This window comes from Methylobacterium sp. E-012 (genome assembly GCF_057836545.1).
Genome location: NZ_JBYQEY010000001.1, coordinates 4,870,732 through 4,983,806, shown reverse-complemented (window position 1 = coordinate 4,983,806; position 113,075 = coordinate 4,870,732). Strand labels below are relative to the sequence as shown.

The window sequence follows — 113,075 nt, the reverse complement described above, 5'->3', positions numbered from 1 at the left end:
TCGAGGCTGCCATAGGGCGCCTCCGGGTGGACGGTGGGCGCCCCCGGCTCGACACCGCCCCAGGCGACGACCATCCGGCGGATCAGCGCGATGCGCTCCAGGGTGAGGTCGTAGACGGCGTCGGTCATTGGAGGTCGGCCCCGGGTGTCACGTTTCGAAGGCACGTCTTATAGAGACGGATGGGCGCCTGCTACCGCCGCAGGCACCCCGTCAGCCCCTCGACCTGACCCATCATCGCCTGGATCCGCGCGGCGCGGCGGCGCACCCCAGGGGAGGGGTGGCCGGCGCTGCGGGTGATCGGATTCGGCAGGACGGCGGCCAGGAGCGCCGCCTCGCCGCGGGTCAGCCGGCTCGCATCCTTGCCGAACCAGTGCCGGCTTGCGGCCTGCGCGCCGTAGATCCCGTCGCCCCATTCGGCGACGTTCAGGTAGATCTCCATCATCCGCCGCTTGCCCCAGAGGGCGTCGAGCGCGAGCGCCAGCGGGATCTCCAGGCCCTTCCGGATGTAGGATCGGCCGGGCCACAGGAAGACGTTCTTCACCGTCTGCATGGCGATCGTCGAGGCGCCGCGGCTCGGCGAATCCTCGTCCTCCACAACCTCGCGGATCGCCCCGAGATCGACGCCGTTGTCGAGGCAGAAGCGCTGGTCCTCCGAGGCGATCACCGCCTGCGGCAGCACCGGCGCGATCGCCGAGAGCGGGACCGGATCCCGACTGACCGGCTGAAGCGTCAACCACCGTCCGAGCATCAGGGTCGACGGCGGCATCATCGCGCTATAGACGAGCGCCAAGACGAGCACGAGACCGAAACCGGTGGCGGGGAGCAGCAGCAGCATCCCCACGACCTGGCGGACACGGCGGGGGCGTCGCGGGCGGGCGCGCGGGAGATCGCGTTCCGCCGCATCACCCCTGCCTTCGACCCCGCCCACCGTGATTTCGTTCCCGTGCAACAGACACGCGATTGGTTTTCGCAAGGCCAGGACCGGACGCAGCGCTCGATGACCCCGACCTCCTCAACGCAGGCTCAGACTGGTTCGGTCAAGACTGGTCCGCAAGCCGTCGACTTTACCCACAGGCTGACCGAGGTCGCCGGGACGGTCGAGACCTTCCTGGTGGAACGGCTCGGACCGGAGGTGGGCACCGGCGAGATCACCCGGCCGCCCCGACTCATGGCGGCGATGCGGCACGCGGTGCTGGGCGGCGGCAAGCGCCTGCGGCCGTTCCTCGCCATCGAGACCGCCCGGATGCTCGGCGGGTCCGAGGCGGCGGCGCTGGCCGCCGGCGCCGGGGTCGAGCTGGTGCATTGCTACAGCCTCGTCCACGACGATCTGCCCGCCATGGACGACGACGACATGCGCCGCGGCAAGCCGACGGTCCACAAGGCCTACGACGAGGCCACCGCGATCCTGGTCGGCGACGCCCTGCAGACGCTGGCCTTCGAGATCGTGGCCGACCCGACCTGGCAGCCGGACGCACGGATCCGGGCCGACCTCGTGCTCGGCCTCGCCCGGGCCTCGGGCCTCGGCGGCATGGTCGGCGGGCAGCTCCTCGACCTCACCGCCGAAGGCCGCTTCGGCACGGCCACCCTGGACGTGGACGACACCCTGCGGATGCAGGCGATGAAGACCGGCGCGATCCTGGCCTTCTCGGTGGAGGCCGGCGCGATCGTCGGGGGCGCCGACGAGGGCCAGAAGGCAGCCCTGCTGCGCTACGGTCTGGCCCTGGGCCAGGCCTTCCAGATCGCCGACGACATCCTCGATCGGGAGGCCTCGCCCGAAGCCATGGGCAAGGCCACGGGCAAGGACAAGGAGGCCGGGAAAGCGACCCTGGTCGACCGCCTCGGCCTCGACGGGGCCCGGGCCGAGTGCGACCGCCTCGTCGGCGTCTGCGAGGATGCGGTCGGCCCCTGGGGCGAGGGCGCCCGGATCCTGCGGGACGCCGCCCGCTTCACGGTGGCGCGCAAGACCTGAGGGCCGGAACCTCGACATTTGAGCGGATCGGTTTGACCGGGCCGCAACCGGGCGGCGCCGATGGAGAGGCGTGCCGTCCCGCGATCCGACATACCGTCTCCTGGCCGCCGGCTTCGGCCTCGGCGGTCTCGCTTATCTGATGAGCCGATCCGAGCCCGACCTGGACGACATCGTCATCGGCCTCGGCTGCCTGGTCCTCTGCGGCGGTTTCTCGGCCATCGCACCCGCCAAGCGGCCTGCGCAGGTCGAGACCCTGCCACCGGAACCCACCGGTCGAGCGATCGCGAGCGCGGAGGTTCCGAAATCCCATCGGCTGCTCCGGATGGAGGTCCCGCAATCGGCCTCGCGCCTGCCGGAGGCACCCGCCCACCGGCGGCGCGACGGCGATCGGCGGCCGCCGGGGCAGTCGTGAGCTACGCCGGCTCGGTCAGGCCCGGTTGTTCTTGTTGTAGACGTCGAGGCAGACGGCGGCGAGCAGGACCACGCCCTTGATCACCAGCTGCCAGTCGCTGCCGATGCCCATCATCGACATGCCGTTGTTCATGATTCCGATGATGAAAGCGCCGATGACGACACCCGACACCTTGCCGATGCCGCCGGCCGCTGAGGCGCCGCCGATGAAGCAGGCGGCGATCGCATCGAGTTCGAACCCAACGCCGCCCTTCGAATTCGCGGTGTTCAGACGGGCGACCAGGATCAAACCGGCGAGGCCCGCGAGCGCGCCCATGTTGGCGAAGGTCAGAAAGGTCAGCCGCTCGGTCTTGATGCCGGACAGGCGGGCGGCCTTGACATTGCCGCCGAGCGCGTAGATCCGCCGCCCGATCGTCGTCCGCGTGGTGACGAACTGGTACAGCATCACCAGTGCGAACATCACGAGCAGCACGTTGGGCAAGCCGCGATAGTCGCTCATCTGGTAAGCGAAGGCGAGGATCACGATCGTCGTCACACCGTTGCGGGCGAGGAACGCCGCCGGAGAATCGGCCGGGCCGCCGTTTCTGACCCGCGCCTGCCGGCGGCGCCAGTTCAGGCCAACGAGCGACATCGTGAGTCCGAGAGCGATCAGAACCGCGGTCCAAGGCCCGGCGAAATTGGCGAGGAAGCCCTTGGAGAGCGCCTGAAAGACTTCCGGGAACGGCCCGACAGAGGCGCCCTGCAGGAGCGCCTGCGTCAGACCGCGGAACACCAGCATGCCGGCCAGGGTGACGATGAAACTCGGGATACCGAGATAGGCCACGAAGTAGCCCTGCAGCCCGCCGATCGCGGCGCCCACCACCAGGCACAGGACGGTGGCCGTCAGCGGATCGACGCCGAACCGGACCATCAGCAGCGCCGCGAGCGCCCCGACGAAGGCGACCACCGAGCCGATCGACAGATCGATATGCCCGGCCACGATGACGAGCAGCATCCCAAGAGCCATCACCACGACGTAGCTGTTCTGCAGGACCAGGTAGGTCAGGTTCAACGGCTGAAACAGCACGCCGCCGGTCGTGTACTCGAAGAACAGGGTGATGACGGCCAGGGCGAAGACCAGCCCGTATTCGTGCAGCTGCGCCGTCGGGAGGAAGCCGCGCCAGGATCGAGGCGCGCTGCGGGGCTCACTGGCAGCCATGGGGCCTGATAGTCCTTCGCTCACGGGGATCATGGGGTTGCGCACAGTGGAGTCGGTCATCCGTTCAGGTCCTTGGAGCGCATGATCGCGCGCATGATCGCTTCCTGGCTGGCCTCGGCGCGGGGGAACTCGCCGACGAAGCGCCCCTCGTTCATGACGTAGATCCGGTCGCACAGGCCGAGGAGTTCGGGCATCTCGGACGAGATCATCACGACGCCCCGGCCCTCGTCGGCCAGTGCGTTGACGATGCTGTAGATCTCGTACTTGGCGCCGACATCGATGCCGCGGGTCGGCTCGTCCAGGATCAGCACCTTGGGCTCGGTGAACAGCCACTTGCTGAGCACCACCTTCTGCTGGTTGCCGCCCGACAGGTTCACCGTCTGCTGGGACACGCCGAAGGAGCGGATCCGCATCTTGCTCCGATAGGCGCTCGCGACCCGGTGCTCCAACGCCTCGTCGATCACCGCGGCGGTGGAGACCCCCGGCAGGTTCGCCAGGGTGGTGTTCTTGGTGATGTCCTCACCCAGGACGAGGCCGAGCTGCTTGCGGTCCTCGGTGACGTAGGCGATCCCCGCCGCGATCGCCCGGTCGATCGTCGAGACGTCCACCGTCGCGCCGTCGATCCGGACGGTGCCGCTGATGCCCTGTCCGTAGGACCGCCCGAAGATGCTCATGGCGAGCTCGGTCCGACCCGAGCCCATCAGGCCGGCGATCCCGACGATCTCGCCCCGGCGCACGGTCAGGCCGACCCTGCGCACCACCGCCCGGTCGGGATGGATCGGGTGGTGGACCGTCCAGTCGCGCACCTCCATCAGGAGGTCGCCGATCTTCGGTTCGCGCACCGGATAGCGGTTCGCCATCGTGCGCCCGACCATGCCCCGGATGATGCGGTCCTCGTCCACCGCCTCGCTCCGGCAGTCGAGGGTCTCGATGGTGGTGCCGTCGCGCAGGACGGTGATCCGGTCGGCGACCTTCGAGATCTCATTGAGCTTGTGCGAGATCAGGATCGACGCGATGCCCTGGTCCTTGAAGTTCAGCAGCAGCTGCAGCAGCGCCGCGCTGTCCGTCTCGCTCAGGCTGGCGGTCGGCTCGTCGAGGATGAGCAGCTTGACCTTCTTGGACAGGGCCTTGGCGATCTCGACGAGCTGCTGCTTGCCGACGCCGAGATGGGTCACCAGGGTGTCGGGGCTCTCGTGGAGCCCCACGGTGGCCATGAGCGCGCGCGCCCGCGCGTAGACCTGCTCCCGGTCGATGATGCCGAACCGAGCCGGCTCGTTGCCGAGGAAGATGTTCTCGGCGATCGACAGGAACGGCACCAGGGCCAGTTCCTGGTGGATGATCACGATGCCCAGGCGCTCGCTGTCGGAGATGTCCCGGAAGCGGCCCGGATGCCCCTCGTAGACGATCTCACCCGCATAGGAGCCGTGCGGATAGACTCCGCTCAGCACCTTCATGAGCGTCGACTTGCCGGCGCCGTTCTCGCCGACCAGGGCGTGGATCTCGGCGGGCGCGACCGTGAGGTTGACGTCGTTGAGGGCCTTGACGCCGGGGAACGTCTTGGAGATCCCCCGCATTTCGAGGACGGGCTGCATGCGACCCCTTCAGGCTCGGCCTGCACAGATGTGGCTGCGCCGGTGGGATGCCGGCTCAGGATTCAGGGCACCGTCCCGAAAGGTGGCCTTCGGCGTTCGGGACGATGCGGATCGGGAAGCGGGCGCGGCGTGCCGGTTCCGCGATCCGGCACGCTGCGGGAGGGGCCGGCGCCGACCCTACGGTCACTTCAGCTGTTCGAGGGTGTAGTAACCCGTATCGACCAGGGCCGACTTCCAGTTGTCCTTGGTGACGATCACCGGCGTCAGCAGGTAAGACGGGACGACCTTCTTGCCGTTGTTGTAGGTCTTCGAATCGTTGATCTCGGGTTGCCGGCCGGCCTCGATGGCGTCGATCATCGCCACCGTGACCCTCGCCAGCTCGCGGGTATCCTTGAAGACCGTCGCGGTCTGCTCGCCCGCGATGATCGACTTGATCGATTGCGACTCGGCATCCTGGCCGCTGATCACCGGCAGCTTGAGCCCCCCGGACCCATAGCCGAAGCCTTTCACCGACGAGATGATCGCCGTGGAGATGCCGTCGTAAGGAGAGAGCACCGCGTCGAGCCGGGCATTGCCGTAGAAGGCCGAGAGTAGGTTATCCATCCGGGCCTGGGCGGTGGCCGAGTCCCAGCGCAGGGTCGAGACCTTGTCCATGCCGAACTGGCCCGACCGCACCACGAGCTTCTTCGCGTCGAGGTACGGCTTCAGCACCGACATGGCGCCGTCGTAGAAGAAGTAGGCGTTGTTGTCGTCGGGCGATCCGCCGAACAGCTCGATGTTGAACGGTCCCTTGCCATCCTTCAGGCCGAGCGCATCGACGATGGACGTCGCCTGCTGTACGCCGACCTTGAAGTTGTCGAAGGTGGCGTAATAGTCGACGTTCGGCGTGCCCCTGATGAGCCGATCGTAGGCGATGACCTTGACGCCGCGCTCACTGGCCTTCGACAGCACGTCGCCCAGGGTCGTTCCGTCGATCGAGGCGACCACGAGAACCTTCACCCCCTTGGTGAGCATGTTCTCGATCTGCGCGAGCTGGGTCGGGATGTCGTCGTCGGCGTATTGCAGGTCGGGCTTGTAGCCCTTGGTCTGCAGCAGCTTCACGATGTTGTTGCCATCGTCGATCCAGCGCTGGGACGACTTGGTCGGCATGGCCACGCCGATGGGATCGCCGTTCGCGGCCTGCGCCGACGGCATGGACACGCCGCCCAGGAGCGCGGCACCGAGAACCAGCTTGAGAAACCTCTTCTTGGCGAACATGATTCCCCCCGTCCGTGTTGTCGTGCCGGTGACGGCGTGCAGGCTACCGAACCCGCCGCGTCATCCCTGTCTTTCGGCACTGTCAGATCGTGATCTTGGAACCTCACCTACAGGCCCGCGCGTTTTGACAGACGAATATGGAAATTCGCCGCCCGATTTGCTGAGTGCGCGATCCGATAATCTGTCAATGTCTTGCAACATCACGGCCGCACTAAGCGGTCCGTGGCGGCATGGCCGCTCAGTCGGCGTGGAGGTGGCGTGATCCCGCTCCCAACTCAGGCTGGGTTGGCCCCGCCCGCTCTTCGTTGTCGAATTTGTATGAGTTATAGATCGAGCCGTCAATCGCGTCTCCGCGCCTATGGTGCGGATCGCCACGACAAATGCACAGCCGGCAACGACGCCGTGCGGCTTGGCGCCGGATCGGCGCGGAACCGGCACCCACTGTCGCGCGGCCGAAACCTCGGATCCGGGCGCGGCGCGCGCCGGCGCCGACCGGCCCCCGCTCAGCCGCGTCCGACGAACGGCATCTTGGTGGCCATGATCGTCATGAACTGGACATTGGCTTCGAGCGGCAGGCTCGCCATGGTCAGCACCGCCTGGCCGACATGGTCGGGATCCATCACCGCCTCGGCGCGCAGAGACCCGTCCGCCTGTGGGACACCGGCCTTCATCTTGCCGCCCATCGGCGTATCGGCGTTGCCGATGTCGATCTGGCCGCAGGCGATGTCGTAGGCACGCCCATCAAGGGACGTGGCTTTTGTCAGACCCGTGACGGCGTGCTTGGTCGCGGTGTAGGCGATCGAGTTGGGTCGCGGGGCATGCGCCGAGATCGAGCCGTTGTTGATGATGCGTCCGCCCCGGGGATCCTGGTCGCGCATGATCCGGAAGGCGTGCTGCGTGCACAGGAACAGCGCGGTCAAGTTGGTGTCGACCACCTGGCGCCAGGTCTCCAGCGGCAGGTCCTCCAGGGGCACCGCCGGAGCGCCGATCCCGGCATTGTTGAACAGCAGGTCGAGGCGCCCGAATCGATCCCGGGTGCGGGCGAACAGGCTGGCGATCGACTCGGGATCGGTGACGTCGGTGGGAACTGCGAGGGCGCGGTCGCCCCCGATCTCGACCGCCGTCTCTTCGAGGGGGGCCGGCCGACGCCCGGACAGCACCACGTGCCACCCGGCGCCGGCGAGCGCCAGGGCGGCGGCCTTGCCGACTCCCGTGCCCGCCCCGGTCACGATCGCGATCCGCTCCGACATCGGTTCCTCCCGGCTGTTCTCCGGTCCGCCTGTACCGGATGGCGGCCACCGCGCGAAGGGATCGGCGTTTCAGAAGCCCCGCGCGGTCACGGAGAAGGCCTGGCGGAGCCGCTGCGCTATGTTGGCCTGAGGCTCGCGAATGGGGGGACCGAGACGATGCGCCTGCGCCCGGCGGCAGGACCGCCCGCGACCGTGGATCCGGCGGTGCGGCGGTGAACGCGCCCGAAATCCCGTTCCTGGCCGGCTTCGATGCGGAGGCCGGCGCGGCCGTGCGCGCCCACATGGTACCGGTCGCGGTGCCGGCAGGCCGGATCCTGTTCGAGCAGGGTGCGACCGGCGACGCGCTCTACACGCTCGTCTCCGGTGCCGTCGGCGTCTCGGCCCGGGACCACAACGGGGTACCCACGCGGATCGCCCGCCTGCGGCCGCCGGCGATCTTCGGCGAGATGGCGCTCCTGTCCGACGCCCCCCGGGCGGCCACGGTGATCGCCCTGCGCGACACGCACCTGCTGCAGCTCACCCGCAGCGCCTTCGAGGCGGTGATCGCCGAGCATCCGCAGACGCTGCTCTACTTCGCCCGGATGCTCGCCGACCGGCTGCGCGCGCTCTACGACGGCTACTCGGTCCACCACGCACCGCGGATCTTCACGATCCTGGCGGTCACCGAAGGGCCCGACCCCGAGATCCTGGCCCGCCGGCTCGCCGCCGCCTTCGACGCGCTCCTGCCCGGGGAGACCGGCTGCCTGACCGACTGGCCCGGGGGCGCCGACGAGGCGTGGTTCCAGGCCTTCGAGGCGCGGCACGCGCGCACGATCCTCGCGGCGCGGAACATCGACTGCCCCTGGTGCCGGCAGAGCCAGCGGCGGGGGGACCACGTGCTGCTGCTGGCCGAGCCGGGAGCGCCGCCGCGGCCGGGCGCGGCGGCCTATCTTGAGCGGGTGCGCTCCGACTGGATCCGGATGGATCTCGTCGTCCGGCAGGACGCCGCGGCGCGGCGCCCGAAGCCGGTGCATCCCGCCGTCGCCGCGCTGCCCGCGGCGCTGCGCATCCAGCTCCGGGACGGCCGGGCGGCGGATCTCGATCGCCTGGCCCGGCTCGCCGCCGGCGCCGCCCGGGGGCTCGTCCTCGGCGGCGGCGGCGCCCGGGGGCTCGCCCATCTCGGGGTGCTGAAGGCCCTCGACGAGGTGTCCTGCGCCCCCGACTTCGTCGGCGGCACCAGCATGGGTGCGATCATCGCGGCGAGCCTCGCCATGGGCTGGAGCATTGCGGAGATCCAGGCCCAGACCGAGGCCTTCTTCGCGACCAGCAACCCGATCAACGACTACACGCTGCCGCTCCACGCCCTGACCCGGGGCGCCAAGGTCGATGCCGGACTCGCCGCGCGCTACGGCGGCGCGCGGATCGAGGATCTGTGGCTGCCGTTCTTCTGCGTCTCGTCCAATCTCACCACCGGCAGCACGATGGTGCATCGCGCGGGGGCACTGACGCAGGCCCTGCGCGCCAGCATCGCCATCCCGGGGCTGCTGCCGCCGGTGATCTGCGACGAAGGCGTGCTGGTCGATGGCGGCATGATGAACAACCTCCCGGCTGACGTCGCCGCCGACCTGGAGCGCGGGCCGGTGCTGGCCGTCGACGTCGGCAGCGACCGGGCCTTCCAGGACATGCCCCGGCGCGGCTGGACCGGACGCCTCGTGCGCAGGCTCATCGGCTCGCCGCCGGCGATGCCGGGGCTCGCACCGCTGCTGCTGCGCGCCGCCACCGTGTCGAGCGACGCCCAGAGCCTGATGGCGGCCGCCCACGCCACGGTCGTCTTGAAGCCCCAGCTCTCCGGGATCGACCTGCGGGCCTGGTCGCGGTTCCAGGAAACGGCCGAGCTCGGCTACCAGGAGACCCGTGCGGGCATCGCCGGCGGCAGCCTCGCCCGCTGGTTGGATCCCCTGCGGTGATCCGTCCGCGTGCGACAGCGCACCCGGACGCCACGCGGCCCTGTAACCCGCGGGGCCGTGCGCCGATCTCCCGAGTACAGACGGCCCTTGGAGCTCGACGCCATGACCCTGCCCGACACGATCCGCACCGACGCCCCGCCCGCCGCCGATCCCGCCCGCGGTCTGCTGGAGGGAGCGGCCTTCGTCCTGCTCTGCCTGTGGACCCGAACCTCCCCGGTCCGCCTGCGCGACCAGCTCTCGCCGGAAGCCGGTGCCTGCGCCACGCTCGGCTTCTGACGGGACCGCCCCCGGACAGACGGAGTATCGACGCCGATGGATGTCGCAGGTGTCACCTTTCGCCGGGTCGCGCTACCCGGGCTGAGCCTGAACGTGGCTGAAGCCGGCCCCGCTTCGGGTGCGCCGACGATTCTGCTGCACGGTTTCCCGGAATTCTGGTACGGCTGGCGCCACCAGATCGGCCCGCTCGCCGAGGCGGGCCTGCGGGTCCTGGCGCCGGATCAGCGCGGCTACGGCCTCAGCGACAAGCCGTCCGGCATCGAAGCCTATCATCTGGACCGGCTGGCCGGCGACGTCCTCGCCCTGGCCGACGCCTACGGCTTCGCAGAAATCCGGTTGGTCGGCCACGATTGGGGTGGGATCGTCGCGTGGTGGCTGGCGAGCCGGCATCCCGACCGGATCGCGCGGCTCGCCATCCTGAACGCGCCGCATCCCGCCATCGTCGGCGACTACATGCGCCACCATCCCGGCCAGTGGCTGCGCAGCTCCTATGTCGGCCTGTTCCAGATCCCTGGCCTGCCCGAGCGCCTGCTCACCGCGGATCGGTGCCGGGCCCTGCGGCGCGCGCTGACCAACACAAGCCGGCCGGGGGCCTTCGCGGCCGCCGATCTCGACCGCTATGTCGAGGCCTGGCTCCGGCCCGGCGCGATGACCGCCATGCTGAACTGGTATCGCGCTCTGGTTCGCCTGCCCCGGGCGACGCCACCGCGGGTCCGCGTCCCCACCTTGATCCTCTGGGGGCGCCAGGACACCGCGCTGCAGCCGGGCCTGGCGGAAGCGAGCCTGGCCTTCTGCGACGCCGGCCGGATCCGCTGGTACGACCGCGCCAGCCACTGGCTCGCGCATGAGGAGCCGGCCTCGGTCAACGCCGATCTCGCCGACTTCCTTGCTTGAACGCCGCTCCAGTAGAGGGGCAGAGGATCCGGCACAGTCGAAATGTGCCGTGGCTTGCAGGTCCTCTTCTAGTCTCGGAAGCGTCGAAGGATCGGGCGCGGTGTACGTGCAGGACGATCGATTAATCCTGCATTCAGAATAAATTCACTTCTGCGTTCTCAGCGACATTCCGGAACCTTTCGATCACTTTCCCTTTGGGTGGGTGCTCATGAGAGCGTTCCGGAGATACGCGACGATGTCTTTCCACACCCTGATGACTGCGGGCTTCGTCTTCGGCGGCATCATGGCCGCCACGGCGACCGCCCAGGCCGCTCCGGCCCTGCCACAGTCCGGCCTGGCCGGGCACGACTTGGTCGAGACCATCGCGATGCATGACCATCACCGGATGCACCGCCATCATTCCACCCGCCACGAGCGGCGGATGCGCCGCCTCAACACGATGCGCCACGGCAATCCGAACGCGCGCAATCCGTCGCGGCCCGGCTATCAGCAGCAGCTCGGCAACACCACCGGCGGCCCGCGCTACTGAGCCTCAGGATACGGGTACGGCGCCGCGCTCCTCCGCGAGCGGCAGCCTGCGATCATCCACCGCCGCGGCGGCTTCTCCCCAGCCGCGTCGGTGTACGCGTCCTGATTCGCGGACGCCGCTCTGCTAAGAGGCGTCATGGCTCGAACCGCCGTCCGCCCCGCCGCCGATATCACGCACGCCCCCGGCCTCGACCCGGCCGGCGCCACGCCGATGATGGCGCAATACATCGAGATCAAAGCCGCGAATCCGGATTGCCTTCTCTTCTACCGGATGGGCGACTTCTACGAGCTGTTCTTCGAGGATGCCGAGATCGCCTCCCGGGCGCTCGGGATCGTCCTGACGAAGCGCGGCCGGCACGCGGGGACCGAGATCCCGATGTGCGGCGTGCCGGTCGAGCGCTCCGACGATTACCTGAATCGCCTGATCGCCCTCGGGCACCGGGTCGCCGTGTGCGAGCAGACCGAGGATCCCGCCGAGGCCAAGAAACGGGGCCCGAAATCGGTCGTGCGCCGGGAGGTGGTGCGCCTCGTCACGCCGGGCACGATCACGGAGGACCGGCTCCTCGATCCGGCCCGGGCCAACCTTCTGCTGGCGATCGGACGCCGCAAGACCGGGGAGGGGGTGGTCGCCTACGGTCTGGCCGCCGTCGACATCTCCACCGGGCGCTTCGCCCTGAGCGAGGTCGCGGGTGGCGATCTCGCCGGCGCCATCGCCCGGCACGACCCGCGGGAGATCGTCTTGTCGGAGGCGATCCACGCGGATCCCGCCCTGGCGCGGCTCTGGCAGGAGAGCCGCGCCGCGATCGTGCCGCTCGCGCAGGCGGAACTGGAACCGCAGGCGGCCGAGCGGCGGCTGCGCGAGCAGTACGGCGTCTCGACCCTCGACGGGTTCGGCCAGTTCACCCGGGCCGAGATCGCGGCCGCCGGTGCCGCGCTCCTCTACATCGCCCGGACGCAGCTCGCGGCGCGGCCGACCCTGGCGGTCCCGACCCGCGAGGATGCGGGCGGGACGCTGGCGATCGACGCGGCGACCCGGCTCAATCTCGAACTCACCCGCACCCTGTCCGGGGAGCGCACCGGCAGCCTCCTCGCCACCATCGACCGCACCGTGACGGCCAACGGGGCACGCCTGCTGGCCGAGCACCTCGCCGGTCCGCTGACCCAGCTCGAGGCCATCGCCCGGCGCCATGCCGCCGTGGTGCATCTCGTGGACGATGCCGCCCTGCGCGGCGGCCTGCGCGACGCCCTGGCCCGGGCCCCCGACCTCGCCCGCGCCCTGTCGCGGACCGGACTCGGCCGGGCGGGACCGCGCGATCTCGCGGCGATCCGGGACGGCCTGGCCGTGGCGGCGGAACTCGGGGGGCGCCTGTCCGCCATCCCAGCCCTGCCGGAGGATCTCGCCCGGCTGGCCGGCCACCTCGCCGCGGCCGATCCGGAGCTGATCGCGACGCTGACGGCGGCCCTCGCCGACGACCTTCCCCTCAGCCGGAGGGACGGCGGCTTCGTGCGGGCCGGCTACCATGCGGAGATCGACGAAGCCCGCATCCTCGGCCAGGATTCCCGCAAGGTCGTCGCCGCCCTGCAGGCGCGCTACGCCGAGCAGACCGGCTGCCGGACGCTGCGTATCAAGCATAACAACCTTCTCGGGTACTTCATCGAGGTTCCGCAATCCGTCGGCGAAGCCTGTCTGAAGGGACTCCAGAGCGACTTCGTCCATCGCCAGACCATGGTGGACGCGATGCGCTTCACCAGCGTCGAACTGGGCGCGCTCGAATCCAAGATCTCAGGGGCCTCCGACCGGGCGCTGGCCCTGGAGGCGGCGGTGTTCGACGACCTCTCGGCCCGCGTCCTCGCCCGGGCCGACGCCGTCGCCGAGGTTGCCGAGGCGCTGGCCGGCCTCGACGTGGCGGCGAGCCACGCCGAACTCGCGGTCGAGCTCGACTGGCGCCGGCCCGTGGTCGACGATTCGCTGAGCTTCGTCGTGGCGGGCGGGCGGCACCCGGTGGTCGAGGCGGCCCTGCGCCGGGCGGGGGAGCCGTTCATCGCCAACGATTGCGACCTCTCGGGCGAGACCCGCGGCCGGATCCGGCTGATCACCGGCCCCAACATGGGCGGCAAGTCCACGTTCCTGCGCCAGAACGCGCTGATCGCCGTGCTCGCCCAGATCGGCGCCTTCGTGCCGGCCGCCGAGGCGCGGATCGGGCGGGTCGACCGGCTGTTCTCCCGGGTCGGCGCCGCCGACGACCTCGCCCGGGGGCAATCGACCTTCATGGTCGAGATGGTCGAGACCGCCGCGATCCTCAATCAGGCGAGCCGCCGCTCGCTGGTGATCCTGGACGAGATCGGCCGCGGTACCGCGACCTTCGACGGCCTGTCCATCGCCTGGGCCTGCCTGGAGCACCTGCATGAGGTGAACGCCTGCCGGGCGCTCTTCGCCACGCATTTCCACGAGCTGACCGCTTTGGGCGACCGCCTCGCCCGGCTCGAGAACGCCACCCTGAAGGTGGCCGAGCACCGGGACGGCGTCGTGTTCCTGCACGAGGTCGTGCCGGGGGTGGCCGAGCGCAGCTACGGCCTTCAGGTGGCCCGCCTGGCCGGGCTACCGGGCAGCGTCGTGACCCGGGCCGGGGCGATCCTCAAGAGTCTGGAGAAGGCCGAGCGCGGCCGCCCCGCCCGAGCCCGGATCGACGACCTGCCACTCTTCGCCGCCCTGGCGCCGCCTCCGCCCCCGGAGGCGCCCCCCGAGGATCCCCTCGGGGCGATGCTCGACACCATCGATCCGGATGCGCTGACGCCCCGGGAGGCGCTGGATGCCCTCTACCGGCTGAAGCGCGAACGGGAGGGACGGGGCTGAGGGGTTCGCCTCTGACACGTCGCGGTTGGAGAGCGGGAGCGGCCGATCGCGCCTATACTCGCCGCTGCGGACCCACCGGATTTACATATCGCTGCCGGATGAGGGCAATGATCGGACGCACGCGTGGGTCTCCGCTCCCGTCCGAGGGAAGGGAAGTGGTTTGGTAGTCCCGGGCTGCGCGTCTTCTCGATCAGCCCAAGAATCGTCCCTCGCAGACGGTTCAGTGCCGCCGCACCCCTTTGACCCGGACCTCAGACCGGTGCGGGCCAGAACCCGTCCGGACAAGCCGGCTCGCCGCGGCCGGCGCGCCGATCCGCCACGTAGTCGAGGGTGCTGGCCACCACGCGCTCGGAATAGGGCTTGGCGATCACCCCGATGGCGCCGGCGAAATCCTTGGGAATGCGCTTCGCGTTGGCGGTCATGAACACAACGGTGGTGCGCCGGTCCTGCGAGAGCGCCCGGGCGACCTCGATGCCGGTCGGGCCGTCGATGAGATGAATATCCACCAGCGCGACGTCGGGTGCGGTCGAACGGCCCATGGCGATGGCCTCGGTGGAATTTCCGGCGATGCCCACCGTGATATGGCCAAGCTCGTCCAGCAGGCATTCGAGTTCGAGCGCGATCAGCGCCTCGTCCTCCACCACGAGGACGCGGAGCGCGGCTTCCAACGCGGCGTTCCCGGTGCCCATGCGTTCTCCGTGTCACCGTGCTGTGGACGCCGCCGCAAGCTTGGAGCGTTCACACGCAAGACTCAAGACACGGACTTCAGCGGGATATCGATCTCCACGACGGTGCCCGGTCCGGCATCCGCCCAGGCTATGGTTCCGCGCATCTGCCGCACAACCATCTCCACGAGATTGCGCCCGAAACCCGCCGGATTGGGCGACACGGCCGCCAGCCCGACCCCGTCATCGCGGATCGTCAGGTGCATGCCGCTCTCCGTCCGCCGGGCGGCGATCGAGACCCGCCCCTCGCGGGCGTCCGGGAAGGCGTGGCGCAACGCATTGGCGGTCAGTTCGTGGATGAGCAGGGCCAGCGGCGCCGCCATGGCGGCCGCCACCGCGATCGGCTCAACGTCGGCCTCGATCCGCCGCACTTCCGGATCGAGGCCGGCATTCATGTCGGCCAGGAACTCGGCCGCGAAGTCGCCGAGGTTGAAATGCGCGCAGTCCCCCTCGGAATAGAGCAGCCGGTGCGCCGTCGACAAGGCACCGATGCGCTCGGCCATGTTCTGAAGCGCGTCGCGCGCCTCGCCCTCGGGCGTCCGGCGGGCCTTGAGCAGCATCAGCGATGAGATCACCTGCAGGTTGTTTTTCACCCGGTGATCGACTTCGTGCAGCAGGGCGGTCTTCTGCTCCAGGGCTGCGCTCAGGGCATGCGTGCGTGCCTCGACCAGGCGTTCCAGCTCGCCGGTGGTGTCACGCATGGTGTCTTCGAGCTGATGGACATAGGTCATGTCCGCCTGAGCGGCGTAGTAGAACGCCACGCCCTCCGTATCGCTCACCGGCGTGATGGTCATCGCGTTCCAGAACGGCGTACCGTCCTTGCGATAGTTCAGCAGTTCCACCGAGATCGGTTCCGCCACCTGAATCGCAGCGCGGATCCGCTCGACGGCGGTTCGGTCGGTCGCAGGGCCCTGAAGCATGCGGCAATTGCGCCCGACGACCTCCTGCAGGCCGTACCCGGTAACCTGCAGGAACGCGTCGTTGGCCCAGGCAACAGGGTTGTCCGGCGCGCGCGCGTCGGTGATCACCATCGGCGACGGGCTTCGAGCGAAGGCATCGACCAGCGTCGCCGGCGGCAGGGCGGGCTCGGACCGGGCACTCAACGCATCATTCCATACTCTGTGCAGCGACGTGGGGGTCCGCCGGCGTCTCCTGCACGCCGCGATCCCCCGGTGGTGGACATCGCGTTAAGCGGCGTTCGATCAAGCCTCCGGCAAGTGGCATCACAATCCGGCGAGACGCTCCGCGGCGCAAGGTTGCCACGATTTCGCGAGATCAAGGCCATGAGGGCTCAGGAGTTCCATGCCATGGGCAACCCACCACAGGCGATGCGCCGCTTCCGCCTCCGCGACATCGTCGAGGATCGGCGCATCGCGCTGATGCTCGCGCTCGGATTCTCGTCCGGCCTGCCGCTGCTGCTGGTGCTGGGGACCTTCACGCTCCGCCTCGCCTTCTCGGATATCGACGTGCGGGCCATCGGGCTGTTCAGCTATGTGGCACTGCCCTACTCGCTGAAGTTCCTGTGGGCCTCGGCGATCGACCGCCTGGACGTGCCTGTCCTGAGCGCCCGGCTCGGACGCCGCCGGGCCTGGATGGTCACGACCCAGGCGGCGGTCGCCCTGTGCCTCGTCCTGATGGCCTTCGCCGACCCGAAGACGAACCTCGCGCTGCTGGGGCTCGCGGCCTTCCTGATGGCGTTCTGCGCGGCGAGCCAGGACGTCGTCATCGACGGCTGGCGCATCGACGCGGCGGGCAGCGACTTCCAGGGCATCCTGGCGGCGACCTCGAACCTCGGCTACCGCCTCGGCCTGATCGCCGCGGGCGCGGGCGCGCTGTTCATCGCCGCGGCCGGGGGCTGGACGCTGGCCTACCTGATCATGGCCGCGCTCATGCTGGTGGGGATGGTCGCGGCGCTGCTGGCGCCGGCCTTCGACGTCGCCCGCGCAGCCCCGGCGGAGACCGCAGGCGGCTCGCGGATCGGGTCGATTCGCCGCGCCATCCTGGAGCCCCTGACCGAGCTCCACGCTCGCTTCGGGAACGCCCTCTGGGGCATCCTCCTGCTCGTGGCCCTCTTCCGCCTGCCGGACTTCCTGTCCGGGGTGATGGCGAGCCCGCTCTATCGGACCCGGGGCTTCGACCTCCGGGAGATCGCCACCGTCACCAAGCTCTACGGAATCTGGGTGGGGATCGCGGGCGGTTTCGCCGGCGGTTGGGCGCTCGCCCGACTCGGGCTTTTCCCGACATTGCTCCTCGGCGCGTTCCTGGCCGCGGCCTCGCACCTCGCCTTCGCGTGGCTGTCGGCCGGCGGGCCGGAGGTCTGGCGCCTGACCGTGGCGATCTCCGTCGAGAATTTCTGCGGCTCCTTTGCGGGCATCGTGCTGATCGCCTACATGTCGAGCCTCACCAGCAGGGCCTACGCGGCGACGCAGTATGCGCTGTTCTCGTCGCTCTACGCCCTGCCGGGCAAGCTGATCGCGGGGGCGTCGGGCTTCGTGGTCGCGGCGATCGGGTATCCGGCCTTCTTCGTGATAACATCGCTGGTCGGCATCCCGGTGCTGGCCCTCTGCCTCGCCGTTGGGCGCCGCGGCACCCGGCCGGCCGCCGAGGCGGCGCGGGCCGCCGACATGGCGGGGAACCGCATGCCGGGCGCCGAGCTTCCTTCCACGGCGCGGGCCCCGGGCACCGCGTGACCGGAACAGATCCAGGGATCTACGGATGAGCACGACCGACCTCACCCGCGCCGGCGAAATCCTGCCGGCGGTGACCCGAGAGACCGTGCTGAGCGACGCGGATCTCGCCGCCCTGCGCCGGGCGGTGGCGGCACTGGAGCGCCCGAGCCTCGCCGCGCGCCTCTCCGCGGCGGCGGGAGCCCCCCTCGACCTCATCGGCCGCTCGCTGCCCGCCCCCGTGACCGAGGCGGTCAGCCGCAGCACCGAGGCCGCGATGCGCGTGGCGTTGCGGGTCGCCCTGGCGACGCTGCCGCGCAAGGCCTTGGCGCCCACGTCGGACGATGCCCTGGGTGCGGCCACCGCGAAGGCCGCGAGCCGGATGACGCGGCTCCTCGGTTCGGGCGATGCCAAGCACAAGGCCTTGGCGGCGCTCTCCGGAGCGGTGGGAGGCGCGTTCGGCCTCACGACCCTGGCCGTCGAACTCCCGGTCTCCACGACGCTGATGCTGCGCTCAATCGCCGAGATCGCCCGCGAGGAGGGCGAGGATCTGGAAACCCCTGAAGGCGCGCTCGCCTGCGTCCAGGTCTTCGCCCTGAGCGGCCGGACGTCAGCCGCGACGGAGGCGGGCTCCGCCCTGACGGAGAGCGGCTACTTCGCCGTGCGTGCCGCCCTGGCCAAGACCCTGGCGGAGGCCGCCCGCTATGCCGGCAGCAAGACGCTTCTCGACCAGTCTGCCCCGGCCCTGATCCGGTTCACCGCGCAGATCGCGGCACGTTTCGGCCTCGTGGTGTCGCAGAAGGTCGCCGCGCAGACCGTACCGATCCTGGGCGCGTTCGGGGGCGCGGCGGTCAACACCGCCTTCATGAACCACTTCCAGGCGACGGCGCACGCCCATTTCACGGTCCGGCGCCTGGAACGGACCTATGGGGAACCGGCCATCCGGGCCGCCTACGAGGTCGAGAAGGCCGCCCTCGGCACCGCTTGATCGGCCGGCGCTCCATCCTCCAGGATAGGCCGCTTCCCTGCGGAGCGACGGAGCGGAGGCGGCATTGATCGGCAACGGGGAGATGGTGGCGCGGCTGGCGCTGGCGGCACTGTCCGGCAGCGTGATCGGGCTGGAGCGCGAGCGCTTGCTCTGGGCGGCGGGCCTGCGCACGCACATGCTGGTCTGCGTCGGGTCCTGCCTGATCATGATCGTCTCGGCCTACGGCTTCGGCGATGTGCTCGGCGTGGACCATGTCGTCCTCGATCCCTCGCGGATCGCCGCGCAGGTGGTGTCGGGCATCGGCTTCCTGGGTGCGGGCACGATCCTGCTGCGCGGCGAGGTGGTGAAGGGGCTGACGACGGCGGCGAGCCTTTGGGGCGTCGCAGCGATCGGCCTGGCCGTGGGCAGCGGGCTCTACGTGCCGGCGCTGACGACGACCGCGCTCGTCGTCGGCATCCTAGCGGGCGTGAAACCCTTCGAGGAGCGTTGGCGCGCGCGAATGCGCACGCAGACCCTGCGGCTCACCGTGCGGAAGGACGCACTGTCGATCGACACCCTCCAGGCGGCGACCGGCGAGCGCGCCTCACGGGTGCGGACCTTCACGGTTCGGCCGAGCGCCGACCCGGACTACGACGAGGTCGCCATCACCTTCGTGCGGCTATCCCGGACGAGCGTCGCGGCGATCGCCGCCAAGCTGCGGGCGCTGCCGGACGTCGTCACGGTGGAGGAGGCGGAGGCGTGATCCGCCTCCGCCGTCAAGCCGCACCGCGACTTTCGCCGTCGAGGAACAGCCGATAGGCCGGGTTCTCGGTCTCGTCGGTGGCCGGGTAGCCCAGGGCCTCGATCACGGCATCGAACCTGGCCCGCTCCGCCGGCGGGACCGCGATTCCGGCGAGCACGCGGCCGTAATCCGCCCCGTGGTTGCGGTAGTGGAACAGCGTGATGTCGAAGTCCGGACCCAGCGCGTCCAGGAACTTCATCAGCGCGCCCGGCCGCTCCGGGAACTGGAATCGGAACAGGCGCTCGTGCGCCACACCCACGGCCCGCCCGCCGACCATGTAGCGGACATGGACCTTAGCCATCTCGTTGTCGCTCATGTCGAGGGCCCGGTAGCCGGCCTCGTGCAGGGCGGCGAGCAGCGCCTGCTTCTCGCGCCTGCCGCCGGCGACGTTGATGCCCACGAAGATCTGCGCCTCGGCGCCCGGCGCGTGGCGGTAATTGAACTCGGTGATCGCCCGCGGCCCGAGGGCGTTGATGAAGGCCCGGTAGGCGCCGGGCCGCTCCGGGATGGTCACGCCGATCAGGACCTCCCGCTGCTCACCGATCTCGGCCCGCTCGGCGATGTGGCGCAGGCGGTCGAAATTGAGGTTCGCCCCCGACGAGATGGCGATCAGCGTGCCGGTGCCGCCCTCGCGCTCGGCGTAGACCTTGGCGCCCGCGACGCTCAGCGCGCCGGAGGGCTCCGACACCGCGCGGGTATCGTCAAAGATGTCCTTGACGGCGGCGCACATGGCGTCCGTGTCGACGGTGATGACCTCGTCGAGGTGCTCCCGGCAGAGCCGGAACGTCTCCTCGCCGGCCTGGCGCACGGCGACGCCATCGGCGAACAGGCCGACCGAGGGGAGGCTGACCCGGGTGTCCGCCGCCAGCGCCGCGGCCATGCAGGCGGCATCCTCCGGCTCGACGCCGATCACCTTGGTGCCGGGCCGCAGGTACTTCACGAAGGTGGCGATGCCGGCGGCGAGCCCGCCGCCGCCCACGGGCACGAAGATCGCCTCGATCGGGCCGGTATGCTGCTCCAAAATCTCCTTGCCGATCGTGCCCTGGCCGGCGATCACGTCGGGATCGTCGAACGGGTGCAGGAAGGTCAGGCCCTCCTCGGCCTCGCGGATCTTCGCCTCGGCGAGCGCCTCGTCGAAGGCGTCGCCGTGCAGCACGACCTCGGCCCCGCGCGCCCGGCAGGCATCGACCTTGATCGACGGGGTGGTGCGCGGCATCACGATCACCGCCCGGGCGCCGAGCTTGGCGGCGGCCAGGGCCACGCCCTGGGCGTGGTTGCCCGCGGAGGCGCAGACCACGCCGCGGGCGATCTGGTCCGCGCTGAGGGCCGACATCTTGTTGTAGGCGCCGCGCAGCTTGAACGAGAAGACCGGCTGCAGATCCTCGCGCTTCAGCAGCACCGGCCGGCCGAGCCGCTTTGTCATCCGCGGCATCGGATCGAGCGGGCTCTCGATCGCCACGTCATAGACGCGGGCGGTGAGGATCTTGCGGATGTAGTCCGTCACGGTGCGGGGTCTCGAGCGGGTGCGATGGAACGTGCCCGCCAGATAGACCCTCCCGGCCAGGGATGCGAGCGCCCGGCCGGCGGGGCAGATCAGCCCAGCCGCTCCACGAGTGCCGCCACCCAGACCAGCAGCGCTGCCGCCTGTGCCATGAAGGTGCCGGCGGAGGCGAGGTCCTTCACGGTGCCGATCATCGGGTGGTGGCTGGGGTGGACGTGATCGCAGAGCTTCTCGACGGCGGTGTTGAGGAATTCGGCGGCCAGCATCAGCAGCAGGCTGACCATCAGGGCGACGCGCACCCATAAGGTCGCGCCGAGAAACAGCGCGAGCGGCACGCCCAGCGCCAGCAGCGCCAATTCCTGGCGCACCGCCCGCTCGGTGCGCGCGCCGTGGCGCAGGCCGCGCCAGGAATTGAGGAAGGCGAGGACCAGGGCGTTCATCGCGCCGCGCCTTCGGGCACGGACCGGCTGATCCACTTGGCGAGCAGCGGACCGGTGAGCAGCACCACGAACAGGCGCAGCGTCTGGACTGCCAGGACGAAGGACACATCGGCCTTCGAGCCCACGGCGATGATCGCCACCGAGTCGAGGCCGCCGGGGCTCGTGGCGAGGACGGCGGTGAGCAGGTCGATCGGCAGCAGCAGGGTCAGCCCCCAGCCCCAGGCGGCGCAGAGGGCGATGACCGAGAAGGTCGCCACCAGGATGCCCGGCAGGGCCGACACGGTCAGGCGCAGGGTCTCCCGGGTGAAGCGCAGGCCGACATAGATGCCGATGCAGGCATAGGCGAGTTCCAGGATCGGCACCGGCAGCGCCATGCGGACGAGCCCGGTGGCGTGGAGCAGGCTGCCGAGCACCATCGGTCCGACCTGCGCGCCGGCCGGGACCCGGAGAGCCAGGGCCGCGCCGGCGCCCACCACGGCGACCGACAGCGTCGCCAGGAGCGAGAGCGGCCCGGTCACCTCGCCGGCCCCCGCCGAAGCCCCCGGGACCGGCGTCTCCATCAGGAAGCGGGCGGCGAGGGAAGCCGAGAACACCACCGCCGCCACGCGGACATATTGCATGAAGGCCACCAGGCGCGGGTCCGCGCCGAAATCCTCGGCCATCGCCACCATCGCGGAGGCGCCACCCGGCGACGAGCCCCAGGCGGCCGTGGTGCCGGGCAGCACGCGCAGGCGGGTCAGGACCCAACCGACGACGCCGCTGACCGCCACAGTCACCAGCACGACGGCGACGATGAGCGGGCCGTCCTCCAGCAGGGTCTGGGCGATCTGCCCGGTCACCGCATGCGCCACGAGGCAACCGATCATCGCCTGCGCGGCCTGGAAGGCGGCGCGCGGCACGTGCAGCCCGGATCCGCCGACCCCGAAGGCGATCGCCCCGATCATCGGCCCGAGCAGCAGCGCAGCCGGGAACTGCGCGGACATCAGGCCGAACGAGATGGCCGCGGAGGCGGCAGCGAGGGCGGCCCAGAGGCCGAGGGTGCGGAAGGAGGGCAAGGCGACCGACGGAGGCTACCCGCGCGGAACGTCGGGCGTGAGGCGCGCTATAGCGCAATATTGGCCCTCTTACGGCGACGTTTCGGCACGGTGGCCCCGCGCCGAGATCAGGGCTCCCGGGCCAAGTCAGAGAAGGCGGCGTCGCGTTTCCCCCGGGCGGTAGCGAGGCCCGCACGGCGTCCGGCGAGCCAGTCGCGATCGGCCTCCAGGCGCGCCCGGGCACCGGAGAGCATGCGCCGGACCTCCGCGGGCTGCGGGCCGCCGAGCCCCTTCGCCGCATCGATCATGCCCCGGGCCGACAGCGACGCCCGGAATCGGGCCTCGTCCAGGGGCAGGTCCGGCTTCAACCCCGTCCCGGCGGCCGCCTCGGCGTAGATCCGTCGGACCTCCAGGAAGGGCAGGTCGGCCGGGCGCAGGTCGTGGCTGCGCCCGTAGCTCACGAGCTCTGACGCGAAATGGTGGCCGAGGCGGAACGGCACGTCCGCCTCGCGCTGGAGCGTATCGGCGAGTTCGGTGGTGGTCGCGTAATCGGCCGCGACCTCGTCGGCGGCCCGCGCGCGGTCGACGACGAGACCATCGAAGATGCTGGTCCAGCGCCGGCACATCGTGGCGGCCTCGGCGAGGGTCCGGCCCGGCGGTTCGGCCTGATTGCGCTTGTAGTCCGGCATGCCGGAATCGACGTTGTGGGCCATGACCGCGAAGGCCTGCGCGGCGCCCACGACGTCGCTGGCCTTCATCCGCAGGGCGTAGAGCGCCACGGGATTGCGCTTCTGCGGCATGATGCTGCTCGGGCCGGTCAGCGCCCCCTCCCGCAGCAGGATCCACGGCCGGGTCTGGTGATACTGCGCGTAGAGATCCTGCGCGAAGCTGCCCGCGGTGGTCGCGAGGTTCGCGGCGAGCGCCGTCAGCTCCAGGCCCATATCCATCGGGGCGAGCTGGCCCGCGTCGTAGCTGTTCTCCACGGGCGCGTCGAAGCCGAGGAGCGCCGCCAGGCGCGCGCGGTCCACCGGAAAGCTCGACGTCCCGAGGGCCGCGGCGCCGAGGGGCGACAGGTTCAGGCGGCCCCAGGCCTCGTGCAGCCGATCCGCATCGCGGGCGAGCACCTCCGCGTAGCCCAACAGGTAGTGGCCCAGCGTCGTCGGCTGGGCCTGGACCCCGTTGGTGTAGGCGGGGACGATCGTGTCGGCCTCGCCCTCGGCCCGCGTCAGCAGGGCGGCCCGCGTTTCGTCCAGGGCCTCGGCGAGGGCGAGGAGGCGGTCGCGCTGTTCGAGCTTGAGCACCGTCGGGATGATGTCCTGGCGGCTGCGGCCGGAATGCAGGCGCGTGGCGTCCGGACCGGCCTTGGCCACGATCAGGGGCTCGATCCGGAGATAATCGTCCGGCCGGTCGGCGCCGGGCTTGGCGGCCTCCGCGGCGACCTGATCCAGGGCCCGCGCGATACGGGCTCCGAGGGCGCGCGGGACGATGCCGATCTCGACAGTCATCACCAGGGAGGCGCGGTTGATCGCGTCGACGCGGGCGAAGCTGTCCTCGGGCTCGGCCCGGGCCGCCGCGGGGGCCACCATCGCGAGAACCGCCCAGAGTGCCGTGCGCCGCATCGACCCGTTCCCGCCCCTCGCCGAGATCTCGGACGATCCACCTATCCCATCCCCGCCCGCATCCCGCGGTCAAGGCCCACGGATTCGGGGCGTCGGGCGCCGGGTCCGAACGGTCGGCCCGGGCCGGCCTTGACGACCCGCGCGGGGCTTCGAAGCGCCGTCAGACCACCGGCTCCCCGTCGCGGCAGGCGGCGGTGCCGGGCGGCGCATGGGCCCGGAAGAAGGCGGCGAGGTTCGTGAGCCCCGCGGCGCGCGGGTCGCTCGCCCGCCAGACCAGTGCGATGGTCCGCCCCGGCCCATCGACGTCGAAGGCCCGGGTGACCGTCAGCCCGGTCGGATCGGGGCCGGCAGGCACCGCGAGGGCCGGCAGCAACGTGTATCCCGCACCAGCCGCCACCATCGAGCGCAGGGTCTCCAGGCTCGTGGCGTGCCGCCCGACCGACGAGCCGGCGCCGCAGGCCGCGATCGCCTGGTCGCGCAGGCAATTGCCCTCGTCGAGCAGCAGCAAATCCGGCCCGGCGATCTCGGTCGCCGAGAGCGCGCCGCCCCGGGCCAGGGCGTGCTCGGCCGGACAGGCGAGCCAGAACGGCTCCACGAAGAGCGGCGAGACGGCGAGCCCGTGCAAAGGCAGCGGCAGGGAGACCAGGGCCGCGTCGATGCGGCCATCGCGCAGGCCATCCACGATCTCGGCGGTGCGCGACTCCGACAGCGAGAGCATCAGCGACGGGTACTGCTCGCGCAGCGGCCGCAGCACCAGCGGGAAGAAGTACGGACCCAGCGTCTGGATCGCCGCCAGCACCAGACGTCCCGTCAGCGGGGAGCCGCGCCCCTCGCTGGCGAGCGCCAGCAGGCGCTGCGCCTCCGCCAGCACGACCCGTGCCTGCCGGACGATCGCCTGACCAGCCTCGGTGAGCAGGACCCGCCGGTTCGAGCGCTCGAACAAGGTCAGGCCGAGGGCGGTTTCCAGCTTGCGGACCTGCACGCTGAGGGTCGGCTGGCTGACATTGCAGCGCTCGGCCGCCCGGCCGAAATGCCCCTCGTCGGCGACGGCCACGACATATTCAAGATCGCGGAGCGAGAGGCCAGCGAGATTCATAGACTGCGCCTATCACGCTCTTTGCAACGATGCATTTGCCTCCGGGTCATGCCGGGGTCATAACGTTTCACCAGAACACTTCCAGGTTGGCTTCGCGCACATGAGCGAGCCTTCGCCCCATGGAGAGATGCTGCGCATGAGCGATCAACGCCCGATCCTGACCACCCGCCAGGGCCATCCGGTCCGCGACAACCAAAGCACCCGCACGGTCGGTGAGCGCGGCCCGGCGACCCTCGAGAACTACCAGTTCATCGAGAAGATCACCCATTTCGATCGCGAGCGGATCCCGGAGCGCGTCGTTCATGCCCGCGGCGCCGGCGCCCACGGCTATTTCGAGGCCTACGGCAAGATCGGCAACGAGCCGGCCTCCAAGTACACCCGCGCCCGCGTGCTGACCGAGACCGGCGTGAAGACGCCGATGTTCGTGCGCTTCTCCACCGTCGCCGGCGCCAAGGAGAGCCCCGAGACCGAGCGCGACCCGCGCGGCTTCGCGGTGAAGTTCAAGACCGTCGACGGCAATTGGGACCTGGTTGGCAACAACCTCAAGGTGTTCTTCATCCGCGACGCGATCAAGTTCCCCGACATGATCCACGCGTTCAAGCCGGATCCGGTGACCAACCGCCAGGAGGCGTGGCGCTTCTTCGACTTCGTGTCCCAGCACCCCGAGTCGATCCACATGGTGACACATCTGAAGTCGCCCTGGGGCATCCCGGCCAATTACCGTGAGATGGAAGGCTCGGGCGTCAACACCTACAAGCTGGTCAACGACCAGGGCGAGGCCGTGCTCTGCAAGTTCCACTGGATCCCGAAGCAGGGCGTCCGCAACCTGACCTCGGCCCAGGCCGCCGAGATCCAGGGCAAGGACGTGGGTCACGCGACCCGCGACCTCTACGACAACATCAAGGCCGGCAATTTCCCAGAGTGGGAATTCGCCGTGCAGATCATGCCGGACGGCCCGAACGACCATCTCTCGTTCGATCCGCTGGACGATACGAAGCTGTGGCCGGTGGACCAGTTCCCGCTTCTGCCGTGCGGCCGCATGGTGCTTGACCGGGTGCCGGACAACTTCTTCGCCGAGGTCGAGCAGTCGGCCTTCGGCACCGGCGTCCTGGTCGACGGTGTCGACTTCTCGGACGACAAGATGCTGCAGGGCCGGACGCTGTCCTACTCGGACACCCAGCGCTACCGGGTCGGCGCCAACTACCTGCAGCTGCCGATCAACGCGCCGCAGCCCGGTGTGAAGGTCTATTCGAACCAGCGGGACGGCCAGATGACCTATTCGGTCGACGGGACCGGTCCGAACAAGCACATCAACTACGAGCCCTCGACGCTCGCCGAGGGCCTGCGCGAGGCCCCGAAGCCGGCCCGGGACTACCACCAGCCGGTGGAGGGCAATCTCGGCCGCTACCAGACCTCGCGCACCGAGGACGACTACACCCAGGCCGGCGTCCGCTACCGCTCGTTCCAGGATTGGGAGCGGGACGACCTGATCGCCAACCTGGTCGGTGACATGAAGCAGTGCCCGGAGCCGATCCAGCTGCGGATGGTCTGGCACTTCTGGCATGCCGACGCGGATTACGGCCGTCGCGTGGCCGAGGGCGCGGGCATCGATCTGGAGAAGGCCAAGGCCCTGCCGCCGCTGCCGGGCCGCGCCGCCCCGGGCAAGCGTCTGCAGGCCGAGACCTATACGGACGGCTCGCAGGCCCACCGGGTCGCCGCAGAGTAGGTTTTTCTCTACCTCACTCGGCCGACAGATGAGAGGCCCCGCGGATGCAAATCCGCGGGGCCTTTTCCTTGGACCGGGCGTCATCGCGAGGGGCGGTCGCCGGAAGTCTCGAGACGATGCGCCATGCCCCTTCAAGGGCAGTGGCGGCGCACATAGCCTTTGCCGACATAGGTCCAGCTCGCCGGATCGTAGGTCTTGAACCGATGCGCGCAGGCCGCGACGGCGGCAGGCTCATCCGGCGCGGGTTCTTCGGTCTCGACGATCACCTCGACCGGAGGACGATCGATGGGCGGCCTGTAGACGTAGACATCGTCGTACCAGGGATAGCCGTACCCGCCGAACAGGCCGCCGTAGCCGAGGCCCAGGCCCAAGCCTCCGAGCCCGTACACGTAGCCCCAGGGGCCATGACGCCACGGATGAGAGACGTGGGGCCGGAAGGCGAAGCCTGGGTGGATTGGCCCAACCGGCCGCCCCCAGGCGCCGACCCGGGGCCCGATCATGCCGCCATGGAACCCGCCGCCGAACCCGCGCGCCTCAGCCTTCGCCGTCATCAGAGCCAGCGCGAGCAGCGCCACCGATATCCGCGGGATCCTCGCCGTGTCGATGCCCGTCATTCCGATTCTCCGATGCCCGACGCAGTCACGCCGACCGGCCGACGGCGCGAAATACTCGGAGTAATCGAATGCCGTGGGGAACTCTCGTCAAGGGCGTTTTTGGAGCGTCGCTGAGGGGCACGCTGGGTGTCTCACCTCTCGACGGCACCGGCACCGCATGGTTGGCGGCTTACCGTGGCAACAAAACGCTGAGTATTGCGAGGCGGCGCAGCGTCTCTAGGGATGCTGCGTCGCCATGGCATGTCCGGGAGCGGGAGCTCGCCCCTCGGATCGCGCCACGAGGAGCGCCGTCAGGGTGCCCGACGATCAGGACCCGCTCGCCGGGCCTGACGTCTGGAACGCGCCCAGCGGCTGAGCGGCAGGTCCGCGCGGGTCCGGCGCTACGGCGCTGACCTTGCGGTCGCGGCCGGCGGCGAGGCCGAACAGGATCGCGGCGGTCGCGATGCCCACGAACAGGGTACCGGGCACCGCCCAGCCCCCCGTGGCCTCGTGGGCGAGGCCGAACGCCAGCGGGCCGAGGCAGGCGCCCGCGTAACCGATGCCCTGCGCCATGGCCGACAGGCCCGCGGCGCTCGCGGCATCCGCCGCGCGGAGCACGATCAGCGTGAGCCCGAGGCCGAAACAGCCGCCGATGCCGAAGCCGAGCGCGCAGGCGGCCGGGATCCGCAGGGAGGCCGACCCGAAGGCCAGGACCAGGAAGGCGGCCGCGGTCAGCCCAGCGATCGCGACGATCCACCCCCGCTGGTCGCGGGCGCGGGCGGCCAGCATCGCCGTCAGGAGGGCGCCGGGCGCCTGGACCAGCGTGGTGAGCGACGCGTAGAGGCCGGCCTCGAGCGGTGACAGGCCCCGCCCCTGGAGCAGCAGCGGCAGCCAGCCGAACAGGATGTAGGCGAGCGACGATTGCAGGCCCATGAAGCCCGTCACCCACCAGGCCAGGGGGTTGCGCAGAAACCGCCCGGCCGAGGGCGCCGCGCTCGCATGGGTCCGGCGGGCGAACGGGATCCAGAGGAAGGCGGAGACCAGCGCCGGCAGCGCCCAGACCGCCAGGGCCGACGGCCATCCGCCCCCGAGGGCATGCTCGACCGGCACCGACGCGCCGGCCCCGGCGGCGGCGCCGAGGCAGAGCGTCATGGTGTAGAGCCCGGTCATCAGACCGCCGCTGGCGGCGAAATCGCGCTTCACCAGGGCGGGCAACAGGACGTTGTCGAGCCCGATGCCGATGGCGGCGAGCGCCGTCCCGGCGAAGAGCGGGACGAGGCCGCCGAGGCCGCGCAGCGCCAAGCCGGCCGCCAGGATGGTGGACCCTAGAAGCACGGCCAGATCGGGTCCGATCCGGCGGATTAGTGGCGCCGCCAGGGCGCAGGCGATGCCGAGGCACAGGACCGGCAGGGTCGTGAGGATCGCGGCCCCGCCGGCGCCGAGGCCGGTCCCGTCCCGGATGGTCGCCAGCAGGGGACCGACCGAACTCAGGGCCGGCCGCAGGTTGAACGCGACCAGCATCAGGGCGAGGGCGAGCAGGATCCGGCGGGGGGCGGCCGGGTCCGCGCTCATGTCCGGCGTCCCGCGCGCAGGGCCCCGCCGAGACAGGCGGCGAGCATCAGCGCGAAGGCGGCGTCGCCGAAACGGCCGTACAGGGTGCCGCCGACGATGCGAGCGGGCAGGTCGGCATCGAGCCAGGTCTCCTGGTCGAGCGGCGTGCGGGCGACGATCCGGCCATGCGGATCGATCACCGCGGAGATCCCGGTATTGGCGTCCCGGACCATGGGCAGCCCCTCCTCGACGGCCCGCAGGCGCGCCTGCGCCAAGTGCTGGCGCGGGCCCGGGGTGTCGCCGAACCACGCGTCGTTGGTGACGTTCAGGATCAGCCCGGGCGGCCGATCCGACGGCGCGACGTGGCCCGCCGGCAGGATGGCGCCGGGGAAGATCGCCTCGTAGCAGATCGTGGCCACAACCGGCGGCAGACCCGGGACCGCCAGGATCCGCTGGGCCGCGCGCGCCCCCGCCGAGAAGCCGCCCGGGATCGCCACGAACTGGCGCAGGCCCAGCGCCCGCAACGCGGCGTCGAGGGGTGCGGGCAGGTACTCGCCGAACGGGACGAGGTGAACCTTGTCGTAGCTGTCGGAGATCGTCCCGTCGGGACCGATCACCAGGACGGCGTTGAAGTAGCGCAGGCGCTCGCCGGGCAGCGGCTCCTCGGCCCGGGCCGCGCCGGTGATCAGGTGTTGCCCCGGCTTGAGGCCGGCCGCCACCTTCGCCAGGGCGTCGGGATCGCGCTGGATCAGGAACGGGAAGGCGGATTCGGGCCAGACGATGTGGGTCGGCTCCGGCTCGCCGGCCTCCACCGGGCGCTGGCTCAGCTCGATGTAACGGTCGACGATGTCGGTACGGTTCTCGGGCCTGAACTTGGCATCCTGCGGCAGGTTCGGCTGAACGAGGCGCAGCCGGACGCCCGCCACCACCGGATCGGGCGGCCCGAGACGGACGGCGCCGTAGAGGGCCATGCCGATCAGGACGATCGCGGCCGCGGCGCTCGGACCGAAGAGGCTGCGCGGGCGGGTACCGGTGGCCAGCGTCGCCGGGGCCGCGCAGATCAGCACCGCCAGCACGGTGAGGCCATAGAGGCCGATCGCGGCGCCCCATTGCATCAGCCAGAGGTTCTGGGCGAGCGCCATGCCCAGCGTGTTCCACGGGAAGCCGGTGAACAGGTGGCCGCGCAGCCATTCCGCGGCCCCGATCCCGAAGGCGAGGGCGGCGATCCGCCCCGGCCCGCGGCGCCACATCAGGCCGGCGGCGCCGAAGCCGGCCCCATAGAACAGGCCGAGCCCGAAGGGCAGGCCGATGACGCCGAGCGGCAGCGCCCACAGGAACGCGTCGGCCTCCACCAGGAAGGCCTGGCCCAGCCACCACAGGCCGGCGGTGAGATAACCGAAGCCCCAGGCCCAGCCGATCAGGAAGCAGGGCCAGAACCGTCGCAGGGTGGTCCGGTCGGAAGCGGCCCCGTCCAGAAGCCACGTTGCCGCCGACAGGGACACGGCGAGCGCCGGAAGCATACCGAAGGGCGGCATCGCCAAAGCCGCGACGGCGCCCACGAGCCAAGCCAGCCCGAGGCGGCGCCAGCCGGTCAGGCGCCTGATCGCCCGGACGAATCCGGGCGCCGGGACGTTCTCGGTGCCCGATGCCGGTGCTACCCGGGCGGACCCCGCCGCCGTGCGCGTCACGCCTGGACCGTCACGGGTGCGACGTCTCGGGGGCCGGCGGGCTGGAGGGCGGGGGCAGGGCGAGGGGAACGACATTTCCAATCCGGGTGGCGCCCTTGTGGAAACGCAGCCGCTTCAGGCGCCGCGGATCGGCATCCAGCACCTCGAATTCGAGGTCGCCGGGCCCGGCGATCAGCTCTCCGCGGGAGGGGACCCGTCCGGCCAGCGTCACGATCATGCCGCCCAGGGTGTCGATCTCCTCGGCCATCTCGCCGACCGCCGCCACCAGATCCACGCCGGTCGCCTCGGAGACCTCCGCCAGGGGCGTCCGGGCATCTGCCACGAAGACCTCGCCCTCGCCGTCGACGCGCTGGACATGCTTGTCCTCCGCGACGTCGTGCTCGTCCTCGATGTCGCCGACCACCACCTCGATCAGGTCCTCGATGGAGATCAGCCCGTCGGTGCCGCCATACTCGTCGATGACCAGCGCCATGTGGGTACGCGTGGCCTGCATCCGGACCAGCAGGTCGATCGCCGGCATGGAGGGGGGGACGAACAGCACGGGCCGCTGGATGCGCGCGGCCGCCAGGGTGGTCGTCAGATCGACCTTGCCGAGGTCGAGGCCGCGCGGGACCCGGGGGACCGGCCGGCGGATCCGCGGGGGCGGGGGCGGGGGCTCGCCGGCCTCGACCTCGACGACCGGCGCCGAGGGCTTCGCCGCCGCCGCGACGCTGCGCCGGGACGGCTCGGCCTTCGCGGCGATGTGGTCCACGAGGTCGCGGATGTGGACCATGCCGCGGGGGTCGTCGAGGGTCTCGCCGTAGACCGGCAGGCGCGAATGCCCGGCCGTGCGGAACAGCTTGAGCAGGTCGCCGAGGCTCGTCTCGTTGGAGACCGCCATGATATCGGCCCGGGGGACCATCACGTCGTCGACGCGCACCTTGTGCAGGCCGAGGACGTTCTTGAGCATGATGCGCTCGAGCGGGGTGAGGCCGCTCTCGCCGGCATCCGGCTCCGCCAGCGCTTCCTCGAGCCCCTCGCGCAGCGAATCGCGCGGCTTGAGGTGGAGCGCCTGGAGCAGGCGGTCGTACCAGGGCTCCCGGTTCTGGGATTCACCCTCGGTGGAACTGGGCGCGGCCAGGGCCGCGCCGCGACTTCGATCGTTGCTCATGTCTCTCGGGTCTGGGGTCGTTCGGGCGTCGCGCGCTCAGGCGTAGGGGTCCGGGATGCCGAGGGTCGCGAGCGCCGCGACCTCGAGGGCCTCCATGGCGTCGGCCTCGGCCTCGCCGGTCTCGTGGTCCTGACCGAGACAATGCAGGGTGCCATGGACGAGGAGGTGGGCGAGATGATTCTGGAGCGGCTTCGACTGCTCCGCACTTTCGCGCACCAGGGTCTCGTACGCAAGGACCACATCGCCGAGCGGACGCGCGGACCCGGCATGAAGCGGTTGCGGGGCTGCCGGGAAGGACAGGACGTTGGTGGGCTTGTCCTTGCCGCGCCAGGTCCGGTTGAGTTCCCGCACGGCGGCGTCGTCCGTCAGCAGGACGCTGACTTCGACCGGGCCGTCCGGCCTCCCGGGGGCGACGGCGAGCCCGGCCTCTACGGCGCGGGTGACGAGCGATTCGAGGTCGGGGACGGCGGCTTCCCAGCGCGCATCCTCGACGGCGAGGTCGATTTCGTTCGGCATGGTCACCCCAGCGGCCGGCGCCGGGGGTTCGGGTTGCGGTCGGCCTCGTCCACCCCGTGGGCGGCGCGCTCGTAGGCGGTGACGATCCGGCGCACGAGGTCGTGGCGCACCACATCGACGTCCTTGAACGTCACCCGCCCGATTCCCTCGACTCCGTCCAGCACCTTCACCGCCTCCACCAGGCCCGACTTCTGCCCCGGCGGCAGGTCGATCTGGCTCGGATCGCCGGTGATGATCATGCGCGATCCCTCGCCGAGGCGGGTGAGGAACATCTTCATCTGCATGGAGGTGGTGTTCTGCGCCTCGTCGAGGAGCACCACGGCGTTGGTCAGGGTCCGCCCGCGCATGAAGGCCAGCGGCGCGATCTCGATCGTACCGGTCTGCAAGCCGCGGTCGACGTGGCGCGCCTCCATGAAGTCGTAGAGGGCGTCGTAGATCGGGCGCAGATACGGATCGACCTTCTCGCGCATGTCGCCGGGCAGGAAGCCCAGGCGCTCGCCGGCCTCCACCGCCGGACGCGACAGGATCAGCCGCTCGGCATGGCCCTGCTCCAGCAGCGACACCGCGTGGCCGACGGCCAGCCAGGTCTTACCGGTGCCGGCCGGTCCCTCGGCGAAGACCAGCTCGTTGGTGCGCAGGAGCTTGATGTAGGCGTCCTGCGCCGGGTTGCGCGCCCGCACGGCGCCGCGCTTGCGGGTTGCGATCTGCTCGAAATGCGGCTTGTCGGCTTCAGCCGTGATCGCCTCGGCCGGGAACAGGGTCGCCTGCGCGGAGGCCTCGCGGATGGCGCCGTCCACATCGCCCAGGGTCAGCGTGCTGCCGCCGGTGCGTACCCGCGCATAGAGCTTCTGGAACACCCGGCGGGCGGTCTCCGTCGCCGCCGGAGAGCCCTTGATCACGAGATGATTGCCGAGCGCCGTCGCAGTGACGTCGAGCCGCCGCTCGAGATGGGCCACGTTCTGATCGTATTGACCGAAGACGAGGCTCGCGAGGCGGTTGTCGTCGAAGGTCAGCTGCACCTCGACGGGCTCGTCCGAACCCGACGGCCGCGTCGCTGGACCGCGTCCCCGAAGAGCGCCCCGCGCGCCCGCCCCGTCCGAAGCGCTCAAGCCGTCATCCTCGTCCATCCTCAGGCGGCCGCGGCCGCGGAGATCAGCTGTCCGAACAGGCTGTTGGTGCCCGCCTCGGTGATCCGCACCGGAACCACAGTTCCGATATGGTGAGCCGCGGCGTCGAACTGGACGGCGAGCAGGTGCGGCGTCTTGCCCGCCACCTGACCCGGATGCCGGCCGGGCTTCTCCACCAGGACGTCGAAGACCCGGCCCGCCGCGGCCCGCTGGTAGGCATAGCGCTGGCCGTCGAGCAGCGCCTGGAGTTCGGCCAGCCGCGCCGCCATGACGGGTTCGGGCACCTGATCGCCCCGCTCGGCCGCCGGGGTCCCGGGGCGGGGGCTGTACTTGAACGAGTACGCGCTCTCGAAGCCGATCTCGCGCACGAGCCGCAGGGTCTCGGCGAAATCCGCGTCGGTCTCGCCGGGGAAGCCGACGATGAAGTCCGAGGAGAGGGCGATGTCGGGCCGCGCCGCGCGGACGCGGTCGATCAGGCGCCGGTACTGGTCGCCGGTATGCTTGCGGTTCATAGCGGCGAGGATCCGGTCCGCGCCCGACTGCACCGGCAAGTGCAGGTAGGGCATCAGGGCCGGAACCTCGGCATGGGCCCGGATCAGCGCGTCGTCGAAATCGTTCGGGTGGCTCGTGGTGTAGCGGATCCGGACGATGCCCGGGATCCGTGCCACCGCCCGGACCAGTTCGGCGAGGCCCACCGGCGCCCCGTCGGCGCCGGCGCCGTGATAGGCGTTGACGTTCTGACCGATCAGCGTGACCTCGCGGACGCCGCCTTCGGCCAGCCGCTCGGCCTCGGCCAGCACCGCCGCCACCGGCCGCGAGACCTCGGCGCCGCGGGTGTAGGGCACCACGCAAAAGGCGCAGAACTTGTCACAGCCCTCCTGAACGGTGAGGAAGGCCGACGCCCCGACGGTGCGGCGCCGGGGCAGGTGATCGAACTTGTCGTCGATGGGGAACTCGGTATCGACCACGCGCCGCTCCCGGGAGCGGGCCAGCAGGTCCGGCAGACGGTGATAGCTCTGCGGGCCGACCACTACGTCGACGGCCGGTTGGCGGGCCTGGATCTCGGCGCCCTCGGCCTGGGCGACGCAGCCGGCCACCACGATGCGGGTGTCGAGCCCCTGCGCCTTGCGCTCACCCTTCAGGACGCGCAGGCGGCCGAGTTCGGAATAGACCTTCTCGGCGGCCTTCTCGCGGATGTGACAGGTGTTGAGGACGACGACGTCGGCCTCCTCGACCGAATCGGTCGGCGCGTAGCCCTCGGCCCCCAGGACGTCGGCCATGCGGGCCGCGTCGTAGGCGTTCATCTGGCACCCGTAGGATTTGACGTAGGCCTTCTTCAACGCGCGCCGTCCCGAACCCGTCCACGTGATCCCTGCGCCGGCCCCGCAGGATCCGGCCTGCGGCCTGTAGCACGGATCGCGCGGGCCGTCGCGACACCCGAAACGCGACCGGCCGCCCGAGGGCGGCCGGCCATTGGGTGCAGCGGAGAGAATCGGCCTCAGTGGGCAGCCGGCGCCGCCGCGGGCAGGTCGATCACCATGTGCTGAAAGAACGGCACGTAGGCCTGCAGCATCACGAAGCAGCCGACCAAGCAGGCGAGCGCCACCGAGTGCCAGAACACGAAGCGCAGGATCTTGCCCTCCTGGCCGAAATAGCCGGTGGCCGTGGAGGCGACGACGATCGACTGGGCGTCGATCATCTTGCCCATCACGCCGCCCGACGAGTTCGCCGCCGCCATCAGCACGCCGGGCAGGCCGAGCTGCTCGGAGGTGATCCGCTGCAGGCTGCCGAACAGGACGTTCGAAGCCGTATCGGATCCGGTCAGCGCCACGCCGAGCCAGCCCAGCAGCGTCCCGAAGAACGGGTAGAGGATGCCGGTTCCCGCGAAGGCGAGGCCGAGCGTGGCGTCGACGCCCGCGTAGCGGGTGAGAACGCCGAGCGCGAGCATCGCCGCGATGGTGATCAGCGAATACCGCAGCGCCCAGATCGTCTCGAAATAGGCGGTCACGAGGCGCAGCGGCGAGAACCGCATGATCAATCCGGAGATCAGCGCCGCGATGAGCACCCCCGTCCCGGTGAAGGACATGTAGGTGAACAGGAAGACCGCGCCCTCGGGTGCCGGCTTCGGCACCACCGGCGGCACCTTCATGATCATGTTGTGCAGGCCCGGCACCTCGTACTTCCAGGTGAAGAGCGGATTCACGATGCCCTTGAACCAGCCGGTCCCCCAGATCGCCACGATGATCGAGAGGATGATCCACGGCAGCCAGGCCATCAGGATCTCGCCCTGCGAGGCGGTGCGCGCGCCGGTATGGACCGGGGGCGCCCCCGGAACGCCGGCGCCGACCGCCACCGGGCGCGGGCCCGCCACGGCGAGCGACGGGTCGTGCCCGCGCAGGGCCGGCGACGTCCAGATCTCCCGGGGCTGCCAGACCTTCAGGAACAGCACCAGGGCGAGCATTGAGGCGAGCGATGCCCCGATGTCGACGATCCACGGATTGACGTAGTTCGAGATCAGGAACTGCGCGACCGCGAAGGAGGCGCCGCAGACCAGAATCGGCGGCCACACGCGGATCATGCCGCGGAAGCCGGCGAACACCCAGATCAGCCAGAAGGGCACGATCAGCGAGAACAGCGGCAGCTGCCGGCCGATCATCGCGCCGAGGATCTCCGGCGCGTAGCCGGTGACCGAGGCAAGACCCTGGATCGGCGCGCCGAGCGCCCCGAAGGCGACGGGGGCGGTGTTGGCGATCAGCGACAGGCCCGAGGCGGCCAGCGGCGAGAAGCCGAGGCCGATCAGGATCGCGCCGGTGACGGCGACCGGGGTGCCGAACCCGCCCGCGCCCTCGAAGAAGGCGCCGAACGCGAAGGCCACCAGGAGCAGCTGCAACCGCCGATCGGCGGTGATGCCCGCCACCGATTGCTGGAGCACGGAGAACCAGCCCTTCTCCACCGTGAGCCGGTAGAGGAAGATGACGTTGAGGATGATCCAGCCGATCGGGAAGAAGCCGGTGACCATCCCGAGGATCGCCGCCCGGGTGGCGAGCCCCGTGGGCATGCCGAAGCCGACGATGGCCACCAGCATGGCGAGGCCGAGGGCGATGACGGCCGCGAGATGGGCCTTCACACGCCCGCTGGCGATCATGGCGAGCAGTGCGATGACCGGCACTGAGGCGGCGATCGTCGAGAGCCAGGCGCTCCCAAACGGATCGTAAACCTGATTCCAGGTTTGCAACGGGCGTCCTCCCATAATCCCGACTGATACGGGTTCCGGCCTAGCTAGCAGAGCGCTTCGGAGCGCTCAACGGAGATGAATCATGTATTCTCCGCCATTTCCGCCGAAATATACGCAGAGACGGATCCAGGTCTGACGGCGGCGATCGAGACCTTGTCGATCCTGCGGGCCGCGAAGACACGCGGAATCGACCGGGCCTGACGGTTGTGCGTCGAAAGCATTCATCCGCCCGTCATCCCGATCACCGTAGACAAAGTGCCGCTGGCCCTCGAACATGGACGCCATCGCCATGATTCTTTTTGGCAAAAAATCGGTATAATTTCTATTCAACGTAGCATTATCATTGTCTTGCGCTATAATATTGCTTGTCAATAGCGATACGTCGGCCACTGAGAGCCGCAGAACGCAGACCGACGATCTGACCCTGTATGCTGGCAAGAGGGGCGCGGACAAAATCGGGGGCGTCGACATCCTGCACCATCCGAAGTTCCTGGATGCAACCCGCGCGGCCGTCGCGGATCCGGTCGCCCGGGCGTGGATACAGGGACGGAAGGTGCCTCAGAATGACCCGTCAATCTCCAGGATCGGAGACTACGTGATCGTCTCCGGTTGCGAGACGCATGGCTGCGGCCCGCATCAATGGGCGGTCTACATCACGCCGGACGGATCGCGCGTGAAGGCGTGCTATTTCGATGAGGGGCGGGACCCGACGCACGCGGTCTGGTCCGCGCCGCATGGCGTCGTCCGTCTCGGACCCCCGCATTGCGAAGCCGGTAAGGACGCCAGCGGCATCGAACTGGCGATGCCGCGCCCACAGCGGTCGTGAGGGCGGTCCGGGCGATCGCTGCCGGGGAGCAGGCCGGTTCGGTGGCGCGCGCGACCGGGACACTCCCCCCGTCACGCCTCCGCGGGAATCGTCGCTCCTGACAGCCGGCGATGAGTCAAATTCCGATCCGTGGATCGGTCGGCCCGCACGGAGACGGCCCGTCGGTCAGACGGCCGCGACCTCCGGCTCGCGGAGGCCGACCTCGGGCGGTACCAGCCGCGCTGCCGCCGAAGCGCCGCTGTCCTCACGCCCCGTGACGACGCCCCGCAGGGCGGCTCGGACCTCGGCCTCCGCGGCCGCCGTGACGGCCTTCCGGTCGGTACCCACCTCGAAGGCGATCGGCGCGCACCAGGTCACGTGCACGTCGATCGGGCCGCCCTGCACGAAGGCGGCGAGGTGCGGGGCCAAGTCCATGTCGCCGTACCAGGCGATCTCGGCGCGCTCGGAACGCACCACCGGCAGGCCGTTGCGCCGGGGATAGGCGATGGCCAGGGGCTGGAGGCGGACGCGGCCGCGCTCGGCCTCCCCCTGCAGCGCCGTGCGGGCGGCACCGACCAGCGACGAGCGGAACGGAAGGAGCCGGGTGCCGTCGCCGGTTGTGCCTTCCGCGAACAGAACGACGAGTTCACCCTCGGCCAGACGATGCCCCATTGCGGCGCTGACCGTGGCGGTCGCCCCGCGCCGTTGCCGGTCGATGAAGATCGTGCGCTGCAGCCCGGCCAGGATCCCGATCACCGGCCAGCCGGCAATCTCCGACTTCGCCACGAAGGAGAGCGGGCGGAGGGCGCCGATCACGATGATGTCGAGCCAGGAGACGTGGTTGGCGAGGATGAGAGCCGCCTCGCCGGGGGCGGGCGGCGTGCCGGTCTGCGTTACGCGCACCGCGAAAAGGCGCAGGAAGACGCGGTGGAACAGGAGCGGCGCCAGGGTAGCCCGGCGGCCGAGCAACCGCAGCGCGATCCAATGCGACGGCGCCAGGATCGCGAGGGCGAGGGCCAGGGCCGCGACCCGATACGCGACGCCGAACCGGCTCACGGCGTCACAGATCGGCGCTCATCGTCAGCGCGGTCGCCCGGCTGCCGTCGGCCTTGAGGTAGTAGCCCGTGCGTGCCCCCACCTGGCGGAACCCGTGACGGGCATAGAGGCGCAGCGCCGGCGCGTTGCCCTCGTCCACCTCCAGATGCACCCGGGCGACCCCCGCCAGCGCGAGGCTCGACAGGTGCTCGCGCAGGAGCCGCCGGCTGTGGCCGCCGCCGCGGAGCGCGGGCGACAGCACGACCGTCAGGATCTCGGCTTCGTCGGCCGCCCGGCGCGAAAGCACGAAGCCCTGGAGCGCCCCCGCCCGCCACAGGCCATGCGCCTGCGTCGAGCGCTCGCAGAGCATCCGCTCGAATTCGTGGGCCTCCCAGGGGCGCGCGAAGGCGGTGGCGTGCAGGCGGGCGAGGGCCGGGGCCTGCGCGGCGTCGGCGAGCGGCGCGACATAGGGCTCGGGGGTCAGCGCGTCCCACCACGCGAACCACCAGTCGAACGGCCAGAAGGGCAGGGGACGCGTCATCGCCGGGCGATCCGCGCATGGTCCTGGGGCCGCGCATCGGGGCCGCGCAGGTACATCGGACGGGGCAAGGCCTGGACCGGATCCGCCAGGAAGCCGAGGGATGCCACCGAGGCGATGTCCGGTCCCGAGACGCCGGCGACCTGCGCGCGCACGCCGCGCGCCGTCAGCGCCGCCGCCAGCAGCGGCGCGCCCGAACCGGCGATCGCCACGGGCCCGCGGCCCACCAGTCGCTCGGCGGCTGTTTCGATGCTGAGATGCGCCGGGGCGATGCCGTCGCCGGGACCCAGGGCGTGGAGGTAGATCGCGCCGTGCCGGGCATCGATCGCCGCCGCGATCGACCCCTCGACGGTATCGGCCAGCAGGGAGGTGAGCAGCGCCGAGAGGGTCCCGACGCCGACCACGGGCTTGCCGGTGGCCAAACCGATGGCGCGGGCCGCCGAGAGACCGACGCGCAGGCCGGTATAGCTGCCGGGCCCGACCGTCACGGCGATGCGGTCGAGCGCCGCGAAACCGCCCTCCACTCGGGCAATGACCCGCTCGATCAGCGGCAGCAGCGATTCGGCATGGCCGCGCGCCATCGGGAGCGACTCGGTTGAGAGGGGCGCTTCGGCATCCTCGTCCGCGACGCAGGCGGCGCAGGTATCCAGCGCCGTGTCGATAGCAAGAATACGCACGCTCACTCCCGCGGCCGGTCCGGGCCGCCGTCGCCTCCCTCCGGCCGTGGACGGCACGAAGAGCCGCCAGCGATAGAGCAAATCCGCCGCTTCGTCAGCGCCGGGGCGGGCCGGTCACGCGCATCGCCCGCGGAGTGTTGCCGGCTTGCGCCGGTCCCGGACCACCGCCGGCCCGGAGGCCGGCGATCCCGGAGCTGGACGGCGCGAAGGCCCGGATGGGCCTCAGATCGCCTGGACCTCGCGCACCTCCGGGAGGAAGTGCTTGAAGAGGTTCTGCACGCCGTGCCGCAGCGTCGCGGTCGAGGACGGGCAGCCCGAGCAGGCACCCTTCATCTCCAGGTAGACCACGCCTTCCTTGTAGCCGCGGAAGGTGATGTCGCCGCCGTCGCCGGCCACGGCCGGCCGCACGCGGGTCTCGAGCAGGTCCTTGATGGTCACCACGGTGTCGTGGTCGGCCTCGTCGTAGAACTCGTCGCCCGCCTCGGCCTCGTCGTGGCCGCCCTCGGCCATCACGGGCGCGCCGGACTGGAAATGCTCCATGATCGCGCCGAGCACCGCGGGCTTGACCTGCGCCCAATCGGAGCCGTCCTCGGCCTTCGTGACGGAGATGAAATCGTGTCCGAAATAAACGCCGGACACGCCCGGAACCGCGAACAGAGCCGCCGCGAGGGGCGAGCGGGTGGCGGCCTCGGCGTCCCGGGCCTCGAAGGTCGATTCGGACAGGACCACGCGCCCGGGGAGGAACTTCAGGGTCGCCGGGTTCGGCGTGGCTTCGGTCTGGATGAACATGGTGGACTCACTCCGCTGCGCCGGTTCAAGGCCGGCCGGGACAGGCACCCTCAGGGCGCTGCGTTCCATGTGGACCGGCGACCGGATTTTCTCAACCTGGACCGAGGGTCTGGAGAGTGGACATTCCGCCCGGCGCGCGAGAGTGAGGTGCCGATTCGGGGCGCAGAGGAGCCGGCGGTGACCGTGACCGGGGATGAGACGTCCGTGCAGGATCTGCTCAAGGACCTGCGCGAGACCCAGGCCAGGCTGGAGGTGGCCCAGGCCGAAGCGGCATCCCTCAAGGTCCTGCTCGCCCTGCGTACGCACCAGTACGACCAGGCTTGGCAGGCCGGACAGCGCGCCGCGGCCGAGCTCGACGCCGCGCGGTCCGGGGAGGTCGCCCGGACGGCGGAGCGCGCGGACGCCTGGGCCCGGGAGGCCGACCTGGCGCGCCAGCTTGACGCGGCACAAGCGGCAGCCACGTCCCTGGAGGCCGTCGCCCGGGCCGAGGCGCGTGCGGATGCCGTCCGGACCGTGCTCGGAGCGGTCCTCGCCAGCCTGCGCGCCTGGGGCCTGGACCGTCGCCGCTTCCGAGGCCTCATCGATCAGGCCAGCCGCAACGCACCGGACGCGGGATCCGGGGCGGAGCGGCATGCCGTCCTGCTGGCGGAGGCACGACGCGTTCTGGGGCTGACCGAATAGGCGACTTTCGCATTGTCGCGTCCCGCTTTGCCGGCAGGTGATCCGCCGCACCGATAGTTTTGATCGAGGAACGACGGCGTCGTCGGGGAGACCCGCCGCGCGATCGCGGCGTTCGCCGCGCGGACCTCGCGCGCGACACTCGGCCCGCCCCGCCGAGGGCAGGATTAACGGCCCTTTAACCACGCCCTCCCATCGTCTCTCACGGGACGGACAGGAGATCGACGGCATGCAGATCAGCGAGCATCAGGTGCGCGAGTGCGCCTACTTTATCTGGGAGAACGAGGGCCGCGTTCACGGTCAGGCCGCGGCGCACTGGCTCCGCGCAGAAATCGAGCTGCGCGCCAACGCCACGCTGGCGGCCGGCGCAGCCGTCCCGGCCCCGAAGGCCGCCGCGAAAGCGCCGGCGAAGGTCGCGGCGCCCAAGAGCATCGCTCAGAAGGCCGCTGCTCCGAAGGCTGCTGCACCCAAGCCTGCTGCCCCGAAGGCAGTGATTGCCAAGCCTGCGGCCCCGAAGGCCGTCCGGGCCCCCAAGGCTGCGGCGAACGCCGCCCTGACCGCGAAGGCGAAGCCCGCCCGCGCCCCGGCCTCCATGCACTGACACGCCCGCGCACCGGCGCCAGGCTGACGTCCGAAGCCCGCTCCCCTACAGGGGGCGGGCTTCTGCCGTTCCGGCGCCGGCCGACGGAACGGGTCGCCGGTCGCCCCTGTTGACGGGCCGGAAGCGGGCACCATGCGCCGCGATGAGGCGGCCATGCGCGCGGCGATCTTCGACATCGACGGGACCCTGCTCGACAGCGTCGATCTGCACGCCCGGGCCTGGGTCGAGGCCCTCGCGCATTTCGGGGTCGAGACCGATCAGGCGCGGGTCCGGAGCCAGATCGGCAAGGGCGGCGACGAGCTGATGCCGGTCTTCCTGTCGCAGGATCGGATCGAGCGGGAGGGCGAGGCGATCGAAGCCTATCGGTCCGATCTGTTCAAGCGCAGCTATCTGCCGGAGGTCCGGCCCTTCCCGAGCGTCCGCCCCCTGTTCGAGCGGATCCGCGCGGACGGCCTCACGATCGCGCTGGCGTCCTCGGGCAAGCGCGCGGAGGTCGAGCGCTACACGGACATCCTGAAGATCGGCGACCTCGTCGACGTATCGACCAGCTCCGACGACGCCGAACGCTCGAAGCCGCATCCCGACATCTTCCAGGCCGCCCTGACGAAGCTCGGCGCGACAGCGTCCGACACGATCCACGTGATCGGCGACACGCCCTACGATGCCGAGGCCGCCTCGAAAGCGGGCTTGCGCACCATCGGCCTGCTCTGCGGCGGCTTTCCGGAGGCCGACCTCTCCGCCGCCGGCTGCGTGGCGATCTTCCGCGACCCGCAAGATCTGCTCGACGGATTCGCGCGCTCACCCCTCGCCACCCGCTGAGCGCCGACCCTAGGGATCGAAAGCATCCACAGCTTTCGTTCGGGCTGTTGCCGTGCGGTGACTCAGACCGATGCCGGCTACGTAAAACGGCGAAAAGGGCTGGTGCGGCGCGGGGGAAAGGCGTAGCGACCCGGCCGCCAATCTGGATCCTTTCGAAGGACGAGCGCCTCGCATGCCCCAGACCCATCAGGCCGAGCCGGCGGCGCGTTTCATTCCCGCCGCCAAACCGCTGCCGGAGCAGATCGCCGACGCCATCGCGTGCCGGTCGACCCCGCTCAGCCACCTGCTGCGCCTGATGTCAGCGCTCCAGGCCGAGGGCGGAAACGAGGCCCTGCGCCTGCGCCTGCGTGCCCGGATCGGCGCCCCGCTCGACGCCTGATCGGCTCCACGCCCGCCCTTCAACGGCGCCGATGGCGGCGTGGATGGCGGCGGCCCACCCGCTGGACCGGCTCGGCCGCCTGGCTGAGGCGCTTCATGCAGGCATAGTAGATCTGCCGCCCCAGTTCTTCCAACTCCAGGCCGCGCGGGTTGGGTGCCACGAACACCTTCGCGCGGGCCTCAAGACGGCAGGCCGCATCCTCTGGGCTGCGGATCGGCGGCTCGGCTCGGCTGGGGCTCGCAGCCATCACAAGGCCGATGAGCGCCCCGAACGTCATCCAGGCGGGACTGCGCGTTCTGGCCCGGAAACTCGGCATACGAACCGTGGTCCTCACTCCAACGAGACGCCGACATAGGGCATCCTGGTCCACAGTGAACCGTGTTCGAAATACGTGGCCGCCCGCAATCGCCGCGGGCGCCGCTCAGGGTACGATCCAGAGGCAGCGTCCCGCGCCGGTGATCGTCATGCACTCATAGGGCGCACCACCGATCAGCGCCCGCTGCTCCACGGACCCGATCGTGCTCCGGTCGACGCTGTGGCAGCCGGCATCGACGGCCGCGTTGCGGTCTGAGCCGGACGCCGCATCGACCCGGCGCGCCGCCAGCAGGCTGTCGCAGGCGATCGCCGTGACCTTGTCCTGCCCAAGGGCGGCGCCCGCCCACAGGATCGCGGGAACCAGCGCGAGGATCGTTCGGGAGGGCATCGCGCATGCTCGCCAATATACGGACCGCACGAATAAGTTTGGCGGGCCTGAGCGTTTGCAACACCACCGGCGAGGTTTTGGTTTCGCGAGGCCAACCTTGATCCACTTACGGTTTGGGTCGGGCGCGGATTTCGCAGCACCGCAGGGTCTGTTCTGAAATGCCGCCGCGTGGAGACGCCTGGAAACGCGACGACGCCCGCCATGGGGCGAGCGTCGTCCGGTTCAAACGGCCGTCTCCGAGGCCGCGCGACCTCAGCGCTTGACTTTGACCTTGGCCTTGCGCGCCGCATAGCGAGCGTCGCGCTGGGCTTTCTTGGCGGCCAGTTCCGCAGACTTGCGTTCCTGCGCGGCGGCGAGCTCCGCGGCCTCACGGGCGAGTTGCGCGGCGAGTTCGGCCTCTTCGCGTTGACGCTTCTCCGCGGCGGCCTTCAGCTCGGCGGCAATGCGCGCCGCCTCGCGTTCGCGGGCACGCTCCTCGCGCGCCTTGGCGATTTCGGCCCGGGCCCTGGCCTTGGCGATCATATCCGGATCGTCGGCCGGGGTCCGCGCCTTGAACTTGGCCAGGAGGGCAGCCTTGGCGTTCTGCGAGTTCTGGCGGCGGTCGTCGAAATTCCTGTAGTCGAATGCGCTCATCTGACCTTTCTCAGTTCGGTAGGTTGGGCGTCGGGCAGGGACATCCGGCAGGGCCGGAGAGGGACCTCAGTCTGCAGGCTCCGACGGCGTCCCCGGACACCGGAACCATGCCGATCCATCGGCTCACCGATGGTTCGACCTGAGCGCTCAGCCTGCGCCGGAGCGCTCAGGTCGAACCAAGTTTTGAAAAACGGAACGCCCTTAACCAGAGCGACCAGGCGGATGCAATCGCGCCCGCACACGCAGCTGACCGCCGGAGGGACAATCCGTAGCGTCTCTGTAAGAGTCTCGCCGGGCGATGCAGAAAAACATCACGTGGAGGCCGCGTTGAACACGCCGTGGCATGGGGAACGGCGTCTGTGCTGCGTGGATCTGAGATAGGTCGACGGGTGAGCCGCGGCAAGGCTACTGACGCAGCACGAAACGCCACGATGCGCTGCGAAAAACGCGCTGATGCCGAGCTTTAGGCTGGGTGGACGACCCGACCCAAGCAACGTCCGTCTTTAAAGGGGTCGCTTACTCAAGTTGATCAACCCAGGCCTGCGAATGCGGCATCGGCTCCGGCAGCCGGATTGGGGGAACGGCGACATCGGCCGATAAAGCTTGCTGCGACAGAGAGGCTCCTGCCACGCGATAAGTTGGACGCCCCATCGACGAATGCCTAGCAAATAATCAGCCCTGACTGGCTAACGTGCAATCCGCCGATGGCGGCGGTGTTGCACAACCATTGGGCAGCCAATCGGGTGCGTCATCGGCGGTGCGCGCGGCACGAGGCCTGCTACCAACTCGATCCATCCGCCACGAACCCGCTGAAGGATCGCGATGCCCGAAAGTCCCAGCCCGTTCGATCCGGAGACCTACGCGGCGGCAACGGCGCCGCTTCTCGGCCTCACGCTCGATGCGACGTGGATTGCCTCCGTCACCGCCAATCTGCGCGTCCTGGCCGCAGCCGCCGCATTGGTGCAGGACTTCCCGCTGCCCGACGAGGTCGACGCCGCTTCGAGGTTCGAGGCGTGAGTACCGACAATCCGATGGATGCGGCCTCGATCGCCGCCGCGGTCGCCGGGGGACGGACCAGTGCCCGGACCATCGTCACCGAGGCCCTGGGCCGGATCGCGCGATGCGACGACCGGCTCAATGCCTTCACCGATGTGCTCGGTGCGCGGGCCCTGGCCCGGGCCGATGCCGTCGATGCGGCCCTGCGCGGCGGTGACACGGCCGGGCCGCTCGCCGGTGTCCCCTTCGCGGTCAAGAACCTGATCGACATCGCGGGCCTGCCCACCCGGGCCGGCTCCAAGATCAATCGGGACCGCGCCCCGGCCGCGCAGGACGGGACCCTGGTACGCCGCCTCGAAGCGGCTGGGGCGATCCTGATCGGCGCCCTCAACATGGGTGAATACGCCTACGACTTCACCGGCGAGAACGCCCACGACGGGGACGCGCACAATCCGCACGCCCTGGATCGGATGACCGGCGGCTCGTCCAGTGGGTCCGGGGCGGCGATCGCCGCCGGGATGGTGCCGCTGACGCTCGGCTCCGACACCAACGGCTCGATCCGGGTCCCCGCGGCCTTCTGCGGCTGCTTCGGTCTGAAGCCGACCTACGGCCGGCTCAGCCGGGCCGGGAGCTTCCCGTTCGTCGGCAGCCTCGACCACCTCGGGCCGATGGCCCGGACGGTCACGGACCTGGCGCTCGCCTACGACGCGATGCAGGGCCCCGATCCGGACGATCCGGTGGCGACGGCCCGCGCTTCGGAGCCGACGCTGCCGATCCTCGAAGCCGGCCTGGACGGCCTGCGGATCGCGGTGGCGGGCGGTTACTTCGCCCGGGGCGGCGATCCGGACGCCTTCGCGGCCGTGGCCCGCGTCGCCGAGGCCCTGGGGGCGAGCCGGACCGTGGAATTGCCGGAGGCGCAGCGCGCCCGCGCCGCGGCCTACCTGATCACCGCAGCCGAGGGCGCGACGCTCCATCTCGACCGCCTGCGCACCCGGCCGCGGGACTTCGATCCGGCGGTGCGGGACCGCCTGATCGCCGGAGCGATGATCCCGGCGCCCTTCGTCGAGCGGGCGCAGCGCTTCCGCCGCTGGTACCAAGCGGCGGTCCTCGGCCTGTTCGACAGCGTCGACGTGATCCTGGCGCCGACCACGCCGTGCCGGGCTCCGAAGGGCGGACAGACCCACTTCGTCCTCGACGGCGTCAGCCTGCCGGTGCGGGCCAATATCGGGGTGTTCACGCAGCCGATCTCGTTCATCGGGCTGCCGGTGGTCGCCGCGCCGGTCTGGCTCGACGACGGCCTGCCGCTGGGCGTGCAGGTGATCGCCCCACCCTGGCGCGAGGATCTGGCCCTGCGCGTCGCCCGCCACCTCGAACGGATCGGCACCTGCGCGGCGCCGATCGCGGAGCTCCCCTGATGGTGATCGACGATCCCTCCGTGAAGGCCGAGGTCGAGGCCGCCTTCCGGGCCTACGAGGCGGCGCTGACCACCAACGACGTTCCCACCCTGGAGGCGCTGTTCCGGGACGATCCGCTGACCATCCGCTACGGCATCGGCGAGAACCTCTACGGCATGGCGGCGATCCGTGCCTTCCGCCGTGCCCGCTCGCCGGTCGGTCTCGACCGGACGCTCGCTCAGACAGTGATCACCACCTATGGGCGGGATGCGGCCACCGCCATGACGCTGTTCACCCGCGCGAACGCCCCCGGCAAAGTCGGTCGCCAGAGCCAGACCTGGATGCGCTTCCCCGAGGGCTGGCGGGTGGTCGCCGCGCATGTCAGCGTCATCGACGCCGCGTAGCCTCGCGCCGCCGCGGGGCGAGTGGCCGCGCGCTTGCATATGGTCGAGTGTATGCCGGCCCCTCCGGACCCGGCCAACGCGAGTACCCGATCCGCGATGCTGTCCCGTCTGAGAAACTTCGGCGCCCGTGCGGCGCTGGCCAGTGCCCTGGTGTTGTCGGCAAGCACCGCCGTCCTCGCCCAGGGGACGCTGCGGATCGGCATGACCGCCTCCGACATCCCGCTGACCACCGGCCAGACCGACAATGGCGGCGAGGGCATGCGGTTCATGGGCTACACGGTCTATGACGGCCTCATCAATTGGGACCTGTCGAGCGCCGAACTCGCCTCCGACCTCGTACCCGGTCTGGCGACGAGCTGGGGCGTCGATGCCAGCGACAAGACCAAATGGACCTTCAAGCTGCGGCCCGGCGTGAAATTCCACGACGGCTCTGACTTCACCGCCGACGCGGTGGTGTGGAACCTCGACAAGCTCCTGAAGGCCGACGCGCCGCAATACGACCCGCGCCAGTCCGCGCAGGGCAAGACCCGGATCCCGGCGGTGGCCAGCTACCGCGTGGTCGATCCGCTCACGGTCGAGATCACCACCAAGGCCCCGGATGCGACGCTGCCCTACCAGATCGCCTGGATCATGATGTCGTCCCCGGCCCAGTGGGAGAAGCTGGGCAAGTCCTGGGACGCCTTCGCCAAGCAGCCCTCGGGCACCGGCCCGTGGAAGCTGACCCTGTTCGCCCCGCGCGAGCGCGCCGAGATGGTGCCGTTCAAGGCGTATTGGGACGCGAACCGGGTGCCGAAGCTCGACAAGCTCGTGCTCGTGCCGCTCCCGGAGGCCAATGCCCGGGTCGCGGCGCTCCGCTCGGGCCAGGTCGACTGGATCGAGGCGCCGGCGCCCGACGCCGTGGAATCGCTGAAGGGTGCCGGCTTCACGATCGTCACCAACGCCTACCCGCACAACTGGACATGGCACCTGTCGCGGGTCGAGGGTTCGCCCTGGAACGACATCCGGGTGCGCAAGGCCGCCAACCTGGCCATCGACCGCGACGGCCTGAAGGAGCTGCTCGGCGGGCTCGCGATCCCCGCCAAGGGGTTCATGCCCCCCGGCCATCAGTGGTTCGGCCACCCGACCTTCGACGTGAAGTACGATCCGGAGGCCGCCAAGAAGCTGCTCGCGGAGGCGGGCTACAGCCCGGCCAAGCCCCTCAAGCTCAAGGTCGCGATCTCGGCCTCGGGCTCCGGCCAGATGCAGCCGCTGCCGATGAACGAATTCGTCCAGCAGAACCTCGGCGAGGTCGGCATCCAGGTCGATTACGAGGTGGTCGAGTGGAACACGCTGATCAACATCTGGCGTGCCGGGGCCAAGGCCGACATCTCCCGCGGCGTCTCGGCGATCAACTACTCGTATTTCATTCAGGACCCGTTCACCGGCTTCATCCGCCATCTCCAGTGCAATTTTGCCCCACCGAACGGCACGAACTGGGGCTATTACTGTGATCCCGCGATGGACAAGCTGTTCGATCAGGTCCGCAACACCTTCGACAAGGCCGAGCAGACCAAGGTCCTCGAGAAGGTTCACGAGAAATACGTGGACGATGCGCTGTTCATCATGATCACCCACGACGTGAATCCCCGGGCCATGAGCCCGAAGGTCAAGGGTTTCGTCCAGGCGCAGAACTGGTTCCAGGACTTTTCGAAGATCACCATCGCGACGGCGGGGCGGTAGCCGCGCCGTCTCCCCCCTTCCCCCTCTGCGGGGGAGGGTGGCCCCTGCGTCAGCAGGGGTCGGGAGAGGGGAGCCCGGGTTCAGGATGGGCGGAGCAGATGTGAAGGTCACCGCCTTCCCATGCCCCGTCGCTCCCCTCTCCCGACCCCCTTCGGGGGCCGCCCTCCCCCGCAGAGGGGGGAGGGGGTCCGGCGGCGGCGACACAGTATTCGATCACAAGGCCAATAATGCTGCTCTACATCCTCAAACGATTGGTCTACGTGACGCCCGTGGCGTTCGGGGTCAGCGTCGTCTGCTTCCTTCTGGTGCACCTCGCGCCGGGCGATCCCTTGAGCGCGGTGCTGCCGGCAGACGCCACCCAGGCCACCATCGACGAGATGCGGGCCGCCTACGGCTTCGATAAGCCCCTGCCGGTCCAGTATCTGATCTGGCTGTGGCACGTGCTGCACGGGGATCTCGGCGTCTCGATCGCCACCGGCCGGCCGGTGCTGGGCGAGGTCACCCGCGCGGTGGTCAATTCGCTGATCCTCGCCTCCGTGGCGACGGTGATCGGCTTCACCTTCGGCACGCTGTTCGGCTTCGTGGCGGGCTACCACCGCAACTCGCTCGCCGACCGGGCGGCCTCGGCCCTCTCGGTCTTCGGCGTGAGCGTGCCGCATTACTGGCTCGGCATGGTTCTGGTGATCGTATTTTCGGCGACGCTCGGCTGGCTGCCGCCCACCGGCGCCGGGCCCGACGGCTCCGGCAACTGGCGGCCGGACTTCGAACACCTGCGCTACCTGATCCTGCCGGCGGTGACGATGTCGGTGATCCCGATGGGCATCATCGCCCGCACGGTACGGGCGCTTGTGGCCGACATCCTGTCCCAGGACTTCGTCGAGGCCCTGCGCGCCAAGGGCATGGACGAGCGCGGCGTGTTCAAGCACGTGGTCCGCAACGCCGCCCCGACGGCGCTGGCCATCATGGGCCTCCAGCTCGGCTACCTCCTCGGCGGCTCGATCCTGGTCGAGACCGTGTTCGCGTGGCCGGGCACCGGCTTCCTCCTCAACGCCGCGATCTTCCAGCGCGACCTGCCGCTGCTGCAGGGCTCGATCCTGGTCCTGGCGATGTTCTTCGTGGTTCTCAACCTGCTGGTGGACGTGATGCAGACCGCCCTCGACCCGCGCATCGAGCGCGCCTGACCCGGAGGCCGACGATGACCGCACCCATCACCGCCGCCTCCGTGGCCCTCGACGGCGGCGTGCTGGCCGCCGAGGATGCCGCGCACGGCCCCGCAGCCGCCTTCGTCCCGTCGCGCGGCTTCTGGGGCCATGTCGGCCACCGGCTGATCCGCGACCCCGTCGCCATGGCTGCGGGCGCGGTGATCGTGCTCGTCGTCCTCATGGCGATCCTGGCGCCCTGGATCACCCCGATGGACCCCTACAAGGGGTCCATGCTGCGCCGACTCAGGCATGTCGGCGACGCAACCTACTGGCTGGGCTCCGATGAACTCGGCCGCGACATGATCAGCCGGCTGATGCTGGGCTCGCGGCTGTCGCTGTTCATCGGCGTCACGCCGGTGCTGATCGCCTTCGTGCTCGGCTCCGGCATCGGAATCCTGGCGGGCTATGTCGGCGGCTGGACCAACACGATCCTGATGCGCACCATCGACGTGTTCTTCGCCTTCCCCTCCGTGCTGCTGGCGATCGCGCTGTCCGGGGCCCTGGGGGCCGGCATCTTCAACTCGATCGTGTCGCTGACCTGCGTGTTCGTCCCTCAGATCGCCCGGGTTGCCGAGAGCGTGACCACAGGCATCCGCCGCCGCGACTACATCGACGCCGCCAAGCTGTCCGGAGCCTCGGCGCTGACGATCATGCGGGTGCAGGTTCTTGGCAACGTCGTCGGGCCGATCTTCGTCTACGCGACCAGCCTGATCTCGGTCTCGATGATCCTGGCCTCGGGCCTGTCGTTCCTTGGCCTGGGCGTGCGCCCGCCGGAGCCGGAATGGGGCCTGATGCTCAACACCCTGCGCACCGCGATCTACGTCAATCCGGTCGTCGCGGCCCTGCCGGGGGTGTGCATCTTCATCGTCTCCATCGCCTTCAACCTGTTCTCGGACGGCCTGCGCACGGCCATGGAGATTCGCCAGTGAGCGTCATCCCGGACGCCTCCGATCCCTTCGCCCGCGACCGCGGCGGCCCCGCCCAGCCGCTCCTGTCGGTCTCGGGCCTGATCAAGCACTTCCCGGTCCGCAAGGCCGGGGGCAAGAAGCAGGTGGTCCGCGCCGTCGATGGCGTCGATTTCGACGTGCTCAAGGGCGAGACCCTCGGCATCGTCGGCGAGTCCGGCTGCGGCAAGTCGACCACCGCCAAGCTGCTCATGGGCCTAATCGCGCGCGACACCGGCACGTTGCTCTACGACGGCCAGCCGGTCGGCGAGCGGGTGATGCCGTGGCGGTCCTACCGCCGCCAGGTCCAGATGGTCTTCCAGGACAGCTATGCCTCGCTCAATCCGCGCATGACCGTGGAGCAGTCGATCGCCTTCGGCCCGAAGGTCAACGGCGTGCCCGGTCGGGAGGCGGTGGAGCGGGCGCGCGCCCTGCTCGCCCGGGTCGGCCTGGAGCCGAAGCGCTTCGCCGGGCGCTACCCGCACGAGATCTCCGGGGGCCAGCGCCAGCGGGTCAACATCGCCCGCTCGCTGGCCCTGGAGCCCCGGCTGGTGCTCCTCGACGAGGCGGTCTCGGCGCTGGACAAGTCGGTGGAGGCGCAGGTGCTCAACCTCCTCCTCGATCTCAAGGCCGAGTTCGGCTTGACCTACATCTTCATCAGCCATGACCTGAACGTCGTCCGGTTCATCTCCGACCGGGTGATGGTGATGTATCTCGGCCGGGTCTCCGAGATCGGCCCCTCCGACACGGTGCTGGCCGCCCCGGCCCATCCCTACACCGAGGCGCTGCTGGCCTCGATGCCGTCCCTCGACCCCGACAACCGCACCCAGGCCGCCCTGCTGCAGGGCGATCCGCCGAATCCGATCGATCCCCCATCGGGCTGCCGGTTCCACCCGCGCTGCGCCCTCGCTGAGCCCGTGTGCAGCGAGAAGGAGCCGCCGCTCGACACGACCGGGCCGCTGCACCGGGTCGCCTGCCTGGCCCGCCAGCCGGGCTCCGGCCATTCCGCCGCCCCGGCCCGGGCGCTCGCGGCATGAGCGCCCCGATGTCGGGATCCGAGCCGGCCGTCACCCTCGAAAACCTGCGCGTCGCCTTCGGCAAGGTGCAGGTCGTCGACGGCGTCGACCTCACGGTCGAGCGCGGGCAGGCGATGGCGCTCATCGGCGAGTCGGGCTCGGGCAAGAGCGTGACCCTGCGGGCGATCCTGCGCCTGTTCGCGCACGGCCGCAGCCGGATCGAAGGCACGATCCGGGCGGCCGGCAGGGACGTGCAGGCGCTGACACAGCGCCAGCTCGCCGATTTTCGCGGCGGCGACGTCTCGATGATCTTTCAGGAGCCGCTGCTCGCCTTCGACCCGGTCTACACGGTCGGCCAGCAGATCACCGAGGCGATCCACCGGCACGAGAAGATCTCCAAGGACCAAGCCCGGAAGCGCGCGCTCGCCCTGTTCGAGCGGGTGCGGATCCCGAGCCCGGAACGGCGGCTCGACAATTACCCGCACGAGATGTCGGGAGGCATGCGCCAGCGGGCCATGATCGCCCTGGCGCTCGCCTGCCGGCCGCAGGTGCTGCTCGCCGACGAGCCGACCACGGCGCTCGACGCCACGGTGCAGATCCAGGTGCTGCTGCTCCTGCGCGAGTTGCAGCGCGACCTCGGCCTGTCGATCGTCATCGTCACCCACGATCTGGGCGCCGCCGTGGAAGTCGCGGACCGGATCGCCGTGATGTACGCGGGCAAGATCGTCGAGACCGGGACCGCCCATCAGGTGGTGCTCGACCCGCACCACCCCTACACGATCGGCCTCCTGCGCAGCCGGGCCGAGGGGGCGCTGGCCAAGGGCTCGCGGCTCCAGACCATTCCCGGCAGTCCGCCCGACCTCGCCAACCGCCCGCCGGGCTGCCCCTTCGCGCCGCGCTGCTTCCTGGCCGAGGAGCGCTGCCGCCGGGAGATGCCGCCGGTGGCCGAGATCGGCCCGGGCCACAGGGTTGCCTGCTGGCGGACCGAGGAGGCCTCGGCGGCCTACCGGGCCGGCCCGACCCCGGTCCGCGCCGCGGAGCCGGTCCCGGCCTGAACGTCAGGGCGCCGATCCCGAAGCCCTATCCAGAAGGGGCGTCGCCGAAGGGCTGGCCCCGCACGCCGGCGGCGCGCCGCAGCGCCTCGGCCATCTGCCGCACCGCCGGCCCGATGGCGCGTTCCGGCACCGCGGCATAGCCGAGCAACAGGCCGGGCTCCGGCGGTCCGGCGTGATAGGCGGAGAGCGCCACCGCGGAGATCCCGGCCCGGCTGAGCGCCGCCGCGGCGGCCGCATCGGACAGGGACGGGGCCCAGGCCGGGCCGGGCCTGGCGATCAGGTGCATCCCGCCCTCCATCGGCGCCACCGTGATCACGTCCGCGGCCACGCGCCCCGCGGCCTCGACCAGGGCACCCTGCCGCTGGGCGTAGAGGCGGCGGGTCCGCCGCAGATGGGCGGCGAGGTGCCCGTCCTCGATGAAGCGCGCCAGCGCCCATTGCCCGATTCCGGGGGGCGTCGGGCCGATCTCGGCCAGAGCCTGGTTCACCGGCGCCACGAGGCCGCGCGGCAGCACGAGGTAGCTGAGGCCGAGGGCCGGGAGCAGGACCTTCGAGAAGCTGCCCACGTAGACGACCCGCCCGGCGCGATCGAGGGCGCGCAGCGGCGCCAGCGGGCGTCCGGCGTAGCGGTAGGCGCCATCGTAATCGTCCTCGACGATCCAGCCCGCGGTGGAATCCGCCCAGGCCAGGAGATCGAGGCGGTTCTCGAGGCTCATGGCGTGTCCGAGGGGATAATGGTGGGCCGGCGTAACCACGGCGAGCCGCGCGCCGGGCGCCAGGATCGCGGCCCGGGCCATCGAGAGCCCGCCCGGGCCGACCGGGACCGGGACCGGCCGGAGGCCGGCGCTGGAGAGCGCCTGCGCGATCCCGGGAAAGCCCGGTTCCTCGATCAGGGCTGTCTCCCCGGGGTCGAGCAGCAGCTCCGCGAGCAGCCTCAGGCTCTGCCGGATCCCCGCGGTGACGATCACGTCCTCGGCCTCGCAGGCGACGCCCCGGGCCTGCGCCAGATAGGCGGCGATGGCGCTCCGCAGCGCCGGCGAGCCGCGCGGATCCGGCTCCTCGGCCGGTCCCCGCCGCCACTCGGCCTGGAGCAGCCGGGCCCAGACCGCATACGGGAAGGCATCGTGCGCCGGCCGCCCGAGGGCGAAGGCGTCCGGGGCCGCGGATCCGGCCATGTACCGCCGCGGCGGCGCGGCGACGAGGTCGGTGCCGCGCTGCGAAAGCCGCGGCCAGGACACGGCCGCCGGATGCGCGATCCGGCCGGGCGACGGCACCGTATCGTCCGGCAGGGTCGCGGCGACGCGGGTGGCCGAGCCGGGACGCGCCGTCAGGTAGCCCTCGGCGGTGAGCTGTTCCAGGGCGAGGACCACCGTGCCCCGGGCGCAGCCGAGATCCGCCGCGAGCACCCGCGATGCCGGGAGCCGGGCCCCACGCGGCAACCGGCGGTCGAGGATCGCCGTGCGCAATGCCTCCCGGAGTTGCGCATGCAGCGGAACCGGGCTCGACGGATCGAGGCTGACGGGCGGCGGCAATGGACCCCGGGCCATGGCACAAAGCGGTCCACTCGGTTTTTCGGAATTGGATCTTTTCGCTGGTCCACCGAACCGTCAAGCATCCGCGGATCGAGGCGCCAGACAGGACGTGGCCCGTGTACCAGCCGCCGCACTTCAGGGAGGATGATCGGGACGCGCAGCACGCGCTGATCCGGGCGTATCCGCTCGGCCTGCTGATCACCGCCGGGCCGGCGGGACTCATCGCCAACCCGATCCCGTTCCTCCTCGACGACGACAATGCCAACGGGATCCTGCGCGCGCATCTGGCGCGGGCGAATCCACAGGGGCAGGATCTCGCCACGGTCGAGGAGTGCCTGGTGGCGTTCCAGGGACCGCAGGGCTACGTCAGTCCGAGCTGGTACGCGAGCAAGCGCGCCCATGGCCGCGTCGTGCCGACCTGGAACTACGCCACCGTCCATGCCTGGGGCCGGCCGCGGGTGATCGAGGATGCGGCCTGGCTCCGGCGCCAGATCGCGGATCTCACCGCGCTCCGCGAGACGCCGCGGGCCGCGCCCTGGGCGGTCTCCGACGCGCCGGAGCCGTTCGTAGCCGCGCAGGTCCAGGCGCTGATCGGCGTCGAGATCCCGATCACCCGCATCGAGGGGAAGTGGAAGATGAGCCAGAACAGACCCGAGCCCGACCGGGCCGGCGTCATCGCGGGGTTCGAAGCGGAGGGCGAGACCGTGCTCGCCGGGCTGGTCGGCGGGCGGAGCGGATCATGAGCGCAGGCGTGAACACCTTCGGCCAGCCGGTCGGACCAGCCCTGCCGGACTGGACCCCGCGCCCCCGTCCGCCGCGGACGCCCCTGGAGGGCCGCACCTGCCGGGTCGTGCCGCTCGACGCGGCAGCCCACGCGGCGGGCCTGTTCGCCACCTACAGTGCCGCCCCCGACCGCAGCGGCTGGACCTATCTCCCCGACACGATGCCCGAGAGCGAGGCGGAACTCCGCACGCGGCTCGAATCCCGGGCGGCGAGCGAGGATCCGCTGTTCCACGCGATCGTGGACCGGGGAACCGGCGCGCCCCTGGGGATCGCCTCGTATCTCCGGATCGACCCGGGGAACGGCGTGATCGAGGTCGGCCATCTCCATTTCGGGCCGAAGCTCCAGCGCGCCCCGGCCGCCACGGAGGCGATGGCGCTGATGATGGGCCGGGCCTTCGACGAACTGGGCTACCGGCGCTACGAGTGGAAATGCGATAGCCTCAACGCCCCGTCCCGGGCGGCGGCCCTGCGCCTGGGCTTCACCTTCGAGGGGATCTTCCGCAACGCCGTCGTGGTGAAGGGCCGCTCCCGCGACACCGCGTGGTTCTCGGTCACCGACGCCGAGTGGCCGCGTCTGCGCGCGGGCTTCGCGGCCTGGCTCGACCCGGCGAATTTCGACGCGGGGGGCCGGCAGAAGCGCGGATTGGCGGATCTGCGCGCCGCGCTCGGGTGAGCGCGGCGACGCCGCGCGCTCAGCGCTGCCCCGAGGGTCCGGCCGCCAGGAATGCCTCGGCGGTGCGCAGGCTGAGCGCCATGATGGTGAGCGCCGGGTTGGCGGCCAGCGAGCTCGGGAAGGTCGAGCCGTCGCAGATCCACAGGTTGTCGATGTCGAAGCTGCGGCCGACCGGATCGACCACGGCGCTCGACCCGTCACGCCCCATCCGGCAGGTGCCGATCGTGTGGGCGACGCGCTCCAGCACCCAGATATCCTCGGCCCCGGCCGCCTCCCACAGGCCGCGCATCACCTTGGTGGCATGCGCGTTCAGCCGGTCCTCGTTGGTGCCGTAGCCGAAGCTGACCTGAGCCTTGCGCATCCCGCGCGCGTCGGTCTCGTCCGACAGGGTCAGCTCGTTGTCGTCGCGCGGAAGGGTTTCGCCGTTGATGCCGATGCCGGCGAGGTTGTTGTAGCGGTCGAGGTAGTCGAGGAGCGGCTTGCCCCACAGGCCGCGCCCCCGGGCCACGGCATTGCCGAAGGTCACCGGCACGACGCCGAGGCTCTGAATCAGGTAGCCGCCGGCGAAATCGGCGCCCGCCCGGATGAAGTCCTCGGTGATCAGCGACGAGGGATAGCCGCGGTTCATCCGCACCTCGTGCGGGAACGTACCCCAGACCTGGGTCGCCACGTGGCCCATGTAGTTCCGGCCGACCTGATCGCTGGAATTGGCGAGCCCCAGATGCAGCAGGAGCCGCGGGGTCTCGACCGCACCGGCGCAGAGGAACACCGCCGCGCAGCGCTGGCGTCGGTCCTGGCCGCCCTGGCGGTAGACCACCCCGGTGACCCGGCCGTCGGCGCCGCGCTCGAGGCCGTGCACGAAGGCTTCGGCCCGGATCTCCGCCCCGCGGGCGACGGCCAGCGGCAGGTAGGTGACGTCCATGCTGGTCTTGGCGCCGTTGCGGCAGCCCTGATGGCAGTAGCCGCAATTGATGCAGGCCTCGCGCAGGGGGCCGTCCTCGGACTGGAAGTCGCGCGAGACCACGGCGGCGGGGGCGTCGGCCCAGCGGATGCCGCGTGCCTCGCAGGCCTGCGCCATGATCTGCGCCGGGCCGTTGCGCGGCACGGGGGGAGGGGGTAGCGCCGCCCGGGATCCCACGGATAATCCTGCGCCCCCGAGACGCCGATGAAGCGCTCGACACGCTCGTAGAACGGCACCAGCTCCGCGTAGGCGAGGGGCCAGTCCACGCCCTCGCCGCTCTCCGTATGGAGGCGGAGGTCGCGGGCGTCGGCCCGGGGCACGAAGGCGCCCCAGTGCAGCGTCGAGCCGCCGACCCCGGTGCCGCTGTTGTTCGCCCCGAAGGCCTCCGGCGTCGCGCCGCCGCTGAGCCGCTCCTCGGTCCAGTAGATCTCGTCGGCAAGGGTCTCGTCGAAGGCGAAGCGCTCCGGCATGAAGTTCGGCCCGGCCTCCAGGGCCACGACCTTCAGGCCGGCCGCGGCAAGTCGCGCCAGGAGCGGCGCGCCGCCCGCCCCGGTCCCGACGATCACCGCATCGACCACGTCGTCCTCGCGGTAGCTCCGCATCCCCGCGAGGTTCATCGTCCCGCCTCCATCCGTTGCAGCGTGCCCTGTTGAGGTTCGGGCTCCCAGGCCTCCGGTGCGTCGAGCCCGACTTCGTGGAATCCCGGCAGATCCGACGCGATCTCCCCCGGCCGGTCGCCGCCGGCACCGATCCCCGAGAAGCCGATCCGCGCCAGTGCCGCAGGATGGCCGAGCCAGAGGCGCACCGCGTCGGCGCGCAGATCCTCGAACCAGAACCGCATCCGGTCTGCGTCGAGCCGGCCGCCGAGCGCGTCCGGGACCTTCAATCCGGTCTGCGCGCAGAGCGTGAGCAGCGCGTCCTGGTGCGCGCCGTCGAGGGCCACGAACGGGCGGTCCTGCGCCGCGCGGGCGGCTGCGTCGAGGGTGCGCAGGGCAGCCCGGTAGGCCTCCGCGTCCGGCGGCAGGGCCGAGAAGCGCCAGCCGTCGCCGTCCCCGGAGGCGAGGCGCCGATCGAGCCGGGCGGCGAAGTCGATGCCCGACGCCGGCAGGACCCGGGCGAAGGCGGCACGCAGGATCGCGAGTTCCACAGGATCCAGGGCCTCCGGGCGGTAGGCGGGATCGTCCGGCTCGGCGCGCGCATGGAGTGCGCCGCGCAAGCGGCCGTTGACCCGCTCCGAGGCGATCAGCGCCGCGTAGGCCGGTGGTACCGTTGGCGCCGGCCGGTCCGATCCTGCGGGCCGCGCCCCGAGATGCTCGCGAATCAGGCCGGCCAGGGCGTCGGGACGCTCCAGCGGCAGGAGATGGCCGACGCCGTCGACGGTGACGCGGCGATGGTGCGCGAGGTGCGGGGCGGTCAGGGCAAGCTGCGCGTCGGGGCCGAGATCGGCATCCTCCGAACCCGCCAGGATCAGCGCCGGCGTGCGCAGGAGGCCGATGCGGCGGCACCAATCTTCGCGGGCGCCGGAATCGAGCCATGCCTTCCACGCCGCCGGTGCGGCCTGGAGCACGTCGGCCACCGCCCGATCCTCGGTCTCGGCGTCGAGACCGGTCCCGACATTCGCACGGACGAACTTGCGAGCCTCGCGCTGGCGCGTCTCCGGATCGGCGTCGATCCAGCTGCGCATGTGCGAACGGCGCTCCTCAGGGATCGGCTCCGGGCTCGGCGGCGAGCCGGAAACCAGGATCAGGTCCGTGAGCCCTTCGAGGCCCGGCGCACCGTCCTCGGATCGCCGGGCCAGTGCCAGCGCAACCTTGGCGCCCATGCTGTGGCCGGCGATGGCGAAGGCGGCGGGCGCCCGCACGCGGATCGCCTCCGCCACGTGATCGGCCATCGCGTCGACGGAAAACCCCGATTGGCCGGCTTCTTGGCCGAAGCCCGGCAGTTCCACGGGCACGCAGGTCAGTGTGCCGTCGAGCGCCCGGGCGAGGGGCGCCCAGCTGCGGGCACTTCCGCCCAGGAAATGCAGGCAGAACAGGAGTTCGGGTTCAGACATCGCGGTGACATCGCGCGACCCGGACAGGCTTCAAGCGTACGCGACGCCGCACGGGCGAAGCCTTGCCACAGGGCCTGTTGGCCCGATCGCGGCCCCGTGCGATCACGGCCGCCGGAGGTTCCCATGAGCACGGACGCCGACCTCGCCTGGCGCGTGGAGGAGGCCTGCCTCAACGCCTGGCCGAGCCCGCGCCAAATGCTGGTGGACGGATACCTGCTGCGCGCCGCGGGCGGCCGGTCGAAGCGGCAGAACTCGGTCAATCCGATGCGCGGGAGCGGCGCCCCCGAATCGGTGATCCCGGCTGCATGCGCGATCTACGCCGCCCTCGGGCAGCGTCCGATCTTCCGCATCCCGACGATTGCACCGCAGATGGAACCGCTGCTCGCGCGCGCCGACTACGCGATCGCCGACGCGACTTGCACCCTGTACCGCGCCCTCGATGACCGTCCGGCTGAGCCGGATCCCGCCGTCACCGTCGCGCCGGCGCCCTGGGCCGACTGGCTGGCTCTGCGCGACACGGTGAACCGCGCCGACGCCGCGGCCGCGCAGGTGTTCCGCGACACGGTCACCGCGCTGATGCTGCCGCGGGCCTTCGCGGCGACCTCCGAGGCGGGCGGAATCGGCGCCATCGCCTTCGGCGTGCTCGACCGTGCCCTGCTGGTGATCGAAGCGGTTGCCACCCCCGAGCCCCTGCGCGGCCGCGGCCATGCGCGGCGCGCCGTGGGCGCGCTGCTCCGCTGGAGCCAGTCACAGGGCGCGGAAGCCGCCTGCCTGCAAGTCGTGGCGGCGAACGCGCCGGCGCGGGCGCTCTACCGCGGGCTCGGATTCGAGCGCGAATTGTACCGCTACCATTACCGCGTCGGACCGGAGCCGGGTTGAGCCGCCCGGCGGATCGCCGTCGACGCGGTCCACGCGAACGGCGAGCGCTCTCGCTCTGATGGCGGTGACCGGGACGCGGCGGGGTCAGAACCGCCTCAGAACCGCGCCGTCAGGAACAGCCGCAGGTTCCGCCCCGGCAGCAGGATCTCGTCCTTCTTGAACGAGGTCGAATTGCGGATGTCGGCGTTCAGCAGGTTGCGCCCCTGAAGGCCGAGAGTGATCGCGCTCGCCCCATAGACCGCGGGGTCGAGGGCCTTGGTGTAGCTCAGCTCGGCGCGCAGATCGTCGTAGCCGGGGGTCGGGGTCTCGAACACCGCCGTGGCGTCGTGGCTGAAGGCGTGAAGCAGGTTCACCCGGGCGAACCAGCCGTCGGCCCGCAGGTAGACGCCGCCGCCGAGCCGGTAGGGCGGGATGCGCGGCACGTTGGTGCCGTCATCGAATTGGGCGCGCACGAAGTCGAACTGCGCCTCGATCCCGGCAAAGCCGTTGCCCACCGGCACGAGGTCGTACTGTCCGATGATCTCGGCGCCGTAGAAGGTGGCGTTCTGCTGCTGGTAGACGATCTGCCGGTTGTCGGTGCCGATGCCACAGGAGGCGAAGTCGTCGTCGCAGGTGAGCCCGGTGTAGTTGCGGTAGATGAAACCGGTGTAGCGCGTGTAGTAGCCGGTGGCGTCGAGGCGCAGCGGCCCCTCGGCCCGGCGGATGCTGGCCTCAACCGTCCGGGCGCGCTCCTTCTTGAGGTCCGGGTTGCCGATCTCGAAGGTGGCCGTCGCGTCGTGCGGCCCCTGGGAGAACAGTTCGTAGCCGGTGGGACCGCGCTCGACATAGGACCCGGTCAGGCTCGCCACGAATCCGTAGGGCAGGTCCTGCAGGGCGCCGATGCTGGCGCTCTTCGGGGCGAAGCGGCGGGTCCGGGCGTATTGGAACGGCTCCTGCCCGTCGACCGGAACGTAGTCGGCGGGGAACTGGGCGGCCGTGCTCGACAGCCGGTCGACCTCGTAGCGCCCGGCCGCCTGGAGCCGGGTGCCCGGGCGCAGTTCCAGTTCCTCGAACAGGTAGACCGCGTTGGCCCGGGACTCGGTCTTGGGCAGGAAGGATTCGAGCTGGGTGTTGATCACCCGCCGGTCCGACTGGAAGCCCAGCGCCCCGGTCAGTTTGCCGAACGCGGTGAAGACCGGAACGTGTTGCAGTTCCAGGCGCCCCTCCGCCTCCCGGTTCTTGAAGATCGCCTGGACGCCCTCGATCCCGTCCGCGCCGAAGCCGACCTCGTTGTGGCGGTAGACCGAGTAGCCGGCCCAGTAGCGGATCACCTCGAACGGGCCGTCAAGGGGTCGGTACTCGCCCCGCGACAGCACCCGGTCCTGGTTCGGGGTCAGGCGGGTGCGGTCCTGCTCGGCGACGCCGCCGGGGATCGCGTAGACCGCGTCGTAATGGCTGAAGGAGATGCCGACGAAACCGCGGTCGCCGATCGCCGAGATGCCGACCGCGCCGCCCTGCGACTCGTTGTAGGAATTGCGCTGAATGCCGCCGGGGATCGCGTAGCTGTCGTTGGCGGTCTTGAAGCCGTCGGCATGGACCGCGATGCCGTCGCCGCCGGCATCCACCGTGGCGGCGCCGAGCCGGCCGTTGTCGACGCTGGAGAAGCCGCTGGTCACCTGAGCCTGGATGCCGTTCGCCGGGATGAAGGTCGGCACCCGGTTGTTGTCAGCCGAGACCACGCCGCCGATGGCGCCAGACCCGTAGCGCAGGGTCGCGGGCCCGCGGATCACCTCGATCCGGTCGGCGACCAGTGGGTTCACCGGAACCGCGTGGTCCTCGCCGAGGTCGGACACGCCGCCGTTGACGATGCCGTTCTCCTGGATCCGCACCCGGGCATTGTCGAGGCCGCGGATGATCGGCCGCGAGGCCGCGCCCGGGGCGTAGCTGGTGCCCGAGATGCCGGGCCGGTCGAACAACGCGTCGCCGAGCGTCCGGGGCTGATCGCGGGCGATCTGGTCCTGGGTGACGACCGTCACAGGCGAGAAGGTGTTGGTCGCCACCGGCAGGATCCCGATCGGAACGGGGGGCTCCGCGGCCGGCGCAGAACGCGGCGCCTGGATCGGGCTGGGGCTGGTGACGCTGATCTCGTCGAGGGCGACGGCCTGCTGGGCCTGTGCGGCGGGGGGAGCCAGGAGGGTGGCGCAGACGGTCGAGGAGAGGACCATGCTGGCGAGGAAGCCGGAGTGGCGCGTGGCGGACATCGAAACTCACGTATTGTTATACTGTTTCAGTGCCGCGGTATGTCCGTTCCGCGCAAGGGCAGATGAGGCCGGCCGCCCAACTCGCCGAGCAACGTTACATCATTACAACATTTTCTGACGAGCGCGCGATCGACAGCCCAGCGATCGGGCCGATGCCGCAAAAACCAAACGGTCAATCAGCACTGGGCTAAAGGGCGATGCGCACCTGCCAGCACGTCCTCCCGTGGGCCTTCAGAAACGGGACTCCGGACCGGCGCGGCGGGGCTGCCGAGGGTTTACCGGTGGCATAGCCGCGCTGCGCGCGGCGACACCGCCGCCGGGGATAGACCAACACACGGGACGCGGTCGGCGCAGGGAATGGACTATCGGCGCAGGATGCGTCGCCGGACGCGCTCACCAACCGAACGCCACAGTCAGGTCGGCAGCACCTCGGCCTCGTCGTCGACCTCGGCCTCGATTTCGGCGTCGACGTCGGTGGATTGTCCGGAGGCGCCGGCCGCCTCGGCGAGACCGCGGGCGGCCTTGCGCAGGAGCTTGCGAAGGCGGCGGCGGTCGGTCTTGTCGAGGTGATCGAGCAGCTCGGCCTCGACCTCCTCCTGGATCTGCTCGATGGCCTCCGCCTTCGCCAGACCTGCAGGGGTGAGCTGGACCCGGACCACGCGCCCGTCGCCTGATTCGGCGCGGCGCTCGACGATGCCGAGGGCGGCGAGCCGGGTCACGGTCTTCGACGCCGTGGGCGGGCGCACCCGCAGCAGGGCGGCGAGATCGCCCATCGTCATCGTGCCGGCGGAGGCCAGAGCCTGCACCACCTGCTCCTGCCCGGCAAACAGGCCGAGCTTGGCGAGGCGGTCGCCGGTGCGGGCGCGATGCAGGCGCGCCGCCTGCACGAGCGCCCAGCCGACACTTCGGACGCCGGGCGGACGCATCCGCTTGGATGACAGCTCCTGAGCCGCATCCTCACCGTCCCGACGATCGCGTTTCTGTTTATCGCCCACCGGAGCGCCCGAGTTTGTGCCGGCGGCGGCCGGATGATCCAGGGTCTGCACGATCCATCTCCGTCACCGGCCGCCCGGGACCCTGTGGCGCCGGCCGGTGACGCTGAGATGACGGGCCCGGGCCCGGAGCCGCTCAGCAGTGCATGAGTCGATGGAGGCGATCGAGGATATCCTCGCCCGTGCACGGCCGCGCGATGAAGTCGGCGTGCCCGGGCATGCGGGCCGGGTCCGGCGCCGCCCGGCCGGACACGATCAGGATCGGCAGCTGTGGCCGAGCCTCGGCCACCGAACTGGCGAGGTCGAACCCATCCGTCTTGCCCGAGAGCTGGACGTCCGTGACCAGCCCGCAGATATCCGGGCGCGCCTGGAGTATGCTGAGCGCCCGCTCGGCGGACGCGCATTGTACGGTCTCGTAGCCGCCTTCCTCCAGCACGTCGCCGAGGTCCATGATCGTCAGTGCCTCGTCCTCGACGAGGAGGATTACCGGCCGATCGCCGCCCGAAGCCGTCTGCTCACTCGCCACTGTGCACTCCCTCCGGCAGCGTCCGGCTGCGAGGGCCGCCGCACGCGTCTTCAGCCGCAGGTCCAACGGCAGAAACGGTTCCGGGTTGCAGCCGTCACGGCGTCGCGGCGCCCCGTTCGGTCACCACGGCGGTCACCGCGTCGATCAACCGGTCCAGGTCCGCCGCGCCGATGGTCAGCGCAGGCGTGAGATACACGATGTCGCCGAACGGCCGGACCCAGACGCCCCGGTCAAGAAACCGCGCCTTTAGGCCGGCGAGATCGGGAGCGCCGGCGAACTGGACTGCACCGATGGCGCCGAGGATCCGGACATCCGCCACGCCGGGCACGCGCCGGAGGGGTTCCAGCCCGTCCGCCAGCCGGGCTGCGATGACGCGGGCCTGTTCGAGGCGCGGCTCGGATTCGAACAGGTCGAGGCTGGCGTTGGCGGCCGCGCAGGCCAGCGGATTGGCCATGAAGGTCGGGCCGTGCATCAAGGCCGCCGCCGGATCCTCGGACCAGAACGCCTCGTACACCTCCCGCCGGGCGACGGTGGCGGCGAGCGCCAGGGTGCCGCCGGTCAACGCCTTCGACAGGCACAGGATGTCGGGCACGATCCCGGCCTGCTCGCAAGCGAACAGGCTGCCGGTGCGGCCGAAGCCGGTGAAGATCTCGTCGGCGATCAGCGGCAGGCCGTGGCGACGGGCGAGACGCGCCACCGTGGCGAGCACCTCCGGCGGGTGCATGCGCATGCCGCCGGCCCCCTGGACCAGCGGCTCGACAATGACGGCTGCGAGTTCTTCGCGGTGGGCGGCCAGAGTCGCATCGAGGGAATCGGTCTCGGCGAGGCTGCGCGGCAAGTCACAGAAAACCTGGGTGGGCAGATAGGCGCCGAAGCGGCGGTGCATGCCCTCCTCGGGGTCGCAGACCGACATCGCCCCCATCGTGTCGCCGTGATAGCCGCCCCGGAACGCCAGGACCTTGGTACGGCCGCGCACCCCGCGGTTCAGCCACATCTGGGCGGCCATCTTCAGCGCGACCTCGACGGCGACCGAGCCCGAATCGCTGAGGAAGACGTGGTCGAGGTCGCCCGGCAGCAGGGCGGCCAGACGGGCCGCGAGGCGCTCGGCCGGGGCATGGGTGAGGCCGCCGAACATCACGTGCGGCATGCGCGCCAGCTGGTCGGCGACGGCGCCGGCTATATGCGGGTGATTGTAGCCGTGAACCGCCGTCCACCAGGAGGCGATACCGTCCACGAGCTCGCGCCCGTCGGCGAGGACGATGCGGCTGCCATGGGTCGCCACGGCCTCCAAAGGCTGGGCGGCGCCGCGCATCTGCGTGTAGGGCCGCCAGAGGGTGTTCCGGGACGCGTCTGAGGACATGCCTCCCGCATGGTCAGCTGCCTGCGCCCGGTCAAGGGCGCGGATCCGGCTTGACATCGGGCCGGCCCGCGGCCCCATCCCGCCGGATGGACAGCCTCGACGCCTTTGCCCGCACCAAGCTCGCTGCGCTGGAGGTCGGCAGCCTGCGCCGCCGGCTGGTCCCGACCGAGCGGGGATCCGGCGCTTCGGCGGCCCGCGGGGGCAGGGCGCTCGTCTCCTTCTCCTGCAACGACTATCTCGGCCTGTCGCATCACCCGCGGGTGATCGCCGCCGCCCAGGACGCCGCGGCGCGGTACGGTGCCGGGGCCGGCGGCTCGCGGCTGGTGACCGGCGACCACCCGTATCTCGGCGCCCTGGAAGACGGGCTCGCGCGCCACAAGGGCACCGGGGCGGCTTTGGTCTTCGGCAGCGGTTACCTCGCCAATCTCGGGATCACCCCGGCGCTGGCCGGGCGCGGGGACCTCGTCGTGTTGGACGAACTCTCCCATGCCTGCATGTGGGCCGGGGCGCGGCTGTCCGGGGCGCGGGTGCTCACCTTCCGCCACAACGATCCCGGTGACCTCGCGGCGACGCTCGCCGCGCACCGAGCCGGGCACGGCCGCGCCCTGGTCCTCACCGAGCGGGTGTTCAGCATGGACGGCGACCGGGCGCCGCTCGGCGACCTCCTGGCCGTGGCCGAGGATTTCGACGCCTGGACGCTGGTCGACGACGCCCACGGGATCGGGGTGGTCGAGGATGGGCCGCGGGCGCCGCTGGAGATGGGCACCCTGTCGAAGGCGCTGGGCTCCTACGGCGGCTATCTCTGCGCCTCGCGGGCGGTGGTCGACCTGATGACGAGCCGCGCCCGCAGCTTCGTCTACACGACCGGCCTGCCGCCGGCCTCGGCGGCCGCCGCCCTGGAGGCCCTGGCGATCCTGGAGGCCGAGCCGGAGCGGCGCGCCCGCCCCCTCGCCCTCGCCCGGCGCTTCACCGCCCGCCTGGGGCTCCCGGACGCCGTGAGCGCCGTCGTACCGGTGATGGTGGGTGAAGCCCAGGCGGCGCTGGACATCTCGGCGGCTTTGGAGGCGGAGGGCTACCTCGTGGTGGCGATCCGTCCGCCGACCGTGCCCGCCGGGACCGCGCGGCTGCGGGTCGCTTTCTCGGCGGCCCATGACGAGGCCCAGGTCGATGGACTCGCCGAGGCGATCGCGGCCCTGACCGGCCGCGCCGGGGCACACTTTCCGTCCGCCAGGCCCGGACCTATACCGCAGGCCTGACACGTTTGGCAGACGGACAACCCGTTCCGGCGCTGAGCCGCGCCCGAGACCGGGACGGACACCATCGAGAGGACGACGCCATGGACGCGACGGCTTTGCGAGCCCTCCAGGCTCCGCTCAAGGACCGGTACCGCTCGGCCCCGGATTCGGCGGTCGTGACCCTGAAGGCGAAGGGTACGCTCGACGACACGAAGATCGCCTGCAAGGTCGAGACCGGCCGGGCGATCGCCGAGGCCGGGCTGCACCCGGCGACCGGCGGTTCGGGGATGGAGCTGTGCTCGGGCGACATGCTGCTCGAGGCGCTGGTCGCCTGCGCGGGCGTCACCGTGAAGGCGGTGGCGACCGCGCTGGAAATCCCGTTGCGGGCGGGCACGGTGAGCGCCGAGGGCGATCTCGATTTCCGCGGCACGCTCGGCGTCGACAAGGAGGCGGCGGTCGGGTTTCGCGCGATCCGCCTGTTCTTCCAGCTGGACACGGACGCCTCGGAGGAACAGCTCGCGCAGCTCCTGAAGCTCACCGAGCGCTACTGCGTTGTGTTCCAGACGCTGAACCACAAGCCGACCTTGTCGGTGGCGGCGACCACGGCCTGAAGGGAAACGGCCATGGCCGGCGACATCACCCAGATCGAGTACTGGAACGGCGAAGTCGGCACCCGCTGGGCCCGCAACCAGGCGGTGCTCGACGCGGTGTTCGCGCCGCTCACCGAGGCCCTGTTCGACCGCGCGGGACTGAGCCCGGGGGCATCGGTGCTCGATATCGGCTGCGGATCAGGGACGACGAGTCTCGAGGCCGCGCAGCGGGTCGGGGCCGCGGGCGCCGTCATGGGCGCCGACATCTCGGCGCCGCTCCTCGCCGTCGCCCGGTCTCGCCTCGGCGCGCAGGCGCCCGGCGCCGCGCCGGTCACGTTCGTCGAGGCCGACGTGGAGCACGCGGATCTCGGCGGCTTCGACGCGGCGTTGTCCCGCTTCGGCGTGATGTTCTTTCCGGATTCGGACCGCGCTTTCGCCAATCTCCGGCGCATGCTGCGGCCGGGGGGACGGCTGACCTTCCTGTGCTGGCGGGCCCTGCCGGAGAATCCGTGGGTTCAGGTGCCCCGCGAGGCGGTGCTGCCGCTCCTGCCGGAGGTACCGCCGCCTGTGACCCCAGATGCGCCCGGGCCGTTCCGCTTCGCCGACCCGGACCACCTCGCCGGGCTCCTCCGGGGCGCCGGCTTCGGGACCGTCGCCTGCGAGGCGGTCGACCGCGACGTCGTCCTCGGCCGGGGCGAGTCCGACGCGGCCGCCGCCGAGGCGGCGGCGCACGTGGCGCTCAACCTGGGGCCGAGCGCGCGCCTCGTCCGCGAAGCCGAGCCCGACCTGCGGGCGCGGGCCGAGGCGGCGGTGACCGAGGCCCTGCGCGGCTGTGCGGAGGGCGGCGCGGTGCGCCTGCGCGCCGCCTGCTGGCTCGTTCAGGCGGGGTGAAGCTGGGCCGCTTCACGGGGTGGCGGCGAGACGGGCATCCGAGCCGTCAGCGCGCCAGGACCTTGGCGGCCTCGCGGGTGGTCCCGACCGCCTGAGAGACGTCGGAGACCGACGTCACGATCGCTCCGATGTTGCCGGTGATGGCGGAGACCGCCCCCGAGGCGCTCTGCATGCTCTCGGCGAGGTCGCGGGTCACCGCGCTCTGCTCCTCGATCGCCGCCGCGGTGGCCACCACCGTCTCGCGCATCACCGAGACCGAGGCCCCGATCGAGCTGAGCGCCGTCACCACCTCCTGCGAGACCCGTTGCACGCTGGCGATCTCGCCGTTGATCTGGCCGGTGGCGCGGGCCGCCTGGTCGGCCAGGGCCTTCACCTCGGCAGCGACCACCGCGAAGCCGCGGCCGGCCTCGCCCGCACGGGCCGCCTCGATCGTGGCGTTGAGCGCCAGCAGATTGATCTGACCCGCGATGTTCTGGATCAGGCCGACGATGCCGGTCATCGCGGTGGCGGTGTCGGCCAGCCGCTTGGTGTGGCCGTCGGCGTCCTGGACGCAGGCATAGGCCGTGTCGGTGGCGCCCTGTGAGCGGACGATGCTCTGCGACATCTCCGCGACGGAGGCGGCCAGCTCCTCGGCGGCGGCCGCGACGGTCTGCACGTTGTCGGCGGTCGAATCCGCGGCCGCGGAGGCCAGGGTGGCCGCCTTGGTCGAGTGCGCCACCGCGTGCTCGATCTCGCCGAAGTTGCGGTCGATGAGCGTCCGCAGATCGGCCAGCAGGCGGACCTGCTCGGTGATGTCGGTGGCGAACTTCACCACCTTGTAGGGCCGACCGGCGGCGTCAAGGATCGGGTTGTAGGAGGCCTGGATCCAGACCTCGCGGCCGCCCTTGCCGAGGCGCCGGAACTGGGCGGCCTGATAGGTGCCGTTCCGCAGCGACGCCCAGAACGCCCGATAGGCCTCGCCGTCGCGATAGGCCGGCTCGACGAACAGGCTGTGATGCTGGCCGATCACCTCGGCGCGGCCGTAGCCCATCGCGGCCAGGAAGTTGTCGTTCGCCTCGATCACGGTGCCGTCGAGGTCGAAGGTGATCACCGCCTGCACCTTGTGGATCGCCGCGATCTGCCCGGCCCGATCGGCCTCCTCGGTCCGCTGCTGGGTGATGTCGGTGGCGAACTTCACCACCTTGTAGGGCCGGCCCCGGGCGTCGAGCATCGGATTGTAGGAGGCCTGGATCCAGATCGGGCGACCGCCCCGGCCGACCCGCTGGAACTGCCCGGATTCGAAGGTGCCGGACCGCAGGCGATCCCAGAAGGCGCGGTATTCCGGCGAATCCCGCTCGGCCTGGGCCATGAACAGGCTGTGGTGCTGGCCGACGACCTCCGGAAGCGTGTAGCCGACCACATCCAGGAAGTTGCCGTTCGCCGCGAGGATCCTGCCCTGGAGGTCGAACTCGATCACGCCCTGGACCCGGTCGAGGGCCGCCAGCTTGGCATGGGCTTCACGGACGTTCAGGCTGGAGAACATGGCGCGCGTGCTTCCGCTGGGCGGACCGACCGTCGCCGTGCGGCCGTCAGGGCAGGCTGCACGCCGATCCGCGAATTACACGCGAAAGTTGCACTGAGAGATTTAAAATAGAGTGACTTCTGGTCAATATAGAACGGAGGGAATACCGGTTTCGTGAGGCGAACACCGTCCCGGGATCGCCGGTCGAGCGGGTGCAGACGGGACCCCGGCCCGGCAACTCATCGGCCACCGTCCGGCGGCGAACGGGCGGACGACGGGGCCTGGCATAAGTCTCCGTTTACCATTCGCGCACAGGATCCCCCGGACCCGTGCGGACCGGCTTCCGCGCGGCCTGGAGTCGTTGCCCGGCATGATCTCACGCGCCGAACGGACCCCCCTGACCGACTGGTGGTGGACGGTCGACCGCGGGCTGCTCGCGGCCCTGTTCGCCCTGATGGTGGCGGGTCTCGTCTTCCTGATGGGCGGCGGGCCGCCGGTGGCCGAGCGGATCGGCCTGCCGACCTTCTATTTCCTGAATCGTCAGGCGATGTATCTCGCCCCGACCATTCTGCTGATCTGCCTGGTCTCGTTCCTATCCCTGCGCGGCATCCGGCGTCTGGCGCTGATGACCTGGATCTGCGGCGTCGCCCTCTGCCTGCTGGCCGGCAAGTTCGGTCCCGAGATCAAGGGTGCACACCGCTGGATCCAGTTCGGCCCCTTCGGCCTGCAGCCCTCGGAATTCGTGAAGCCGGCCTTCGTTGTTGTGGCCGCCTGGGCCTTCTCCGAGGGCGCGCAGCGCCGCGACATGCCGGGCGGCATCCTGGCACTGCTGCTCCTGCCGATCACCATCGTGCCGCTGCTGCTCCAGCCCGATTTCGGCCAGACCATGCTGATTACCATGGTGTGGTGCGCGCTGTTCTTCGTGGCCGGCCTGCACCTGATCTGGGTCGCGGTGCTCGGGGTGCTCGGGCTCGGGGGCGTCTTTGCGGCTTACCTGTTCTTCCACCACGTGCGCGAGCGCTTCAACAAGTTCCTCGACCGGGATTCGGGCGGCGGCTTCCAGGATTTCTGGTCGCGGGAATCGTTCCGCTCCGGCGGCTGGTTCGGCACCGGCCCGGGGGAGGGGGTGGCCAAGCGCCACCTGCCGGACGCCCATACCGACTTCATCTTCTCGGTCACCGGCGAGGAGTTCGGCGTGATCGTCTGCCTGTGCCTCGTGGCCCTGTTCGCCTTCATCGTGCTGCGCGGCCTCAAGCTCGCCCGGCGCACCGACGATACCTTCTCGCGGCTGGCGATCACCGGACTGACCACCTTGTTCGGCCTCCAGGCCTGCATCAACATGGCGGTGAACACCCAGCTGATGCCCGCCAAGGGCATGACGCTGCCGTTCGTCTCCTACGGCGGCTCGTCGCTGATCTCGCTGGCGCTCGGCACCGGCTTCCTCGTTGCCCTGACCCGCAAGCGTCCCCGGACCGTGATGCTCAGCCAGAAGCCCCCCGGCACCGCGCCGGCCACCGTCGCCGGGGTGATGCGGTGACCGTCTTCACCCCCACGATCCTGCTCTGCGCGGGGGGCACCGGCGGCCACCTGTTCCCGGCCGAGAGCCTCGCCCATGCCCTGCGCGCCCGCGGGATCCGGGTGGCGCTCGCCACCGACGCGCGGGTCGACGCGATCTCGGGCGAATTCCCCGCCTCCGAAGTGATCACGATCGCCTCGGCGACGCCCTCGGGGCGCTCGCTGGTGCAGCGCGCCGGCGCCGTGCTGACCCTCGGCCGCGGTTTCGGCGTGGCCGCCAGGGAGATCCGGCGGATCAACCCGGCCGCCATCGTCGGATTCGGCGGCTATCCGACCGTGCCGCCGGTGCTGGCCGGCCAGATCCTGCGGGTGCCCACGGTGCTGCACGAGCAGAACGCCGTGATGGGCCGGGCCAACGCTTTCCTGGCCCGGGGCGCCCGGACCATCGCCACCGGCTTCAAGGACGTGCGCGGCGTGCCCGACAGCGCGCGCGCGCCCCGCATCCACACCGGCAACCCGCTCCGCCCCGCGGTGATCGCGGCGGCCAAAGTCCCGTATCCGCCCTTTGGCGCGGACGATACCTTGCGGCTCCTGGTGTTCGGCGGAAGCCAGGGTGCCCGGGTCATGGGCGAGGTCGTTCCCGAGGCGATCGCGCGCCTGCCCGAGGCCCTGCGGGCCCGGCTGCACCTCGTTCAGCAGGTCCGGCCCGAGGACCTGACGGCGGTTCAGAACCGCTACCTCGCCCTGGGCCTCGCCGGGATCGAGGCGGCCCCGTTCTTCAAGGACTTGCCGGCCCGCATGGCCGCCAGCCACCTCGTGGTGGCGCGCTCGGGCGCCTCGACGGTCTCGGAACTGGCGGCGATCGGCCGGCCCGCGATCCTCGTGCCGCTGCCCGGCGCCCTCGACCAGGATCAGGCCGCCAATGCCGCGACCCTCGACGCCATCGGCGCCGCGCTGGCCATCAAGCAGTCCGATTTCACCCCGGATCGCCTCGCCGCGGAACTCACCGCCTGCTTCGCCACGCCGGCAAAATTGACCGCGGCGGCCGATGCCGCCAGAAGCGCGGGCATCCACGACGCCGCCGAGCGGCTGGCCGAGGTCGTCGTCGAGACGGCTGCCCGCACCTGATCCTCAAGGGCTCTCGCACCGGCGATCCCGCCACCAGACGGTTCGACCCATGAAGCTGCCCGACAAGCTCGGCCCCATCCACTTCATCGGCATCGGCGGCATCGGCATGTCCGGCATCGCCGAGGTGATGCACAATCTCGGCTATACGGTGCAGGGGTCGGACGCCTCCGACAACGCCAATGTCCGACGCCTCGCCGAGAAGGGCATGCGCACCTTCGTCGGCCACGACGCCGCGAATGTCGAGGAGGCCGCCCTCGTCGTCGTCTCCACGGCGATCCAGCGCGACAATCCAGAGTTGCAAGCCGCCCGGGAGCGCCGGCTCCCCGTGGTGCGCCGGGCCGAGATGCTGGCCGAGCTGATGCGCTTCAAGTCCTGCGTCGCCATCGCGGGCACGCACGGCAAGACCACGACCACGTCCCTGGTCGCGACCCTGCTGGATGCCGGCAATCTCGACCCGACCGTCATCAATGGCGGCATCATCAACGCCTACGGCACCAACGCCCGGATGGGCGCGGGCGAGTGGATGGTGGTGGAGGCCGACGAGTCCGACGGCACCTTCCTGAAGCTGCCCGCCGACGTGGCGATCGTCACCAATATCGACCCCGAGCACCTCGACCATTTCGGCTCGTTCGACGCCATCAAGGACGCGTTCCGGCGCTTCATCGACAACATCCCGTTCTACGGCTTCGCGGTGATGTGCATCGACCATCCGGTGGTGCAGGACCTCGTCGGCCACATCGAGGACCGGCGGATCATCACCTACGGCGAGAACCCGCAGGCCGACGTGCGCCTGATCGACGTGGACCTGCGCGGCGGCCAGAGCCGGTTCCGGGTGATGATCCGCGACCGCCGCCCCGGCTACCGGATGGAGATGGAGGATCTGGTCCTGCCGATGCCGGGCAAGCACAACGCGCTCAACGCCACGGCGGCGCTCGCGGTGGCGCACGAGCTCGGCGTGAAGCCCGAGGCGCTCCGCAACGCGCTGGCCGGGTTCGGCGGCGTGAAGCGGCGCTTCACCCGCACCGGCGAGTGGAACGGCGCGACGATCTTCGACGATTACGGACACCATCCGGTGGAGATCAAGGCAGTGCTCAAGGCCGCCCGCGCCTCGACCGAGCACGGGGTGATCGCCATCGTGCAGCCCCACCGCTACACCCGGCTGCAATCGCTGTTCGACGATTTCTGCACCTGCTTCAACGATGCCGACACGGTGATCGTCGCCCCGGTCTACGCCGCCGGCGAGCCGCCGATCGAGGGCTTCGACCGCGACAGCCTCGTGGCCGGCCTGCGCTCCCGCGGCCACCGCGACGCCCGGGCCCTGGAGCGGCCGGAGGAGCTGGCGGGGATCGTCGCGGATCTCGCCAAGCCCGGCGATTACGTGGTGTTCCTCGGCGCGGGTAACATCACGCAGTGGGCCTACGCGCTGCCGGGCGAACTCGCCGCGCGGGGGCGGTGAGGGGATGCGCGCGGCCGATCCGGAACGGACCCGCTTCCGGCGGGGCCCGCGCGGATCGCAGACGGAGGTGGAACGCCATCTCTGGTATCGCCTGCGCGACCGGCGCCGCGCTGGGTTCAAGTTCGTGCGGCAGGAGGCGATCGGCCGTTACGTCGCCGACTTCAGCTGCCGGGAAGCACGGCTGATCGTCGAACTCGATGGCGGCCAACATGCCGGCAGCGCGCACGATCGCGAGCGTGATGCATGGCTGACCGAGGAGGGTTACTGTGTTCTGCGATTTTGGAATACCGAGGTCGTAGACACCATCGTAAGCGATTTGGACACCATCCTGGCCGCGCTTCCCCCCTCTCGCCGCACGCGGGGAGAGGGACGCGACGCCCTCGTCGTCGGCGCGGCGAGCCCGAAGGGCGAAGGTGAGGGGGCGGCTCCGGTCGAGATACACCCGGAACCGCCCCCTCACCCTCGGCTGCCGCCTCGCTCCAGCGACGACAAGGTCGCCGGAGCCCTCTCCCCGCAGGCGGGGTGAGGGGAGAAACACCCATGACCGCATCCCTCCACGATCGCATCCGTGCCGCTGCGCCGGACCTCCGCGGGCGCCTGCTCGCGGACCAGCCTCTGGCCGACCTGACCTGGTTCCGGGTCGGCGGCCCGGCCGAGGTGCTGTTCACCCCGGCCGACGAGGAGGATCTCGCCCGGCTCCTCGCCGCCCTCGATCCGGACGTGCCTGTCACGGTGATCGGCCTCGGCTCCAACCTGATCGTCCGCGACGGCGGCGTGCCCGGCGTGGTGATCCGCCTCGGCGGCAGGGCCTTCGGCGGAATCACGATCGACGGCGACATCCTCGCGGTCGGCACCGCCGTTCCGGACATGCGCCTCGCCAAGGCGGCGGCCGAGGCCGGGCTCGACGGGCTCGCCTTCTATCGCGGCATCCCGGGGTCGATCGGCGGGGCGCTGCGGATGAATGCCGGCGCCCATGGCGGCGAGACCACGGACGTGCTGGTCGAGGCGCGCGGCATCGACCGCCGGGGCGAGCTGTGCACCTTCAGCCACGCCGCGATGGGTTTCTCCTACCGGCATTCGGGGGCCCCAGAGGACGTGATCTTCACCCGCGCGTCGTTCCGGGGCAGACCCGGCGACCGGGCCGCCATCGAGGCCGAAATGGAGCGGGTCACCGCCGCCCGCGAAGCGGCGCAGCCGATCCGCGAACGCACCGGCGGCTCGACCTTCGCCAACCCCGAGGGCGGCAAGGCTTGGCAGCTCATCGACGCGGCCGGATGCCGCGGCCTGACCCGGGGCGGCGCCCAGGTCAGCCCGATGCACTGCAACTTCCTGATCAACACCGGCGGCGCCACGGCGGCCGATATCGAAGGGCTGGGCGAGGAGGTCCGGCGCCGGGTGCGGGAGACGAGCGGCGTCGAACTGCGCTGGGAGATCCGGCGGATCGGATTGCCGTCGCCGTCTGTAAGTCGGTAAGATGTAAGCCGAACTCGGAGGTGACAGGCATGCCGGATCGATCCGCGCGGACGGCCTATTCGAAGGTCTCCGTCAAGAGCCAGACGGTCCTGCCGGTGGAAGTCCGTGAGCACCTGGCGATCGGGCCGGGGGACCGCCTGCGCTACCGGATTACGCCGGACGGCATTCGGATCGACAAGGCGCCACTGGACGGCGAGGACCCGTTCGTCGCCTTCACGGAATGGGCCGGCCCGATCGACGATGAAGATTATGCCGACCTCTGAGACGCCGCACCTGCCGGCCGGGGCCGTCGTGGTCGTGCCGTTCCCCTATTCGGATCGCTTGGCGGAGAAGCGGCGGCCCGCCGTAATCGTGTCGGGCGGGGCCGTCGCCGAAGCCGGCTATGTGTGGATCGCGATGATCACGAGTGCCCGCAACACGCGCATCGCCGGCGATGTCCGGATCGACGATACCGCGTCCGCCGGGCTCGGTGTCGCCTCGGTGGTCCGCCCGCTCAAGCTCGCCTGCATCGAACCCGCCCGGATCCTGCGGCGCGTCGGGACGCTGCCGGACGACACGGCCGCGCAGGTCTACGCCACGATTCGAAGCCTGGTCGGCGCGGCATGAGCCGATCGCCCATCCCAAGTCCCGCCCCGGAGCCTACCATGTCCAAGCACGTCGCCGTCCTCCTGGGCGGCACCTCCGCCGAGCGCGCGGTCTCGCTCAGTTCGGGCAAGGCCTGCGCGGACGCGCTGGAAGGCGAGGGCTATCGGGTCACCCGGGTCGATGTCGGGCCCGATATCGCGTCGGTCCTCACGACGCTGCGGCCGGACGTGGCGTTCAACGCGCTCCACGGCCCCGACGGGGAGGACGGCACGATCCAGGGCCTGCTGGAGATCCTCAAGATCCCCTACAGCCATTCCGGCGTCCTCGCCTCGGCCCTCGCCATGAACAAGGAGCGCGCCAAGACCGTGATGCGCGCCGCCGGGGTCGACGTGCCGGAGGGCCGGATCGTTAACCGCTTCGAGGCCGCGAAAAACCACCCCCTGCCGCCACCCTACGTGGTGAAGCCGATCGCGGAGGGGTCCTCCGTCGGTGTGATCATCGTGCGCGACGGCCGCTCGCACCCGCCCCAGATCCTGGCATCGGAGGAATGGCGGTTCGGCGAGCAAGTCCTTGCGGAGCCTTACATAGCCGGCCGTGAGCTCACCTGCGGGGTGATGGGCGACCGGCCCCTGGGGGTCATCGAGGTGAAGGCCGCGACGGGGGATTGGTACGACTACGACGCGAAGTACGCCCCGGGGGGCTCGGTCCACGTGCTCCCGGCCGAACTTAAACCAAATGTTTACCAGCGTGTCCAAGAACTGTCGTTAACGGCGCATCAAGCACTGGGCTGCCGGGGCGTCAGCCGTGCCGACCTTCGCTACGACGACACGCCGGGTGGAACCGGGCGGCTCGTGGTGCTGGAGGTCAACACGCAACCCGGCATGACCCAGACGAGCCTTGTGCCGGATATGGCGGCCCATGCGGGCCTGAGTTTCGGTGAGCTCGTCCGATGGATGGTGGAGGACGCTTCCCTGAATCGCTGAGCGGCGGTGACGCCGCCGGCCGGAGCCGTCCCGCGCGTCTCGCCGGGATGGTCCTCGGCCGGCTTCCGTCCCGGTCGCTCTCGGTCCGCCGGGCCCGGTCCGGGCAGCGCCTGAGCGAGCGCCTGCCCCGCGGGGCCGGCACGGTCGGCGCTGCGATGACCCTGGCCGCCGTGGCGCTCGCCGGTTTCGTGGCGAGCGGCCGCTACGATGCCTTCGTGGCCGATCAGGGCCGTCCCCTCGACATCGCCGCGCGGCTCGCGGGCTTCGGCGTCGAGCGCGTCACGATCTCGGGCATCTCCCGGATGTACGAGCGCGAGGTGCTGGCCGCCGCCGGCATCGACTGGCGCTCCTCCGTGCCCTTCCTGGATGTCGGCGCGGTGCGCGAGAAGCTGCTGCGCGTGCCGCTCATCGCCCAGGCCTCGGTCCGCAAGATCTATCCGAACGAGATCGCCATCACCCAGGTGGAGCGCGAGCCCGCCGCCCTCTGGCAGAAGAATGGCGAGATCAGCGTGATCGCGGCCGACGGCACGGTCATCGACGCCATGCGCGATGACCGCTACGCCAGCCTGCCCCTGGTGGTCGGCGACGAGGCCAACGCCAGGCTTCCCGAATACCTCGCCCTGATCGCCGTGGCGGGTCCGCTCGCGGATCGGATCAAGGCCGGCACCTACGTCTCCGGCCGCCGCTGGACCCTCAAGCTCGACGGCGTCGACGTGCGCCTGCCCGAGAACGATCCGGCCGCGGCGCTCGCCCGCCTCGTCCGGTACGAGCGTGAGGCCGGGCTCCTGGAAAAGGACATCATCGCGGTCGACCTGCGCATGCCGGATCGCCTCGTGGTGCGCCTGACCGAGGAGGCCGCCGCCGCCCGTGCGGAAGCCCAGAAGGCGAAGAAGAAGGGCGCGGCCAGCTGATGCCCTTCCACGCGATCTCCGCCCGTCCCGCCTTCCGCGTCCGGTAGCGTCAATGCACAGCCAACACGGCCTCACGCCGCGCCTGAAGCCGCTCTCGGCCCGACGCTCGACCACCCTCTCGGTGCTCGACATCGGCACCAGCAAGGTCGTCTGCCTCATCGCCGAGCTGCAGCCGGCCGAGGCGCTGACGACGCTGCGCGGCCGCACACACCTCGCGCGGATCATCGGCATCGGCCATCAGCGCTCGCTCGGGCTGAAGGGCGGCGCCATCGTCGATCTCGCCGCCGCCGAGGGGGCGATCCGCCAGGCGGTGCACGCCGCCGAGCGGATGGCCAAGGTCGAAGTGCAGTCGGTCATCGTCAACATGTCGGGGGGCCGGCTCGCCTCGCAGCATTTCCAGGCGCGGGTCAACGTCCGGTCCGGCACCGTCACCGGCAGCGACGTCGAGCGGGTCCTCGAGACCGCGAGCGCCCACGGGGTCAGCCCGGGCCGCGCGGTCCTCCACGCCCTGCCCACCGGCTACGGGCTGGACGGGCAGGGCGCGGTGATCGACCCGTCGGGCATGATCGGCGAGGCGCTCAGCGTCGATCTCCACGTCGTCACCAGCGAGCTGGCCGCGGCCCGCAACGTCATGCTGGCGGTGGAGCATTGCCATCTCGGCGTCGAGGCGGTGATCGCCACCCCCTACGCGGCCGGCCTCTCGGCGCTGGTCGACGACGAGGCCGAAATGGGTGTCTGCGTCGTCGACATGGGCGGCGGCACCACGAGCGTCGGCGTGTTCTCCGGCGGCCACCTCGTCCACGTGGACGCCGTCGCGGTCGGCGGCCACCATGTCACCATGGACATCGCCCGCGGCCTCTCGACCCGCATGGCGGCGGCCGAGCGGCTGAAGACGCTCTACGGCTCGGCCCTCTCCACCCCCTCCGACGACCGGGACATGATCGCGGTCCACGGCGTCGGCGAGGACGAGGGCGACGCCCCGGCCCACATCCCGCGCTCGCAGCTGGTGCGGATCATCAAGCCGCGGGTCGAGGAGGTGGTCGAGCTGGTGCGCGACCGCCTGCGCGAGGCGGGCTTCGCCGCCCAGGCCGGGCGGCGGGTCGTCCTCACGGGGGGGGCCAGCCAGCTCGTCGGCCTGCCGGAGGTCGCCCGGCGCGTGCTCCAGGGCCAGGTCCGGATCGGCCGGCCCCTGGGGATCCGCGGCCTGCCAGAAGCCGCCAAGGGTCCGGCCTTCTCGGCGGCGGTCGGACTGCTCGTCTACCCGCAGGTGGCCCATGCCGAGCATTTCGAGCCGCGGGGGCATGGCGCCTTCGCGGCGACCGGAACCGACAACTACCTGAACCGGGTCGGCCGTTGGCTCCGGGACAGCTTCTAGTTTCGCGTCCGCCCTCGGGCGGGTCGTAGAGAATCCGGCGCCTCGGCGTCGCACGGAAAGCAGAGTAAGCGAGAGGCTCGACACCATGGCCATTACCCTCCAGGCGCCGGACATCCGGGAACTCAAGCCCCGCATCACGGTCTTCGGCGTCGGCGGCGCCGGCGGCAACGCCGTCAACAACATGATCGAATCGGGCCTCCTGGGCTGCGAATTCGTCGTGGCCAACACCGACGCGCAGGCGCTCACCTCCTCGAAGGCCGAGCGGGTGATCCAGATGGGCCTGGGCGTCACCCAGGGCCTCGGCGCCGGCTCGCATCCGGAGGTCGGCTCGGCGGCCGCCGACGAGGTGATCGACGAGATCCGCGACCAGCTCTCGGGCGCCCACATGTGCTTCATCACCGCCGGCATGGGCGGCGGCACCGGCACCGGCGCGGCTCCGGTCATCGCCCGCGCGGCCCGCGACATGGGCATCCTGACCGTCGGCGTCGTCACGAAGCCGTTCCAGTTCGAGGGTGTGCGCCGCATGCGCACCGCCGAGTCGGGCATCCAGGAGCTGCAGGCCGCAGTCGACACCCTGATCGTGATCCCGAACCAGAACCTGTTCCGGGTCGCCAACGAGAAGACGACCTTCGCGGACGCCTTCGCGATGGCCGACCAGGTGCTCTATTCCGGCGTCGCCTGCATCACCGACCTGATGGTGAAGGAGGGTCTCATCAACCTCGACTTCGCCGACGTGCGGGCGATCATGCGCGGCATGGGCAAGGCCATGATGGGCACCGGCGAGGCCTCGGGCGAGAAGCGCGCCAACCGCGCCGCGGAAGCCGCCATCGCCAACCCGCTTCTCGACGACGTCTCCATGAAGGGCGCCCGCGGCCTGCTGATCTCGATCACCGGCGGCTCGGACCTGACCCTGTACGAGCTCGACGAGGCCGCCACCCGCATCCGCGAGGAGGTCGATCAGGACGCCAACATCATCCTGGGCGCCACCTTCGACGAGAGCCTGGACGGCATCATCCGCGTCTCGGTGGTCGCCACCGGCATCGAGCCGCTGCTGATCTCGGCCAACTCGCCGAACAACCCGGCCATCGCCGAGACCGAGCAGCGTATCGCCGAGGTTGCCGAGCGCCTGCGGGCCGAGGCCCGCGCCCGCGCGTCCTCGCCGGTGCCGAGCATCCGCACCGAGGCGGCCGCCCCGGCGCCGAGCCCCGCTCCGGCCCCCGCGCCGCAGCCGCCTCACGAGATGCGGCCGGAGCCCCACGTCGCCCGCGAGCCCGTCGCTCCCGTGACCCGCGACGACGTGGTGCTCGCCCAGGTCCAGCCCCGGGCCGCGGCCGCCTTCGTCCCGCCGCCCGCGCCGCTCCCGGCCGAACCCGCCCCGCAGTACCAGGCCGGCCCGTTCGTGCCGCCGCGCCCGGCCGCCCCGGGTGCCACGCCGCTCGCCCGCGCCCCGCGGATGCCGCAGATCCACGAGCTGCCGCCGATCGCCCAGAACCAGATCATGGCGAACCGCGCCGCCGAGGACTCGGCCCCGGAATCGAAGCGGACCTCGCTCCTGCGCCGGCTCGCGACGGTGGGTTTCGGCGGTCGCCGTGACGAGGTCGAGGGCGCTGCGCCCGCGGCCAGGAATGCGGCGCCCGCCATGCCGCAGCCGCAGATGGCGCAGCCGCACGTGCCCCCGGCGCCGCGCGCGCCCGTCGCTCCGGCGGTGCCGCAGTACCGCCCGGCCCAGGGCCATCTCGACCCGCAGGGCCGGGTGGCACCCCAGCCCCGGATGATGGACGACGACCAGCTGGAGATTCCCGCCTTCCTCCGCCGTCAGGCGAACTGAAGGTCCGGCAGGCTCTGGCGACGCGGAGGACCGGCGGGCGACCGCCGGCTCTTCGCGTCGCCGCATTTCAACCTGAAGTTCGGCATGGCTGGCCGTTGCCGGCCCTTGAAGTGCCGCGTGCCCTGTCGTGAGGGGATGCGTGGTGCATCCGCGACACAGAACGGCCGCGAGTTAGCCACGCATTAACCAATCTTTAAACCTCTGACGGGACAGCACTTTACGGCCACGAGGCCGCAAGCGTGTCTGTAACAGAGCGTAAGAATCCGTGATTTGGCTGCCCTGTGCGGTGCAGCTATAGAAGCATCGAGACCGACGAGACATGCATCGGGATACAACCTGATCGCGTGGGCAGGGGCATCAAGCAGCGGACGGATCAGTCAGTTTCCTCCATTCCCGGTCGGAATGGCGGACCCTGATCGCGGCCGGGGGCTAAGGAATGCGAACGCTTAAACAGACGACCCTCAAAGGGCCGGCGACTCTCTCGGGCATCGGGGTCCATTCCGGGAACCCCGCCGAGATTACGCTCCGCCCCGCCCCCGCCAATCATGGCGTCGCCTTCCTCCGCACCGGTACCACCCACGGCAACGATCGCCTGATCAAGGCGCATCATGCCCTCGTCTCCGCCACCGAGCTCTGCACCGTCCTCGGACAGGTCGACACCGGCGCGGTGGCCACCGTCGAGCATCTGATGTCCGCCCTCTACGGTCTGGGCGTCGACAACGCCCTGGTCGAGATCGACGGGCCCGAGATGCCGATCCTCGACGGTTCCGCACTCCCCTTCATCCAGGCGATCGACCGGGTCGGGATCGCCACCTGCGACATGCCGCGGCGCTGGCTCAAGATCCTGCGCCACATCCGCATCGAGACCGGCCGCTCCTTCGCGGAACTCCGGCCGATCGACAGGGGCTTCCGCCTCGACGTCGAGATCGATTTCGAGAGCCCGGTGATCGGCCGCTCGCGCAAGGCGATGGACCTGTCGCCCGCCGTGTACCGCCGCGAGATCGCCGGCGCCCGCACCTTCGGGATGATGCGGGACGTGGAGCGCTACTGGAAGGCGGGCTTCGCCCTGGGCGCCTCGCTGGAGAACACCGTGGCGGTCGGCGAGACCGCGGTGGTCAACCCCGAGGGGCTGCGCTTCCCGGACGAGTTCGTCCGGCACAAGATCCTCGATGCGATCGGCGACCTCGCTCTGGCCGGTCTGCCGATCCAGGGGGCCTACCGCTCCTATTGCGGCGGCCACCGGATGAATGTCGGCGTGCTCTCCGCCCTCTTCTCCGACCGGGCCAACTACGCCATCGTGGAGGCGCAGGGCTCGCGGCGCGAGACCGTTCTCTCGGAACTCGGCGTCGGCCTCGGCATCGCCGCCTTCGCCGGCGATCTCTGAACCGTCTCTGTGGCCTGCGGGACACAGCCGGCCAAGGATCCTCGCCGCCTCAGCCTTGCCGCTTTCGTGCCCGAATCGAACGGCACGGTTTAACGGTCCGTGAACGGCGGCCGAGACCCGAACGGGTCGAGTCCACCCACGCGATGGCATGACGGCGCAGGATGGCGCCAGTTCGGGAAAGAGCGCCAGATGCCTGTCACCATTCGTCATCGCCGGGCGGCGGCCTTCGCGGCCCCCCTCGTGGCCATCCTCGGCCTGGGCCTCGGCGGCTGCGACTTCGACCCAACCAACCTCTTCTCCGAGAAGTACAAGCCCGAGGTCGTTCCCGACGTCCCGGCCGACAAGCTTTATAGCGACGGCTTGGCCAAGCTCGAGGACAGCGACTACGAGGGCGCGGTCAAGAAGTTCGACAGCCTCGACAAGCAGTACCAGTATTCGGAATGGTCCCGGAAGGCGCTGCTGATGACGGCCTACGCCAATTACGAGGGCCAGAAGTACGACGACGCGATCAGCGCCTCGAAGCGCTACCTGCAGCGGCACCCGGCCAGCAAGGACGCGGCCTACGCGCAGTACTTGATGGCGATGTCGAACTACAAGCAGATCCCGGACGTGACCCGCGACCAGGAGCGCTCCGAGAAGGCGCTCGCCTCCCTGCAGGAGCTGGTCCAGAAGTATCCGACCTCCGAATACGCCACCGACGCCAAGGCGAAGATCCAGATCACCCGCGACCAGCTCGCCGGCAAGGAGATGGAAGTCGGACGCTTCTACCTGGAGCGGCGCAACTTCCCGGCGGCGATCAACCGCTTCCGCGACGTGGTCTCCAAGTATCAGACCACCCGCCATGCCGAGGAGGCGCTGGAGCGCCTGACCGAGGCCTACTGGGCGCTCGGCATCACCCAGGAGGCGCAGAACGCCGCCGCGGTGCTCGGGCACAACTTCCCGGAAAGCCCCTGGTACAAGGACGCGCACGCGCTCCTGGCCCAGAACGGCGTGGAGCCCCGCGAGGAGAAGTCGTCCTTCCTCTCGAAGATCTACCGCACGGTCACGGGCAAGACCGCCTCGGCCGAGTGAGGGGCCGGCCCCCGATCGGGCCGTTCTCGATATGTCAGGGCCCGGAGCCTCCGCTCCGGGCCCTTGCCGTTCTTGGGCACCGGGCGACCGGGCGGCCGCATTTTTGGGGTGAATCGGCGCCCCGTCGGGCTTATGTCTGCGATCCCGCCCTGAGGAACAGTCTCGCCGCATGCTGGCGCAGCTCGCGATCCGCGACATCGTCCTGATCGATCGACTCGAACTCAATTTCCGCTCGGGCCTCAGCGTCCTGACCGGGGAGACGGGCGCGGGCAAATCGATCCTGCTCGATGCCTTCGCCCTGGCACTCGGCGGCCGCGGCGACGGCCGCCTCGTCCGGCACGGGGAAGCGCAGGGCGTGGTCACGGCGGTGTTCGACCTGCCCCTCGGCCATCCGGCGCGCCGGATCGCCGCCGAGGCCGAGATCGACACCGAGGGCGACCTAATCCTGCGGCGGTCCCAGATGGCGGACGGCCGCACCCGCGCCTTCGTCAACGATCAGCCAGTGGGCGTCCAGGTCCTGCGGGCGATCGGCGCGGCTCTCGTGGAGATCCACGGGCAGCACGACGATCGGGCGTTGGCCGATCCGGCCACGCACCGGGCGATCCTCGACGCCTTTGGGGGCCTTCAGGGCCCGCTCGCCAAGGTGGCGACGGCCTCCCGGGCGGTGCGCTCGGCCCGCGCCGCGCTCGCCGAGCACCGCGCGCGCATCGAGGCGGCCCGCAAGGAGGCCGAGTTCCTGCGCCACGCCGTGGAGGAACTGGCCGCGCTCGCGCCACTTCCGGGGGAGGAAGCCCAGCTCGCCGAGCGCCGCAGCATCATGCAGCAATCGGAGAAGGTGGCGCGCGAGCTCAACGAGGCGCTCGAGGCCGTGGGCGGCCCCCATTCGGGCGTACCCCACATCTCGGCCGCCCTGCGCAAGCTCGAACGCCGCGCCGCGCAGCTCCCGGCCCTCGTGGATCCCTGCGTCAACACCCTGGACGCCGCGCTGGTCGCCCTCGACGAGGCCCGCGCCGTGCTCGACGCGGCGGTGGCGGAGACCGAGTTCGACCCCCGCGATCTGGAACGGGTGGAGGAACGCCTGTTCGCCCTGCGGGCCGCCGCCCGTAAATACGACGTCCCGGCCGACGATCTCGCCGCCCTGGCCGAGCGCTACGCCGGCGACGTGGCGGCGATCGATGCCGGCGAGGCGGCGCTGACCGGCCTGGAACAGGCGCTCGCCCAGGCGGAGACCGGCTACGCGGAGGCGGCCGAGAAGCTCAGCGCCGGCCGCCGCCGCGCGGCCAAGCAGCTCGATGCCGCCGTGAAGGCCGAGCTGCCGCCCCTGAAGCTGGAGCGTGCCCGTTTCATCACCGAGATTGCCACCGACCCGGAGTCACGCGATCCGGCCGGCACAGACCGCGTCGAGTTCTGGGCGCAGACGAATCCCGGGACCAAGCCGGGCCCGATGATGAAGGTCGCCTCGGGGGGCGAGTTGTCGCGGTTCATGCTGGCACTCAAGGTGGTGCTGGCCGACAAGGGCTCGGCCCCGACACTGATCTTCGATGAGATCGATACCGGCGTCGGGGGTGCGGTGGCCGACGCCATCGGCCTGCGCCTCGCCCGGCTGGCGACCACCGTGCAGGTCGTGGCCGTCACCCACGCCCCGCAGGTGGCCGCGCGCGCCGACACGCATTTCCTGATCGCCAAGGCGCCGGTGAAGGGCGCCGGCCGCGTCGCCACCCGTGTGGAGAGCTTGCCCGTCGCCGAGCGCCGGGAGGAGATCGCCCGGATGCTGGCCGGCGCCACAATAACCGACGAGGCCCGCGCGGCCGCGGCGCGGTTGCTCCAAGGCGCCGACGGTTGAAGCTTTGTCCGGCGAGGCGGCCGTCGAAGCGCGGGCAAGCGGTCGGACATCGGTCGAGGGCCCGCGGTTCGCACCAAGGCCTGCCGTGACAGGTAAGCTTAACCGTTGGTTGAGAGTAACGGTTCGTTAACCATTCCGGCTGACACTTAACAAATCCCGGCGCCGCAGCGGGTTTGGGCGGTCGATGGGCGGGAGGAAAACATGAAGCTGTCAGTCGTCGAGCCCGATGCGCTCCCGTGCGCGGGACAGCCGCTCAAACAGGCGATCGATACGCGCCAGCTCGGCCTGTCCCTGCGCACGGTCTACGAGGGCAGCGTCGATACGCAACCGATCACCGACACCCACGTGGAGCTGCTGCTGCGCCTGCGCCAGAAGGAGCGGGAGCTGCGCCGGGCGAGCTGAAGCGGAACTCCGCAGCCCCGACGCTACCAGCGGCGCGCCCCGGGCGTCCGGCGATACTCGGCGGCCCGAATCAAGGTCAGCACGCGGTCGAGATTGACCAGCAGGTCCGCCTCGTCGCGCCGTGCCGCGGCGGCGGCCTCCGGATCGGTGCTGAACTTCTGGCGCGCCTGCGCGAGGGTGAGGGCGCGCTCCACGGCTTCGCGCTCGGCATGCAGGGCAAGCCAGCCCGGATCGGCCTCACTCGCTGGATCGGCCCGTTCGCCCGCCACCAATGCAACGTCCTTCCGATGCCATTCCCGGTGAGGAACGCGCGAGACCCATGAACCGTGCCGCCGGAACTGCGGCGCGATGTCATGCCGGTGTCATCTCCCTGTCGTAACCGCGCCCCATCGGGCGGCCGGCGCTAAGTCTCATCGTAGACGGCCGCAAGGCTCTGCCGCGGGCATGAGCATGCCGGCGGGGCAGCGCAGGCTCTCGCCCGACGGCAACGGAGATACCATTGAGACCCTTCGCTTACGCGCTCGCCGTCGGCCTCGCGACGGTTCAGCTGGCGTCCGCTGCGCTCGCCGCCGACATCACCGGTGCCGGCGCCACATTTCCATTTCCGGTCTATTCGAAGTGGGCCGAGGCCTACCGCAAGGATTCCGGATCGGGCCTGAACTATCAGTCGATCGGGTCCGGCGGCGGGATCAAACAGATCCAGGCCAAGACGGTCGATTTCGGCGCCACCGACGCACCCCTGAAGGGCGAGCAGCTCGCCAAGGACGGTCTCGTCCAGTTCCCGACGGTGATGGGCGGCGTCGTTCCGGTCGTGAACATCGCGGGCGTCGAGCCCGGCAAGCTCAAGCTCACCGGCGAGATCCTGGCCGACATCTACGCCGGCAAGATCTCCAAATGGACCGATCCGCGGATCGCCAAGCTCAATGACGGGCTGAAGCTGCCCGAGACCAACATCACCCCGGTCTACCGCTCCGATGCCTCGGGCACGACCAACATCTTCACCACCTATCTGGCCCAGGCCTCGGAATCCTGGAAGAAGGATTACGGTGCGGCCACGACGATCTCCTGGCCGGTGGGTCAGGGCGGCAAGGGCAACGAGGGCGTGACCGCCACCGTGAAGCAGGTGCCGAATTCGATCGGCTACGTCGAATCCGCCTACGCCAAGCAGAACAAGCTCGCCTACGCCCTTCTGCAGAACAAGTCCGGCAAGTTCCCGCAGCCGGACGACAAGGCGTTCCAGGCCGCCGCCGCCAGCGCCGACTGGAAGTCGGCCCCGGGCTTCGGCATCTCGCTCACCAACCAGGCGGGCGACGACGCGTGGCCGATCACCGCCGCGACCTTCATCCTGATCCACAAGGATCCGGCTGATCCGACCAAGGCCGCCGCGGTGCTCAAGTTCTTCGACTGGGCCTACAAGAACGGCGACAAGCTCGCCTCCGATCTCGACTATGTTCCTCTGCCCGACAACGTCGTGGCACTGATCCACGACGAGTGGAAAAACGTGAAGGACAAGGACGGGAAGCCCGTCTTTAACATGTGAGCGTGGCGGGGAGGAGGTTTCGGCCTCCTCCCTCGCTTCTGGGATCGCACCGCGTTACCACGCCACCCTTCGCAGAGAATCGCGGATGCCCGCCTTGACTGAAACGATTGTCCTCGCCCGCACCCGAGCGACCGCCGCGCGGAAGGGGCCGAGCAAGAATCTCGACACCCTGTTCCGGGCCAGTGCCTACGGGGCGGCGCTCCTGGTGCTGATCGTCCTCGCCGGCATCCTCAGCGCCATCATCTACGGCGGCCTTCCCGCCTTCCACCAGTTCGGCCTCGGTTTCCTGACCTCGAGCGCCTGGAACGTCGGCACCGAACAGTACGGCGCGCTGGTGGCCGTCACCGGGACGCTGATCTCGGCGCTCCTGGCCCTCGCCATCGGCGTCCCGATCTCCCTCGGCATCGCGATCTACCTGACGCAGCTCTGCCCGAACTGGGCACGCAAGCCCGTCGCCATGACGATCGAGCTCCTCGCCGCGGTGCCGAGCATCATCTACGGCATGTGGGGCCTGTTCATCTTCGCCCCGCTCTTCGCGCAGTTCGTCGAGATCCCGGTTTCCAACATCGTCGAGGGCCTGCCGATCATCGGGACCGTGCTGTACGCTCGGATCCCGTCAGGCGTCGGCGTGCTCACGGCGGGCATCATCCTGGCGATCATGATCGTGCCGTTCGTGGCCTCCATCGCCCGCGACATGATCGACCAGATCCCCACGATCATGCGGGAGAGCGCCTACGGGGTCGGTTGCACCACCTGGGAGGTGGTGCGCTTCGTGCTGATCCGGCACGCCTCGGTGTCGATCATCGGCGCGATCATGCTCGGCCTCGGCCGTGCGCTCGGCGAGACGATGGCGGTCACCTTCGTGGTCGGCAACGCCAACAGGCTCTCGGCCTCGATCTTCGATCCCGGCTCGACCATCGCGTCCCGGATCGCCAATGAGTTCAACGAGGCGGACGGCATGCAGCTCAACGCCCTGATGGCCCTCGGCTGCATTCTCTTCGTCATCACCTTCATCGTTCTGGTCGCCGCGCGCATCCTGACGCGGCGCGTGCGGGTCGGTTGAGGAGCCCCATGGACGCGACCAACACCCTTGCGGCGCCTCCGCTCGCGCAGAGCCGCGTCCGTCCCGGCCGGCGCCGGGCCGACGCGGTGCTCCGCGGCTTCTGCGCCCTCGCCACGCTCCTCGGCGTCATCGTGCTGGGTTCGATCCTGCTGATGCTGATCGTCCAGGGTGTGCGCGGGTTCACGTCGACCCTGCTGACCCAGCCGACGCCGGGACCCGGCAGCGAGGGCGGCGGCATCGCCAACGCGGTCCTCGGCAGCCTCGTGCTCACCACCATCGGCATCGTCATCGCGACCCCGGTCGGCGTGATGGCCGGAACCTTCCTGGCAGAATACGGCCGGACCTCGAAACTGTCCTTCGTGATCCGCTTCCTCAACGACATCCTGCTCTCGGCCCCCTCGATCCTGATCGGCCTGTTCATCTACACGCTGATGGTGCGGCCGATGGGCAGCTATTCGGGCTGGGCCGGCGGCGTCGCCCTCGCCATCATCGCCACGCCCGTGATCGTGCGCACCACCGAGGACATGCTCAGCCTGGTCCCCGGCACCCTGCGGGAAGCGGGCGTGGCCCTGGGGGCGCCACCCTCCACGGTGATCATGAAGGTGACCTGGCGGGCGGCCTCGGCCGGCATCGTCACCGGCATCATCCTGGCTCTGGCCCGCATCGCGGGCGAGACCGCCCCGCTCCTGTTCACGGCCCTCAACAACAACAGCTGGTTCAATGCCGACCTGATGGGCGGCATCCCGAACCTGCCCGTGATGATCTACCAATTCGCGCTCTCGCCGTATCCCAACTGGCAGCAGCTCGCCTGGGCCGGGGCACTCCTGATCACCATGACCATCCTCGCCCTCTCGGTCATCGCCCGCGTGGTGATCAAGCCGCAGCGTGCCCGCTGAAGCGCAAGCCCGAAGGATCAACCCGATGAGCACCGCCGCAGCGTCCGTCACCACCGACCGCCAGTTCCAGGCCTCCGCCAAGACCGGGGCCGACACCAACGCCCCCGTGCGCATCGCCGTGAAGGGGCTGAACTTCTACTACGGCCATTTTCACGGCCTGAAGAACATCGACCTGAACTTCCACGACCGGCAGGTGACGGCCCTGATCGGCCCCTCGGGCTGCGGGAAGTCGACCCTGCTGCGGACCTTCAACCGGATCTACAGCCTCTATCCGGAGCAGCGCGCCGAGGGACAGATCCTTCTGGACGGCATGAACATCCTGGATCCCAAGATCGATCTCAATGATCTGCGCGCCCGGGTCGGCATGGTCTTCCAGAAGCCGACGCCGTTCCCGATGTCGATCTACGACAACGTCGCCTTCGGCATCCGCCTCTACGAGAAGCTGGGGAAATCGGATCTCGACGACCGGGTCGAGACCTCGCTGCGCAAGGCGGCGCTCTGGGACGAGGTCAAGGACAAGCTCAAGCAGTCCGGCATGGGCCTGTCGGGCGGCCAGCAGCAGCGCCTATGCATCGCCCGCACCGTGGCCCAGCGCCCGGACGTCATCCTGTTCGACGAGCCGACCTCGGCGCTGGACCCGATCTCGACGGGGCGCATCGAGGAACTGATCGAGCAGCTGCGCGACGAATTCACCATCGCGATCGTCACCCACAACATGCAGCAGGCGGCGCGCATCTCGCAGTTCACCGCGTTCATGTATCTCGGCGAGCTCGTCGAGGTCGGGCCGACCGACAGGCTGTTCATGAACCCGACCGAGCGGCGGACGCAGGATTACATCACCGGCCGTTTCGGCTGATCAGGCTCCGAAACCGCACCCCCGCGGCGCTGCGCGCGAGCATAGCCGCCGCGGCCGGGTAAGATCTGCATCAGACCCGAGGCATCGCACGTCCCCGAGGCATCGCACGTCGCGGCCCCCATCGAAGGATCTCCCCCATGCCCGGCCATATCGTCTCGTCCTACGATACCGACCTGGAGAACCTGCGCCGCTCGATCTCGGAGATGGGCGGCGTGGCCGAGAAGATGACCGCCGAGGCGACCGACGCCCTCGTCCGGCGGGACGACGGGCTCGCCCAGGCGGTGATCCTCGCCGACAAGCGCCTCGACGCCCTCCAGCGGGACATCGAGGAGCGGTCCGTCCTGCTGATCGCCCGGCGCCAGCCGCTCGCGATCGACCTGCGCGAGACCATCTCGGCGATCCGCGTCTCGGGCGATCTCGAGCGGATCGGCGACCTCGCCAAGAACGTGGCGAAGCGTGTGGTTGCGATCTCCGATCAGGCCCCGGCACAGAAGATCGTGCTGGGCGTCCGCCACATGAGCGACCTCGCAGAGGGCCAGCTCAAGGACGTGCTGGATGCCTACGCGAGTCGCGACATCGAGGCCGCCCATGACGTGTGGGAGCGCGACGGCGAGATCGATGCGCTGTACAATTCGCTGTTTCGCGAGCTCCTGACCTATATGATGGAGGATCCGCGCAACATCTCGTTCTGCACCCACCTGCTGTTCTGTGCCAAGAACGTCGAACGCATCGGCGACCACACCACCAATATCGCCGAGACCATCCACTATCTCGCCACCGGCGAGACTCTGGCGGGCGACCGGCCCAAGAACGATGCGTCGAACTACGCGACGGTCGAGCACGAATAGGTCCCGGAGCGAACCCACGGCGCCTCACCATCTTCGGGGCGGTCGCCGCGGCGACGGCTGGTTCCAGTTGAGACGGGCCGGGCCTCCGGAACGCGCGGTGGGTTCGCCCTTAGAACAGGTCATCGAACGTGAGCATGCAAGTCCTGATTGTCGAGGACGAGGAGGCACTGACCACGCTGCTGCGCTACAACCTGGAGGCCGAGGGCTTTCTGGTCGATACGGCGGCCCGCGGTGACGATGCGGAACTGCTCCTGGCCGAGCGCATGCCCGATCTGGTCCTGCTCGACTGGATGCTGCCGGGCCTCTCCGGGATCGAGCTCTGCCGCCGCATCCGCGCCCGGCGCGAGACCGAGCGTCTGCCGGTGATCATGCTCACCGCCCGGGGCGAGGAGGGGGACCGGGTCCGCGGCCTTGGCACGGGCGCGGACGACTATATCGTCAAGCCGTTCTCGGTCCCGGAGTTGCTCGCCCGGATCCGTGCCCTCCTGCGCCGGGCCAAGCCCGCCCATGTCTCGGATCGGCTGGCCGCCGGGGATCTCGAACTCGACCGCACCGGCCACCGGGTGCGCCGCGCCGGCGAGGAGCTGCATCTCGGCCCCACCGAGTTCCGGCTGCTCGAATTCCTGATGCTCGCCCCGGGGCGGGTCTTCTCCCGGGAACAGCTCCTCGACGGGGTCTGGGGCCACGACGTCTATATCGACGAGCGCACCGTGGACGTGCATGTCGGGCGCCTGCGCAAGGCGCTGAACGGTCCGCGCCAGCCCGATCCGATCCGCACCGTCCGCGGCTCCGGATACGCCTTCGACGAGACCTTCTCGCTCGAGGCTTGAGCGGCGCGGACTTTCAGGTTCAAAATGTCCGGGATCCAGCCCGTTTGGAAACCCTGCATCGACACCGGCCGCGCTGCTCAGCGGGTCAGCGCGGCGCTCTTGTCGGCGGTCGGAACCGAGGCCAGAGCCTGAAGCACCGTCCCCTCGGTGAGGATCTGGGGCAGCACCAGAGGCTCCCCCGCGCCGGCATAGAGCAGGTATAGCGGCACGCCGCTCCGCCCGTGCTTTTCCAGGAGGCGGGTGATCTCGGGATTCTGGTTGGTCCAGTCGCCCTTAAGGTAGGTCACGCCCCGCTCGGCCATCGCGGTCCGCACCGCCTTCGTAGAGAGGGAGGTGGTCTCGTTGACCGCGCAGGTGATGCACCAAGCCGCCGTCATGTTGACGAAGACAGGTCTGCCCGCGTTGACCAGCGTGTCGAGGCGCGCCTGGGTGAACGGCTCGGCGCCACTGGTGAAGGCCTGCGCGCCCGGACCCGCACGGTCCTGCGGGAGCGTGAGCACGAGGGCCGCGACCGCGAAGAGCGCCAGGGCCGCGCCGACCTGCGCGATCCGGGCGGCCCCGGGCGCAGCGCCGCGCCCGCGCTCCCAGGCCCAGGCGGCGAAGCCCACCAGCACCAGGCCGATCAACGCCGCCAGAAGCCCCCTCGGCTCGACCTGCTGCGCCAGGACCCAGATCAGCCAGGCCACGGTGGCATAGACCGGGAAGGCGAGCCCCTGCTTGAGGGTCTCCATCCAGGCGCCCGGCCGCGGCAGCGCCCGCAGGGCCGGCGGCCAGAGGGTCAGCGCCAGGAACGGCAGGGCCAGGCCGAGTCCGAGGCTCGCGAAGACGGCGAGCGCCACGCCGGCGCTCTGGGTCAGGGCGAAGCCCACCGCCGAGCCCATGAACGGCGCCGTACAGGGCGTCGCCACCAGCGTGGCGAGCACGCCGGTGAAGAACGAGCCGCTCAGGCCGGCGCGCCGGGCCAGCCCGTCGCCGAGACCGGCGAGCCGGCCCCCGATCTGAACCGCCCCGGACAGGTTCAGGCCCATCGCGAATAGCAGATAGGCGAGCCCCGCCACCACGGCGGGCGATTGCAGTTGGAAGCCCCAGCCGATCGCAGCCCCGCCGCCCTTCAGGGCGATCAGCAGGGCGGCGAGCCCCAGGAAGCTCGCCAGCACGCCGGCCGTGTAGGCGAAGCCGTGCAACCGGAGGCGGGCCGGGCTCTCGCCGGCATGCCGGACGAGACCCAGCACCTTGATCGACAGCACCGGGAATACGCAGGGCATCAGGTTAAGGATCAAGCCGCCGAGGAAGGCGAAGGCGGCGGCGGTCGCGAGGGTCAGCGCATCCCCGTCGGGGACGGACGCCGGCCGCGGGGTCGCCGCGTCGACCGGCGGCCCAACGGCCGGGAGCATGGGCTCGTCGCCATACGCGAAGGCGAGGTGGCGGCTGCCGTCCTCCGTCACTTCGTCCAGGGTCAGCACGCCGGGAAGGGCCTCGGGCGCCGGATCGGTCGGGCTGCTCCGGGCGAGGGTGAGGTGCAGGCCGGTCCCGTCGGCCGACATCACCTGTGCGGCGGCATTGTCGATCGCGGTTTCGGCATAGGGGAAATAGGCGGCGTTCCGGACCGCGTCGGGCCGGAGGCCAGCCGCCGCGAAGTCGAGCCGCAGAGTGTCGCCCTGGCTCGACAGGCGCAGTGGCCAAAGCGCCGGTGCGGGGAGGGCGGCCCGGGCGCGGGCGAACAGGGCCGCGATGTCGGGATCGGGCCGCGGTGCCCCCACCGGCAGGGTCAGGGCGAGGTCCGCCGAGCCCGGCACGCATTCGGTTTCGCAGACGAGGTAGGTCAGCTTGGCCCGGATCTCCACCGGGGTCGCGGGATCGAGGCTCGGCGGCGGCGTCACGGGGACGAGGAGCGTGACCTCGCCCTCGTAGCCGTAATTCATCAGCGTCGCGATCGGGATGCGCTCCGGCGCCGGCCACCGGATCGCCCCGGCGTTGAAGCCGGCCGGCAGGGTCCAGGTGACCTCGGGCGGCAGCCCGGAATCCCCCGGATTGCGCCAGTAGACGTGCCAGCCGGGCTTCACCTGCATGCGCACGGCCAGGGTGAAGGGCTGCGCCCCCGTCACCGCGCCGGGCTCGGCCACGAGGCTCGACCGCACGAGATCCGGCGGCGTGCGCAGGCCCTGCGCCAAAGCGGGCGTGCAGCAGGCGGCGAACAGCAGGAGTTGGAAGGCGAAGCGGCGGATCATGCTGTCCCTTCGCGCGCCGGGCGGGCGCGGTTTCACGCGCGGTCTCTTCGAGCCTGGGGCGGACTTTTCCGTGACGGACGCCTTATAGCGCGCCGAATCGATGCGTGTCCCGCACCCGGATGATCGACCCATGGGCCGCGACATCGACGGCCTTCAACCGCGGGGCTCAAAGAGCACCAGGTCGAGGAACGCCGTCCGTTGATCGTCCCGCAACCGGCAAAAGTGGTCGACTGCCGAGCGGGCGGAGTCCGAGGGCGGCGCGCGCATCTGTCGGAACGAACGACTGTGCGGGATCGTCATCGGCGGCCTGCCGCCGCTTCTGCAATTCCACGACCGCACGGGCGATCGAACGAAAGGGCGCCCAAATCCTCCAGCCGGCTCGGCGAGATACAGGGCACGTTGAGGCATGTGCCGATACGCTCCGGGACCACGGCCGGAGCGCGCACCGGCTTCGAGACATCTGTCGATCCGTTCTGCGCCGCGCGGCAGCACAAGAGCGGCCATCTTGCGCCCCAAGGCCGTAACGGCGTCAGCCCGGCAGCGGCGCCGTCGCCCGCTCCAGCCATGTGCGCGCGCCGGCATCAAGGACCGGTATCAGGACCTCGCGGACCCGCGCGTGATAGGCGTCGATCCAGATCCGCTCGCCCGGATCGAGCAGGTCCGGATCGATCAACCGCCGGTCGTAAGGCGCGAGCGTCAGCGTCTCGAAGCCGAGCATCGGGCGCTCGCCGCCCGCAACCGCGCGCGGCTCGACCAGGACGAGGTTCTCGATCCGGATGCCGTAGGCGCCGGCGGCGTAGTAGCCAGGCTCGTTCGACAGGATCATCCCAGGCTCCAGCGCCACCGTGCCGGTCTTGGCGATGCGCTGCGGCCCCTCGTGGACCGAGAGGAACGCCCCGACTCCATGGCCCGTGCCGTGGTCGAAATCGAGCCCCGCCTGCCAGAGGGGCGCCCGGGCGAAGGCGTCGATCTGGGCGCCGGTCGTGCCCCTCGGGAAGACCGCCCGGGCGATAGCGACGTGGCCCTTCAGCACCCGGGTGAAGCGATCGCGCATCGCGGCGCTCGGCTCCCCCACCGCGACGGTGCGGGTGATATCGGTGGTGCCGTCCAGGTATTGCGCCCCGGAATCGATCAGGAACAGCTCGCCGGGCCGGACCGCCCGGTCGCTAGCGCGGGTGACCCGGTAGTGGACGATCGCCCCATTCGGTCCGGATCCCGAGATCGTCGGAAACGACACGTCGCGCAGGTCGCCACCGGCGGCGCGGAAATCCTCCAGCGCCTCGACCACGGCGATCTCGGTGAGACCGCCCGCCGCGGCCGCATCGTCGAGCCAGGCGAGGAAGCGCACGACGCTCGCCCCGTCGCGGCCATGGGCATCGCGCGCGCCGGCGATCTCGGCGGCGTTCTTCACCGCCTTCATCCCGGTGATCGGATCCTTGCCGACATCGACGGTGCCGCCGGCCGCCTCGATCTTTTCCTTCAGGGCGACGGCGCCCGTCGCCGCATCGAGCCGGACCCGTACCCCGCTCAAGGATCCGAGCCCGTCCTCCAGCGCGGCCCGGGGCAGGATCTCGGCGACGGGGGCGAGGGCCGCGCGCAGGGCCGGGTCGACCTCCGCCGAGACCAGGAAGAGGCGTGCCAGCCCCTCGCGGGGCAGAATCGCGTAGCCGAGCGCCAGGGGCGTATGGCCGATATCGGCACCCCGCAGGTTGAACGCCCAGGCGAGGTTGTGAGGGTCCGAGATCACCAGGGCGTCGCAGCCGGCCTCGGCCAGGATCGCGCGCACCCGAACCAGCTTCTCCTCGACCGTCTCGCCCGCCAGGGCATCCGGGTGGCGGACGACCGGCCCGGCGGGCGGCTTCGGCCGGCCGGCCCAGACCGCGTCGACCAGATTCGGCACGGCGCGCATCGCGCCCCCCGCTTTGGTGGCGGCCCGGTCCAGGCGCGCGAGCCCGTCCGGCGTATGCAGCCACGGATCATAACCGAGCACGTGGTCGCGCTTGAGGTGAGCGCCGATCCACGCCTCCGGCGTCGACTCGGCCAGGGGCACGACCGTGAGGATGGCGGTATCGATTTGCTCGGGCGCCTGAAGGGTGTAGCGGCCGTCCACCACCAGGGCGGCGGAATCCGTCAGGATCACCGCGGTCCCGGCGGAGCCGGTAAAGCCGGTGAGCCAGGCCAGCCGCTCGGCATCGGCGGGCACGTATTCCGACTGATGCTCGTCGGCGCGCGGCACGACGAAACCGTCGAGGCCGGCCTCGCGCAGGGCCGACCGCAGCGCCTCGATCCGCTCGGCGCCCTTGCGGTGGCCCGGATCGTCGAAGGTCTGGAAGCGCTGGCGCGGTCGGGAAGGAGGCGGCTCGATCATGCGGCGAGGGTAGAGCGCCCGCCGCCAGGGTGGCAACCGGCCTGTTCGGCGCGCGTGCCGGTGACACGGCACGCGCGCGGGGCCGGCGGCGTCGAAGGAGCGATAGCCGCGACGGGTCCCTGTTTTACCGTGAAAAAATCGCGAACAATCTTATCACGCCGCGGGTTTTGGCCTATTTTCGAACCATGGCACGGCGCGTCTATTACTGGATCAGCGACGGACCGGACGGCACTTTCGACGCCGTCGTGACGATCGAACCCGAGACCGTGATCCGGCGCGACGGCTTCGCGTCGCTCGCTGAGGTCGAGGAGTGGATCGACGGTCTGCGCATTCTCATGGCGGCGCTCGGCGCGCCGGTAGCGCAGACGGACGCGGCCGATGCGCCGGCCTCGATCGAGGCCGAACCTGATAGGTTCTGCAGACCGGGGATTCTGCGCACGGCGCGCTAGCAGATCGGATTTTCGATCGAGTCGGTGAAGCGGAATCTTGCTGGTGGAGCGGACGGCGCTGCACGGGTAAGCGGCGACCCGCCGGGCACCGCGCTCACGCGCCAGGATCGTGCAGCCCGTGGTCAGGCCCTTGGCGAGAAGGCCGGCCCGGCCCGCGTCTGAAGTGCCAAGCCCCGGGATTGGGCCGCTGGCTCGCTCCGGGACGGCCCGCCGAGGCCCCGGGGTGCCGGCGGCTCCCTCAGCATCCGCTTGCGCCCCGGGGCCGCTTCGAGCAATCCTCGACCCTCCCGTCCCGGTTCTCGACGGCACCCGTGGGGTTTTCGAAAGAAGGACCACGTTGTCCGTGCATCTGCTGATCGTCGACGACCACCCGCTGTTCCGGGACGCCCTGGCGGCCACGATCCGTCTCGCGCATCCGGACGCAATGCTGGACGAGGCCGACGGGATCGAGGCAGCCTGCGCAGTGCTGGCGACCAACAGGAGCATCGACCTGACGCTCCTGGACCTGTCGATGCGGGGCACCTCCGGCTTCGACGGGCTGATCTCGATCCGGGCGCGCTTCCCGCGCGTCCCGATCCTGATCGTCTCCGGTCACGAGGACCCGCGGATCATGCGCGAGGCCCTGCAGCACGGGGCGGCCGGCTTCGTCCCGAAGGCCATGGACAAGGCGACGCTCACCCGGGCGATCGGTGCTGTGCTGAGCGGGTCGCTGTTCCTGCCGCCGGGCCTCACCGAGGCGGCTGCGCCGGAATCCCGGTCCAAGAAGGCGCCGCTGCCTGAGCGCCTCGCCCGCCTCACCCCGCAGCAAGTGCGGGTTCTGATGATGATCCGGCAGGGCAAGCTGAACAAGCAGATCGCCCACGAGCTTCAGGTCGGCGACTCGACCGTGAAGGCCCATGTCTCGGAGATCCTGCGCAAGCTCGAAGTGATCAGCCGGACGCAGATCGTGATCGACACGGCGTCCCTCGACTTCGACCAGATCCACAACGCTCAGCCAGCCTGACGGTCACCGGATCCGCAGGCGGGCAGTCGCGGGCCGCCGGCGGCTCCCGACAGCCCGCTTCCCGAGCGGCGTCAGCCGCCGAGCCCGCCGACGCAGAGGTACTTGGTGTTCAGGTAATCCTCGATGCCCTGGTAGGAGCCCTCGCGGCCGAGGCCGGATTCCTTCACGCCGCCGAAGGGTGCCACCTCGGTGGTGATGATCCCCTCGTTGATGCCGACCATGCCGTATTCCAGCGCCTCGGCGACCCGGAAGGTGCGGCCGAGGTCGCGGGTGTAGAAGTAGCAGGCGAGCCCGAACTCGGTGTCGTTGGCCAGGCGGATCGCCTCCGCCTCGTCGCGGAACCGGAACAGGGGCGCCAGGGGCCCGAAAGTCTCCTCGCGGGCCACCGCCATGTCGGGGGTCGCGCCGGTGATCACCGTGGGCTCGAAGAACTGGCCGCCCAGCGCGTGCCGGTGGCCGCCGGCGATCACCCGACCGCCCTTCTCGACGGCGTCGCGGATATGCGCCTCGGTCTTCTCGATCGCCGCCATGTCGATCAGCGGCCCCTGGGCGACGCCCTCCTCGGTGCCGTTGCCGACCTTCAGGCGGTTGGCCGCCTCGGCCATCTTCTCCGCGAAGGCGTCGTAGATCCCGTCCTGCACGAGGAAGCGATTGGTGCAGATGCAGGTCTGGCCGGAATTGCGGAACTTGGCGAGCATCGCACCGGCCACCGCCCGGTCGAGATCGGCGTCGCCGAACACGATGAACGGCGCGTTGCCGCCCAGCTCCATCGAGACCTTCTTCACCGTGTGGGAGGCCTGCTCCAGCAGCACCTTGCCGACCTCGGTGGAGCCGGTGAACGTGATTTTCTTGACCAAGGGGTTGCCGGTCATCTCCCCGCCGATCGCGCGGGCGGAGCCGGTGAGGATGCTCACCACCCCGGCCGGGAAACCCGCGCGCTCGCACAGCACGCCCCAGGCCAGCCCCGAGAGCGGCGTCTGCGAGGCAGGCTTGATCACGATCGGGCAGCCGGCGGCCAGCGCCGGGGCGATCTTGCGGGCGATCATCGAGGACGGGAAGTTCCACGGGGTGATCGCCGCGACCACGCCCACCGGTTCCTTGGTGACGAGGATCTTGCGGTCCCCCCAGGGGGAGGGGATCACGTCGCCGTAGACGCGCCGGGCCTCCTCGGCGAACCACAGCACGTAGGCCGCCGACATGGCGACCTCACCGCGGGATTCGGCCAGCGACTTGCCCTGTTCGGCGGTGAGGATCTGCGCGAGATCCTCCTGATGCTCGGTCACGAGCGCGGCGAGCTTGCGCAGCAGCACCGCGCGCTCGTTGGCGGTCCTGGCGCGCCACGCCGGATAGGCCGCATGCGCCGCCTCGATCGCCTTGCGGGTCTCCGCGGCGCCGGCATTCGGCACCCGGGCGATCACCGCGCCGGTGGCCGGGTTGGTGACGTCGATGCTGCCGGAGGCGGCCTCCGACCATTGGCCGCCGATCAGGCAGGCTTCGACCAGGAGGGCGCGGTCCTTCAGGGACAGGGTTTCGGTCTCAGGCATTCAACGGTTCCTTCGGCGGCTGCGGCCTGTCGGGCTCGGACATGGCCGTCCGCGTCTTGAGCGGCACGCTCTGGGACGTATTCCTCGCCTGCGCCTCGGCTTTTGTCTCGAATACATGGGGAGCCAGATCGCGGCTCGCCAACGAGGCACCGAGTTTCAATCGCAGGAACGCGCTGGTCGTGTAGCGCGACGCGGTCTCGTAGTACCGCTTTTCCAGATAGGCGATCGCCGAGAAATAGGCGTCGCTCACCGTCGGGTCGATCTCGAACCCGTCGTAATTGGCGATCAGATGGACCTTGCGGCCGATCTCCTGGCAGGCACGCTCGTATTCCCGGCGCACCAGCTCGACATCGTCGATGGTCCGGACCTGAAACCCCTCCAGGTTCGAGAACAGGATGTTGCGCTCCGGATCGTAGCTGATCCGCTCCGCCATGGAGAGGCCGAGCAGCCAGGGTTCCAGCCCCATCACGGCCTCGCGGAACAGGCGGGGATCCATCGGCTTCGGATCGCGCACGATCGGCGTGAAGCCCATCCGGCCCAGGATGTCCCGGTCGATGTCGATTCCCGGGGCGACCTCGGCGAGTTCCATGCCGGCCCGGGTCCGGCGGAACACGCAGCGCTCGGTGACGTAGAGCACCGGTTGGCCGCGCTCGGCCGCGTAGGCCCCCGAGAAAGTCACCTGCTCGACCGCGGCGATGAATTTCTGGGAGCGGCCCTCGGCGAGGATGCGGACGCCGCCGTCCTCCACCGTCACCTTCAGCCCATCGGCCGTGAAGGTGCCGGCGAAGACGAGGCTCTTGGCGTTCTGCGAGATGTTGATGAAGCCGCCCGCGCCCGCGAGCCGCTTGCCGAAGCGGCTGACGTTGACGTTGCCCTCCGCGTCGCACTGGGCGAGCCCGAGGCAGGCGAGGTCGAGGCCGCCGCCATCGTAGAAGTCGAATTGCTGGTTCTGGTGCAGCACCGCGGCCGGGTTCAGGGCGGCGCCGAAATCGAGCCCGCCCTGGGGCAGGCCGCCGATCACGCCCGGCTCGGCGGTCAGCGTCAGGTATTTCAGCACCCGTTCCTCGGCGGCGACCGCCGCGACCCCCTCGGGCATGCCGATGCCGAGATTGACCACGCCCCCCGGGGGCAATTCGAAGGCGCAGCGGCGGGCGACCACCTTGCGGGCGTCGAGGGCCATGGGCGGGATCCGGTCCAGCGGGACCCGCTGCCGGCCCGTGAAGGCATGGTTGTAGGGCGTGCCGTAGGTCTGGCGGTGGTTCTCGGGTTGGCTGAGCACCACGCAATCGACCAGGATGCCCGGCACCTGGACCTCGCGGGGGGCGAGCGAGCCGGCCTCGGCCAGCCGCTCGACCTGGGCGATGACGAAGCCGCCGGAGTTCTTGGCCGCCATGGCGGCGGCGAGATTGTCGAGGGTCAGCGCCTCCCGCTCCATGGTGATGTTGCCGGCGGGATCGGCCGTGGTGCCGCGGATCAGCGCGACGTTCACCGGGAAGGCCTTGTAGTGGAGCCAGGACTCGCCGCCGAGCTCGACCACGCTGACGAGGTCTTCCTGTGTCACCGCGTTGAGCTTGCCGCCCTCGAGCCGCGGATCCACGAAGGTGCGCAGGCCGACCTTGGTGATGTGGCCCGGCGTATGGGCGGCGATCTCCCGGTAGAGGTGCGAGACCACGCCGAGCGGCAGGTTGTAGGCCTCGATCAGGCCCTCGACCGCCATCGCGCCGAGCTTCGGTACCAGGGCCCAATGGCCGCCGACCACGCGCTGCACGAGCCCCGGGATGGCGAGCCGGTTGAGACCGCGCTCCTTGCCGTCTCCGGGGGCGGCGGCGAACATCAGCCCAATCCCGCGCGGGCCGGCGCCGGACTCAAACCGCCGGGCCAGCGCCAGAATCAGCTCGTCCGGCGTACCGATGCCGACGAAGCCCGAAACCGCGACCATGTCGCCGTCCTGGAGGATGGCGATGGCCTCGTCGGCACTGACGATCTTGTTCTTCAGGCTGCCCATGGGGTGGTCCTCTGGGCCTGGCGCGCGCGCCTTTCCCTCCCCCCTCTGCGGGGGAGGGTGGCCCCTGCGTCAGCAGGGGTCGGGCCGGGACGAAGTCCCGCAAGAGGGGAGCGACGGTGCAGGAACTGGCTGCGCCCTTCATGAAGGCTGCGACCCTTCCGGAACCCGGGTTCCCCTCTCCCGACCCCCTTCGGGGGCCACCCTACCCCGCAGAGGGGGGAGGGCGGGGGCGTCGCGCTTTGCGAGGACCGTGGCGCGATCATCCTATCCCCGCTCGCCCAGCCACTCGGCGATGCCCGACCCCAGCAACTTCTGCGCCTTGCCGCCGACGAAGACACCGACATGGCCGCCGGGCAGGCCCATCTCGGTATAGTCGTCCGTGCCGATCTGATCCTTCAGCGCCTGCGAGGTGGCCGGCGGGATGATGTGGTCGTCCTGGGCGAAGACGTTCAGCACCGGGCAGGTGATGGCCTTCAGGTCCACCGTCCGGCCGCCGAGCTCGAAGGCGCTCCGGACGAGCTTGTTGTCCTGGTAGAGGTCCTTCAGCCATTGCTTGGCTGCCTCGCCGGGATGGTCCGGACGGTCGGCGATCCACTTCTCCATGCGCAGGAAGTTCAGGAACTTCTTCTTGTCGTCCAGGGCGTCGAGCAGGTCGAGGTTGTACTTCGTCATGGTGCGCATCGGCGTCATCATCGAGAAGACCGAGCCCATGAACGACCCGGGCAGCGAGCCCTGCGCCTCGATCAGCCGGTCGATATCCTCGGGGGTGAGCGACCGCATCCAGACGTTGATGAAGCCGTGGCCGGCCCGCTCGTCCCGGACATCGGCGTGGAAGTCGATCGGCGTGATGGTCAGCACCATCGCGTTGACGGTCTCGGGGTAGAGCGCCGCGTAGCAGGTGGTGAAGACCCCGCCCTCGCAGATGCCGAGCAGGCTGATCCGTTCGCGCCCGGCCGCCTCCTGGATGACGGCGACGCACTCGGCGAGGTATCCGTCCACGTAATCGTCGATGGTGACGTAGCGGTCGGCCCGGCCCGGATTGCCCCAATCGACCACGTAGAGGTCGAGGCCGAGGTTCAGGAGGTTGCGGACCAGCGACCGGTCCTCCTGCAGGTCGGCCATCGTGTAGCGGCCGATCAGCCCGTAGACGATCAGCACCGGCGGCAGGCCTCGGCTCTCCGCAAGCGGCCGGTAGCGGTAGAGCCGGACCTTGTCCTGGCTCCAGACCAGATCCTTGGGCGTGGTGGCGATCTCCACGTCCGCGTCGCGTACCTCCGCGAACAGCTTGGCGCCCGCGCTGATGCGCTGGCCGAGGGCGCCGACCTCGGCCAGCATCTCGGCGGGGGAGAGGGCGAGCGGCACCGCCGGGCCCGTCGAACCGTCCCTGTCAGCCATGATGGATCTCCCCGTTGGCCGCGACCCCGCCGCTGCGGGCCGGCCGCGCCGCCGCCATCCGGCGTTCCCGGCGCAGGGCCCGAACCTCCCGGCGCAGTTCGGTGAGGCTCCTGTGCACGTCGTCGAGTTCGGCCCGGGTCGGTTGGCCGTAGAAATCCGCCAGGAAGGCGGCCAGATCCTGCTGCGCGAGGCGCAGATCGGTCGAGGCCTTGAGCACGGCGCGCTGCGAGGCCAGGAATTTCTCCGAGCGCTGGACCTCGAGCAGGATCGCGTTGGCGGTCTCGACCCAGCGCGTCACCATCGCCCGGGCGGAGGCGAAGCCCTCGCCGCGTTCGGCACGGGCGTTGGCCTCCTGGGCGAAGGTACCGGCAGCCCGCGTCCAGGCGTCGAGCATTACGGCCTGATGCTCGCCCTGCGTCCGGCGCAGAGCCGCCCAGGCGGTGAACAGGGCCCCGTAGCGCCGTTCCGTCTGCCACAGGTCGGCGAGCTGCGGGCCCTCGGCCATGCGGGTCAGCGCCGCGTCGAACTCGGCCGAGCCGCCGAGCCAGGCCTGCGGATCGAAGATCCGGGCGAGCACCGCCCCGGCGGTCGGGTCCGGCGCGCCGGGGCCGCCCTGCAACGACTCGGCCAGGGTCTGCGACAGGGCGGTGGCGGCGGTCCAAGCCTCGGTCAGCTTGGCCTGCGCGGCGGCGAGGCCGGCGAGATCCCCCTCCGGCAAGACCGGCCAGCCGGAGCCGGGCGCGGCCTGGCCGGCGCTCCCCGACAGGAATCCCAAACCGGTACGGGTCCAGAACTCGCCCATCGCCCGGAACGCGTCGAACTGATCCATGCTGGCGTTCCCTCCCGGTCTTTTTGGGCTTCGCGTATTCGCGAAGCCTGTCGTCAGCTTACAGACTCGATCGCATGACCCGCCTCTTCCCTCCCCCCTCTGCGGGGGAGGGTGGCCCCCGACGGGGGTCGGGAGAGGGGCGGCGCGACGGTGCAGAACAGGGCTCTACCCATCTTGAAGGCGTCCGCCCCCTTCTGAACCGTCGCTCCCCTCTCCCGACCCCTGCTGACGCAGGGGCCACCCTCCCCCGCAGAGGGGGGAGGGAAGGCGCGCGTGGGTTGGTCGTCGGTCTCATCCGTCGATGTGCAAATCCGCAAGGGATGAGGTGGATGGCGGGACATCGCACGCCACCCGCACCCTCACGCCGCCGGCCGAGTCTCTCCCAGCGCCTCAGCGTAGATCGCGAAGGCGTCGTCGTAGGTGACCTCCCGCGGGTTGTTCACGAGAAGCCGCGTCTGCTTCATCGCGTCGGCGGCCATGCGCTCCAGATCCTGGCGGGCGACGCCGACCTCGGCGAGCGAGGCCGGCACCTTGCAGTCGCGGCAGATCGCGTCGAGGCTGTCCACGAAGCGGGCGGCGGCCTGAGCCGGCGCCAGGTCCGCGGCCGCGGGATCGAGGATCGGCGCGAGTTCCGCGTAGAGCGCCTCCGCGTGGGAGAGGTTGAAGCGCATCACCCCCATCAGCACCAGGGCGTTCGAGAGGCCGTGGGGCACGTGGAAGAGAGCGCCGACCGGGTAGGCCAGGGCGTGCACCGCCGCCACGGGGGCGTTGGCGAAGGCCATGCCGGCCAGCATCGAGCCGAGCAGCATGCCGGAGCGCGCCTCGAGGTTCCTGCCGTCCGTGCAGGCCGTGCGGATGTTGGCCGAGAGCAGCGCCAGCGCCTGCTTGGCGAGCTGGTCGGAGATCGGGTTCTTCCTGTTCTTGCTGGTGAAGGCCTCGATGGCGTGGACCATGGCGTCGATGCCGGTGGCCGCCGTGACGTGGGCCGGCAGGCCCAGCGTCAGCTCCGGATCGAGCACCGCCCAGTCGGGCAGGAGTTTGGGCGCGACGACGCCCTTCTTCTCGGTGGTGGGCGTCGTGACGATCGAGATCGGCGTCACCTCCGAGCCGGTGCCGGCGGTGGTCGGCACGAGGATCAGCGGCAGCCGGTCGCCCTTGGCGAGGCCGACGCCGTAGATCGAATCGAGCGGCTCGTCGGATTTGGCGAGATAGGCCACGAGCTTGGCGGTATCGAGCGCCGAGCCGCCGCCGATCGACAGGACGAGATCGGTCCCGAGTTCCAGGGCACGCTTGGCCGCCGCCTCGATCACCGTGGAGGGCGGGTCAGCCACCACGTCCTCGTACACGTCGAGGGTGACGCCGGCTTCCGCCAGCGCCGCCTCGGCGGCCCGCGTCAGCCCGGCGCTGCGCACGCCCTTGTCGGTGACCAGCAGGACGCGCTTGGCGCCGAAGCTGCCGACGATCTCCGGCAGCTTCTTTGAGGCACCGGCCTCGAACAGCACGTTCGGCGTGGTCTGGAAGGTGAACGGGTTCATCGCACAGCCCTGTCTTTGCCGACCGATCCGCGACGCCGAACTCACTCGGCGGGTTCGAAGTCCTTCACCTTGGCGCGCAGCTCGTCGACCAGCACCCGGGTGTTCTCGGAATAGTCGATCGGCACCGCCACGAGGTGGACGCCGCCCGCCGCGAAGGCGCGGTCGAGGGTCGGCACGAGGTCGTTGACCGTTTCCACCCGGTGGCCGCTGGCCCCGTACGACTGGGCGTAGAGGACGAAATCCGGGTTGTTGAAGGTCATGCCGTAATCGGCGAACTTGTCGACCGCCTGCTTCCAGCGGATCATCCCGTAGGCCGAGTCGTCGAGCACCAGCACCACGAGGTTGAGCTTGAGCCGCACGGCGGTCTCCAGCTCCTGGCTGTTCATCATGAACCCGCCGTCGCCGCACACCGCCATCACGCGGCGGTTGGGGTAGAGCATCGCCGCCATCATGGCGGAGGGCAGGCCCGCGCCCATCGTGGCGAGCGCGTTGTCGAGGAGCAGCGTGTTGGCGACGTAGGTGCGGTAGTTCCGCGCGAACCAGATCTTGTACATCCCGTTGTCGAGGCAGACGATGCCGTCCTCCGGGATCACCCGGCGCACGTCGCGCACGAGGCGCTGCGGCGTCACCGGGAAGCGGTCCTCGCCGGCCCGGTCGGCGATGTGGCTGAGGATGTGCTCGCGCAGGTGCAGCAGCGCGCCGGCGTTGGGGAGCTTCCCGTCCAGCCTGTCGGCCAGCAGCTTCAGCGTCGGCCCGAGGTCGCCGACCACCTCGGCATCGGGGAAGTAGACCTGCTCGACGTTGGCCGGCATGTAGCCGATGTGGAGCACCTTCTGGTCCGCCTGTCCCATGAAGAACGGCGGCTTCTCCACCGTGTCGTGGCCGATGGCGATGATCAGGTCGGCCCGGTCGATCGCCTCGTGCACGTAGTCGCGCTCCGACAGCGCCGCGGTGCCCATATAGAGGTTGGTGCCGCTCGCGACGGTGCCCTTGCCCATCTGGGTGGTGAAGAACGGGATCTGGGTGCGCTGCACGAAGCCGCCGAGTTCGCCGGTGGCGCGCGGGCGGCTCGCGGCGGCGCCCAGCATGATCAGCGGCCGTTCGGCCTTCAGGATCATGGCGGCGGCGCGCTCGATGGCGGCCGGATGGGCGACCGGGATGTCGATCGGGTGCGAGGGCACGAGATCGGCCTCGGCCTTCTCGGCGGCGATGTCCTCAGGCAGTTCCAGAAGCACCGGGCCCGGCCGCTCCTCGGTGGCGACCCGGAACGCGTCGCGCACGATGGTGGGGATCGAGGAGGCGGAGACGATCTGCCGGGCCATCTTGGTGATCGGCTTCATGGAGCTGATCACGTCGACGATCTGGAACCGCGCCTGGCGGGACGACAGGATGCCCTTCTGGCCGGTGATGATGATCATCGGCATCGCGCCGAGATACGCGTAGGCCGCGCCGGTGGAGAAGTTCAGCGCCCCCGGGCCGAGGGTCGACAGGCAGACCCCGGGCCGGCCAGTGAGGCGGCCATGGGTCGCCGCCATGAAGCTCGCCGCCTGCTCGTGGCGGGTCAGGACCAGCTCAATCTTGGAGTTGCGCAGGGATTCGACGACGTCGAGATTCTCTTCACCGGGGATGCCGAAGATGCGGTCGACACCCTCGTTCTCGAGGGCCGCGACGAGGAGATCTGAACCCTTGGGCATGCGAAGTCCCGCTGCTGCATCGGCGTGACTGCGGCGCCCGGACCGTCCCGGCCAGCGCGTCGCACCGTCCCGGCGGAGAAAGCCCGTCCGAGGCGTCGGTCGGTTAGAGTGCCGCCACCGGAAGTGGTCAAGGCCGGTCCGGGCCTTAACCGTCACAAGGGTGCGTCGATGCTATCCTCCGGAGACTCGGCGAGGCCCGGAACGGCGTCGCACGGTCAAGGTTGACCTCCGCTCAGGGAATTATGAATTCATGGATCGGGCGACCAGCGAACGGGTAGAATCGGCGGATGCCGCGCCGCAATCGTCGGCGCCGGAGACGGATCCGGTGCTGGCACCGATCGCGGATTTCCCGCGCATCGACCTCCGCACCGGCGTCGAATCCTGGGACAAGCGCCGTCACGCGGGCAAGCGGCTGCGGGCGGAGGTTCCCTTCGCGGCGCAGGGCACCTTCGGGTCCGATCCCGAGCGCCCCGATCCGGTCGCCCTGATCGAGGGGGCCCATCGCGGGCGGCAGCCGCACCTGATCCCGCTGCGAGTCGCCCGCATGGCGACGTCGCCCTTCGCGTTCCTCCGGGGGGCCGCCCATGTCATGGCCTACGACCTGTCGCGCGGGCCGCGCAGCGGCATCGACGTGGTGATGAACGGAGATGCCCACACCGACAATTTCGGCCTGTTCGGCACGCCCCAGCGCGACATCGTCCTCGACCTCAACGATTTCGACGAGGTCACGATCGGCCCGTGGGAATGGGATCTGAAGCGCCTCGCCGCCGGCCTGACGGTCGCCACCGCGGATGCCGGTGCGCCCGCCACCGCGCGCCGCGAAGCCGTCATGGAGGCGGTCGCCGGCTATCAGCAGACGATGCGCCGGCTGGCGCCCCAGGGCTCCCTGGAGGTCTGGTACCAGACGACGCGGGCCGACACGCCCCACCTTGCCGGCCTGCGGCTCGACGCCGAAGCCCGGGCCATGGTCCGGCGGGCGGTGGACAAGGCGCGGCGGCGGAACAACCGCAGCCTCCTCGCCCAGGTGGCCGAGCGGCGCACCGACGGGAGTTGGCGCCTGCAATCGGATGCGCCGATCCTCACGCCGGTGGACGACGCCACGCGGGAGGACATCGTCACCGGGTTGGAGCGCTACGCCGAGACCCTCCCGCGCGAGCGGCGCTTCATGCTCGACCGCTATCACGTGGTCGATGTCGCCCACCGGGTCGTGGGCGTCGGCAGCGTCGGGACCCGGGCCTATCTCGCCCTGCTGTTCGGCAATTCCGACGCGGACGCGCTCTTCCTCCAGGTCAAGGAAGCGCTCACCCCCGCGCATGCCCCCTACCTGCCGGGCATGCCGGCCCCCTATGCCGACCACCAGGGCGAGCGGGTGATCTACGGCCAGCGGCTGTTGCAGGCGGTGGGCGATCCGCTGCTCGGCTGGACCAGCATCGCGGGCCGCCCGTTCTACGTGCGCCAGATGAAGAACCTGAAGGGCGCGATCCCGATCGCCCGGATGTCGGGCGCCTCACTCCTGACCTTCTCCTACGCCTATGGGGCGCTCCTCGCCCGCGCCCATGCCCGGACCGGGGACGCGGCGGCGATCACCGGCTATTGCGGCAGCGGCAAGAACACCGAACTCGCCGCCGCCATCGCCGACTGGACGGCGGCCTACGCCGAGCGCAACGCCGCCGATTTCGCCCTGTTCCGCGAGGCGATCGCGGGCGGCCGCCTGGAGGCCGCGGAGGATCCCTGCCTGTGAGGCAGGCCGTCAGATCATGCCGGGCGGCGGCGGCACGTGGGCGAGCTTCACCAGCTGGTCCCGGAGCCAGCGGTGGGCCGGATCGCGGTCGTAGGAGGCGTGCCAGAGCATCGTCACGGCCACGTCGTCCAGCGCCACCGGGACCGGGCTGACGCTCAGCGCCAGGGCGCTGGCGAAGGAGGTGGCGAGCCGCGCGTGCATCGTGGCGATCACCGGGGCGGCCCGCACCAGGAACGGCACGACCAGGAAGCGGGGCGTGGTCACGGCGAGCGTGCGCGACCGGCCGATCAGGGCGAGGGCATCGTCCACCACCCCGTGCGCGGTCTCGCGCAGGGAGGTCAGGACATGGGGGAAGCGCAGGTAATCATCGAGGTCGATCGGCGGCAGGAGGCCGATCAGGTCGGCGTTGAACAGGACGACGTAGCTGTCCCGGTAGAGCAGCCGCTGCTTGTGGTGGATCTGTCCCTCGGAGAAAAACCCGATGGCGATATCGACCCGGTCGGCATCGAGTTCATCGAGGATGCGAGCCTGCTCGACGGAGCGCAGGAGCAGCCGGATCCCGGGCGCCTCCCGGCGGAGCTGGGCGATGAGCCGCGGCCCGAGCAGCACCTCGACGCTGTCGGGCAGGCTGACCGTGAACGTGCGCGCGACCGTGGCCGGATCGAAGCGCTCCTCCCGATGCACCAGCGCCTGCACCTGGCGGAGGGTGGCGCGCAGGGGCTCGGCGATCTTGAGGGCCCGCGGCGTCGGCCGCATCCCGTCCGGCGCGCGGGTGAGGAGCTCGTCGTCGAACAGGCGCCGGAGGCGGGCAAGGCTCGAACTCATCGCCGACTGGCCGACCCCCACCCGGGCGGCCGCCCGGGTGACGCTGCGCTCGTCGAGCAGCGCGTCCAGGGCGACCAGCAGGTTCAGGTCGATCCGGCTGAGATCGATATGGTCGATGGCCACGGGCGCCTCGATCGGTTGGTGCCACCGCCGAGCTATAGCAACATCCGCTACCGCATCATCCCGAAAGGTGGTTTCCGGATTTCGGAAAAAGACGATGCCGAACCAAAGACCTAGCGCATCGTCCTGACTCTGATATCCAGGCCGATGCGCCAGGCTTTGGCCCGCCCCGGTCAGGCCGGCAGCGGCTCGCGCGGCTCGGTGTAGTCGTAGAGGCGGGGCGGCGGAATTTGGTCCCGGGCGCCCATCCGCGCGACGAGGTGATCGGCCACCCGCAATGCGTTGGCGACGATCGTGAGCGTCGGGTTCACCGCCCCGATCGACGGGAAGAAGCTCGCGTCGGTGACGTAGAGGTTGTCGAGCTGGTGCGCTTTGCAGTGCCGGTCGAGGACCGAGGTGGCCGGATCGTCGCCGAACCGCAGGGTCCCGGCCTGGTGGGCGGTCCCGCCGATCGGCACGTTCTTGCCGAGATAGAGCGAGCGGTCGAACAGGTGCGGGTGAATGTCGGTGAAGCTGCAGATCTCCCGCAACTTGTGCCGCAGCCGCTTGTGCGCCGCTGCGTTCGTCTCGGTGAGGTCGAGATGGACCTTGCCGTCCTTGTAGTAGACCCGATTCTGCGCCAGCGGGATGTCCTCCGAGGTCAGCCAGAAATCCACGGAGTGCTTGGCGATCCAGTCGAACGGCTTGTCGGGGAACCACTGGAGAAAGCCGGGCAGGCCCTCGCCGTGGATCTGGGCCCCGTCTGACTTGCCGACCATCTGGATGTGGCCGAGCGGGAAATCCCAGCCGTCCTTCGGGTCGGGGTCGCCGAAGTAGAAGTCGTTGACCCCGAGGGTCTTCTGGAACCGGGTCGGGTTCGGCGTCTTCGAGATCGCCAGAACGGTCGAGTTGTTGTGGCGCATGTAGTTGCGCCCGACCTGATCCGAGCCGTTGGCGAGGCCGTTCGGGTGCTGACCGCTGGCCGAGCGCAGCAGCAGCAGCGCCGACGACAGGGCGCCACAGGCCACCACCACGAGGTCCGCCGAGGCCTCGAAGGGCGCCCCGTCGCGGGTCCCGACGACGCCGGTGACGGTACGCCCGGCCGGATCGGTGACGAGGCGCTCGATGTAGGTCCGGGTGAGGAGCGTCAGGTTCGGGCAGTCCCGCAGGGCGGGATCGACCACCATGGTCTGGGCGTCGGACTTGCCGTTCGTAGGGCAGGGGAAGCCGTCGAAGGACTCGCACTTGATGCAGGGGGAGGTCGGGACGGCCCGGCCATCCTTCTCGACGAGGCGCACGCCCACCGGCAGGTGGAACGGGTGGTGGCCGGCCCGCTTCAGATTGTCATACAGCTCCTGAATCCGCGGTTCGTTCGCCACCGGCGGATGGGCGTAGGGCTTCTTCGACCACGGCTCGGTCGGATCCTCGCCGCGCTGGCCGTGGACGTGGAACAGCTCCTCGGCGGCCTGGTAGTAGGGCTCGAACTCGTCGTAGCCCACGGGCCAGGCCGGCGCGATCCCGTCCTCGTGGCGGATCGCGCCGAAATCCCGCTCCCGCAGCCGGAACAGGATCGAGCCGTAGAATTTCGAGTTCCCGCCGACGTAGTAGTGGAGCCCCGGGTGGAAGCTGCTGCCGTCGGAGGAGTACCAGGTCTCCTTGGTCTGGTAGTAGCCGTCGACGATCACCGCCTGGCTGTCCCAGTTCCGCGGCTCACGCAGCAGGTAGTCGCCGCGCTCGATCAGCAGGATGCGCTTGCCGGTCTGGGCCAGACGCCACGCCATCGTGCCGCCCCCGGGACCGGATCCGACGATGATGACGTCGTAATGCTCGCCGGGCATAGGTGTCTCCATCCGGGCCGTAATCCTGGCAGGCAACTCCCGGGGCGCCGTTCGGATCGCGGTGCGGCGAACATTTCAGGTCGCAGCATCCGGCAACCGGCGATTAAGGGCCTTTCCCAACGGCGCCTTCAGCTTCGCCTGCGATCCTGCGGCGGACCGGCCTCCTGCCGGGGAGGCATCGATGGTCGTCGAGGACATCGCGCTGGTGCTGGCGCTCCTGGTCGCGGCGGCGCTGGCGTTCGACCGCTGGCGGGCGCGGCGGGTCGGACCGGACGAGGCCGAGCGGCTGCACGACCGCCTGTGGCGGATCAGCGAGAGCGAGGACCGCTACCGGGCCCTGGTCGCCGCCACCACGGAGGTGATCGTCCAGCGCGATGCCAGGGGCCGCATCACCTACGCCAACGACGATTACGCGCGCCTGCTCGGACGCGCGCCGATCGAACTGCTCGGCGCGCAGATCGACCTGGAGATTCTGGAGCGCAACGCCGTCGAGATCGGGGCGGATGGCGTGCGTCGCCTCGAGGCGCAGGTCCGCTCGGTCGACGGGCGCGTGCGCTGGTTCGCCTTCGTGGAGATGCCGGTGGCGCATGGCGACGCGACGCACTGGCTGCAGGCGGGCCGGGACGTGACCGCCCGGGTCGAGGCGATCCGCAGCCGCGACGCGGCCCTGGAGCGGGCCGAATCGGCGAGCGTCGCGAAATCCCGGTTCCTGGCGACGGTGAGCCATGAGATGCGCACGCCCCTCAACGGCATCCTGGGGATGGCCGACCTCGTCCTCGGGACCGCGCTCGATCCGGAGCAGCGCACCTACGTGGAGGCCGTCCGCACCAGCGGCGGGGCGCTGCTCGGCCTGATCGACGGCGTCCTCGACTTCTCGCGGATCGAGGCGGGGCGCCTGGATCTCGCCGCCGAACCGTTCAGCCTACCCGCGATCGCCGAAGGGGTCGTCGAGCTCCTCGCGCCCCGGGCCCAGGACAAGGGGATCGAGATCGCCCTCGACGTGGCGGAAGGGTTCCCCGCGAGCCTCGTGGGCGATGCCGACCGGGTGCGGCAGATCCTCATCAACCTCGCGGGCAACGCCATCAAGTTCACCGAGCGCGGCGGCGTCGGTGTCAGCCTGACCTTCGAGCGGGCGGAGACCGGACCGGGGGAAGTGGTGGTCGCCGTGGCGGATACCGGCCCGGGAATCCCGGAGGAGCGCCTGCCCGTCCTGTTCGAGGAGTTCGAGCAGGGGGACGGCAGCGCCAGCCGCAGCCACGAGGGCACCGGACTGGGGCTGGCCATCACCCGGCGGCTGGTGACCCGGATGAGTGGCCGGATCGACGCGGCCTCGCGCCTCGGGCGGGGCACGACCTTCCGGGTCGCGCTGCCGCTGCCGGAGCTGGTCGCGGTCGCGCGGTCCGGCCCCGATCCGCTGCCGCGCCTGGACGGCCGCCGGTGCCTGATCGTGGCCGATTCGCCGTTCCAGGCGCCCTACCTCGCCCGCTGCCTGTCCCGGGCCGGTGCCGCGACCGTGATCGTGGACACCCGCGACGCCGGCCTCGACGCCCTGTCGGGGGCGGCCTTCGACGTCATGCTGGCGGATCGGGCCCTGGGGGACGCGGCCGTGCGGCAGCTCGCCGATGCGGCGCGCGCCTGCGGCGTGCCCTGCAGCCTCGTCCTGCTCTCGCCCTTCGACCGGCGCGGGTTCGGCGCCCCGGGCGCGGCCGGGTTCGACGGCTATCTGATCAAGCCGGTTCGGGACCGGTCCCTGTTCGAGCGCCTGTTGGCACCGACCGGCCCGTCCGAAGCGCCCGCAATCCCGCAAGCGGCCGCACCGCGAGCCGGCGCCGGGATGCGCGTCCTGCTCGCCGAGGACAACCCGATCAACGCCCTGCTGGCGACCCGCGCCCTGGAGCGCCTCGGCGCCGAGGTCGTCCACGCGCCGGACGGCCTCGCGGCGCTGGAGCAGCTCGATGCGAACGGCCCCTTCGACCTCGCCCTGATCGACGTGCGCATGCCGCGGCTCGACGGACACGAGACCGCCCGCCGGATCCGCGCCGCCGAATCGGTTGGCACCGGCCGCCTCCATCTCGTCGCGCTCACGGCCAATGTCGGCCGGGACGACGAGGCCGCCGCCCGGGCGGCCGGCTTCGACGGCTTCCTGGCCAAGCCCCTGAACCTGAAGCTCCTCCCGGCGCTTCTGGAGCGCCGGTCCGCGCGGGCGGCGTGACCGCACCCGCGTTGACAGGCCGGCCCCTCCCACGCCAACAGGACGCCATGTCGTCAGCCGCTCCCTCGTCGTCCGAACCGCGCTCGTCGAGCGGCGTGCTCGCCGCCTGG

The 113,075-nt window shown here is 70.5% G+C and carries 103 protein-coding genes (2 of these 103 only partly in view); 56 read left to right on the top strand and 47 right to left on the bottom strand.

All coding sequences use genetic code 11. The features are described 5' to 3' along the window. Both AC3IF1_RS23770 and mtgA read right to left on the bottom strand, forming a co-directional pair. A protein-coding gene (locus tag AC3IF1_RS23770) for a hypothetical protein (RefSeq protein WP_489219606.1) crosses the window boundary here: on the bottom strand, positions 1–128 show its 5' portion. The gene continues 523 nt to the left of window position 1, outside the view; the window shows 128 of its 651 coding nt (coding positions 1–128); the start codon lies at positions 126–128; its stop codon lies off the left edge, out of view. A 62-nt stretch (positions 129–190) separates the two neighbouring features. Further along, positions 191–835 (bottom strand): monofunctional biosynthetic peptidoglycan transglycosylase, encoded by a 645-nt coding sequence (gene mtgA / locus AC3IF1_RS23765; RefSeq protein WP_243973496.1) that lies wholly within the window; start codon positions 833–835, stop codon positions 191–193. Between the two features lie 162 nt (positions 836–997). Here mtgA and AC3IF1_RS23760 point away from each other — a divergent pair, with 162 nt between their 5' ends. Both AC3IF1_RS23760 and AC3IF1_RS23755 read left to right on the top strand, forming a co-directional pair. Continuing rightward, a complete protein-coding gene (locus AC3IF1_RS23760; RefSeq protein WP_489219605.1) occupies positions 998–1,969 on the top strand; it encodes a polyprenyl synthetase family protein in 972 nt (323 codons plus the stop codon). Between the two features lie 70 nt (positions 1,970–2,039). Next, positions 2,040–2,381 (top strand): hypothetical protein, encoded by a 342-nt coding sequence (locus AC3IF1_RS23755; RefSeq protein WP_489219604.1) that lies wholly within the window; start codon positions 2,040–2,042, stop codon positions 2,379–2,381. A gap of 15 nt (positions 2,382–2,396) precedes the next feature. Here the strand turns inward: AC3IF1_RS23755 and mmsB are convergent, their stop codons facing one another. The 4 genes from mmsB to AC3IF1_RS23735 form a co-directional block, all read right to left on the bottom strand. Continuing rightward, positions 2,397–3,578, bottom strand: a complete 1,182-nt coding sequence (gene mmsB / locus AC3IF1_RS23750; protein WP_489219603.1) for a multiple monosaccharide ABC transporter permease — start codon at positions 3,576–3,578, stop codon at positions 2,397–2,399. A 56-nt stretch (positions 3,579–3,634) separates the two neighbouring features. Beyond that, on the bottom strand, positions 3,635–5,170 hold the full coding sequence (mmsA, locus tag AC3IF1_RS23745) for a multiple monosaccharide ABC transporter ATP-binding protein (RefSeq protein WP_489219602.1): 1,536 nt from the start codon (positions 5,168–5,170) through the stop codon (positions 3,635–3,637). Between the two features lie 183 nt (positions 5,171–5,353). Further along, on the bottom strand, positions 5,354–6,364 hold the full coding sequence (gene chvE / locus AC3IF1_RS23740) for a multiple monosaccharide ABC transporter substrate-binding protein (RefSeq protein WP_489220458.1): 1,011 nt from the start codon (positions 6,362–6,364) through the stop codon (positions 5,354–5,356). Between the two features lie 566 nt (positions 6,365–6,930). Then, positions 6,931–7,677, bottom strand: a complete 747-nt coding sequence (locus AC3IF1_RS23735; RefSeq protein ID WP_489219601.1) for an SDR family oxidoreductase — start codon at positions 7,675–7,677, stop codon at positions 6,931–6,933. Between the two features lie 212 nt (positions 7,678–7,889). On the opposite strand from AC3IF1_RS23735, the gene AC3IF1_RS23730 reads away from it, so the two are divergent. The 5 genes from AC3IF1_RS23730 (at position 7,890) to mutS (ending at position 14,175) form a co-directional block, all read left to right on the top strand. Then, positions 7,890–9,623, top strand: coding sequence for a patatin-like phospholipase family protein (locus tag AC3IF1_RS23730; protein WP_489219599.1), 1,734 nt, complete (start codon positions 7,890–7,892; stop codon positions 9,621–9,623). 102 nt (positions 9,624–9,725) lie between these two features. Next, entirely contained in the window at positions 9,726–9,899 is a 174-nt protein-coding gene (locus AC3IF1_RS23725) for a hypothetical protein (RefSeq protein ID WP_489219597.1), read from the top strand. Between the two features lie 36 nt (positions 9,900–9,935). Further along, a complete protein-coding gene (locus tag AC3IF1_RS23720; RefSeq protein ID WP_489219596.1) occupies positions 9,936–10,793 on the top strand; it encodes an alpha/beta fold hydrolase in 858 nt (285 codons plus the stop codon). Positions 10,794–11,028: 235 nt separating this feature from the next. Beyond that, complete coding sequence (locus AC3IF1_RS23715) at positions 11,029–11,322, top strand: hypothetical protein (RefSeq protein ID WP_489219595.1); 294 nt, start codon at positions 11,029–11,031, stop codon at positions 11,320–11,322. 135 nt (positions 11,323–11,457) lie between these two features. Further along, positions 11,458–14,175, top strand: coding sequence for a DNA mismatch repair protein MutS (mutS, locus tag AC3IF1_RS23710; protein WP_489219594.1), 2,718 nt, complete (start codon positions 11,458–11,460; stop codon positions 14,173–14,175). Between the two features lie 251 nt (positions 14,176–14,426). On the opposite strand, the gene AC3IF1_RS23705 is transcribed toward mutS, so the two are convergent. After that, on the bottom strand, positions 14,427–14,864 hold the full coding sequence (locus tag AC3IF1_RS23705; protein WP_489219592.1) for a response regulator: 438 nt from the start codon (positions 14,862–14,864) through the stop codon (positions 14,427–14,429). Between the two features lie 62 nt (positions 14,865–14,926). Further along, the gene (locus tag AC3IF1_RS23700) at positions 14,927–16,003 is read right to left on the bottom strand and encodes a histidine kinase dimerization/phosphoacceptor domain -containing protein (RefSeq protein WP_279598663.1); all 1,077 of its coding nucleotides are present in this window, start codon (positions 16,001–16,003) and stop codon (positions 14,927–14,929) included. A 204-nt stretch (positions 16,004–16,207) separates the two neighbouring features. Between AC3IF1_RS23700 and AC3IF1_RS23695 the strand changes: the two genes are divergently transcribed. The 3 genes from AC3IF1_RS23695 to AC3IF1_RS23685 all read left to right on the top strand — a co-directional run bounded on the left by AC3IF1_RS23695 (position 16,208) and on the right by AC3IF1_RS23685 (position 19,296). Continuing rightward, a complete protein-coding gene (locus tag AC3IF1_RS23695) occupies positions 16,208–17,590 on the top strand; it encodes an AmpG family muropeptide MFS transporter (RefSeq protein WP_489220457.1) in 1,383 nt (460 codons plus the stop codon). Between the two features lie 25 nt (positions 17,591–17,615). Further along, positions 17,616–18,554, top strand: a complete 939-nt coding sequence (locus tag AC3IF1_RS23690) for an EcsC family protein (RefSeq protein WP_489219590.1) — start codon at positions 17,616–17,618, stop codon at positions 18,552–18,554. Between the two features lie 64 nt (positions 18,555–18,618). Next, positions 18,619–19,296, top strand: coding sequence for an MgtC/SapB family protein (locus AC3IF1_RS23685; protein WP_489219589.1), 678 nt, complete (start codon positions 18,619–18,621; stop codon positions 19,294–19,296). Positions 19,297–19,309: 13 nt separating this feature from the next. Here AC3IF1_RS23685 and ilvA read toward each other — a convergent pair whose 3' ends face one another. The 5 genes from ilvA to AC3IF1_RS23660 all read right to left on the bottom strand — a co-directional run bounded on the left by ilvA (position 19,310) and on the right by AC3IF1_RS23660 (position 25,025). Beyond that, positions 19,310–20,881 (bottom strand): threonine ammonia-lyase, biosynthetic, encoded by a 1,572-nt coding sequence (gene ilvA, locus AC3IF1_RS23680; RefSeq protein WP_489220456.1) that lies wholly within the window; start codon positions 20,879–20,881, stop codon positions 19,310–19,312. A 47-nt stretch (positions 20,882–20,928) separates the two neighbouring features. Further along, positions 20,929–21,276, bottom strand: a complete 348-nt coding sequence (locus tag AC3IF1_RS23675) for a diacylglycerol kinase (protein WP_243973512.1) — start codon at positions 21,274–21,276, stop codon at positions 20,929–20,931. Next, positions 21,273–22,331, bottom strand: coding sequence for an AbrB family transcriptional regulator (locus AC3IF1_RS23670; RefSeq protein ID WP_489219588.1), 1,059 nt, complete (start codon positions 22,329–22,331; stop codon positions 21,273–21,275). The genes AC3IF1_RS23675 and AC3IF1_RS23670 overlap by 4 nt, the downstream gene beginning before the upstream one ends. Positions 22,332–22,438: 107 nt before the next feature. Beyond that, positions 22,439–23,929 (bottom strand): argininosuccinate lyase, encoded by a 1,491-nt coding sequence (locus AC3IF1_RS23665; RefSeq protein ID WP_489219587.1) that lies wholly within the window; start codon positions 23,927–23,929, stop codon positions 22,439–22,441. A gap of 160 nt (positions 23,930–24,089) precedes the next feature. After that, complete coding sequence (locus AC3IF1_RS23660) at positions 24,090–25,025, bottom strand: LysR substrate-binding domain-containing protein (RefSeq protein WP_489219586.1); 936 nt, start codon at positions 25,023–25,025, stop codon at positions 24,090–24,092. Positions 25,026–25,161: 136 nt separating this feature from the next. Here AC3IF1_RS23660 and AC3IF1_RS23655 point away from each other — a divergent pair, with 136 nt between their 5' ends. After that, entirely contained in the window at positions 25,162–26,751 is a 1,590-nt protein-coding gene (locus AC3IF1_RS23655; RefSeq protein ID WP_243973516.1) for a catalase, read from the top strand. Positions 26,752–26,882: 131 nt separating this feature from the next. On the opposite strand, the gene AC3IF1_RS23650 is transcribed toward AC3IF1_RS23655, so the two are convergent. From AC3IF1_RS23650 to AC3IF1_RS23615, 8 genes are all read right to left on the bottom strand, one after another. Then, positions 26,883–27,365, bottom strand: coding sequence for a hypothetical protein (locus AC3IF1_RS23650; RefSeq protein ID WP_489219585.1), 483 nt, complete (start codon positions 27,363–27,365; stop codon positions 26,883–26,885). A gap of 306 nt (positions 27,366–27,671) precedes the next feature. Then, positions 27,672–28,916 carry an MFS transporter gene (locus AC3IF1_RS23645; RefSeq protein ID WP_489219584.1) on the bottom strand — a complete coding sequence of 415 codons (1,245 nt, stop codon included), beginning with the start codon at positions 28,914–28,916 and terminating at the stop codon, positions 27,672–27,674. After that, positions 28,913–30,583 (bottom strand): apolipoprotein N-acyltransferase, encoded by a 1,671-nt coding sequence (gene lnt, locus AC3IF1_RS23640; RefSeq protein WP_489219583.1) that lies wholly within the window; start codon positions 30,581–30,583, stop codon positions 28,913–28,915. Before lnt ends, AC3IF1_RS23645 begins: the two co-directional genes overlap by 4 nt. Before the next feature lie 10 nt (positions 30,584–30,593). Next, positions 30,594–31,733, bottom strand: coding sequence for a hemolysin family protein (locus tag AC3IF1_RS23635; RefSeq protein WP_489219582.1), 1,140 nt, complete (start codon positions 31,731–31,733; stop codon positions 30,594–30,596). Positions 31,734–31,769: 36 nt separating this feature from the next. Then, entirely contained in the window at positions 31,770–32,249 is a 480-nt protein-coding gene (gene ybeY / locus AC3IF1_RS23630; RefSeq protein WP_489219581.1) for an rRNA maturation RNase YbeY, read from the bottom strand. Positions 32,250–32,251: 2 nt separating this feature from the next. Further along, entirely contained in the window at positions 32,252–33,376 is a 1,125-nt protein-coding gene (locus AC3IF1_RS23625; RefSeq protein WP_489219580.1) for a PhoH family protein, read from the bottom strand. A 2-nt stretch (positions 33,377–33,378) separates the two neighbouring features. Continuing rightward, entirely contained in the window at positions 33,379–34,716 is a 1,338-nt protein-coding gene (gene miaB / locus AC3IF1_RS23620) for a tRNA (N6-isopentenyl adenosine(37)-C2)-methylthiotransferase MiaB (protein WP_489219579.1), read from the bottom strand. 158 nt (positions 34,717–34,874) lie between these two features. Beyond that, positions 34,875–36,611 carry an L-lactate permease gene (locus AC3IF1_RS23615; protein ID WP_489219577.1) on the bottom strand — a complete coding sequence of 579 codons (1,737 nt, stop codon included), beginning with the start codon at positions 36,609–36,611 and terminating at the stop codon, positions 34,875–34,877. Positions 36,612–36,972: 361 nt separating this feature from the next. Here AC3IF1_RS23615 and AC3IF1_RS23610 point away from each other — a divergent pair, with 361 nt between their 5' ends. Next, a complete protein-coding gene (locus AC3IF1_RS23610; RefSeq protein ID WP_489219576.1) occupies positions 36,973–37,437 on the top strand; it encodes an Ivy family c-type lysozyme inhibitor in 465 nt (154 codons plus the stop codon). A gap of 165 nt (positions 37,438–37,602) precedes the next feature. Here AC3IF1_RS23610 and AC3IF1_RS23605 read toward each other — a convergent pair whose 3' ends face one another. The 4 genes from AC3IF1_RS23605 to AC3IF1_RS23590 all read right to left on the bottom strand — a co-directional run bounded on the left by AC3IF1_RS23605 (position 37,603) and on the right by AC3IF1_RS23590 (position 40,455). Beyond that, the gene (locus AC3IF1_RS23605; RefSeq protein ID WP_489219575.1) at positions 37,603–38,472 is read right to left on the bottom strand and encodes a lysophospholipid acyltransferase family protein; all 870 of its coding nucleotides are present in this window, start codon (positions 38,470–38,472) and stop codon (positions 37,603–37,605) included. A gap of 4 nt (positions 38,473–38,476) precedes the next feature. Beyond that, entirely contained in the window at positions 38,477–38,992 is a 516-nt protein-coding gene (locus tag AC3IF1_RS23600; RefSeq protein WP_489219574.1) for a GNAT family N-acetyltransferase, read from the bottom strand. Further along, entirely contained in the window at positions 38,989–39,666 is a 678-nt protein-coding gene (gene tsaB / locus AC3IF1_RS23595) for a tRNA (adenosine(37)-N6)-threonylcarbamoyltransferase complex dimerization subunit type 1 TsaB (protein WP_489219573.1), read from the bottom strand. The genes AC3IF1_RS23600 and tsaB overlap by 4 nt, the downstream gene beginning before the upstream one ends. 222 nt (positions 39,667–39,888) lie before the next feature. Beyond that, positions 39,889–40,455, bottom strand: coding sequence for a NifU family protein (locus AC3IF1_RS23590; RefSeq protein ID WP_243973528.1), 567 nt, complete (start codon positions 40,453–40,455; stop codon positions 39,889–39,891). 147 nt (positions 40,456–40,602) lie between these two features. On the opposite strand from AC3IF1_RS23590, the gene AC3IF1_RS23585 reads away from it, so the two are divergent. The 4 genes from AC3IF1_RS23585 to AC3IF1_RS23570 all read left to right on the top strand — a co-directional run bounded on the left by AC3IF1_RS23585 (position 40,603) and on the right by AC3IF1_RS23570 (position 42,932). Next, positions 40,603–41,136: an atp-dependent helicase gene (locus tag AC3IF1_RS23585; protein ID WP_489219572.1), complete on the top strand. Its 534-nt coding sequence runs from the start codon at positions 40,603–40,605 to the stop codon at positions 41,134–41,136. Positions 41,137–41,362: 226 nt separating this feature from the next. Beyond that, positions 41,363–41,734, top strand: coding sequence for a DUF2934 domain-containing protein (locus AC3IF1_RS23580; RefSeq protein ID WP_489219571.1), 372 nt, complete (start codon positions 41,363–41,365; stop codon positions 41,732–41,734). Positions 41,735–41,887: 153 nt separating this feature from the next. Then, positions 41,888–42,553: an HAD family hydrolase gene (locus tag AC3IF1_RS23575; RefSeq protein WP_489220455.1), complete on the top strand. Its 666-nt coding sequence runs from the start codon at positions 41,888–41,890 to the stop codon at positions 42,551–42,553. A gap of 172 nt (positions 42,554–42,725) precedes the next feature. Next, complete coding sequence (locus AC3IF1_RS23570; RefSeq protein WP_243973531.1) at positions 42,726–42,932, top strand: hypothetical protein; 207 nt, start codon at positions 42,726–42,728, stop codon at positions 42,930–42,932. A gap of 19 nt (positions 42,933–42,951) precedes the next feature. Here AC3IF1_RS23570 and AC3IF1_RS23565 read toward each other — a convergent pair whose 3' ends face one another. The 3 genes from AC3IF1_RS23565 to AC3IF1_RS23555 all read right to left on the bottom strand — a co-directional run bounded on the left by AC3IF1_RS23565 (position 42,952) and on the right by AC3IF1_RS23555 (position 44,268). Next, complete coding sequence (locus tag AC3IF1_RS23565) at positions 42,952–43,179, bottom strand: hypothetical protein (RefSeq protein ID WP_489219570.1); 228 nt, start codon at positions 43,177–43,179, stop codon at positions 42,952–42,954. Between the two features lie 174 nt (positions 43,180–43,353). Further along, positions 43,354–43,635 carry a hypothetical protein gene (locus tag AC3IF1_RS23560; RefSeq protein WP_489219568.1) on the bottom strand — a complete coding sequence of 94 codons (282 nt, stop codon included), beginning with the start codon at positions 43,633–43,635 and terminating at the stop codon, positions 43,354–43,356. Positions 43,636–43,887: 252 nt separating this feature from the next. Continuing rightward, positions 43,888–44,268, bottom strand: a complete 381-nt coding sequence (locus tag AC3IF1_RS23555) for a DUF6481 family protein (protein ID WP_489219567.1) — start codon at positions 44,266–44,268, stop codon at positions 43,888–43,890. Between the two features lie 822 nt (positions 44,269–45,090). Between AC3IF1_RS23555 and AC3IF1_RS23550 the strand changes: the two genes are divergently transcribed. The 8 genes from AC3IF1_RS23550 to AC3IF1_RS23515 all read left to right on the top strand — a co-directional run bounded on the left by AC3IF1_RS23550 (position 45,091) and on the right by AC3IF1_RS23515 (position 52,998). Next, positions 45,091–45,285 (top strand): DUF4089 domain-containing protein, encoded by a 195-nt coding sequence (locus AC3IF1_RS23550; RefSeq protein ID WP_489219565.1) that lies wholly within the window; start codon positions 45,091–45,093, stop codon positions 45,283–45,285. 14 nt (positions 45,286–45,299) lie between these two features. Beyond that, positions 45,300–46,679, top strand: coding sequence for an AtzE family amidohydrolase (locus AC3IF1_RS23545; protein WP_489220454.1), 1,380 nt, complete (start codon positions 45,300–45,302; stop codon positions 46,677–46,679). Continuing rightward, a complete protein-coding gene (gene hpxZ, locus AC3IF1_RS23540) occupies positions 46,679–47,062 on the top strand; it encodes an oxalurate catabolism protein HpxZ (protein ID WP_489219564.1) in 384 nt (127 codons plus the stop codon). The genes AC3IF1_RS23545 and hpxZ overlap by 1 nt, the downstream gene beginning before the upstream one ends. A gap of 96 nt (positions 47,063–47,158) precedes the next feature. Further along, positions 47,159–48,781 carry an ABC transporter substrate-binding protein gene (locus AC3IF1_RS23535; RefSeq protein WP_243973537.1) on the top strand — a complete coding sequence of 541 codons (1,623 nt, stop codon included), beginning with the start codon at positions 47,159–47,161 and terminating at the stop codon, positions 48,779–48,781. Between the two features lie 227 nt (positions 48,782–49,008). Beyond that, the gene (locus AC3IF1_RS23530; protein WP_243973538.1) at positions 49,009–49,962 is read left to right on the top strand and encodes an ABC transporter permease; all 954 of its coding nucleotides are present in this window, start codon (positions 49,009–49,011) and stop codon (positions 49,960–49,962) included. A 14-nt stretch (positions 49,963–49,976) separates the two neighbouring features. Next, on the top strand, positions 49,977–50,912 hold the full coding sequence (locus AC3IF1_RS23525; protein WP_243973539.1) for an ABC transporter permease: 936 nt from the start codon (positions 49,977–49,979) through the stop codon (positions 50,910–50,912). After that, positions 50,909–51,964 (top strand): ABC transporter ATP-binding protein, encoded by a 1,056-nt coding sequence (locus AC3IF1_RS23520; RefSeq protein WP_489219562.1) that lies wholly within the window; start codon positions 50,909–50,911, stop codon positions 51,962–51,964. The genes AC3IF1_RS23525 and AC3IF1_RS23520 overlap by 4 nt, the downstream gene beginning before the upstream one ends. Before the next feature lie 8 nt (positions 51,965–51,972). Continuing rightward, the gene (locus AC3IF1_RS23515; protein WP_489219561.1) at positions 51,973–52,998 is read left to right on the top strand and encodes an ABC transporter ATP-binding protein; all 1,026 of its coding nucleotides are present in this window, start codon (positions 51,973–51,975) and stop codon (positions 52,996–52,998) included. A 25-nt stretch (positions 52,999–53,023) separates the two neighbouring features. On the opposite strand, the gene pdxR is transcribed toward AC3IF1_RS23515, so the two are convergent. Continuing rightward, positions 53,024–54,544: a MocR-like pyridoxine biosynthesis transcription factor PdxR gene (gene pdxR / locus AC3IF1_RS23510; protein ID WP_489219560.1), complete on the bottom strand. Its 1,521-nt coding sequence runs from the start codon at positions 54,542–54,544 to the stop codon at positions 53,024–53,026. Between the two features lie 101 nt (positions 54,545–54,645). Between pdxR and AC3IF1_RS23505 the strand changes: the two genes are divergently transcribed. Together AC3IF1_RS23505 and AC3IF1_RS23500 are read left to right on the top strand one after the other, a co-directional pair. Beyond that, positions 54,646–55,272 (top strand): FMN-binding negative transcriptional regulator, encoded by a 627-nt coding sequence (locus AC3IF1_RS23505; protein WP_489219559.1) that lies wholly within the window; start codon positions 54,646–54,648, stop codon positions 55,270–55,272. Next, positions 55,269–55,985 carry a GNAT family N-acetyltransferase gene (locus AC3IF1_RS23500; protein ID WP_489219558.1) on the top strand — a complete coding sequence of 239 codons (717 nt, stop codon included), beginning with the start codon at positions 55,269–55,271 and terminating at the stop codon, positions 55,983–55,985. The genes AC3IF1_RS23505 and AC3IF1_RS23500 overlap by 4 nt, the downstream gene beginning before the upstream one ends. 19 nt (positions 55,986–56,004) lie before the next feature. Here AC3IF1_RS23500 and AC3IF1_RS23495 read toward each other — a convergent pair whose 3' ends face one another. Continuing rightward, positions 56,005–57,123, bottom strand: a complete 1,119-nt coding sequence (locus tag AC3IF1_RS23495; protein WP_489219557.1) for a GMC oxidoreductase — start codon at positions 57,121–57,123, stop codon at positions 56,005–56,007. A 436-nt stretch (positions 57,124–57,559) separates the two neighbouring features. Beyond that, positions 57,560–58,999, bottom strand: coding sequence for an alpha/beta hydrolase (locus tag AC3IF1_RS23490; RefSeq protein ID WP_489219556.1), 1,440 nt, complete (start codon positions 58,997–58,999; stop codon positions 57,560–57,562). Positions 59,000–59,122: 123 nt separating this feature from the next. On the opposite strand from AC3IF1_RS23490, the gene AC3IF1_RS23485 reads away from it, so the two are divergent. Then, positions 59,123–59,878: a GNAT family N-acetyltransferase gene (locus AC3IF1_RS23485; RefSeq protein ID WP_489219554.1), complete on the top strand. Its 756-nt coding sequence runs from the start codon at positions 59,123–59,125 to the stop codon at positions 59,876–59,878. A gap of 95 nt (positions 59,879–59,973) precedes the next feature. Here the strand turns inward: AC3IF1_RS23485 and AC3IF1_RS23480 are convergent, their stop codons facing one another. The 4 genes from AC3IF1_RS23480 to AC3IF1_RS23465 form a co-directional block, all read right to left on the bottom strand. Next, positions 59,974–62,082 carry a TonB-dependent receptor gene (locus tag AC3IF1_RS23480; RefSeq protein ID WP_489220453.1) on the bottom strand — a complete coding sequence of 703 codons (2,109 nt, stop codon included), beginning with the start codon at positions 62,080–62,082 and terminating at the stop codon, positions 59,974–59,976. 449 nt (positions 62,083–62,531) lie between these two features. Beyond that, on the bottom strand, positions 62,532–63,164 hold the full coding sequence (locus AC3IF1_RS23475; protein ID WP_409564906.1) for a MarR family winged helix-turn-helix transcriptional regulator: 633 nt from the start codon (positions 63,162–63,164) through the stop codon (positions 62,532–62,534). An 82-nt stretch (positions 63,165–63,246) separates the two neighbouring features. Continuing rightward, positions 63,247–63,636: a response regulator gene (locus tag AC3IF1_RS23470; RefSeq protein WP_243973549.1), complete on the bottom strand. Its 390-nt coding sequence runs from the start codon at positions 63,634–63,636 to the stop codon at positions 63,247–63,249. Between the two features lie 94 nt (positions 63,637–63,730). After that, entirely contained in the window at positions 63,731–64,996 is a 1,266-nt protein-coding gene (locus AC3IF1_RS23465) for an adenosylmethionine--8-amino-7-oxononanoate transaminase (RefSeq protein WP_489219553.1), read from the bottom strand. Positions 64,997–65,082: 86 nt separating this feature from the next. Here AC3IF1_RS23465 and AC3IF1_RS23460 point away from each other — a divergent pair, with 86 nt between their 5' ends. The 3 genes from AC3IF1_RS23460 (at position 65,083) to AC3IF1_RS23450 (ending at position 67,712) form a co-directional block, all read left to right on the top strand. Then, positions 65,083–66,252, top strand: a complete 1,170-nt coding sequence (locus AC3IF1_RS23460; protein ID WP_489219552.1) for an aminotransferase class I/II-fold pyridoxal phosphate-dependent enzyme — start codon at positions 65,083–65,085, stop codon at positions 66,250–66,252. Between the two features lie 80 nt (positions 66,253–66,332). Beyond that, the gene (locus AC3IF1_RS23455) at positions 66,333–66,842 is read left to right on the top strand and encodes an OsmC family protein (protein ID WP_489219551.1); all 510 of its coding nucleotides are present in this window, start codon (positions 66,333–66,335) and stop codon (positions 66,840–66,842) included. Between the two features lie 12 nt (positions 66,843–66,854). Next, entirely contained in the window at positions 66,855–67,712 is an 858-nt protein-coding gene (locus AC3IF1_RS23450; protein ID WP_489219549.1) for a class I SAM-dependent methyltransferase, read from the top strand. A 46-nt stretch (positions 67,713–67,758) separates the two neighbouring features. On the opposite strand, the gene AC3IF1_RS23445 is transcribed toward AC3IF1_RS23450, so the two are convergent. Continuing rightward, positions 67,759–69,234: a methyl-accepting chemotaxis protein gene (locus tag AC3IF1_RS23445; protein WP_243973554.1), complete on the bottom strand. Its 1,476-nt coding sequence runs from the start codon at positions 69,232–69,234 to the stop codon at positions 67,759–67,761. A 349-nt stretch (positions 69,235–69,583) separates the two neighbouring features. Here AC3IF1_RS23445 and AC3IF1_RS23440 point away from each other — a divergent pair, with 349 nt between their 5' ends. The 15 genes from AC3IF1_RS23440 (at position 69,584) to AC3IF1_RS23370 (ending at position 85,167) form a co-directional block, all read left to right on the top strand. Further along, positions 69,584–70,750 (top strand): FtsW/RodA/SpoVE family cell cycle protein, encoded by a 1,167-nt coding sequence (locus AC3IF1_RS23440; protein WP_243973555.1) that lies wholly within the window; start codon positions 69,584–69,586, stop codon positions 70,748–70,750. Continuing rightward, positions 70,747–71,856, top strand: a complete 1,110-nt coding sequence (gene murG, locus AC3IF1_RS23435) for an undecaprenyldiphospho-muramoylpentapeptide beta-N-acetylglucosaminyltransferase (protein WP_243973556.1) — start codon at positions 70,747–70,749, stop codon at positions 71,854–71,856. The genes AC3IF1_RS23440 and murG overlap by 4 nt, the downstream gene beginning before the upstream one ends. Before the next feature lie 49 nt (positions 71,857–71,905). After that, positions 71,906–73,312 carry a UDP-N-acetylmuramate--L-alanine ligase gene (gene murC / locus AC3IF1_RS23430; protein ID WP_243973557.1) on the top strand — a complete coding sequence of 469 codons (1,407 nt, stop codon included), beginning with the start codon at positions 71,906–71,908 and terminating at the stop codon, positions 73,310–73,312. A gap of 4 nt (positions 73,313–73,316) precedes the next feature. Beyond that, the gene (locus AC3IF1_RS23425; protein WP_489219548.1) at positions 73,317–73,838 is read left to right on the top strand and encodes an endonuclease domain-containing protein; all 522 of its coding nucleotides are present in this window, start codon (positions 73,317–73,319) and stop codon (positions 73,836–73,838) included. Between the two features lie 14 nt (positions 73,839–73,852). Further along, entirely contained in the window at positions 73,853–74,785 is a 933-nt protein-coding gene (gene murB / locus AC3IF1_RS23420; RefSeq protein WP_489219547.1) for a UDP-N-acetylmuramate dehydrogenase, read from the top strand. A gap of 29 nt (positions 74,786–74,814) precedes the next feature. Continuing rightward, entirely contained in the window at positions 74,815–75,048 is a 234-nt protein-coding gene (locus AC3IF1_RS23415; RefSeq protein ID WP_243973560.1) for an AbrB/MazE/SpoVT family DNA-binding domain-containing protein, read from the top strand. Then, positions 75,035–75,391 carry a type II toxin-antitoxin system PemK/MazF family toxin gene (locus AC3IF1_RS23410; protein ID WP_243973561.1) on the top strand — a complete coding sequence of 119 codons (357 nt, stop codon included), beginning with the start codon at positions 75,035–75,037 and terminating at the stop codon, positions 75,389–75,391. The genes AC3IF1_RS23415 and AC3IF1_RS23410 overlap by 14 nt, the downstream gene beginning before the upstream one ends. A gap of 38 nt (positions 75,392–75,429) precedes the next feature. Beyond that, positions 75,430–76,353 carry a D-alanine--D-alanine ligase gene (locus tag AC3IF1_RS23405; RefSeq protein WP_489219546.1) on the top strand — a complete coding sequence of 308 codons (924 nt, stop codon included), beginning with the start codon at positions 75,430–75,432 and terminating at the stop codon, positions 76,351–76,353. Continuing rightward, positions 76,320–77,264 (top strand): cell division protein FtsQ/DivIB, encoded by a 945-nt coding sequence (locus AC3IF1_RS23400; RefSeq protein WP_489219545.1) that lies wholly within the window; start codon positions 76,320–76,322, stop codon positions 77,262–77,264. Before AC3IF1_RS23405 ends, AC3IF1_RS23400 begins: the two co-directional genes overlap by 34 nt. A 52-nt stretch (positions 77,265–77,316) precedes the next feature. Next, the gene (ftsA, locus tag AC3IF1_RS23395; protein ID WP_243973564.1) at positions 77,317–78,639 is read left to right on the top strand and encodes a cell division protein FtsA; all 1,323 of its coding nucleotides are present in this window, start codon (positions 77,317–77,319) and stop codon (positions 78,637–78,639) included. Positions 78,640–78,724: 85 nt separating this feature from the next. Beyond that, the gene (gene ftsZ / locus AC3IF1_RS23390; protein WP_489219544.1) at positions 78,725–80,467 is read left to right on the top strand and encodes a cell division protein FtsZ; all 1,743 of its coding nucleotides are present in this window, start codon (positions 78,725–78,727) and stop codon (positions 80,465–80,467) included. Between the two features lie 436 nt (positions 80,468–80,903). Further along, positions 80,904–81,851: a UDP-3-O-acyl-N-acetylglucosamine deacetylase gene (lpxC, locus tag AC3IF1_RS23385; RefSeq protein WP_243973566.1), complete on the top strand. Its 948-nt coding sequence runs from the start codon at positions 80,904–80,906 to the stop codon at positions 81,849–81,851. A 189-nt stretch (positions 81,852–82,040) separates the two neighbouring features. Beyond that, positions 82,041–82,922 carry an outer membrane protein assembly factor BamD gene (locus AC3IF1_RS23380; protein WP_243973567.1) on the top strand — a complete coding sequence of 294 codons (882 nt, stop codon included), beginning with the start codon at positions 82,041–82,043 and terminating at the stop codon, positions 82,920–82,922. Positions 82,923–83,091: 169 nt separating this feature from the next. Beyond that, positions 83,092–84,765, top strand: a complete 1,674-nt coding sequence (recN, locus tag AC3IF1_RS23375) for a DNA repair protein RecN (RefSeq protein ID WP_489219543.1) — start codon at positions 83,092–83,094, stop codon at positions 84,763–84,765. 201 nt (positions 84,766–84,966) lie between these two features. Beyond that, a complete protein-coding gene (locus tag AC3IF1_RS23370; protein WP_243973569.1) occupies positions 84,967–85,167 on the top strand; it encodes a hypothetical protein in 201 nt (66 codons plus the stop codon). Between the two features lie 23 nt (positions 85,168–85,190). Here the strand turns inward: AC3IF1_RS23370 and AC3IF1_RS23365 are convergent, their stop codons facing one another. Then, complete coding sequence (locus AC3IF1_RS23365) at positions 85,191–85,436, bottom strand: hypothetical protein (protein ID WP_489219542.1); 246 nt, start codon at positions 85,434–85,436, stop codon at positions 85,191–85,193. Positions 85,437–85,666: 230 nt separating this feature from the next. On the opposite strand from AC3IF1_RS23365, the gene pstS reads away from it, so the two are divergent. From pstS to phoB, 6 genes are all read left to right on the top strand, one after another. Further along, complete coding sequence (gene pstS / locus AC3IF1_RS23360; RefSeq protein ID WP_489219541.1) at positions 85,667–86,707, top strand: phosphate ABC transporter substrate-binding protein PstS; 1,041 nt, start codon at positions 85,667–85,669, stop codon at positions 86,705–86,707. A gap of 85 nt (positions 86,708–86,792) precedes the next feature. Further along, complete coding sequence (pstC, locus tag AC3IF1_RS23355; protein ID WP_489219540.1) at positions 86,793–87,770, top strand: phosphate ABC transporter permease subunit PstC; 978 nt, start codon at positions 86,793–86,795, stop codon at positions 87,768–87,770. Between the two features lie 8 nt (positions 87,771–87,778). Beyond that, entirely contained in the window at positions 87,779–88,666 is an 888-nt protein-coding gene (pstA, locus tag AC3IF1_RS23350) for a phosphate ABC transporter permease PstA (protein ID WP_243973573.1), read from the top strand. A gap of 25 nt (positions 88,667–88,691) precedes the next feature. Then, positions 88,692–89,522, top strand: coding sequence for a phosphate ABC transporter ATP-binding protein PstB (pstB, locus tag AC3IF1_RS23345; RefSeq protein ID WP_243973574.1), 831 nt, complete (start codon positions 88,692–88,694; stop codon positions 89,520–89,522). A 137-nt stretch (positions 89,523–89,659) separates the two neighbouring features. Then, positions 89,660–90,370 (top strand): phosphate signaling complex protein PhoU, encoded by a 711-nt coding sequence (gene phoU / locus AC3IF1_RS23340; RefSeq protein ID WP_243973575.1) that lies wholly within the window; start codon positions 89,660–89,662, stop codon positions 90,368–90,370. Between the two features lie 134 nt (positions 90,371–90,504). Beyond that, complete coding sequence (phoB, locus tag AC3IF1_RS23335; RefSeq protein WP_243973576.1) at positions 90,505–91,200, top strand: phosphate regulon transcriptional regulator PhoB; 696 nt, start codon at positions 90,505–90,507, stop codon at positions 91,198–91,200. Between the two features lie 77 nt (positions 91,201–91,277). On the opposite strand, the gene AC3IF1_RS23330 is transcribed toward phoB, so the two are convergent. Then, positions 91,278–93,428 (bottom strand): protein-disulfide reductase DsbD family protein, encoded by a 2,151-nt coding sequence (locus AC3IF1_RS23330; RefSeq protein ID WP_489219539.1) that lies wholly within the window; start codon positions 93,426–93,428, stop codon positions 91,278–91,280. Positions 93,429–93,957: 529 nt separating this feature from the next. Then, positions 93,958–95,796 (bottom strand): aminopeptidase P family protein, encoded by a 1,839-nt coding sequence (locus AC3IF1_RS23325; RefSeq protein WP_489219538.1) that lies wholly within the window; start codon positions 95,794–95,796, stop codon positions 93,958–93,960. Between the two features lie 29 nt (positions 95,797–95,825). On the opposite strand from AC3IF1_RS23325, the gene AC3IF1_RS23320 reads away from it, so the two are divergent. Next, positions 95,826–96,245: a hypothetical protein gene (locus AC3IF1_RS23320; RefSeq protein ID WP_489219536.1), complete on the top strand. Its 420-nt coding sequence runs from the start codon at positions 95,826–95,828 to the stop codon at positions 96,243–96,245. A 343-nt stretch (positions 96,246–96,588) separates the two neighbouring features. Further along, positions 96,589–97,248, top strand: coding sequence for a response regulator (locus AC3IF1_RS23315; protein WP_243973605.1), 660 nt, complete (start codon positions 96,589–96,591; stop codon positions 97,246–97,248). Between the two features lie 71 nt (positions 97,249–97,319). Here AC3IF1_RS23315 and AC3IF1_RS23310 read toward each other — a convergent pair whose 3' ends face one another. The 6 genes from AC3IF1_RS23310 to AC3IF1_RS23285 form a co-directional block, all read right to left on the bottom strand. After that, positions 97,320–98,792 (bottom strand): NAD-dependent succinate-semialdehyde dehydrogenase, encoded by a 1,473-nt coding sequence (locus tag AC3IF1_RS23310; RefSeq protein WP_489219535.1) that lies wholly within the window; start codon positions 98,790–98,792, stop codon positions 97,320–97,322. Next, the gene (locus AC3IF1_RS23305) at positions 98,785–100,797 is read right to left on the bottom strand and encodes an acyl CoA:acetate/3-ketoacid CoA transferase (RefSeq protein ID WP_243973581.1); all 2,013 of its coding nucleotides are present in this window, start codon (positions 100,795–100,797) and stop codon (positions 98,785–98,787) included. Before AC3IF1_RS23305 ends, AC3IF1_RS23310 begins: the two co-directional genes overlap by 8 nt. Before the next feature lie 264 nt (positions 100,798–101,061). Beyond that, entirely contained in the window at positions 101,062–102,132 is a 1,071-nt protein-coding gene (phaC, locus tag AC3IF1_RS23300) for a class III poly(R)-hydroxyalkanoic acid synthase subunit PhaC (protein WP_489220452.1), read from the bottom strand. A 52-nt stretch (positions 102,133–102,184) separates the two neighbouring features. Beyond that, complete coding sequence (locus AC3IF1_RS23295) at positions 102,185–103,021, bottom strand: poly(R)-hydroxyalkanoic acid synthase subunit PhaE (RefSeq protein WP_489219533.1); 837 nt, start codon at positions 103,019–103,021, stop codon at positions 102,185–102,187. A 359-nt stretch (positions 103,022–103,380) separates the two neighbouring features. Then, complete coding sequence (locus AC3IF1_RS23290) at positions 103,381–104,556, bottom strand: iron-containing alcohol dehydrogenase (protein WP_489219532.1); 1,176 nt, start codon at positions 104,554–104,556, stop codon at positions 103,381–103,383. Between the two features lie 41 nt (positions 104,557–104,597). Beyond that, the gene (locus AC3IF1_RS23285) at positions 104,598–106,250 is read right to left on the bottom strand and encodes an acetolactate synthase large subunit (protein WP_243973585.1); all 1,653 of its coding nucleotides are present in this window, start codon (positions 106,248–106,250) and stop codon (positions 104,598–104,600) included. A 325-nt stretch (positions 106,251–106,575) separates the two neighbouring features. On the opposite strand from AC3IF1_RS23285, the gene AC3IF1_RS23280 reads away from it, so the two are divergent. Continuing rightward, positions 106,576–107,991, top strand: coding sequence for a DUF2252 domain-containing protein (locus AC3IF1_RS23280; protein ID WP_489219531.1), 1,416 nt, complete (start codon positions 106,576–106,578; stop codon positions 107,989–107,991). Positions 107,992–108,000: 9 nt separating this feature from the next. Here the strand turns inward: AC3IF1_RS23280 and AC3IF1_RS23275 are convergent, their stop codons facing one another. Further along, positions 108,001–108,939 carry a LysR family transcriptional regulator gene (locus AC3IF1_RS23275; RefSeq protein WP_489219530.1) on the bottom strand — a complete coding sequence of 313 codons (939 nt, stop codon included), beginning with the start codon at positions 108,937–108,939 and terminating at the stop codon, positions 108,001–108,003. 170 nt (positions 108,940–109,109) lie between these two features. Further along, positions 109,110–110,753 carry an FAD-dependent oxidoreductase gene (locus tag AC3IF1_RS23270; RefSeq protein WP_489219529.1) on the bottom strand — a complete coding sequence of 548 codons (1,644 nt, stop codon included), beginning with the start codon at positions 110,751–110,753 and terminating at the stop codon, positions 109,110–109,112. A 181-nt stretch (positions 110,754–110,934) separates the two neighbouring features. On the opposite strand from AC3IF1_RS23270, the gene AC3IF1_RS23265 reads away from it, so the two are divergent. Then, positions 110,935–112,965, top strand: a complete 2,031-nt coding sequence (locus AC3IF1_RS23265) for an ATP-binding protein (protein WP_489219528.1) — start codon at positions 110,935–110,937, stop codon at positions 112,963–112,965. A 47-nt stretch (positions 112,966–113,012) separates the two neighbouring features. Beyond that, positions 113,013–113,075, top strand: the 5' end (the start) of a protein-coding gene (locus AC3IF1_RS23260; protein ID WP_243973590.1) for a hypothetical protein. It continues 219 nt past the right edge of the window; only the first 63 of its 282 coding nucleotides appear in the window; it begins with the start codon at positions 113,013–113,015; the stop codon falls past the right edge of the window.

Bases quoted from the DNA above. Each gene is read 5' to 3' on its own strand.
- mtgA (WP_243973496.1), bottom strand. From the start codon at position 835: ATGCTGCTGCTGCTCCCCGCCACCGGTTTCGGTCTCGTGCTCGTCTTG.
- AC3IF1_RS23760 (WP_489219605.1), top strand. From the start codon at position 998: ATGACCCCGACCTCCTCAACGCAGGCTCAGACTGGTTCGGTCAAGACT.
- mmsB (WP_489219603.1), bottom strand. From the start codon at position 3,578: ATGGCTGCCAGTGAGCCCCGCAGCGCGCCTCGATCCTGGCGCGGCTTC.
- mmsA (WP_489219602.1), bottom strand. From the start codon at position 5,170: ATGCAGCCCGTCCTCGAAATGCGGGGGATCTCCAAGACGTTCCCCGGC.
- chvE (WP_489220458.1), bottom strand. From the start codon at position 6,364: ATGCCGTCGGCGCAGGCCGCGAACGGCGATCCCATCGGCGTGGCCATG.
- AC3IF1_RS23735 (WP_489219601.1), bottom strand. From the start codon at position 7,677: ATGTCGGAGCGGATCGCGATCGTGACCGGGGCGGGCACGGGAGTCGGC.
- AC3IF1_RS23725 (WP_489219597.1), top strand. From the start codon at position 9,726: ATGACCCTGCCCGACACGATCCGCACCGACGCCCCGCCCGCCGCCGAT.
- AC3IF1_RS23720 (WP_489219596.1), top strand. From the start codon at position 9,936: ATGGATGTCGCAGGTGTCACCTTTCGCCGGGTCGCGCTACCCGGGCTG.
- AC3IF1_RS23715 (WP_489219595.1), top strand. From the start codon at position 11,029: ATGTCTTTCCACACCCTGATGACTGCGGGCTTCGTCTTCGGCGGCATC.
- mutS (WP_489219594.1), top strand. From the start codon at position 11,458: ATGGCTCGAACCGCCGTCCGCCCCGCCGCCGATATCACGCACGCCCCC.
- AC3IF1_RS23705 (WP_489219592.1), bottom strand. From the start codon at position 14,864: ATGGGCACCGGGAACGCCGCGTTGGAAGCCGCGCTCCGCGTCCTCGTG.
- AC3IF1_RS23695 (WP_489220457.1), top strand. From the start codon at position 16,208: ATGGGCAACCCACCACAGGCGATGCGCCGCTTCCGCCTCCGCGACATC.
- AC3IF1_RS23690 (WP_489219590.1), top strand. From the start codon at position 17,616: ATGAGCACGACCGACCTCACCCGCGCCGGCGAAATCCTGCCGGCGGTG.
- AC3IF1_RS23675 (WP_243973512.1), bottom strand. From the start codon at position 21,276: ATGAACGCCCTGGTCCTCGCCTTCCTCAATTCCTGGCGCGGCCTGCGC.
- AC3IF1_RS23665 (WP_489219587.1), bottom strand. From the start codon at position 23,929: ATGCGGCGCACGGCACTCTGGGCGGTTCTCGCGATGGTGGCCCCCGCG.
- AC3IF1_RS23660 (WP_489219586.1), bottom strand. From the start codon at position 25,025: ATGAATCTCGCTGGCCTCTCGCTCCGCGATCTTGAATATGTCGTGGCC.
- AC3IF1_RS23655 (WP_243973516.1), top strand. From the start codon at position 25,162: ATGAGCGATCAACGCCCGATCCTGACCACCCGCCAGGGCCATCCGGTC.
- AC3IF1_RS23650 (WP_489219585.1), bottom strand. From the start codon at position 27,365: ATGACGGGCATCGACACGGCGAGGATCCCGCGGATATCGGTGGCGCTG.
- AC3IF1_RS23645 (WP_489219584.1), bottom strand. From the start codon at position 28,916: ATGAGCGCGGACCCGGCCGCCCCCCGCCGGATCCTGCTCGCCCTCGCC.
- AC3IF1_RS23635 (WP_489219582.1), bottom strand. From the start codon at position 31,733: ATGAGCAACGATCGAAGTCGCGGCGCGGCCCTGGCCGCGCCCAGTTCC.
- ybeY (WP_489219581.1), bottom strand. From the start codon at position 32,249: ATGCCGAACGAAATCGACCTCGCCGTCGAGGATGCGCGCTGGGAAGCC.
- AC3IF1_RS23625 (WP_489219580.1), bottom strand. From the start codon at position 33,376: ATGGACGAGGATGACGGCTTGAGCGCTTCGGACGGGGCGGGCGCGCGG.
- AC3IF1_RS23600 (WP_489219574.1), bottom strand. From the start codon at position 38,992: ATGACGCGTCCCCTGCCCTTCTGGCCGTTCGACTGGTGGTTCGCGTGG.
- AC3IF1_RS23590 (WP_243973528.1), bottom strand. From the start codon at position 40,455: ATGTTCATCCAGACCGAAGCCACGCCGAACCCGGCGACCCTGAAGTTC.
- AC3IF1_RS23580 (WP_489219571.1), top strand. From the start codon at position 41,363: ATGCAGATCAGCGAGCATCAGGTGCGCGAGTGCGCCTACTTTATCTGG.
- AC3IF1_RS23575 (WP_489220455.1), top strand. From the start codon at position 41,888: ATGCGCGCGGCGATCTTCGACATCGACGGGACCCTGCTCGACAGCGTC.
- AC3IF1_RS23570 (WP_243973531.1), top strand. From the start codon at position 42,726: ATGCCCCAGACCCATCAGGCCGAGCCGGCGGCGCGTTTCATTCCCGCC.
- AC3IF1_RS23565 (WP_489219570.1), bottom strand. From the start codon at position 43,179: ATGGCTGCGAGCCCCAGCCGAGCCGAGCCGCCGATCCGCAGCCCAGAG.
- AC3IF1_RS23560 (WP_489219568.1), bottom strand. From the start codon at position 43,635: ATGCCCTCCCGAACGATCCTCGCGCTGGTTCCCGCGATCCTGTGGGCG.
- AC3IF1_RS23555 (WP_489219567.1), bottom strand. From the start codon at position 44,268: ATGAGCGCATTCGACTACAGGAATTTCGACGACCGCCGCCAGAACTCG.
- AC3IF1_RS23550 (WP_489219565.1), top strand. From the start codon at position 45,091: ATGCCCGAAAGTCCCAGCCCGTTCGATCCGGAGACCTACGCGGCGGCA.
- AC3IF1_RS23545 (WP_489220454.1), top strand. From the start codon at position 45,300: ATGGATGCGGCCTCGATCGCCGCCGCGGTCGCCGGGGGACGGACCAGT.
- hpxZ (WP_489219564.1), top strand. From the start codon at position 46,679: ATGGTGATCGACGATCCCTCCGTGAAGGCCGAGGTCGAGGCCGCCTTC.
- AC3IF1_RS23535 (WP_243973537.1), top strand. From the start codon at position 47,159: ATGCTGTCCCGTCTGAGAAACTTCGGCGCCCGTGCGGCGCTGGCCAGT.
- AC3IF1_RS23530 (WP_243973538.1), top strand. From the start codon at position 49,009: ATGCTGCTCTACATCCTCAAACGATTGGTCTACGTGACGCCCGTGGCG.
- AC3IF1_RS23525 (WP_243973539.1), top strand. From the start codon at position 49,977: ATGACCGCACCCATCACCGCCGCCTCCGTGGCCCTCGACGGCGGCGTG.
- AC3IF1_RS23515 (WP_489219561.1), top strand. From the start codon at position 51,973: ATGTCGGGATCCGAGCCGGCCGTCACCCTCGAAAACCTGCGCGTCGCC.
- pdxR (WP_489219560.1), bottom strand. From the start codon at position 54,544: ATGGCCCGGGGTCCATTGCCGCCGCCCGTCAGCCTCGATCCGTCGAGC.
- AC3IF1_RS23500 (WP_489219558.1), top strand. From the start codon at position 55,269: ATGAGCGCAGGCGTGAACACCTTCGGCCAGCCGGTCGGACCAGCCCTG.
- AC3IF1_RS23490 (WP_489219556.1), bottom strand. From the start codon at position 58,999: ATGTCTGAACCCGAACTCCTGTTCTGCCTGCATTTCCTGGGCGGAAGT.
- AC3IF1_RS23485 (WP_489219554.1), top strand. From the start codon at position 59,123: ATGAGCACGGACGCCGACCTCGCCTGGCGCGTGGAGGAGGCCTGCCTC.
- AC3IF1_RS23480 (WP_489220453.1), bottom strand. From the start codon at position 62,082: ATGGTCCTCTCCTCGACCGTCTGCGCCACCCTCCTGGCTCCCCCCGCC.
- AC3IF1_RS23465 (WP_489219553.1), bottom strand. From the start codon at position 64,996: ATGTCCTCAGACGCGTCCCGGAACACCCTCTGGCGGCCCTACACGCAG.
- AC3IF1_RS23460 (WP_489219552.1), top strand. From the start codon at position 65,083: ATGGACAGCCTCGACGCCTTTGCCCGCACCAAGCTCGCTGCGCTGGAG.
- AC3IF1_RS23455 (WP_489219551.1), top strand. From the start codon at position 66,333: ATGGACGCGACGGCTTTGCGAGCCCTCCAGGCTCCGCTCAAGGACCGG.
- AC3IF1_RS23450 (WP_489219549.1), top strand. From the start codon at position 66,855: ATGGCCGGCGACATCACCCAGATCGAGTACTGGAACGGCGAAGTCGGC.
- AC3IF1_RS23445 (WP_243973554.1), bottom strand. From the start codon at position 69,234: ATGTTCTCCAGCCTGAACGTCCGTGAAGCCCATGCCAAGCTGGCGGCC.
- AC3IF1_RS23440 (WP_243973555.1), top strand. From the start codon at position 69,584: ATGATCTCACGCGCCGAACGGACCCCCCTGACCGACTGGTGGTGGACG.
- murC (WP_243973557.1), top strand. From the start codon at position 71,906: ATGAAGCTGCCCGACAAGCTCGGCCCCATCCACTTCATCGGCATCGGC.
- AC3IF1_RS23425 (WP_489219548.1), top strand. From the start codon at position 73,317: ATGCGCGCGGCCGATCCGGAACGGACCCGCTTCCGGCGGGGCCCGCGC.
- murB (WP_489219547.1), top strand. From the start codon at position 73,853: ATGACCGCATCCCTCCACGATCGCATCCGTGCCGCTGCGCCGGACCTC.
- AC3IF1_RS23415 (WP_243973560.1), top strand. From the start codon at position 74,815: ATGCCGGATCGATCCGCGCGGACGGCCTATTCGAAGGTCTCCGTCAAG.
- AC3IF1_RS23410 (WP_243973561.1), top strand. From the start codon at position 75,035: ATGCCGACCTCTGAGACGCCGCACCTGCCGGCCGGGGCCGTCGTGGTC.
- AC3IF1_RS23405 (WP_489219546.1), top strand. From the start codon at position 75,430: ATGTCCAAGCACGTCGCCGTCCTCCTGGGCGGCACCTCCGCCGAGCGC.
- AC3IF1_RS23400 (WP_489219545.1), top strand. From the start codon at position 76,320: ATGGATGGTGGAGGACGCTTCCCTGAATCGCTGAGCGGCGGTGACGCC.
- ftsA (WP_243973564.1), top strand. From the start codon at position 77,317: ATGCACAGCCAACACGGCCTCACGCCGCGCCTGAAGCCGCTCTCGGCC.
- ftsZ (WP_489219544.1), top strand. From the start codon at position 78,725: ATGGCCATTACCCTCCAGGCGCCGGACATCCGGGAACTCAAGCCCCGC.
- lpxC (WP_243973566.1), top strand. From the start codon at position 80,904: ATGCGAACGCTTAAACAGACGACCCTCAAAGGGCCGGCGACTCTCTCG.
- AC3IF1_RS23380 (WP_243973567.1), top strand. From the start codon at position 82,041: ATGCCTGTCACCATTCGTCATCGCCGGGCGGCGGCCTTCGCGGCCCCC.
- recN (WP_489219543.1), top strand. From the start codon at position 83,092: ATGCTGGCGCAGCTCGCGATCCGCGACATCGTCCTGATCGATCGACTC.
- AC3IF1_RS23370 (WP_243973569.1), top strand. From the start codon at position 84,967: ATGAAGCTGTCAGTCGTCGAGCCCGATGCGCTCCCGTGCGCGGGACAG.
- pstC (WP_489219540.1), top strand. From the start codon at position 86,793: ATGCCCGCCTTGACTGAAACGATTGTCCTCGCCCGCACCCGAGCGACC.
- pstA (WP_243973573.1), top strand. From the start codon at position 87,779: ATGGACGCGACCAACACCCTTGCGGCGCCTCCGCTCGCGCAGAGCCGC.
- pstB (WP_243973574.1), top strand. From the start codon at position 88,692: ATGAGCACCGCCGCAGCGTCCGTCACCACCGACCGCCAGTTCCAGGCC.
- phoU (WP_243973575.1), top strand. From the start codon at position 89,660: ATGCCCGGCCATATCGTCTCGTCCTACGATACCGACCTGGAGAACCTG.
- phoB (WP_243973576.1), top strand. From the start codon at position 90,505: ATGCAAGTCCTGATTGTCGAGGACGAGGAGGCACTGACCACGCTGCTG.
- AC3IF1_RS23330 (WP_489219539.1), bottom strand. From the start codon at position 93,428: ATGATCCGCCGCTTCGCCTTCCAACTCCTGCTGTTCGCCGCCTGCTGC.
- AC3IF1_RS23325 (WP_489219538.1), bottom strand. From the start codon at position 95,796: ATGATCGAGCCGCCTCCTTCCCGACCGCGCCAGCGCTTCCAGACCTTC.
- AC3IF1_RS23310 (WP_489219535.1), bottom strand. From the start codon at position 98,792: ATGCCTGAGACCGAAACCCTGTCCCTGAAGGACCGCGCCCTCCTGGTC.
- AC3IF1_RS23305 (WP_243973581.1), bottom strand. From the start codon at position 100,797: ATGGGCAGCCTGAAGAACAAGATCGTCAGTGCCGACGAGGCCATCGCC.
- phaC (WP_489220452.1), bottom strand. From the start codon at position 102,132: ATGCTGGCCGAGGTCGGCGCCCTCGGCCAGCGCATCAGCGCGGGCGCC.
- AC3IF1_RS23295 (WP_489219533.1), bottom strand. From the start codon at position 103,021: ATGGATCAGTTCGACGCGTTCCGGGCGATGGGCGAGTTCTGGACCCGT.
- AC3IF1_RS23290 (WP_489219532.1), bottom strand. From the start codon at position 104,556: ATGAACCCGTTCACCTTCCAGACCACGCCGAACGTGCTGTTCGAGGCC.
- AC3IF1_RS23285 (WP_243973585.1), bottom strand. From the start codon at position 106,250: ATGCCCAAGGGTTCAGATCTCCTCGTCGCGGCCCTCGAGAACGAGGGT.
- AC3IF1_RS23270 (WP_489219529.1), bottom strand. From the start codon at position 110,753: ATGCCCGGCGAGCATTACGACGTCATCATCGTCGGATCCGGTCCCGGG.
- AC3IF1_RS23265 (WP_489219528.1), top strand. From the start codon at position 110,935: ATGGTCGTCGAGGACATCGCGCTGGTGCTGGCGCTCCTGGTCGCGGCG.